Source organism: Aminobacter sp. HY435 (assembly GCF_027568395.1).
Lineage (GTDB): Bacteria > Pseudomonadota > Alphaproteobacteria > Rhizobiales > Rhizobiaceae > Aminobacter.
Map to the genome: position 1 here is coordinate 171,345 of NZ_JANKZL010000010.1, position 97,345 is coordinate 268,689.

Annotated in this window: 89 protein-coding genes, 1 tRNA gene, 1 pseudogene and 1 riboswitch (1 of these 92 running past the window's edge); of the genes and pseudogenes, 41 read left to right on the top strand and 50 right to left on the bottom strand. The window is 63.7% G+C overall.

Annotated elements, in window-relative coordinates:
- The 7 genes from PCJ21_RS16240 to iolB form a co-directional block, all read left to right on the top strand.
- Window positions 1-874, top strand: the 3' portion of a protein-coding gene (locus PCJ21_RS16240) for an ABC transporter permease (protein ID WP_269932454.1). The gene continues 170 nt to the left of window position 1, outside the view; only the last 874 of its 1,044 coding nucleotides appear in the window; the start codon falls outside the window, past its left edge; its stop codon occupies window positions 872-874.
- 153 nt (window positions 875-1,027) lie between these two features.
- Window positions 1,028-2,017 (top strand): inositol 2-dehydrogenase, encoded by a 990-nt coding sequence (iolG, locus tag PCJ21_RS16245; protein ID WP_269932455.1) that lies wholly within the window; start codon window positions 1,028-1,030, stop codon window positions 2,015-2,017.
- Window positions 2,018-2,187: 170 nt separating this feature from the next.
- Window positions 2,188-4,116: a bifunctional 5-dehydro-2-deoxygluconokinase/5-dehydro-2-deoxyphosphogluconate aldolase gene (locus tag PCJ21_RS16250; RefSeq protein WP_269932456.1), complete on the top strand. Its 1,929-nt coding sequence runs from the start codon at window positions 2,188-2,190 to the stop codon at window positions 4,114-4,116.
- A gap of 46 nt (window positions 4,117-4,162) precedes the next feature.
- Window positions 4,163-6,013 carry a 3D-(3,5/4)-trihydroxycyclohexane-1,2-dione acylhydrolase (decyclizing) gene (gene iolD / locus PCJ21_RS16255; protein ID WP_269932457.1) on the top strand — a complete coding sequence of 617 codons (1,851 nt, stop codon included), beginning with the start codon at window positions 4,163-4,165 and terminating at the stop codon, window positions 6,011-6,013.
- Between the two features lie 390 nt (window positions 6,014-6,403).
- Window positions 6,404-7,321 carry a myo-inosose-2 dehydratase gene (gene iolE, locus PCJ21_RS16260; RefSeq protein ID WP_269932458.1) on the top strand — a complete coding sequence of 306 codons (918 nt, stop codon included), beginning with the start codon at window positions 6,404-6,406 and terminating at the stop codon, window positions 7,319-7,321.
- Between the two features lie 60 nt (window positions 7,322-7,381).
- On the top strand, window positions 7,382-7,585 hold the full coding sequence (locus PCJ21_RS16265) for a DUF3329 domain-containing protein (RefSeq protein WP_269932459.1): 204 nt from the start codon (window positions 7,382-7,384) through the stop codon (window positions 7,583-7,585).
- Window positions 7,586-7,589: 4 nt separating this feature from the next.
- Entirely contained in the window at window positions 7,590-8,402 is an 813-nt protein-coding gene (iolB, locus tag PCJ21_RS16270) for a 5-deoxy-glucuronate isomerase (protein WP_269932460.1), read from the top strand.
- Window positions 8,403-8,456: 54 nt separating this feature from the next.
- Here iolB and PCJ21_RS16275 read toward each other — a convergent pair whose 3' ends face one another.
- From PCJ21_RS16275 to PCJ21_RS16295, 5 genes are all read right to left on the bottom strand, one after another.
- Entirely contained in the window at window positions 8,457-10,094 is a 1,638-nt protein-coding gene (locus PCJ21_RS16275; protein WP_269932461.1) for a GNAT family N-acetyltransferase, read from the bottom strand.
- 13 nt (window positions 10,095-10,107) lie between these two features.
- Window positions 10,108-11,445 (bottom strand): HlyD family type I secretion periplasmic adaptor subunit, encoded by a 1,338-nt coding sequence (locus PCJ21_RS16280; protein WP_269932462.1) that lies wholly within the window; start codon window positions 11,443-11,445, stop codon window positions 10,108-10,110.
- 9 nt (window positions 11,446-11,454) lie between these two features.
- Window positions 11,455-14,004, bottom strand: a complete 2,550-nt coding sequence (locus PCJ21_RS16285) for a type I secretion system permease/ATPase (protein WP_269932463.1) — start codon at window positions 14,002-14,004, stop codon at window positions 11,455-11,457.
- 21 nt (window positions 14,005-14,025) lie between these two features.
- On the bottom strand, window positions 14,026-16,056 hold the full coding sequence (locus tag PCJ21_RS16290; protein WP_269932464.1) for a type I secretion protein: 2,031 nt from the start codon (window positions 16,054-16,056) through the stop codon (window positions 14,026-14,028).
- Window positions 16,057-16,193: 137 nt separating this feature from the next.
- On the bottom strand, window positions 16,194-17,996 hold the full coding sequence (locus PCJ21_RS16295) for a hypothetical protein (RefSeq protein WP_269932465.1): 1,803 nt from the start codon (window positions 17,994-17,996) through the stop codon (window positions 16,194-16,196).
- Window positions 17,997-18,839: 843 nt separating this feature from the next.
- Between PCJ21_RS16295 and PCJ21_RS16300 the strand changes: the two genes are divergently transcribed.
- Both PCJ21_RS16300 and PCJ21_RS16305 read left to right on the top strand, forming a co-directional pair.
- Window positions 18,840-19,535 (top strand): helix-turn-helix transcriptional regulator, encoded by a 696-nt coding sequence (locus PCJ21_RS16300; protein WP_269932466.1) that lies wholly within the window; start codon window positions 18,840-18,842, stop codon window positions 19,533-19,535.
- A gap of 7 nt (window positions 19,536-19,542) precedes the next feature.
- Window positions 19,543-20,025, top strand: coding sequence for a hypothetical protein (locus PCJ21_RS16305; protein WP_269932467.1), 483 nt, complete (start codon window positions 19,543-19,545; stop codon window positions 20,023-20,025).
- Window positions 20,026-20,137: 112 nt separating this feature from the next.
- On the opposite strand, the gene PCJ21_RS16310 is transcribed toward PCJ21_RS16305, so the two are convergent.
- From PCJ21_RS16310 to PCJ21_RS16320, 3 genes are all read right to left on the bottom strand, one after another.
- A complete protein-coding gene (locus tag PCJ21_RS16310) occupies window positions 20,138-20,695 on the bottom strand; it encodes a transglutaminase-like cysteine peptidase (protein ID WP_269932468.1) in 558 nt (185 codons plus the stop codon).
- A 432-nt stretch (window positions 20,696-21,127) separates the two neighbouring features.
- The gene (locus tag PCJ21_RS16315) at window positions 21,128-21,610 is read right to left on the bottom strand and encodes a hypothetical protein (RefSeq protein ID WP_269932469.1); all 483 of its coding nucleotides are present in this window, start codon (window positions 21,608-21,610) and stop codon (window positions 21,128-21,130) included.
- A gap of 77 nt (window positions 21,611-21,687) precedes the next feature.
- Complete coding sequence (locus PCJ21_RS16320; RefSeq protein WP_269932470.1) at window positions 21,688-23,274, bottom strand: ABC transporter substrate-binding protein; 1,587 nt, start codon at window positions 23,272-23,274, stop codon at window positions 21,688-21,690.
- A gap of 316 nt (window positions 23,275-23,590) precedes the next feature.
- Between PCJ21_RS16320 and PCJ21_RS16325 the strand changes: the two genes are divergently transcribed.
- The 3 genes from PCJ21_RS16325 (at window position 23,591) to PCJ21_RS16335 (ending at window position 26,853) form a co-directional block, all read left to right on the top strand.
- Complete coding sequence (locus PCJ21_RS16325; protein ID WP_269932471.1) at window positions 23,591-24,514, top strand: sulfurtransferase; 924 nt, start codon at window positions 23,591-23,593, stop codon at window positions 24,512-24,514.
- 102 nt (window positions 24,515-24,616) lie between these two features.
- Window positions 24,617-25,831, top strand: coding sequence for a YeeE/YedE family protein (locus tag PCJ21_RS16330; RefSeq protein WP_269932472.1), 1,215 nt, complete (start codon window positions 24,617-24,619; stop codon window positions 25,829-25,831).
- A gap of 413 nt (window positions 25,832-26,244) precedes the next feature.
- Complete coding sequence (locus PCJ21_RS16335; protein WP_269932473.1) at window positions 26,245-26,853, top strand: DUF6969 family protein; 609 nt, start codon at window positions 26,245-26,247, stop codon at window positions 26,851-26,853.
- A 40-nt stretch (window positions 26,854-26,893) separates the two neighbouring features.
- On the opposite strand, the gene PCJ21_RS16340 is transcribed toward PCJ21_RS16335, so the two are convergent.
- The 3 genes from PCJ21_RS16340 to PCJ21_RS16350 form a co-directional block, all read right to left on the bottom strand.
- Entirely contained in the window at window positions 26,894-28,000 is a 1,107-nt protein-coding gene (locus PCJ21_RS16340) for a serine hydrolase domain-containing protein (RefSeq protein ID WP_269932474.1), read from the bottom strand.
- Window positions 28,001-28,032: 32 nt separating this feature from the next.
- Window positions 28,033-29,628, bottom strand: a complete 1,596-nt coding sequence (locus PCJ21_RS16345; protein ID WP_269932475.1) for an ABC transporter substrate-binding protein — start codon at window positions 29,626-29,628, stop codon at window positions 28,033-28,035.
- Window positions 29,629-29,708: 80 nt separating this feature from the next.
- Window positions 29,709-30,866 carry an NAD(P)/FAD-dependent oxidoreductase gene (locus PCJ21_RS16350; protein WP_269932476.1) on the bottom strand — a complete coding sequence of 386 codons (1,158 nt, stop codon included), beginning with the start codon at window positions 30,864-30,866 and terminating at the stop codon, window positions 29,709-29,711.
- Window positions 30,867-30,977: 111 nt separating this feature from the next.
- Here PCJ21_RS16350 and PCJ21_RS16355 point away from each other — a divergent pair, with 111 nt between their 5' ends.
- Window positions 30,978-31,601 carry a helix-turn-helix domain-containing protein gene (locus tag PCJ21_RS16355; RefSeq protein WP_269932477.1) on the top strand — a complete coding sequence of 208 codons (624 nt, stop codon included), beginning with the start codon at window positions 30,978-30,980 and terminating at the stop codon, window positions 31,599-31,601.
- A 4-nt stretch (window positions 31,602-31,605) separates the two neighbouring features.
- On the opposite strand, the gene PCJ21_RS16360 is transcribed toward PCJ21_RS16355, so the two are convergent.
- The 6 genes from PCJ21_RS16360 to phnC all read right to left on the bottom strand — a co-directional run bounded on the left by PCJ21_RS16360 (window position 31,606) and on the right by phnC (window position 37,899).
- Window positions 31,606-32,742, bottom strand: coding sequence for an alpha-D-ribose 1-methylphosphonate 5-triphosphate diphosphatase (locus tag PCJ21_RS16360; protein WP_269932478.1), 1,137 nt, complete (start codon window positions 32,740-32,742; stop codon window positions 31,606-31,608).
- 1 nt (window position 32,743) lies between these two features.
- Window positions 32,744-33,451, bottom strand: coding sequence for a DUF1045 domain-containing protein (locus tag PCJ21_RS16365; protein WP_269932479.1), 708 nt, complete (start codon window positions 33,449-33,451; stop codon window positions 32,744-32,746).
- Between the two features lie 179 nt (window positions 33,452-33,630).
- Window positions 33,631-35,022 carry a phosphonate ABC transporter, permease protein PhnE gene (gene phnE / locus PCJ21_RS16370; RefSeq protein ID WP_269932480.1) on the bottom strand — a complete coding sequence of 464 codons (1,392 nt, stop codon included), beginning with the start codon at window positions 35,020-35,022 and terminating at the stop codon, window positions 33,631-33,633.
- A 3-nt stretch (window positions 35,023-35,025) separates the two neighbouring features.
- Complete coding sequence (phnE, locus tag PCJ21_RS16375; RefSeq protein ID WP_269932481.1) at window positions 35,026-35,979, bottom strand: phosphonate ABC transporter, permease protein PhnE; 954 nt, start codon at window positions 35,977-35,979, stop codon at window positions 35,026-35,028.
- A gap of 75 nt (window positions 35,980-36,054) precedes the next feature.
- Window positions 36,055-36,966 carry a phosphonate ABC transporter substrate-binding protein gene (gene phnD, locus PCJ21_RS16380; RefSeq protein ID WP_269932482.1) on the bottom strand — a complete coding sequence of 304 codons (912 nt, stop codon included), beginning with the start codon at window positions 36,964-36,966 and terminating at the stop codon, window positions 36,055-36,057.
- Window positions 36,967-37,056: 90 nt separating this feature from the next.
- Window positions 37,057-37,899 carry a phosphonate ABC transporter ATP-binding protein gene (gene phnC, locus PCJ21_RS16385; RefSeq protein WP_269932483.1) on the bottom strand — a complete coding sequence of 281 codons (843 nt, stop codon included), beginning with the start codon at window positions 37,897-37,899 and terminating at the stop codon, window positions 37,057-37,059.
- A 335-nt stretch (window positions 37,900-38,234) separates the two neighbouring features.
- Here phnC and PCJ21_RS16390 point away from each other — a divergent pair, with 335 nt between their 5' ends.
- Window positions 38,235-39,254, top strand: a complete 1,020-nt coding sequence (locus tag PCJ21_RS16390; protein ID WP_269932484.1) for a Tim44 domain-containing protein — start codon at window positions 38,235-38,237, stop codon at window positions 39,252-39,254.
- A 181-nt stretch (window positions 39,255-39,435) separates the two neighbouring features.
- Window positions 39,436-40,653 (top strand): sodium/glutamate symporter, encoded by a 1,218-nt coding sequence (gltS, locus tag PCJ21_RS16395; RefSeq protein WP_269932485.1) that lies wholly within the window; start codon window positions 39,436-39,438, stop codon window positions 40,651-40,653.
- Here the strand turns inward: gltS and PCJ21_RS16400 are convergent.
- The 4 genes and pseudogenes from PCJ21_RS16400 to PCJ21_RS16415 form a co-directional block, all read right to left on the bottom strand.
- Window positions 40,650-41,267: a DapH/DapD/GlmU-related protein gene (locus PCJ21_RS16400; protein ID WP_269932486.1), complete on the bottom strand. Its 618-nt coding sequence runs from the start codon at window positions 41,265-41,267 to the stop codon at window positions 40,650-40,652. The two genes, gltS and PCJ21_RS16400, sit on opposite strands and share 4 nt — an antisense overlap.
- Window positions 41,264-41,971, bottom strand: a complete 708-nt coding sequence (gene phnL / locus PCJ21_RS16405) for a phosphonate C-P lyase system protein PhnL (RefSeq protein WP_269932487.1) — start codon at window positions 41,969-41,971, stop codon at window positions 41,264-41,266. Before phnL ends, PCJ21_RS16400 begins: the two co-directional genes overlap by 4 nt.
- A 3-nt stretch (window positions 41,972-41,974) precedes the next feature.
- On the bottom strand, window positions 41,975-42,751 hold the full coding sequence (phnK, locus tag PCJ21_RS16410; protein ID WP_269932488.1) for a phosphonate C-P lyase system protein PhnK: 777 nt from the start codon (window positions 42,749-42,751) through the stop codon (window positions 41,975-41,977).
- A 149-nt stretch (window positions 42,752-42,900) separates the two neighbouring features.
- Window positions 42,901-43,761, bottom strand: a pseudogene (locus tag PCJ21_RS16415) (alpha-D-ribose 1-methylphosphonate 5-phosphate C-P-lyase PhnJ); the annotation flags it as partial.
- Window positions 43,762-43,871: 110 nt separating this feature from the next.
- Here PCJ21_RS16415 and PCJ21_RS16420 point away from each other — a divergent pair.
- Both PCJ21_RS16420 and PCJ21_RS16425 read left to right on the top strand, forming a co-directional pair.
- The gene (locus PCJ21_RS16420; protein WP_269932490.1) at window positions 43,872-44,066 is read left to right on the top strand and encodes a hypothetical protein; all 195 of its coding nucleotides are present in this window, start codon (window positions 43,872-43,874) and stop codon (window positions 44,064-44,066) included.
- 21 nt (window positions 44,067-44,087) lie between these two features.
- On the top strand, window positions 44,088-44,519 hold the full coding sequence (locus tag PCJ21_RS16425) for a type II toxin-antitoxin system HicB family antitoxin (RefSeq protein WP_269932491.1): 432 nt from the start codon (window positions 44,088-44,090) through the stop codon (window positions 44,517-44,519).
- A gap of 17 nt (window positions 44,520-44,536) precedes the next feature.
- Here PCJ21_RS16425 and PCJ21_RS16430 read toward each other — a convergent pair whose 3' ends face one another.
- From PCJ21_RS16430 to phnG, 3 genes are read right to left on the bottom strand one after another with little or no spacing between them, the layout of a single operon-like run.
- Window positions 44,537-45,646, bottom strand: a complete 1,110-nt coding sequence (locus tag PCJ21_RS16430; RefSeq protein WP_269932492.1) for a carbon-phosphorus lyase complex subunit PhnI — start codon at window positions 45,644-45,646, stop codon at window positions 44,537-44,539.
- Between the two features lies 1 nt (window position 45,647).
- A complete protein-coding gene (gene phnH / locus PCJ21_RS16435) occupies window positions 45,648-46,253 on the bottom strand; it encodes a phosphonate C-P lyase system protein PhnH (RefSeq protein ID WP_442866030.1) in 606 nt (201 codons plus the stop codon).
- Entirely contained in the window at window positions 46,253-46,723 is a 471-nt protein-coding gene (gene phnG, locus PCJ21_RS16440; protein WP_269932493.1) for a phosphonate C-P lyase system protein PhnG, read from the bottom strand. The genes phnH and phnG overlap by 1 nt, the downstream gene beginning before the upstream one ends.
- A gap of 103 nt (window positions 46,724-46,826) precedes the next feature.
- Here phnG and phnF point away from each other — a divergent pair, with 103 nt between their 5' ends.
- The 7 genes from phnF (at window position 46,827) to PCJ21_RS16475 (ending at window position 54,868) form a co-directional block, all read left to right on the top strand.
- Window positions 46,827-47,573 (top strand): phosphonate metabolism transcriptional regulator PhnF, encoded by a 747-nt coding sequence (gene phnF / locus PCJ21_RS16445; RefSeq protein ID WP_269932494.1) that lies wholly within the window; start codon window positions 46,827-46,829, stop codon window positions 47,571-47,573.
- 110 nt (window positions 47,574-47,683) lie between these two features.
- A complete protein-coding gene (locus PCJ21_RS16450) occupies window positions 47,684-49,300 on the top strand; it encodes a pilus assembly protein (protein ID WP_269932495.1) in 1,617 nt (538 codons plus the stop codon).
- 167 nt (window positions 49,301-49,467) lie between these two features.
- The gene (locus tag PCJ21_RS16455; protein WP_269932496.1) at window positions 49,468-50,592 is read left to right on the top strand and encodes an ROK family transcriptional regulator; all 1,125 of its coding nucleotides are present in this window, start codon (window positions 49,468-49,470) and stop codon (window positions 50,590-50,592) included.
- 44 nt (window positions 50,593-50,636) lie between these two features.
- A complete protein-coding gene (locus PCJ21_RS16460; protein ID WP_442866031.1) occupies window positions 50,637-51,383 on the top strand; it encodes an ABC transporter permease in 747 nt (248 codons plus the stop codon).
- On the top strand, window positions 51,380-52,186 hold the full coding sequence (locus tag PCJ21_RS16465; RefSeq protein ID WP_269932498.1) for an ABC transporter ATP-binding protein: 807 nt from the start codon (window positions 51,380-51,382) through the stop codon (window positions 52,184-52,186). The genes PCJ21_RS16460 and PCJ21_RS16465 overlap by 4 nt, the downstream gene beginning before the upstream one ends.
- A gap of 30 nt (window positions 52,187-52,216) precedes the next feature.
- Window positions 52,217-53,191, top strand: a complete 975-nt coding sequence (locus PCJ21_RS16470; protein ID WP_442866032.1) for an aliphatic sulfonate ABC transporter substrate-binding protein — start codon at window positions 52,217-52,219, stop codon at window positions 53,189-53,191.
- 186 nt (window positions 53,192-53,377) lie between these two features.
- Entirely contained in the window at window positions 53,378-54,868 is a 1,491-nt protein-coding gene (locus PCJ21_RS16475; RefSeq protein ID WP_269932499.1) for a sulfatase family protein, read from the top strand.
- 534 nt (window positions 54,869-55,402) lie between these two features.
- Here the strand turns inward: PCJ21_RS16475 and PCJ21_RS16480 are convergent.
- Window positions 55,403-55,479 (bottom strand) — tRNA-Met (locus PCJ21_RS16480).
- Window positions 55,480-55,816: 337 nt separating this feature from the next.
- Here PCJ21_RS16480 and PCJ21_RS16485 point away from each other — a divergent pair.
- Window positions 55,817-56,770, top strand: a complete 954-nt coding sequence (locus PCJ21_RS16485; RefSeq protein WP_269932500.1) for a Gfo/Idh/MocA family protein — start codon at window positions 55,817-55,819, stop codon at window positions 56,768-56,770.
- 75 nt (window positions 56,771-56,845) lie between these two features.
- Here PCJ21_RS16485 and PCJ21_RS16490 read toward each other — a convergent pair whose 3' ends face one another.
- Together PCJ21_RS16490 and mnmA are read right to left on the bottom strand one after the other, a co-directional pair.
- Complete coding sequence (locus tag PCJ21_RS16490) at window positions 56,846-57,211, bottom strand: YkvA family protein (RefSeq protein WP_269932501.1); 366 nt, start codon at window positions 57,209-57,211, stop codon at window positions 56,846-56,848.
- 11 nt (window positions 57,212-57,222) lie between these two features.
- On the bottom strand, window positions 57,223-58,413 hold the full coding sequence (gene mnmA / locus PCJ21_RS16495) for a tRNA 2-thiouridine(34) synthase MnmA (RefSeq protein WP_269932502.1): 1,191 nt from the start codon (window positions 58,411-58,413) through the stop codon (window positions 57,223-57,225).
- A 269-nt stretch (window positions 58,414-58,682) separates the two neighbouring features.
- Between mnmA and sciP the strand changes: the two genes are divergently transcribed.
- On the top strand, window positions 58,683-58,958 hold the full coding sequence (sciP, locus tag PCJ21_RS16500; protein ID WP_013529904.1) for a CtrA inhibitor SciP: 276 nt from the start codon (window positions 58,683-58,685) through the stop codon (window positions 58,956-58,958).
- Window positions 58,959-59,103: 145 nt separating this feature from the next.
- Here the strand turns inward: sciP and PCJ21_RS16505 are convergent, their stop codons facing one another.
- Window positions 59,104-60,030: an NADP-dependent oxidoreductase gene (locus PCJ21_RS16505; RefSeq protein WP_269932503.1), complete on the bottom strand. Its 927-nt coding sequence runs from the start codon at window positions 60,028-60,030 to the stop codon at window positions 59,104-59,106.
- 93 nt (window positions 60,031-60,123) lie between these two features.
- On the opposite strand from PCJ21_RS16505, the gene PCJ21_RS16510 reads away from it, so the two are divergent.
- A complete protein-coding gene (locus PCJ21_RS16510; protein ID WP_269932504.1) occupies window positions 60,124-60,522 on the top strand; it encodes a winged helix-turn-helix transcriptional regulator in 399 nt (132 codons plus the stop codon).
- Window positions 60,523-60,574: 52 nt separating this feature from the next.
- On the opposite strand, the gene PCJ21_RS16515 is transcribed toward PCJ21_RS16510, so the two are convergent.
- Window positions 60,575-60,952 carry a flagellar export protein FliJ gene (locus PCJ21_RS16515; RefSeq protein ID WP_269932505.1) on the bottom strand — a complete coding sequence of 126 codons (378 nt, stop codon included), beginning with the start codon at window positions 60,950-60,952 and terminating at the stop codon, window positions 60,575-60,577.
- A gap of 451 nt (window positions 60,953-61,403) precedes the next feature.
- Between PCJ21_RS16515 and ctrA the strand changes: the two genes are divergently transcribed.
- A complete protein-coding gene (ctrA, locus tag PCJ21_RS16520) occupies window positions 61,404-62,099 on the top strand; it encodes a response regulator transcription factor CtrA (protein ID WP_109575474.1) in 696 nt (231 codons plus the stop codon).
- Window positions 62,100-62,188: 89 nt separating this feature from the next.
- On the opposite strand, the gene PCJ21_RS16525 is transcribed toward ctrA, so the two are convergent.
- The 3 genes from PCJ21_RS16525 to PCJ21_RS16535 all read right to left on the bottom strand — a co-directional run bounded on the left by PCJ21_RS16525 (window position 62,189) and on the right by PCJ21_RS16535 (window position 63,741).
- Window positions 62,189-62,557 (bottom strand): response regulator, encoded by a 369-nt coding sequence (locus PCJ21_RS16525; protein WP_269932506.1) that lies wholly within the window; start codon window positions 62,555-62,557, stop codon window positions 62,189-62,191.
- Between the two features lie 194 nt (window positions 62,558-62,751).
- Window positions 62,752-63,402, bottom strand: a complete 651-nt coding sequence (gene chpT / locus PCJ21_RS16530; protein WP_269932507.1) for a histidine phosphotransferase ChpT — start codon at window positions 63,400-63,402, stop codon at window positions 62,752-62,754.
- Window positions 63,403-63,492: 90 nt separating this feature from the next.
- Window positions 63,493-63,741 (bottom strand): hypothetical protein, encoded by a 249-nt coding sequence (locus tag PCJ21_RS16535; protein WP_269932508.1) that lies wholly within the window; start codon window positions 63,739-63,741, stop codon window positions 63,493-63,495.
- A gap of 46 nt (window positions 63,742-63,787) precedes the next feature.
- On the opposite strand from PCJ21_RS16535, the gene PCJ21_RS16540 reads away from it, so the two are divergent.
- Complete coding sequence (locus tag PCJ21_RS16540) at window positions 63,788-64,321, top strand: DUF1134 domain-containing protein (protein WP_269932551.1); 534 nt, start codon at window positions 63,788-63,790, stop codon at window positions 64,319-64,321.
- 316 nt (window positions 64,322-64,637) lie between these two features.
- On the top strand, window positions 64,638-65,624 hold the full coding sequence (locus tag PCJ21_RS16545; protein ID WP_333474403.1) for a hypothetical protein: 987 nt from the start codon (window positions 64,638-64,640) through the stop codon (window positions 65,622-65,624).
- A gap of 31 nt (window positions 65,625-65,655) precedes the next feature.
- Here PCJ21_RS16545 and PCJ21_RS16550 read toward each other — a convergent pair whose 3' ends face one another.
- The 5 genes from PCJ21_RS16550 to PCJ21_RS16570 form a co-directional block, all read right to left on the bottom strand.
- Complete coding sequence (locus PCJ21_RS16550; protein WP_269932510.1) at window positions 65,656-66,462, bottom strand: TrmH family RNA methyltransferase; 807 nt, start codon at window positions 66,460-66,462, stop codon at window positions 65,656-65,658.
- Between the two features lie 56 nt (window positions 66,463-66,518).
- Entirely contained in the window at window positions 66,519-66,815 is a 297-nt protein-coding gene (locus PCJ21_RS16555) for an ArsR/SmtB family transcription factor (protein ID WP_269932511.1), read from the bottom strand.
- Window positions 66,816-66,945: 130 nt separating this feature from the next.
- A complete protein-coding gene (locus PCJ21_RS16560) occupies window positions 66,946-67,710 on the bottom strand; it encodes a HugZ family pyridoxamine 5'-phosphate oxidase (protein WP_269932512.1) in 765 nt (254 codons plus the stop codon).
- Window positions 67,711-67,868: 158 nt separating this feature from the next.
- Complete coding sequence (locus PCJ21_RS16565; RefSeq protein WP_269932513.1) at window positions 67,869-68,630, bottom strand: 3-hydroxyacyl-CoA dehydrogenase; 762 nt, start codon at window positions 68,628-68,630, stop codon at window positions 67,869-67,871.
- A 64-nt stretch (window positions 68,631-68,694) separates the two neighbouring features.
- Window positions 68,695-69,234 (bottom strand): GNAT family N-acetyltransferase, encoded by a 540-nt coding sequence (locus PCJ21_RS16570; protein WP_269932514.1) that lies wholly within the window; start codon window positions 69,232-69,234, stop codon window positions 68,695-68,697.
- Between the two features lie 267 nt (window positions 69,235-69,501).
- Here PCJ21_RS16570 and PCJ21_RS16575 point away from each other — a divergent pair, with 267 nt between their 5' ends.
- A complete protein-coding gene (locus PCJ21_RS16575) occupies window positions 69,502-70,491 on the top strand; it encodes a glutathione S-transferase family protein (protein ID WP_269932515.1) in 990 nt (329 codons plus the stop codon).
- A 254-nt stretch (window positions 70,492-70,745) separates the two neighbouring features.
- Here PCJ21_RS16575 and PCJ21_RS16580 read toward each other — a convergent pair whose 3' ends face one another.
- On the bottom strand, window positions 70,746-71,246 hold the full coding sequence (locus PCJ21_RS16580; RefSeq protein WP_269932516.1) for an NUDIX domain-containing protein: 501 nt from the start codon (window positions 71,244-71,246) through the stop codon (window positions 70,746-70,748).
- Between the two features lie 53 nt (window positions 71,247-71,299).
- On the opposite strand from PCJ21_RS16580, the gene PCJ21_RS16585 reads away from it, so the two are divergent.
- Window positions 71,300-72,232 carry a metallophosphoesterase family protein gene (locus PCJ21_RS16585; RefSeq protein WP_269932517.1) on the top strand — a complete coding sequence of 311 codons (933 nt, stop codon included), beginning with the start codon at window positions 71,300-71,302 and terminating at the stop codon, window positions 72,230-72,232.
- Here the strand turns inward: PCJ21_RS16585 and PCJ21_RS16590 are convergent.
- The 5 genes from PCJ21_RS16590 to PCJ21_RS16610 all read right to left on the bottom strand — a co-directional run bounded on the left by PCJ21_RS16590 (window position 72,222) and on the right by PCJ21_RS16610 (window position 79,166).
- Entirely contained in the window at window positions 72,222-72,833 is a 612-nt protein-coding gene (locus PCJ21_RS16590; RefSeq protein WP_269932518.1) for a hypothetical protein, read from the bottom strand. The two genes, PCJ21_RS16585 and PCJ21_RS16590, sit on opposite strands and share 11 nt — an antisense overlap.
- 201 nt (window positions 72,834-73,034) lie before the next feature.
- Complete coding sequence (locus tag PCJ21_RS16595; RefSeq protein WP_269932519.1) at window positions 73,035-73,835, bottom strand: alpha/beta fold hydrolase; 801 nt, start codon at window positions 73,833-73,835, stop codon at window positions 73,035-73,037.
- 132 nt (window positions 73,836-73,967) lie between these two features.
- Complete coding sequence (locus tag PCJ21_RS16600; protein ID WP_269932520.1) at window positions 73,968-75,713, bottom strand: tetratricopeptide repeat protein; 1,746 nt, start codon at window positions 75,711-75,713, stop codon at window positions 73,968-73,970.
- 332 nt (window positions 75,714-76,045) lie between these two features.
- Window positions 76,046-77,713 carry a 2-isopropylmalate synthase gene (gene leuA, locus PCJ21_RS16605; RefSeq protein ID WP_269932552.1) on the bottom strand — a complete coding sequence of 556 codons (1,668 nt, stop codon included), beginning with the start codon at window positions 77,711-77,713 and terminating at the stop codon, window positions 76,046-76,048.
- 370 nt (window positions 77,714-78,083) lie between these two features.
- A complete protein-coding gene (locus tag PCJ21_RS16610) occupies window positions 78,084-79,166 on the bottom strand; it encodes an AbrB family transcriptional regulator (RefSeq protein ID WP_269932521.1) in 1,083 nt (360 codons plus the stop codon).
- Between the two features lie 218 nt (window positions 79,167-79,384).
- On the opposite strand from PCJ21_RS16610, the gene PCJ21_RS16615 reads away from it, so the two are divergent.
- From PCJ21_RS16615 to PCJ21_RS16625, 3 genes are all read left to right on the top strand, one after another.
- Window positions 79,385-80,374, top strand: coding sequence for a Bug family tripartite tricarboxylate transporter substrate binding protein (locus tag PCJ21_RS16615; RefSeq protein ID WP_269932522.1), 990 nt, complete (start codon window positions 79,385-79,387; stop codon window positions 80,372-80,374).
- Between the two features lie 296 nt (window positions 80,375-80,670).
- On the top strand, window positions 80,671-81,831 hold the full coding sequence (locus PCJ21_RS16620) for a multicopper oxidase domain-containing protein (protein WP_269932523.1): 1,161 nt from the start codon (window positions 80,671-80,673) through the stop codon (window positions 81,829-81,831).
- Complete coding sequence (locus tag PCJ21_RS16625) at window positions 81,828-83,024, top strand: metal transporter (protein WP_269932524.1); 1,197 nt, start codon at window positions 81,828-81,830, stop codon at window positions 83,022-83,024. Before PCJ21_RS16620 ends, PCJ21_RS16625 begins: the two co-directional genes overlap by 4 nt.
- 146 nt (window positions 83,025-83,170) lie before the next feature.
- Here PCJ21_RS16625 and PCJ21_RS16635 read toward each other — a convergent pair whose 3' ends face one another.
- From PCJ21_RS16635 to PCJ21_RS16645, 3 genes are all read right to left on the bottom strand, one after another.
- Entirely contained in the window at window positions 83,171-84,127 is a 957-nt protein-coding gene (locus tag PCJ21_RS16635) for a cation diffusion facilitator family transporter (RefSeq protein ID WP_269932525.1), read from the bottom strand.
- Between the two features lie 70 nt (window positions 84,128-84,197).
- Window positions 84,198-86,387 (bottom strand): anthranilate synthase, encoded by a 2,190-nt coding sequence (locus tag PCJ21_RS16640; protein WP_269932526.1) that lies wholly within the window; start codon window positions 86,385-86,387, stop codon window positions 84,198-84,200.
- Between the two features lie 505 nt (window positions 86,388-86,892).
- Window positions 86,893-89,364 (bottom strand): membrane-bound PQQ-dependent dehydrogenase, glucose/quinate/shikimate family, encoded by a 2,472-nt coding sequence (locus PCJ21_RS16645; RefSeq protein WP_269932527.1) that lies wholly within the window; start codon window positions 89,362-89,364, stop codon window positions 86,893-86,895.
- 162 nt (window positions 89,365-89,526) lie between these two features.
- On the opposite strand from PCJ21_RS16645, the gene PCJ21_RS16650 reads away from it, so the two are divergent.
- On the top strand, window positions 89,527-89,988 hold the full coding sequence (locus PCJ21_RS16650) for a MarR family winged helix-turn-helix transcriptional regulator (protein WP_269932553.1): 462 nt from the start codon (window positions 89,527-89,529) through the stop codon (window positions 89,986-89,988).
- A gap of 30 nt (window positions 89,989-90,018) precedes the next feature.
- Here PCJ21_RS16650 and PCJ21_RS16655 read toward each other — a convergent pair whose 3' ends face one another.
- The gene (locus tag PCJ21_RS16655; protein WP_269932528.1) at window positions 90,019-90,438 is read right to left on the bottom strand and encodes a DUF1801 domain-containing protein; all 420 of its coding nucleotides are present in this window, start codon (window positions 90,436-90,438) and stop codon (window positions 90,019-90,021) included.
- 254 nt (window positions 90,439-90,692) lie between these two features.
- On the opposite strand from PCJ21_RS16655, the gene PCJ21_RS16660 reads away from it, so the two are divergent.
- The 3 genes from PCJ21_RS16660 (at window position 90,693) to PCJ21_RS16670 (ending at window position 92,674) form a co-directional block, all read left to right on the top strand.
- The gene (locus PCJ21_RS16660) at window positions 90,693-91,262 is read left to right on the top strand and encodes a sugar O-acetyltransferase (protein WP_269932529.1); all 570 of its coding nucleotides are present in this window, start codon (window positions 90,693-90,695) and stop codon (window positions 91,260-91,262) included.
- Between the two features lie 54 nt (window positions 91,263-91,316).
- A riboswitch (FMN riboswitch) is annotated at window positions 91,317-91,461 on the top strand.
- A 76-nt stretch (window positions 91,462-91,537) separates the two neighbouring features.
- Entirely contained in the window at window positions 91,538-92,011 is a 474-nt protein-coding gene (locus PCJ21_RS16665) for a 6,7-dimethyl-8-ribityllumazine synthase (RefSeq protein WP_269932530.1), read from the top strand.
- A 195-nt stretch (window positions 92,012-92,206) separates the two neighbouring features.
- Entirely contained in the window at window positions 92,207-92,674 is a 468-nt protein-coding gene (locus PCJ21_RS16670) for a GFA family protein (RefSeq protein ID WP_269932531.1), read from the top strand.
- On the opposite strand, the gene PCJ21_RS16675 is transcribed toward PCJ21_RS16670, so the two are convergent.
- Window positions 92,675-93,367 carry a winged helix-turn-helix transcriptional regulator gene (locus PCJ21_RS16675; RefSeq protein WP_269932532.1) on the bottom strand — a complete coding sequence of 231 codons (693 nt, stop codon included), beginning with the start codon at window positions 93,365-93,367 and terminating at the stop codon, window positions 92,675-92,677. It lies immediately after the preceding gene.
- Window positions 93,368-93,505: 138 nt separating this feature from the next.
- On the opposite strand from PCJ21_RS16675, the gene PCJ21_RS16680 reads away from it, so the two are divergent.
- Window positions 93,506-94,678, top strand: coding sequence for an acyl-CoA dehydrogenase family protein (locus PCJ21_RS16680; protein ID WP_269932533.1), 1,173 nt, complete (start codon window positions 93,506-93,508; stop codon window positions 94,676-94,678).
- 57 nt (window positions 94,679-94,735) lie between these two features.
- Here the strand turns inward: PCJ21_RS16680 and PCJ21_RS16685 are convergent, their stop codons facing one another.
- Window positions 94,736-95,578, bottom strand: a complete 843-nt coding sequence (locus PCJ21_RS16685) for a LytTR family DNA-binding domain-containing protein (protein WP_269932534.1) — start codon at window positions 95,576-95,578, stop codon at window positions 94,736-94,738.
- A gap of 202 nt (window positions 95,579-95,780) precedes the next feature.
- Here PCJ21_RS16685 and PCJ21_RS16690 point away from each other — a divergent pair, with 202 nt between their 5' ends.
- Window positions 95,781-96,986: an acyltransferase family protein gene (locus PCJ21_RS16690; RefSeq protein ID WP_269932535.1), complete on the top strand. Its 1,206-nt coding sequence runs from the start codon at window positions 95,781-95,783 to the stop codon at window positions 96,984-96,986.
- 100 nt (window positions 96,987-97,086) lie between these two features.
- On the opposite strand, the gene PCJ21_RS16695 is transcribed toward PCJ21_RS16690, so the two are convergent.
- On the bottom strand, window positions 97,087-97,345 hold a 259-nt coding region (locus PCJ21_RS16695; protein ID WP_269931110.1), incomplete at its 5' end, for a formate--tetrahydrofolate ligase.

Here is a 97,345-nt window from a genome sequence, read left to right on the forward strand (position 1 = left end):
CATCATCCTGCAGGTGTCGGTGATCGGCATCATCGCCGTCGGGGTGACCCAGGTCATCATCACCGCCGGCGTCGACCTGTCCTCCGGCTCGGTCGTCGGCCTCGCCGCCATGGTCGCGGCAAGCTTGGCGCAGACATCGGCCAATCCGCGCGCTGTCTATCCTTCGCTGACCGACATGTCGCCGATCTGGGCGATCCTGGCCGGCCTTGCCGTCGGCCTGATTGCAGGCACCATCAACGGTTCGCTGATCGCCCGAACCAAGATACCACCCTTCATCGCCACGCTCGGCATGATGGTGTCGGCGCGCGGCCTCGCCAAGTGGTACACATTGGGCCAGCCGGTGGCGCTACTGGACGACAGCTTCACCTGGTTCGGCAGAAGCTTCAACATCCTCGGCTTTCCGCTGCCATTGCCGGTCATCGTCTTCCTGCTCGTCGCCGTCGTCTGCCACATCGCCTTGACCTATACCCGCTACGGCAAGTTCACCTATGCGATCGGCGCCAACCCGCAAGCGGCGCGCGTCTCCGGCATCAACATCGGCGGCCACCTGATCAAGGTCTATGCCATCGCCGGGCTGCTTTCGGGCCTGGCAGGGGTGATGACCGCTGCGCGCGCGGCCTCCGGCCAGCCGGGCATGGGCGTTGCCTACGAACTCGACGCGATTGCTGCGGCGGTCATCGGCGGCACCTCGCTGTCGGGCGGCGTCGGACGCATCACCGGCACGGTGATCGGCACGATCATCCTGGGTGTGCTGACTTCGGGCTTCACCTTCCTCAAGGTCGGCGCCTACTATCAGGAAATCATCAAGGGCATGATCATCGTGGCGGCCGTGATCATCGACCAGCACCGCCAGAACAAGCGCAAGAAGGCTTGAGAGGTCTTTGGACATGATCTCATCCGAAAACCGGTTTCCACTTTTCGGGATCATGTCAGAATCGGGCCGCCCGGCACCCGTCGGCGGGCGGCTCCATCGCTACAGATCAAGATTGCAGGCCCGGACGGCGCGGGCCAGGGAAATGAGGTTGTCATGACAGTTCGGTTCGGTGTCCTGGGCGCAGGCCGCATCGGCAAGGTCCACGCCAAGGCCGTGGCCTCCAATCCGCAGGCAAAGCTGGTGGCGGTGGCCGATGCCTTCGAAAAGGCGGCCAGCGATCTTGCCGGTGCCTATGGCTGCGAGGTGCGTTCCATCGAGCAGATCGAGAAGGCATCTGACATCGACGCGGTGGTGATCTGTACGCCGACCGACACGCACGCCGACCTGATCGAGCGCTTCGTGCTCGCCGGCAAGGCGGTGTTCTGCGAAAAGCCGATCGATCTCGACGCCAAGCGCGTCGAACAGTGCCTTGCGGTGGTCGAAAAGGCCGGCGGCACGCTGATGGTTGGCTTCAACCGGCGCTTTGACCCGCATTTCGCCGCCGTGCGCAAGGCGATCGACGACGGCGCCATCGGCAAGGTCGAGCAGGTGGTGATCACCTCGCGCGATCCCGGCGCGCCGCCGGCGGAATACATCACGCGTTCGGGCGGCATCTTCCGCGACATGACCATCCATGATTTCGACATGGCGCGCTTCCTGCTCGGCGCCGAGCCGGTGGCCGTGACGGCGACCGCCTCGGTGCTGGTTGACAAGAAGATCGGCGAGCTCGGCGATTTCGACAGCGTCAGCGTCATCCTGGAGACAGCAGCCGGCCAGCAATGCGTCATCACCAATTCGCGCCGCGCCACCTATGGCTACGACCAGCGCATCGAGGTGCATGGCTCGGACGGCATGGTGGCAGCGGAAAACCAGCGCGCGGTGTCGATCGAGGTCGCCAACGCCATGGGCTACACGCGCCCGCCGCTGCACGACTTCTTCATGACGCGCTACACCGAAGCCTATGCCGCCGAGATCGCCGCCTTCATCGCCTCGGTGACCAAGGGCGCCAAGATCTCGCCCGACGGCAAGGACGGCCTGATGGCGCTGAAGCTTGCGGATGCGGCGCTGAAATCGGCCAAGGAAGGCAAGACCGTACGGCTCTAGGCCAGCGGGCGGACAGTCGCCTCGGGGCAACTGGCCTTGGGGCGCACAGTCACAAGCTGTCGATGGAATAAAAATTCCTGATGACTGGAAACTGGAATTGAAATTGCATTGTGCGGCCTGCTAACTGATCTGCGGGCAGGCCGGCGCGGCGGAGCGACCGGGAGGACAGAATGACCGACCCCAAGAACCAGCCTACACTCGACGTCATCACCATCGGGCGCGCGTCGGTCGATCTCTACGGCCAACAGACCGGATCGCGGCTGGAGGACGTGGCGTCCTTCGCCAAGTCGGTCGGTGGCTGCCCCGCCAACATCGCCATCGGCACGGCACGGCTGGGGCTGCGCTCGGCGCTTTTGACCCGCGTCGGCGACGAGCATATGGGCCGCTACATCCGCGAACAGATGCTGCGCGAAGGCGTGTCCGATGGCGGCATCGTCACCGACAAGGAGCGGCTGACGGCGTTGGTGCTTTTGTCGGTCGAAAACGACAAGACATTTCCGCTGATCTTCTACCGCGAAAACTGCGCCGACATGGCGCTGTCGGAAGCCGACATCGCCCCTGATTTCATCCGTTCGGCGCGGGCCATCGTCGTCACCGGCACGCATTTCTCCCGGCCCGGCACCGATGCCGCCCAGCGCAAGGCGATGAAGCTGATCAAGCAGGCCGGCGGCAAGGTGGTCTTCGACATCGACTACCGCCCGAACCTCTGGGGCCTTGCCGGCCACGCTGCCGGCGAAAGCCGCTACATCGCATCGGATGCCGTTTCCAACCACCTCAAGGGCGTGCTGGCCGACTGCGACCTGATTGTCGGCACCGAGGAAGAGGTGATGATAGCCTCCGGCGAGAGCGAGTTGCTCGACGCTCTGAAGACCATCCGTTCGCTGTCCAAGGCGACCATCGTGCTCAAGCGCGGGCCGATGGGCTGCATCGTCTATGACGGGGCGATTTCCGACGATCTCGAGGCCGGCATCGTCGGCAAGGGCTTTCCGATCGAGGTCTACAACGTGCTCGGCGCTGGCGACGCCTTCATGTCGGGTTTCCTGCGTGGCTGGCTCGGCGGCGAGAGCCTGGCGACATCGGCGACCTGGGCCAATGCCTGCGGCGCCTTTGCGGTGTCGCGCCTGCTCTGCTCGCCGGAGATCCCGACCTTCGACGAACTGCAGTTCTTCCTCAGGAACGGCAGCAAGGAACGCGCCCTGCGCAAGGACGAGGCGATCAACCATGTGCATTGGGCGACGACGCGTCGCCACGAGATCCCCTCGATGATGGCGCTCGCCTGCGACCACCGCATCCAGCTGGAAGACATCGCCGCCCGCACTGGTGCCGATCACCAGCGCGTCCGCGACTTCAAGGTGCTGGCGGTGAAGGCCGCCGCCAAGGTGGCCAACGGCCGCGACGGCTATGGCATGCTGATCGACGAGAAGTTCGGCCGCGAGGCGATGTTCGAATTTGCCCGCCATCCGTTTTCGTGGATGGGGCGGCCGGTGGAACTGCCGGGCTCGCGTCCGCTGCGTTTCGAGTTCTCGCAGGACATCGGCTCGCAACTGGTGGAGTGGCCGGTCGAGCATTGCATCAAGTGCCTGTGCTTCTACCACCCCGACGATCCGGCCGAACTCAAGGCCGAGCAGCAGCAGAAGCTGCGCACCCTGTTCGAGGCGGCGCGGAAGGTCGGCCGTGAACTGCTGATCGAGATCATCGCCGGCAAGCACGGCAAGCTCGACGAAAACACCATTCCGCGCGCGCTGGAGGAGCTCTACGCGCTCGGCATCAAGCCGGACTGGTGGAAGCTCGAGCCGCAGGCTTCGGCCGCCGCCTGGAAGAAGATCGAGGCGGTCATCAATGCCAACGACCCCTATTGCCGCGGCGTGGTGCTGCTCGGGCTGGAGGCTCCGCTGGCCGAACTCGAAGTGGCCTTCGCCGCGACGTCGGATGCATCGGTGGTCAAGGGTTTCGCGGTTGGCCGCAGCATCTTCGCCCATGCGGCGGAGCAGTGGCTGGGCGGCAAGATGACGGACCAAGCTGCGGTTGACGACATGGCCCAGCGTTTCGAACAGCTGACCAAGGCATGGCTTGCGGCACGGGACCGTCGGGCGGCATAAACAGACAGCCGAGGCAGATGCGCCGCTGAAGCGGGAGGAGAAGACGATGACCAAGACCGTTCGCCTGACAATGGCGCAGGCGCTGACGCGCTACCTGACGCGGCAGATGACAGTGATCGACGGCAAGATGGTGCCGCTGTTCGGTGGCGTCTGGGCGATCTTCGGCCATGGCAACGTCGCCGGTCTCGGCGAGGCGCTCTACCAGGTGCGCGAGGAATTGCCGACCTATCGCGCCCACAACGAGCAGGCGATGGCGCATGCCGCGATTGCTTACGCCAAGACCAACTTCCGCCAGCGCATGATGGCGGCGACCAGCTCCATCGGACCCGGCGCGGTCAACATGGTGACGGCGGCGGCACTCGCCCACGTCAATCGCCTGCCGGTGTTGCTACTGCCCGGCGACGTGTTTGCCAACCGCGTGCCCGATCCGGTCTTGCAGCAGGTCGAGGATTTCGGTGATGGCACGGTATCAGTCAATGACTGCTTCCGTCCGGTGTCGCGCTATTTCGACCGCATCACCCGTCCCGAGCAGATTGTTCCGGCGCTGGCGCGCGCCATGCAGGTGCTGACCGACCCGGCCGAGTGCGGGCCGGTGACGCTATCGCTGTGCCAGGACGTGCAGGCCGAGGCCTATGACTATCCCGAGAGCTTCTTTGCCGAGCGCGTGTGGACGCCGCGCCGGCCACGTCCGGACCGCGACGAACTCGCGACCGCGGCCGATGTGCTGAAGGCGGCAAGGAAGCCGCTGATCGTGGCGGGCGGCGGCGTGCTCTATTCCGGCGCATCGGAAGAACTCGACCGCTTCGTCCAGGCCACAGGCATTCCGGTCTGTGAGACGCAGGGCGGCAAGTCGGCGTTGACCGACGAGCATGGGCTCAACATGGCCGCCGTCGGCGTCACCGGTACTTCGGCGGCCAACCGGCTCGCCGAGGAGGCCGACGTGGTGCTGGCGATCGGCACGCGGCTGCAGGATTTCACCACGGGCTCGTGGGCGCTGTTCAAGAATGCGGGCAAGACCATCATCGGCCTCAACGTGCAGCCCTTCGACGCCGGCAAGCATCGAGCATTGCCTTTGGTGGCGGATGCACGGGAAGGGCTCGTCGAATTAGGTGCCGCGATATCAGGCCACAAGGCGCCGGCGTCCTGGACCGAGAACGCCAGGGCAGGCAAGGCCGAGTGGCGCAAGGCTGCGGCCAAGGTGACGGCGGCGACAAACGCGGCACTGCCGTCAGATGCGCAGGTGATCGGCGCGGTGCAGCGCACGCTTGGCAGCGACGTCATCGTGCTGCATGCAGCCGGTGGCCTTCCGGGCGAGATGCACAAGCTGTGGCAGGCGGGCGGGCCCGGTTCCTATCATTCCGAATACGGCTTCTCGTGCATGGGCTACGAGATCGCGGGCGGGCTGGGCGCCAAGATGGCACGGCCGGACAAGGAGGTTGTCGTCATGATCGGCGACGGCTCCTACCTGATGCTCAACTCGGAGATCGCCACGTCCGTCATGCTGGGCCTCAAGCTCACCATCGTGCTGCTCGACAACAGGGGCTATGGCTGCATCAACCGGCTGCAGATGGCGACCGGCGGCGCCAACTTCAACAATCTGCTGCGCGACAGCCGCCATGAAGTGCTGCCTGATATCGACTTCGTCGCGCATGCGAAAAGCCTGGGTGCCAATGCCGAGAAGGCGGCGTCGATCGCCGATTTCGAGGCGGCACTCGACCGGGCGCGCAAGAGCAACCGGACGACGGTGGTGCTGATCGATACCGACCCGCTGATCTCGACCGGCGAGGGTGGACACTGGTGGGACGTCGCCGTGCCCGAGGTGAGCGCGCGCGCCCAGGTGACTGCCGCGCGCAAGGGTTATGAGGAAAAGCTGAAGTTGCAGCGGGTTGGGGACTGAGGATTGGGCTTTTGAGGTTGGCGCTGCTCCCGCTTGAAGCGTTTGCGCTGCCCCTCACTGTCCTGCCGGACATCTCTCCCCGTTGACGGGGAGAGACACGCTGTCCGCAATGATTTCGCTAACCGGCAACGCTGAAAGTGATAGCGGCGACGGCGATGACAGCCACTCTCTCCCCGTTTACGGGGAGAGATGTCCGGCAGGACAGTGAGGGGCAGCATCAACGCCTCAAGCAGGAACGGCGTTACCTCAGCTGACACGGGGCGGCGCAAAGGTTCAGCGCGAAGCGACGGGGGTGGGGGTGCCCGGCGTCGCGCTCTTTCATCATTACCCCCATCCGCGCCTGCGGCGCGACCTCCCCACAAGGGGGAGGTAAAAAGCTGGAGAATTGAAGTGAAAGCCAAACTGGGCATGTCCCCCATCGCGTGGTGGAACGACGATCTTGCGGAACTGAGCGATGACGTGTCGCTGGAGGAATGCCTTCGGCAGTCGCGCACGGCCGGCTTCACCGGCATGGAGCAGGGGCGACGTTTCCCGAGCACGCCGGAGGAGATGCTGCCGATCCTGAAAAAGGCCGACGTGACTTTGTGCGGCGGCTGGTTTTCCGGCACGCTGGTCAATGAGGATCTTTCGGCCAACAAGGACCGCATCCAGCCGATGATCGAGCTGTTCAAGGCGGTCGACGCACCCTGCATCGTCTATGGCGAGGTCGGCCGCTCGATCCAGGGCGACCGCTCGAAGCCGCTGGCGGGCAAGGCTGTGCTGTCCGACGACGAGATGAAGGCCTATGCCCGCAAGCTGACCACGTTCGGAGAATGGTGCGCCGGGCAGGGCATGCCGCTGTCCTACCATCACCACATGGCTGCGGTGGTGCAGTTCGAGCATGAGCTCGACGCCTTCATGAAGCATTCGGGCGAGGGCATCCCGCTGTTGCTCGACGCCGGTCATCTCGCCTTTGCCGGCGGCGATGTGCTGCGCGCAATCGACAACCACCACAAGCGCATCAGCCATGTGCATGTGAAGGACGTGCGCATGGACGTCATCAAGGCGCTCGACTGGACCAGGCAGTCGTTCCTCGACGCGGTGGCGCTCGGCGCTTTTACCGTGCCCGGCGACGGGTCGCTCGACTTCGGCGCGATCGTGCAGAAATTCGCCGACCATGGCTATGAGGGCTGGTTCGTCGTCGAGGCCGAGCAGGATCCGAGGAAAAATCCGCCGCTGAAAATGGCTGAGGTCGGCCATGCCGAGCTGATGCGGGTGATGACCGCGGCCGGCTACACCGTTGAGACCCAAGGTTTTCCGAATGCTTGAGCGCAGGGTCCTTGCCGGTTACGATCCGTGGATGTTGATCGGCGAGACAGCGAGCATTTGATGCAGGACCAGAACCATCCGTTCCTTCGCCCGTTGTGGAGGCGCATAGCGCTGGTCGGCTTCTGCGCTGCCTGGTCGATCTTCGAGTTCGCCACCGGATCGGCCTTCTGGGGCACGCTCGCAGGCGGCATGGCGGCGCTCGGTGCCTACCAGTTCCTCATCGCCTACAAGCCCGGCGACGACGCCGCCACCGACAAGGAGTGACGAGATGTCGAAACTGCTGATCAAGCCGAAGCACGGTACCGGCCGGGTGACGCATGTCACGCCCGAAAGTGCCGGGTGGACCTATGTCGGCTTCGACCTGCACAGGCTTGAACCGGGCGATACCTATGGCGACTGGTCTGCCGATCGCGAAACCTGCCTTGTGCTGGTTTCAGGCAAGGCGCATGTGCGGGTCGGCGAAGACGACTTGGGAACGCTGGGCGAGCGCATGTCGCCCTTCGAGGGCAAGCCATGGTCGGTCTACGTGCCGGCGGGCGGCGACTGGTCTGTCAGGGCCGAAACCGATCTGGAGTTGGCAATATGCAGCGCGCCTGGTCTCGGCGGCAACCTGCCGGTGCGGGTGATCGGCCCCGACGACGTGCAGCAGGAGACGCGCGGCAAGGGCTCCAACACGCGCTACGTCACCAACATCCTGCCGGAAGGGGAGCCTGCGGATTCGCTGCTGGTGGTCGAGGTGATCACGCCCGGCGGCAACACGTCGAGCTATCCGCCGCACAAGCACGACGAGGACAACCTTCCCGCTGAATCGCTGCTGGAGGAGACCTACTATCACCGGCTCAACCCGCCGCAGGGCTTCGCCTTCCAGCGCGTCTATACCGAGTTCAACGATGCCGGCCATCGCGAGATCGACGAGGCGATGGCGGTGGAGGACGGCGATGTGACGCTGGTACCCAAGGGCTATCACCCGTGCGCGACCTGCCACGGCTACGACCTCTACTATCTCAACGTCATGGCCGGGCCGAAGCGGACCTGGAAATTCCACAATGCCAAAGAGCATGAGTGGCTGCTGAAGGCATGAGTTGCCGTTGCTGCCGCGTGGCCCGCGGCACGGTCGTGTACAGCATTCATCTGATCAGTATGCCATTGTGGACATGGCCGCCGGCACCGGGGCAGGGTTCAGCCTGATGTAGCTCGGCTTTGCCTGCTGCTTCAGCCGCTTGAGCATGGCGTCGGCCTTCAGGTGCAACGTGCTGTCGCGAGGCGCGAGCTGCAAATCCTCCAACAGCCCCGACAGCGCGTCGATGGCGGCATTGCGCCGGTCAAGTGCTGCTAGGCTCTTGGCCAGCGCGAACCGTGCCGGGGCGTAATCCGGCGCAAGCGCGAGCGTCTGCAAGAACGCATCCTCTGCTTCGATATGGCGAGACAGCGCCTGCAGTTCCATCCCGACCCGGAACCAAGTTTTCCATGAGTTGGGCGCGATTTCTGCCAGCGTCTCGAATTGGCCCAGAGCGCCACGATGATTGCCCTTGAAGGACAGAAGCTGTCCGAAACCGTAGAGTGCGCGCGCATGCTGCGGGTCGGTTGCGAGGATCTGGCGATAGCCGCTATCGGCCTGCGCCAGTTCGCCTTTTTGATGGCTGCGGCTGACCTCCGCGAAGACATCATTGAGGCAGCGCGGATCGAGCCGGTCGCCGACATTTCGGCCGCTCTTGGTGTGGATCATGGCGCAATCGACGCGGCTCTCACTCACGCCGAAGGCGAGTTTGTATGGCTCGTCACCGCGCAGGAAGTCGTAGGTGGTGAAGCCGTTCTCGATGGCGAGCCTGATGCAGTGGCCGTGGAGGATCAGGCCGACCGGAATCGAGCTGACCGTTTCGTCGCGGCCCGCCATGAAAAACAGCAGCGCCTTCTTCACCGGGTCGACGAAAATGGCGAGTGCACCGAGCAGTCGTTCGCCTTGCCACAGCATCGGCAGGTAGAGCGTGCCATGGCGATAGCTCTCGCGCAGTACGCGGCGATTGTTGACCAGGATCGACTGCAGCCGGTCGCCTTTTCTGGCGCCCCATTTGATGCGCCAGAGGTCAAGCAGCATGTCGATATCGCGCTCGTAGGTCGCAGGTTCGGCCCGACCGATGCGCAATTCGCCCGCGTCCACCTTGCGCAGGAAGCGGCGCAGCTTTTGTCGCGTGTTGGCACTCAGCACGGTATCGAGGTAACTGTCGAACGTATCCGGCAGGGTCGCGGCGAAGCAGCGGCAGTTGTTGACGTTGTCGACCGCGTTGACGCGACTGAACTCGCGCATCTCGAAGGTTTCCCGCGAAAATTGGCCGATGAAGGCGAAGATGCGCTCGCGCGACATCCGCAGGTTTTCGAGATTTAGCCTGGACCAGCCCATTTGCGCGACGTGTCGGCCAAACGCCTGCAGCGCCGCGATGGCGTGCTCCGGAGCGCAGATCGCGCCGGTGTAATCGGCGGCGTTGTTCCCGGCCATGTTGATCTCATTGATGTAGAGACCGGAGCTCTTGTTGATGCGGGTACGCAACCGCAGCGGCATCAGCGCGACATAGGGGGAGCCGGTCTCGCCGGCGCGGGCCGCAAGCACAAACCAGGCGCCCGCGTATGAGCGCATGTAGGGAACAAGCCAGTTCCAGGAGATGAACAACTGGGCTTCGGGGTCCTCGGCGTAGAGCCGGTCCCAGTCCCCATGCAGCTTTTCCAGCTGTTCGCGATCGGTGATGACGTCGATGTGCATCTGTGCCCCCCTCGGCATGGCCTGTTTCCTCTCATCTCTCCATGAATGCCCGTGACATGCTGTCAGCGATCGGCTTGGTCAGGTATCTGAAGAACGTCCGCTCCTCGGTCTGCACCAGCACCTCCGCTGGCATGCCCGGCGTTGGCGTAAAATTGTGGACGCGGGTGATCTGGCTGGCAGGCAAGCTGATGCGCGCGACATAGACTTCGCGCGCCACCGGCCCCGACGTGTCCGGCAGCGCATCGGCCGAAACGTAAATCACCTGGCCGTCAAGCACCGGCGTGGTGCGCCGGTTGAGCGCGGTCAGCCGGACTGTCGCGTTCTGGCCGACGCGGACATTGTCGATGTCGGTGCGTGAAATCAGTGTCTCTATGACCAGCGGAACGTCCGAGGGCAGGATTTCGACGATCGGCTTGCCGCTTTCGATCACGCCGCCTGCCGTGTGATAATACATCCGTACAATGGTGCCTGCGACGGGTGCGTTGATCGTCACGCGGTTGAGCACGCTTTTGGCCTGGCGCAATTGCTCGCGGATCGTGTCGAGATCGCCTTCCAGACCCTGCAATTGCTCGAGCGCAGTCTGCTTGTAGGCCTCGGTGGTCTGGTCGATCTGTTGCTCAAGCTTGATGATCTCGGCGCCGGTCTCGGAAACTTCCGCCGCCAGCCGCCCGATCTGGCCCTCGGCATCGGCCATGGCCCGCTGGATCGCCTTGATTTCGGTCGCTCTCAGCAAACCTTTGGCAAGCAGGGCCTTCTTGCCCGTGTATTCCTCCTGCATCAGGGCAAGCTGCCGCTGCACGGCGTCGTGCTGTTGCTGGTAGCCGTCGGCGCGGTAGCGGAAGGCAGCGATGTTCTGCTGAAGCAAGCCGATCTCACTTTGCAGCTTGCTGCGCGCTGCATCGAAGTTCAGTTGCTGGCCCTCGATGATCGGCTTGATCTCGGGGTCATTCATGTTGTCCATGACGTCCTTTGGATAGGAAATCTCCGAAGCCTGGGCAACTTCGGCTGTCAGCCGGGCGGCAATCGCGTCAAGTCGTATCTGGCGCAGGAAAAGCTGTTGTTCAGCGGCTTTCGCAGCAGTTTCATCCAGCCGGACCAGGGGTTGATTGACACTGACGTGATCGCCTTCGCTGACCAGCAGTTCCTTGATGATGCCGCCTTCGAGGTGCTGGATCACCTTGTTCTGACCCGAGGCAACGAAGGAACCCTGCGCAATGATTGCTGCGGCAAGGGGGGCGGTAAAGGCCCAGGTGCCGAACCCACCGAAAGTAAGCGCGATCAGCAACAGGCCGACCTTCGTTTGCTTGCCTATCGAGCGTGGCACGTCCGAGTACCATTCGAGATCGTGGACTTTGGCGATGTCGCTCATTGTGTCCGCCTATGGAATCTGATGGCCGAAGGAGCCGCCTTCGATGCTGAGACCGCGCTGCGCCAGCGCCTGGAGAACGTCCTGCCGCTGCCCGAACAAGGCGACGGTTCCGTTGACCAGAAGCAGGATCTTGTCGACGCTCTGCAAAAGCGCGGGGCGTTGCGTAATGGTGATGACGGTGATCTTGTTGGCTTTGGCATGCTGAAGCGCGCGGGCAAGGGCCGCGTCGCCGGCCGCGTCGAGATTTGAATTCGGCTCGTCCAGAACCACCATGCGCGGATTGCCGAAGAAGGCGCGGGCAAGCGCGATGCGCTGTTTCTGGCCACCGGACAGCGGCGCGCCATCGGCGGCAACGAGCGTCTCGTAACCGTGCGGCAAAGTGGCGATCATTTCGTGCACGTCCGCCAGTTGCGCCGCCTCGTATATCTGGGCGTCGGTGGCGTCCTCGCGCATGCGGCCGATGTTTGCCTTGATCGATGCCGGGAACAGCTGGACGTCCTGGGGTAGGTAGCCGATGTTCTCGCCGAATTGACGCTGATCCCAGTTGCGCAGGTCCATCAGGTCCAGGCGGACATTGCCGGAAGTCGGCAGGATCGATCCGACCAACATCTTGCCGAGCGTCGTCTTGCCAGCTCCCGAGTTGCCGATGACGGCGAGGGAATCTCCTGGGGCGAGTGCAAATGTGATGCCGTTGAGGACAACACGCTTGGTGCCCTGGGGCACGAAAAGCAGCCGTTCCACGTCCAGTCTGCCCTCGGGGCGCGGCAGGTTGAGCCGTTCGAAATTGAGCGGCGAGGTCTGCAGGAGGCTCGCAATCCGGTCATAGGCGGCACGCGATTGGATAACCTGGTTCCAGCCTTCGATAGCCCCTTCGATGGGGCCAAGCGCGCGACTGGCAATGATCGAGGCAGCAATCACCATACCGCCGCTGAGATGGCCTTCGAGCGCCAGGTGCGCGCCCCAGCCGAGCATCGCGACCTGCGTCAGCAGGCGAGTTGCCTTGGATGTCGCGGAGAATGCGATATTACGGTCCTGGGCAATGACCTGCGCGCGCAACGAACTCGCCGTATCCTTGCCCCAGATGCGCACCGCCTCCGGGATCATCGCCAGAGCATTGATGATCTGCGAATTCCGCGACATCGAGTCGAGATGCAGGTTTGCCTTGCTCTGATGGCTGTTGGCCTCGCTGAAGGGAGCCGCGGTCGAACGCTGGTTAATGATCGTGATGACCAGCAGGATCAGCGAGGTGGTGATGACGATGAAGCCGAGATGCGGATGCACCAGGAAAACGGCCAGGACGAACAGCGGCGCCAGGGGCGCGTCGAGCAGGGTCAGCAGCGTTCCCGAAACCAGAAATGAGCGAAGTTGCTGCAGGTCGCTCAGCGTCTGGTACTCGCGACCGTTGCTGTGCAGCGATGCGCGCGCCGCGGCACTGAGGATCGGCGCGCCCAGCTGCGCTGCGACCTCGACGGCCGTGCGCATGAGGATGATGCGGCGGATGGCGTCGAATGTCGTTTGCAGCAGCACGGCGCCAACGATGACGATCGTCAGCATGATCAACGTGTCGAGCGATCGGCTGGTCAGGACACGGTCGGATATCTGGAAGAGGTAAAGGGGGATTGCGAGCACGAGAACGTTGCTGGCCAGCGTAAACAGCATCACGACAAGCAGGTTGCGCTTGACGGCCTTGAGTCCGTTTTTCAGCGAAGCGGAGAAGTCGACAGGCCCGAGACGCTTGTGGAAGATGCCGCCACCACCCCCCCCGCCGCCGCCACCACCGCCGCCATCGTCGACGCCGCCGCCGGTGGGGCCGTTGGTGTCAGGCAATTTTTCCTTGGCCTTGATCGGGCCGTTGTCGGCTTCGATGATCTTGCCGACCGGGACGGACTTGTCCTTCATCTCGGCTTTTGTCGGCTCCTGGGGATCGGCAACCCGCATGTCCGGGCGCGCCGTCGCCTCCGCCGCCGATGACGCGGCCGTCGCGGGATTGGCCGTCGTGGAGGGCGGCGTAGGCTCGTCCTCGGCATGACTGGCGACTGGTGGCGTTTCGGGAGCCGCGCGGTGGCTGGCATGCCGCCGCTCTGCAGGCTCGGCGCCGCCCTGCAGCGCCGACTCGGCACGCTGCGCCGGTATCGGGCTTTCCGGAGGGATGATCAGAGGCTCAGGATTGGCCGCGCGAGGTGTCGGCTGGGGCTGGGCTGCTGGTGGCTCGATAGGTGTGGGGGCAGCCGGAAGAGCCTGTGCAGTTGGCCGATCCTTGGGCGTCGGCGGACCCGAGAAGGGTTGCGGTGCTATCTGGTCGTCTTGCGCGGCCGGCCGCCTGACTTGTGGCTCGTCCGCGGCTGCGTCGCGCAATTCGCCGACAACGTTGTCGATGTAGCGCTCCAACCGGTCGAGTGCCTTTTCCTGGGGCGCTACGGCTTTGGAAAGCCTGGCTTGCGGGCTCTGGCGTGCTTCCGTCTGGCGCGGATGTGACCCTGTCGGCGACCGGTCATCGCTGTCGACGTTTTCCGGTATGTTCTGGAACTCACCCCAGCCATGATCCCGATCGTCAGTCATCTTTCCGTCCCTCCGACCGGCTCAGCCGAGCATGTGCTGCATGACGTCAGCCGATCCGGAATCGGCGGGTTGCGGAGCGATATGAGGATCCTGCTGCGCGGTACCGTCCGCTTCGGTATCGTCGCCGAGAAACGCGACTGCCTCGCTGACGAGGATGTCGGGGTTCTGCGCGCCCAGGTCAGGTGTGCTGGGCACAAGCTCAGCCTGGATCAGAACCTCGTCCGAATAGGTGTCGCCGCCGACATAGACCTTGGCTGCGGGGTCGACGTCCACGATTGTGGCATAGTTGACAAGTTGGTTGTCGCCGGTGGCGATTGTCCAATCCGCCTCGGGATTTGCCAGCACCTGGTTCATCGCCAGCGCCACCTGGTCGCTGTCGCCGACGACGGTGGTCTGCTTGATGTATTGCAGATTGTAGATGTCGCCGGAGATGTACAGCACCCGCAACATGCCGGTGCCGGCGAATGCGGGGTCGTCCAGAATCGATTGGGGCAATTCGTGCTTGCCGCCAGCCAGGTTTGCCGCCGCCGTGTTGTAGCCGTCCGGCAACGGGTCACTCGTCGTGGTGCCGACGTTGATGATTGCGGCCTGGTTCCACAGCAGGTTGCCCTGGGTCGAGACCGAACCTTCGCCGGATGTTTCGAAACCTGAAAGCGCGCCGATCGTATCGTTGTCGAGCAGCAGGTTGAGTTGATGAATGATGCTGGCATCGTAGACGTTGCCGCCGACGATGATCAGGTCGTAGTAGTTGCCAAGCTCATTCAGGTCGACGCTGTTGTAGGCGGTGTTGTCGCCGGTCGAAACGACCGATTGCACGCCTGAAGAGGACGCAATGCAGACGTCGTTGTCGGACATGAAGGCATACTGGTTGATCCAGTTCATGATGATGAGGTCGCCCGAGATTTCGGTCACGACGTAGAAGGCCGGGAAGCCGGCGGTAGGGTCGACAGGCGCATCATCCGCCGATGGGTCGATGTGCTTGAACATGGCAATGTTGAAGCTCTGGTCGGCATCGCCGCCGGCGCCAAAAGGCCATCCGCCAACGGCTGAGCTGACGCTGTCGGCGTCGCAGGTGCCGTTGATCTGAACGATCGCGTTCAACGAAATCTGGTTGCCCATCACGGCCATGACCTGGGCCTGGACACTTTCGCCAATCACCACCGCGTTGTTGATGACGGTGTTGCCGCCTGTCGTGACCTCGACGCTGCTGCTGACCATGCCGTTGCCCCAGCCTTCCATGAAGTCGCTGGACTCGGGTGATGTATCGATGTCGAGCGGACCGTCCGGTCCTGGCTGGTCTTCGCTGTGGTCCTTGAGGTAGTCGACATGGTCCTTAAGCTGAGGCGTATCGGCTTCGTCAATAAGCTGGCCGTTGAAATAGGTGCCTTCGAGCACCTCGCCCTTGATGGAAAAGATGTCGGCGCCGTCGTGGGCGTCGGGATCGAAACTGCCGAAACGCTCCGCGGCCGTGGTCACAAAGGTCGCCATGTCCTCTGTCGTCCCAGGCAACACCAGATCGTCTATCGGCGAAATATCCGCCGCCGCCTGCCGCATGTCGCTCAAAGGCGTGTCGTCGGCGGGAAGCGGCGTGAACTTCAGCCCGCTTCCGCCAAAGCCGACATAGTCGTCGTCCGAAAGCCGGATTTCCTGGTTGATGATGGCCACTATGGAGCCAGGTGGCTCAATTTGAGGCAGCACCATGCCGCCGGAACCTGATGTGCCCGCGATCTGGTGACCGTCAGGATAGAGATGGGGACCCTTGAGGTTCGGAATGTCGGGAGGAGTGAACGATACTTTCGACCAGACGGTGATCTGTTCGATTTCCGGCCTCACGCCGATATAGCGAACGCTCGGATCGAAGTCTTCGAGGGTGTGGGGTGCGTCGAACTTGGCCGAACTGGTCTCATGCTCGGGGAGTTGCTCGTCGGCCTTCTGTTGGGCTTTGAACTCGTAGTAGGCCTGCTTGAGGCGGGCCTCCTCACTCGCCATTTCGAACAGTCCGATAAAGTGCGTGATCGCCTCTGTGACCTTGTCGAAATACCCAACATACATTGAAGTGCCTCCGCCCGGAGTTCAGGCGCGGTGAGGCTTTTTGGTGCTCCACCGGCCATGGAAAAGACTGCGCGGGGGTTACCCGCGCAGTCCAGCTTGCCTGGCTTCGCGCGAGGCGAAGCCAGGGTGGTTGCCGGCTAGGTGTTGCTGTGGTCGCTGCCGTCTTCGCCAGCAAGCGTGTGGGTATAGCTGCCGCCGACCACGGTCATGTCGACCGTGTTGCCTTGCAGGTTGGCGCCCATCACGATCTGCTGGTTGAACGCGCTGGTGTCGATAACGGCGTCGGCGCTGGAGTGGCTCTCGCCGGTGACATAACCGTCGTCACCATTGTGCGATCCCCACATTCCACCGGCCCCGCCGGCTCCGCCAGCGCCGCCCCAGATGTCGCCCAACGAGGCGCTGCCGCCGCCGCCTGTAGCTCCCGCGGCGCCGCCGGTAGCATTTCCGCCTTCGCCATCCGCCCAGGCACCGCTGAGCGAATTGCCACCGTCGCCGTCACCATAGGCCCAGGCAGCGCCGCCTGTGCTTCCGCCGCCGGTTGCTGCGCCGCTCGTGGCCGAGCCGCCAGTACCGGAACCGCCGCCGCCGCTGCCGCCGCCACTGCCCGTGCCGTCGCCGTCGCCGTCGCCGTATCCGATGCCGACGCCAAGCGCGTGCCCGGTGTCGTTGTTCGCGTCACCGGCATCGGACCTGGCATTGCCACCGTCTGCGTCTGCGCTGCCGGTACCGCCGCTGGTTCCGCCGTTGCCCGCGTCGGCCTTGGCATTGCCGGCGTCCGCGTCGCCGTCGCCGCCCGCGCCGAAGTTCAGGACCGGAATGATGGGAACAAAGGCATCGATGCCATCGCCGCCATGACCGTGGGCGTCGCCGCCTTCGGTATTGCCGGTGTTGCCGCCGTTGCCAGCATTGCCGCTGTCGCCGGAGTCGGCTGTGGCATCGCCGCCGTCGGACTTGGCATTGCCGCCGTCGCCCTTGGCGTCGCCGGACTCAGCTGCGCCCAAGCCAGCGCCCAGGCCGAGGCCGAGGCCGAGGCCGAGGCCAGCTCCGCCGTTGCCACTGTTGCCGCCGTCGCCCTTGCCGCCGTCTGCGCTGGAATCGGCCTTGCCGCCGTCGCTTTCGCCGCCCTTGGCCGTGGTGTCGCCCTTCGAATCGCCACCCAAGGCAGCGCTCAATGCCAGGCCGCCGTCGCCCTTGCCGCCGTCGGCGTCGCCGCCCTTGCTGTCGCCGCCGTCGCCGCCCTTGGCTTCGCCGCCCTTGGCGTTGCCGCCTTCGCCGCCACCGCCACCAGAGTCAATGCCGGTGCCCGACGAGGAATGGCCACCCTTGGCCGTAAAGTCGAGGTCGATCGGGGCGTCGTTCTTGACGGTCGCGTGTTCAAGCTTGTCGTTGTCCGTCATGTTGGCGACTTGGTTGATCACGAAGCCGTTGCTGTTGGCGCCGCCGAGCGAATTGTTGAGGATGTCCTTGAAGGAGATATCGTCGCCTGGATCGTAGTGGATGTCGCCATCCTTGCTGAACACCACATCGCTGATGTCGCCCTTGGCGTCGATGTCGGCAAAATCATTGTCTTCCTTGTAGTCGCCAAGACGGCCGTCAACCTTGAGGTCAACGTCGACGTCAACGTCGACCTTGGTCTCATTCTTGTTTACGTTGACATTCTCGTTCTTGGATTCGTTCTCATTCTTGTTTTCGTTTTCGTTCTTTGACTCGTTCTCGTTCTTGTTTTCCGACTCGTTCTTATTTTCGTTTTCGTTCTTCGACTCGTTTTCGTTCTTGTTTTCCGATTCGTTCTTATTCTCGTTCTTTGACTCGTTTTCGTTCTTATTTTCGTTCTTGTTCTCGTTTTCGTTCTTGTTTTCGCTATCGCCGCCGAAGTCGATATCGTTGCCGACGAATTGCAGGCCAAATGCATTCAGATTGTTGGAGTTGCGTTCAGTCATCGTCTTGTCCTCGGTTAAAAGACTGAGACTGTCGAACCGCTGTCATCTCTCACGCGGCTTTGGACGTCTTGCAGTCAGACCTCTGTTTTCCAATTCAGATGATGCACTGGTGGACTGTGATGCACTGATGGACTGCCTGCTGAGGGGACTGACAGCGGGTAATCCGGAAGGCTTTGGTTCGGTGATGCTCTCCTCGACCTGTGCCGAGGGGGGCTTTGGGGATCACAATCGCGTGAAGAAACGGCTTGGAAACCTGGCCGAAATCGACGCCGATTGCGTCCCTCCTACGCCCCGCCCGGGCTGTTGGAACCGGCAAAGTCTGTGGCTGGTGCTGGAAAATTGTAAGCTGACAGTTCGCGCTAGGCTGTTCGGGCGATCAGCGTCAGATACTGCAATGGTGAGCTAGACACTAACAGCCACGGCGCTGCGAGATATCTTGCAGCCGATTTCTGGCGTTCGATTGCGAAGCATTTGCAAGAAGGCGGGCAATGCTCCGATTACTTGGACGCTGGCCGAAAGTGAACCTGCAGATCGATCGGACGGGCTCGCCCCAGTGCTGCACATCATCGGTCGGGCTAGGTGCTGGAAGGGCCAGATGGCGCCGATGGTGCTATTGCGGAGCCTTAAATAGCTCGTCTTGCTTATACCGAAACATTAACGAGAGGTATATGTTCTCAATTATTCCCGTCATGCGGCACACGGGGAGGGAACACATGGTTTCGTGCACAGGGTGGGTGTCACATGTATCGGGTGGCTGTTTCCAGCGTTCGCCGCGCTGCCGGGGTGGGTAGTTCGGCGTCAAAGTCTTGCAAAACACTCTTGATTGTCGCTCCGGCGGATTTCGTGTCGGAGAGTCTGATCTTTGCCATCGAGCGGGAGTTTCCCTGGATCTCCGTGGAGCAGATATCGGCATTGAGCGAGGCCTGTACGGACTTCGGATCGCCGGTGTCGCTGATCCTGCTTGATGCCGAGCAATTGCCCCAGGTGGCTGGAAACTCCGAGCAGCTGGCGCATCTGCATCCGGCAGCTCAGATCATGCTGATCCAGGAGGATGGCCGACAGCAGATATCGATCCGCGATGTCGTGACCGCGCGCAATGTCCGTGGCGTGTTGCCGATGAATCTCAAGCTGGATGTATGGCTTTCGGTGGTACGGCTGGTCTTGCGTGGCGGGGAATATTTCCCGCTGTCGCTGTTTGAGCCGATCATGGCGCACGGGCCAACGATTTCCGGCGGCGTCGACCTTGAAGGAGCGCCTAATTCGCATCTCAGGCAGGATGCCGATGCAGACGACTTCGACGAGCTGACGGAACGCGAGTTGCAGATCCTGGGCATGGTCGCCCGTGGCCTGCAGAACAAGCTGATTGCCGCCGCCCTTGGGCTTTCCGAGCACACGGTGAAGATCCACTTGCACAACATCATCACCAAGCTCGGCGCGCACAATCGAACCGAGGCGGCAGCGATCTTCCACCGGCGCAGGGACACACTCAACTCGCGTGGTGATGGGGGTGCCCCGAAAGCGCAACAGCTTTCGGCATGAGGAAAAGATGCCGCGCTTTAATGATGTCCTGCTGATCGTTGGCCAGCTCAACTATACTTGGACCAACACTGAAAGCCTGCTCATCCATCTGATCGCCGGCCTTGCCGAAGTCGACAAGGAAACGGCGATCATCATTTTCCTGACACTCAATACCACGCGTGCCCGGCTCGATCTTGTCGAGCGCCTGGCCAAGATGGCGAAGACGCCACAAGCCTGCCGGGACGCCGTCCTGACGGTGGCAGACCAACTGACCCATCAGGGAAAGCTGCGCAACAAATACAGCCATTGCATCTATTCATTCGATGAAACCGGGACGCGCGCCAGCACCCAGTTGATGCGCATTTTCGACGGCAAGGATGCGGTACGCTACGGCAAGCACGAGGAACTCGATGACGAAGAGATGCAGCGCATCGGCTCGTCCATCGAGGCGATTCAGGGGATCAACCGTCAGATCTGGAAGATCGTCGAGGAACACGGGTTCCCGCACTAGCACATCGGCCCGAAAATCGGACCCGGTTTTCGGAAGGCACGATGCGCCAACTCAATAAGGTAGAGCGTCCTTTGTGCGGACGCACGGCGCCCTGGCCAGCGCCGATCGAGGGTCAGGAACTGATCCGGGTCCATCTCCCAGCTTCAAATTGCGACTGGCGGGCGAAATAGCTGTAGGGGGTATGCTTCCAGTTCCTGACGGACCCATTCAGGTTGTCGAGTATCAGGTCGCCGTTGTCGGTGCGCACTGTCAGCACCGTGTGCCCGGCGCCACGGTAGCGCGCGACGGTCAAGAGCAGGGTCGAGGCCGGCCAGCCAAGCTTGCGCAACTCGCTTTTCTTGAGGATGGCGATGTCCTCGCAGTCTCCGGCCGAGGTCGGCAGTCGCCAATCGTCGTCACGGCCGTTGTTAGCCTGGTCTTCCCTTTGGCGAATGCGACGGTTCACGTCGGCGTTGACCTGTTTGAGCTGGTTGGCCCGCGCGCTGGTCAGCTGCATCACGGCTGCCTTGCCTGTGGTGCTGCAAAGTTCCGGTTGCCTGGCACAGAAATCGTTGGCGGCCGGCGGCGCGAATGCGTAGCCGGCTGTCACCATGCTTGAATCCGATGTTTTGGAATGACTGCAAGCGGACACGCCCAAGGCGGCCGCAAAGAGCGCCATGTGGATTTTCACGTGCTGTCCCCTCTCTCGGTGGGAACCGATAAGCAGCACATTAGGACTAGATAAATCAACCCATGGGTGCGGCGATTGCACCGTTTTCAAAAGGGAGTATGCTTAACAAATTGTTTCCAATCGTGGAAACATTTGATCATAGCGCCAGTTTGGGGACGGGCGCATTTTTTCCCTCAGGAGGAAGAAATGAAGACGTACCCCACGTGCGCACGCAGGATCAATACGATTCTTCTGGTTTCATCGGCACTCGCTGCGATCGGATTTGCCGGTTCGGCATCAGCCCAAAGCAATGTTCGGCCCCGCATGAGCGCCGCGCAATGCCAGCCCCTCACGCAAAGCAACTACGAGATGTGCTGCATCGCCATCAACCGCGGAAGCATCATGTCCTCGGATCAGTTGGCCCAATGCCCGCCGCTGACGACGTCGTTGATTTCAGGCGTGTTGGCAGCCGGCAGCGAAAATGACGGCGATGACGGTGGCGACGGCGATGGTGACGGAGCTGGCGGCAACGGCAACGGCAACGGAAACGGAAACGGCAATGGCGGCGGCAACGGCAACGGCGGCGGCGGCGGCAACGGCGGCGGCGGCAATGGTGGTGATGGCAATGGTGGTGATGGCCATGATGGTGATGGTGATGGCGGCGGCGGTGGCGGCGGCGGCGGCGGCGGCGGTGGCGGCGGTGGCGGCGGCGGCGGTGGCGGCGGTGGCGGCGGCGGCGGTGGCGGCGGCGGTGGCGGCGGCGGTGGCGGCGGTGGCGGCGGCGGCGGTGGCGGCGGCGGCGGCGGATCGGGCGGCGGCGGCGGTGGAGCTGGCGGCGGATCGGGCGGTGGCGCTGGCGGGGCTGGTGGTGGTTCCGGCGGTGGCGCCGGTGGGGCCGGTGGCGGTTCGGGCGGTGGCGCCGGTGGTTAGGCGCATTTCGAACTGAAAACCTGCCAGAACAATCGATCGGGCGGCACAGCCGCCCGATCTCTTTGTAGCCCGTAGTTGACCTGTTATTTCGACGCCGCCCAATAACGGTCGTCGGAGAAGGTCATGCCTAGAACGAGGCCCTTCACCTTGGCGCTGACGCCCACCTTGCGTACCTCCTGGAACATGAAGATGAACGGTGAAGCGCGGCTGTGGACCCGCTGGATGGCCTCGTAGATGCCCTTGCGCTTGGAGGTGTCCTGTTCGCGAACGGCAGCCATCGCCTCCGGCGACAACGCGCCGGCATTCCAGCCAAAACGATCGGTGATGCCTTCCGACCCGTCTGGTGCATCCTGCTTGTTGACCGTAAAGGCCTTGGCGTTGGAATGCGGGTCGGGATAGTCGGGGCCCCACAGGCCCAGCCAGATGTCCAGGTCGTGATTGCGGTAGCGCGCGAGCCACTCGCGTCCGTCGACCACCTGGAGATTGATCATCACGCCCGCCTTGGCCATGCTGGCCTGGATCGCCTTGGCAATGTCGGTATAGGGCTGGGTGTCCCAGACGACCATGTCGAGCGGAAACTCGCCGGTCACCCCGCCTTCGGCAAACAGCGCCTTTGCCTTGGCCACGTCGAACTTGAACGGAGTGTAGTCGATGGCGCCGAGAAAACCCTTGGGGATCATCGTCTGATGGACTTCCATCATGCCGCGCGAGACCGTGTCGACCATGCCCTGGTAGTCGACGAGGTATTTCATCCCCTCAACCACCTTGGGATTGGCCAGGTACTGGTTTCGGACGTTGAGCCCGAGATAGTAGATATTGCCCGAACGGCCGTTGAGGGTGGTCAGTTGCGGGGCGCCGGCGATGGCATCGAATTCGTCCGGTCCGAGCCGGTTGGCGACATCGATCTCGCCCGCCTCAAGCAACGCGAGTTGAGCGGCGCTTTCAGCGACATGGCGGATCAAGACATGCTCGACGCCGGGTTTCTTGTCCCAGTAGCTGTCGTTGCGGTCGAGCAGGATCGATTTGCCCGCTTCCCAATTGCTCAGCTTGAAAGGACCGGATCCTGCCGAATTGTCGGCCTTCAGCCAGGCGTTGCCGTAGTCGCCGTCTTTCTGGTGCGCCTTGACGGTCTTGCTGTCGACGATACCGGCGATGTAGGACGACAGGCAGTAGAGCAAGAAGCTCGGTGAATAGGTATCGGCGATCTCGATGACGAGAGTCTGGTCGTCGACGGCCTTGATACGGTCGTCGACATTTTCCGGTGAGAAACCGAACTGGCCGATGATGAAGGCCGATCGCGACCTCAGATGAACGACCCGGCGGAGCGAGAACTCGGCGTCGTGGGCCGTCACGGGATTGCCCGAAGCGAAACGCGCCCGCGGGTTCATCTTGAAGGTGAAAATGCGGCCATCGGGCGAAATGGTCCAGCTTTCGGCAAGCAGCCCCTGAATGGCGGTCGGGTCGGCCGGATCGATGCTGACCAACGACTGATAGATCTGGCTGCTGGTCAAAACCCCGCCGACTTCTCCGACTTCTCCGGGGTCAAGGGTCATGACGTCGTCGATCGCGTCGGCGACGACCAATGTGGCCATCGGCGTTTCAGCCAATGCGGTTGATACCGCAAGGACCGTGCCGAACACGGCAGCGGCAATGGCCTTGAGCAAAGGCATGCAGGTCCCCTTGTATGCTTTTCGCGACATCGCTTGCGCAGTCGCCGCGGACACCGTCGTTGACGCTTGGAAGCGCATCGCGTTGCCGCCCAGAAAATCCGCGCATTGGGTCGATTTGTGAAGAGGCAATATTGTTTTCCGGCCAGCCTCAAGCGAAATCATGTCCTGGAACGAAATTCCATGAATTGGCGCGGATTGCGAACAGGCTTTCGATTCCGCTCTGGTATTGGGATGGCTTTGCCGTGATTGGCGATCAGAGGCGGCCTATAACAGCATTCGAAACTGGTTTTTGGAATCTTTTTTCAGGAGTTGCGCGATGCGCCTTTCACTCGCTGCCGCGGCCTTTGGCGCCGTTCTGGCCTTTGCCACCGGCGCCCAGGCTGAGCGCCTGACGGACCGGCCACTGGTTGACGCCGCCTGGCTGAAGTCGAACCTCGGCAACAAAAGCCTGGTTGTCATCGATGTTCGCGACATCGCCAAGGACGCCGGCAATCCCTATGAGAAGGGCCATGTACCCGGCGCGGTGACCGCGCCTTACGCGACCGCCGGCTGGCGGGCGGAAGTGAATGGCGTTCCAGGCATGCTGCCGCCGCTGGCGCAGATCGAAAAGACCATCGGCGACCTCGGCGTCAGCAACGACAGCCACGTGGTGATCGTGCCGAACGGCACCGACTCGTCCGAGTTCGGCGGCGCCACCCGCGTCTACTGGACGTTCAAGGTTCTCGGCCACGATGCCGTGTCGATCCTCGATGGCGGCGAGCGCGCCTGGGAAGCGGCAGGCGGCGAGCTTTCGACCGAAGTGGTCAAGCCGGTCGCCACAGCCTTCAAGGGCGAACTGAAGCAGGAGCTGCTGGCCACCACGGCTGACGTCCAGAAGGCGCTGGCCGACGGCACCAAGCTGATCGACGGCCGCCCGGCTGCCCAGTTCAGGGGCGAGGCGAAGAGCCCCGTCGTGCGTGCGGCAGGCACCATCCCCGGCTCGAAGAACCTCGAAAACAGCAAGCTCTACGATGCCGACAAGGCCTCGTTCGCGTCCAAGGACGCCGTCGCCAACCTGTCGAAGGCTGTCGGTCTCAACAAGGACGAAAACAACATCGCCTTCTGCAACACCGGTCATTGGGCATCGGTGGTATGGTTCGGCCTGAGCGAAATCGAAGGCAACAAGAACACCAAGATGTACGACGGCTCGATGGCTGAGTGGGCAGCCGATCCTGCCCGTCCCGTGCAGCCCGGTTCCTGATCCGCAGGCAAATCCCGCGCATACGCGATGTCCAGGAGCGATCCTGGACATCGGCGTTTGAACGGGTCATCACAATGCAATCGAATTCACGACTGAATTGACATGACACAGCTCAATCTCACTGCGCCGGCGCCGGCCGCGCCTGTCAACCTGGACAAAGGGCCGGTCATTTTCGTCGTCCTGGCCTTCGTTCTCGGAGCGCTCGCTATCGGCCAGGCGATCGACAGCCGCCAGGCGGTTCTGTTCCTCATCGGCGGTCTTTTGGGGCTCACGCTCTATCACGCGTCGTTCGGCTTCACCGGGGGCTGGCGGCGCTTTGTCGTCGAACGTCGCGGCAATGCCATCCGCGCCCAGACGCTGATGATCGCAGCCGCCGCGGTCGTATTCATTCCACTGCTCGGGCTTGGTTCGGTCAACGGCCAGGCGCTGGTTGGCGCTTTCGCACCGGTCGGCGTTTCGGTGCTTGTCGGCGCGGCGATGTTCGGTCTCGGCATGCAACTCGGCGGCGGCTGCGGCTCGGGAACGCTGTTCACCGTCGGCGGCGGCAGCTCGCGCATGCTGGTGACGCTGGTGTTCTTCATTGTCGGTGCAGTCATCGGCACCGCGCATCTGCCGTGGTGGCTGGGGCTGCCGTCGCTGCCCGAGATCAGCCTCGGCAGGGCGCTTGGCGTGCCGGGTGGCGTGATCGTCACGCTCATTGGCCTCGGCGCGGTTGCCGCGCTGACCATGCTGGTCGAGCGCCGCGCCCATGGCTCGCTCGAAAAGGCCAAGCCTGCGCCGCGCCGCGGCCTTGCGCGACTTCTCTACGGCCCCTGGCCGCTTATCGGGGCGGGCCTGTTGCTCGCCGGCCTCAACATCGCGACGCTGCTGACCGCAGGGCATCCCTGGTCGGTGACCTTCGGCTTTGGCCTTTGGGGTGCCAAGGTGGCGCAGGCAGCAGGCGTTCCGGTCGAAACCTGGGCGTTCTGGACCTGGCCCGGACCGGCAAAGGCGCTCGGCTCCAGCGTTCTCGCCGACGTCACCTCGGTGATGAATTTCGGCATCATCCTGGGGGCAGCGCTTGCCGCCGGGCTGGCGGGCAAGTTCGCGCCCAAGGTGCACGTGCCGTTCGCCTCGTTCCTTGCCGCTGCGGTTGGCGGCGTCTTGATGGGCTACGGCGCCAGGCTTTCGTTCGGCTGCAATGTGGGAGCGCTGTTCTCCGGTATCGCATCCGGCAGCGTGCATGGCTGGCTGTGGTTCGCCTCGGCTTTCGCCGGCAGCCTCGGCGGCGTTGCGCTGCGTCCTCTCTTCGGCCTCGACGGGTTCAAGAAACAATGAGCACACGCAACACGCTCCTGTTTGGAACGGCATTCCTTGCCGCCACATCGGCGGTCGCCGTCGACCACTACCGCTTTGCCGCGCCACAGCCGGCGCCGGCAGCCAGCGCCCCGGCCACGCCTTGCGCTGCCGGAAACCCCTGCGCCGCGGGAAACCCTTGTGCTGCGGGCAATCCTTGCGCCGCCGGTAGTCCATGCGCAGCGGCGGCTCCGTGCGCGGCGGCTTCGCCGTGTGCGGCTGCCTCTCCCTGTTCGGCGGCTTCGCCTTGCTCGGCAGCGCCCGCGCCCTGCGCCGCTGCTCCGGCATCGCCCTGTGCCGCCGCGCCAGCTGCATCTCCTTGTGCGGCCGCCCCCGCAGCTTCGCCTTGCGCGGCGCAGCCGCAATAGTCCAAGCTCGGGCTGGAGAGACAGGCGATGGACCAAGCAAGGTCGGAGGCAGCCAGGCAGGCGCTGTTTTGCGAGCAGGTGCTGGCGAAGTCGGGCAGCAATGTGCTGCTCGAGACCTTGCGCGAGGCGCAGTCGGTCTCAGTGTGGGAGCATTTTCCGTCCGGCGATGTGTTCGATCCCGAAACCGGCGCGCAATGGTACTATCACAGCCATCCGCCGCAGGAGGGGCTGTCCGAGCACGGACATTTCCATTGCTTCGTGCGGCCGGAGGGGGCGAACGGCCCGATCCATCACATCGTTGCCATCGGCGTCGACGCCTACGGCAAGCTGGTCAGGCTGTTCACGGTCAATCAGTGGGTGGTCGCAGACCAGTGGCTCGATGCCGAGGCGACCATCGCGCTCATGCCGCGCTTCGACCTGCATTTTGCGCGGCCGTCCTATCTGGTCAATCGCTGGCTGGCGGCGGTGGTCGCCCTCTATGCCAAGGACATCACGACGCTCATTCGCGAGCGCGACAAGGTTCTGGCCGCGCATGCGCCTGAAAGTGACGCTCCAGCGCGCGAGGACCGCGCGCTGGAGGTGACGTCCGAACTCGGCGTTGACCTTCGCCAGATGGCCGCCAGTCTCGGCGTCTGATGCCTGCGGCGTCCGTTGGGACGCCCGGCGCAGCGGATGCTCAGCTTTCCCCGAGGATGATCGCGATCGCCTGGTCGAGCACCGGGTGCAGGCCGCTGGCATAAAACGACAGGCGGTTGCCGGAGCCGACATTGCTGGTCATGGCGATGGTCAGGCGCGAGACAGGATCGTGCTCCATAACAGTGACATAGCCGGGAATGCTGCCCTGATGGCCGAGTACCAGGCGTCCGGCGTATTCGCTGGCGATAAGGCCGGCGCCGGTTTCGCGCAGGCGCGTGCCGGGATAGCTGACCGTGGAGCGGCCGTCCTTCATCGCCGCCAGCAGACGAGGCGGCAGCAGACGTCCCTCCAGCAACCCGTTCATGAAGCCGACGAGGTCGCCCGGCGTCGAAACCATGTCACCGCAGGCATAAGCGCCGGAGAACGGGAACAACGCCGACGAATCCTGCAAGTCGTTGGAGAAGGGCAGCACGCCGTCCATGCGCCACATCTCGCCGCCCGAGGCCAGCGCGGTGCTGGCGTCGGCAGCGGGCGTCGGGCGGTGGTAGTAACCGCGAACCATGCGTTCTTCAGGAAAGCTCTCGGTTGCCGGCGACCAGGTGTCCTCGAGGCCGAGCGGCTGCAAGACTTTCTGACGGACATAGTCGCCCAGCGAAAGGCCCGACGCTGCTTCGATCAGCATGCCGGCCAGCACGTAGCCCGTGTTGTTGTAGACGGCGCCGCCACCAGGCGCGGTCTGGCCGCCGATCCCGAAGGCGAGCTCGACGAGCTTTGCCGGCGTCCACACCAGGCCGGGGTCCATCGGAATGTCGTATTCGAACTCCGGCAGGCCGCCGCGATGATTGATCAGCTGGAGCACGGTTATCTCGTTTGCCCGGGGCAGGTCGGGAAACCAGCTGGCAATCGGTGAGCCGAGCTCGGCCTTGCCTTCCTCGACAAGCTTCATCAGCGCCGCAGCGACAAAGGTCTTGGTGCAGCTGCCGATCTTGAACAGCCGGTCTGGCGTAACCGGCACATCGTTTGGCCGATCCGCCAATCCGGCCGTGATTGCGATGGTCTCGCGGCCGTCGAGCGAAAAAGCGAGCGAGACGCCAACCGCGCCATCGGCGCGGTAGGTTGCGAGCAGATTGTTCAATTGTTCGAGCATGACGATCTGCTCTCTCCTGGGCTGATGCAGCTTTACTCGGCGATGTCGACGGCGGCGAAGTTCTGCCGGCCGAACGGATCGAGTACGTAGTTGGTGACGCTGTTGCGGACGGGGATCGAGACCACCGAATGACCGATCGGCGCCAGCGGGACCTCGGTCTTGAGGATCGCTTGCGCCTGGCGGTAGAGTTCGGCGCGCTTCTCGGGATCCGCCGTCACGCGGGCCTGCTGCAAAAGCTTTTCGAAGTCCTGATCGCACCAGCGCGAGCGGTTCGAGCCACCCTTCACGCCGTCGCAAGACAACAGGTAGCTCAGCATGTTGTCGGGATCGCCGTTGTCGCTGGAACCGCCGAGCAGGTAGGCGTCATGCTCGCCCTTGGCCGAGCGGCTGAGGTATTCGCCCCACTCGAAGGTCACGATCTCCGACTTGACGCCGACGGCGGCCCAGTCAGCCTGGATCATCTCGGCCATGCGGCGGGCGTTGGGGTTGTAGGGGCGCGACACCGGCATGGCCCACAGGCTGATCGACAGGTCCGCCGCATGGCCGGCTTCCTTCAGCAGGGCCTTTGTGCCTTCGGGATCGTAGTCTATTCCCGCATCCTTGACCGCGCCGAGCTGGGCCGGCGGAACGACGCTGCCGGCAACGGTTCCGGCGCCCTGGTACACGGCTTCCACGATCGCCTGGCGATTGACGGCCTTGGCAAGTGCGGTGCGGATGCGCCTGTCGCCGAGCGGCTGGTGCTCGACGTTGAAGCCGAGGATGCCGACATTCTGGCCCTCTAGCTTGTGCACGGTGATGTCGGGATTGCCGGCGAGGTCGGCTACTGAGGCGGCCGGCGGTGGAGCAGCGACCTGGCATTCGTTGGCCTTGATGCGCTCGACGCGGATGGTTGGCTCCGGCGTGATGGCAAACACCAGCGTGTCGACCTTGGGCGCGCCGTTCCAGTAGTCCTTGTTGGCGGCGTAGCGGATCTGCGCGTCCTGCTGGTAGGCCTGCAGCACGAAGGGGCCGGTGCCGACAGGCATCTGGTCGATCACTTCCGGCGTGCCGGCGGCAACCATCTTCTCCGTCTGCTCGGCCGACAGGATGGACAGGTAGTCGAGCGCGATGCCGGGCAGGAAGGTGACGTTCGGCGCCGTCAGTGTGAAGCGCACGGTGTGGTCGTCGACCTTTTCGATGTTGTCGATCATCGTGCCGAGGCCGAGCGCGTTGAAGTACTCGTAAGCCGCGTTGGAAAGCTTGTGATACGGGTTGTTGGCGTCGCGCTGGCGCTCGAAGGTGTAGAGCACGTCGTCGGCGTTGAACTCGCGCGTCGGGCTGAACGTGTCGTTGGCGTGGAACTTGACGCCCTTGCGCAGGTGGAAGGTGTAGACCTTGCCGTCCTCGGAGATGTCCCACGTCTCGGCCAGCGCCGGTCCGACTTCCGTCGTGCCCGGCTTGAACTCGACCAGGCGATTGAAGATCGTCTTGGCCGCCGCATCCATCGTCGAGTCGGCCGTGCCGACCATCGGGTTGAAGGTCTCGGGGCTCGCTTCCGAGCAGTAGACCAGCGTCTTGGCATAGGCCTGGCCGGCAAAAAGGACGGTTGAGGCGACAAGGGCCGCACGCAGCATGCTTGAGGATTTCATCGCAAACGCTCCTGGTAAGGTTTCGTGTTGACGTCGCCGCGGTGGTTCTCCTCCCCGCGCCAACCGATCTCTTGAATTCGTCACACCATCTGCTGGGACGGGGTCTGGGCAGCCTGAGAGAAACGCTCGGGCGAAAGGGCATCGTAGGTCACGCCGAGCGCTTGCAGATCCGCCGGAACCGGATCGCCGCGCATCAGCGCCGAAGACAGCCGCGCCAAGGTCAACGACACCTGGAAGCCGTAGCCGCCCTGGCCGCCGAGCCAGAAGAAGCCGGGCAGGCGCGGGTCGAACCCGGCGACCGGGCTGCGGTCGGGCGAAAAGGTGCGCAAGCCGGCCCATGGCGTCTGCGGGCGGCCGACGACGAGACCCGTCGCCTCCTCGATGTTGTAAGCGGCGGTGGCGACGTCGATGTCTTCGGGATAGGCATCGCAAGGCGCGCTGTCGGCCTCGTCGGCAAGCGAGCCGATGAGGCGTCCGGCATCGGGCTTGAAATAGAAGCGCTCGTGGATGTCGACGACGAGCGGCCAGGCGCGTGCGTCGACGCCATCCGGTGCGTCGAACAGGAACGCGGTGCGTCGTTTGGGCGTGAAGCCGAGTCCGGCAAGTCCGGCACGGGCTGCCACGACGTCGACCCAGGCGCCGGCGGCGTTGACGACGATGTCGCCGTCATGAATGCCGGTGCTAGTGACGACGCGCAGGCCCTGTGGCGTGCGCTTGATTTCCAGCACGTCCGCGCCGGTGACGATGACGCCACCTGCCGTCTTGAGCGCGCTGGCCTGGGCCTGCACCATCTTGCCGGTGTCGATGTCCATCGCGCCGGGTTCGTAGACACCACCGCAGGTCAGCTCCGGCGAGATCGCGGGGACGAGGGCGGAGACCTCGGCCGCGCTCAGGCGGCGGACGCGCGGCACCAGCGCCTGTTGCTCCCTGGCCATCCGGTCGATGGTGTCGCCGTCTTCGGGGCCGCCGAAGTGCAGCGCGCCGCGCTCATGCTCGACAAAACCGCCGTCGACGATCGCCGCGCGGCTCGCCACCGACAGCGCCCGCACGAGCGCATTGCCATAGGTTTCGGAAAACAGCGCCGCCGAGCGGCCGCTGGCATGATAGCCGAGCTGCGTCTCGCGCTCGATCACCGTCACCTGCGCCCATTGCTGGACGCATGCGGCGAGCGACAGGCCGGCGATGCCGCCGCCAATGATGATCACGTTCTTCGGTGGAGCTTTAGGTTGCATAGCCATTGGTAAAATCATTTTCGGATACGGTCAATATTTAGCGGATAGGAAAAATTTTGGCGAATCTTGCGATGTCGGTGAACATGCAATAGCTGTTTACGGGTGATGGAGACGGTCATGTCGGAACAGCCCAATCTCGGCGACTGCCTGCGCAACCTCAGGAAACAGCATGGCTGGACCCTGCAGGACGTCAGCCACCTGACCGGCGTGGCGGTGTCGACGCTGTCCAAGGTCGAAAACGACCAGATGTCGCTGACTTACGACAAGCTGCTGCAGGTGTGCAGCGGCCTCGGCATCCATGTCACCGAATTGCTCAGCGGCGCGAGCAAGCAGCCGACTGCGCGCACCCGCCGCTCGGTGACGGCGCAGGGCAACACGCTGCGCCAGCTGACGCGCAACTACGATTATTATTACCTCGCCACCGACCTGGTGAAGAAGCGCATGGTGCCGATCCTGGCCAATGCCAGGGCCCGCACCCTGGAAGAGTTCGGGCCGCTGACGCGCCACGCCGGCGAAGAGTTCCTGATCGTGCTGAATGGAGAGATCGAACTGCACACCGACCAATATGCGCCGGTGCGGCTCAAGGCGGGCGAGAGCGTCTACATCGACTCAACCATGGGCCATGCCTACCTGTCGGTAGGCGAGGGCGATGCCGAGATGCTGTGCATCTGCTCGGGCGAGGAGCCCGACATGGAAAAGACGCTGCTCGACATCAACAAGGAAGAGGTGCTCGAGCCCTAGCCTGCTAAGCTACCCGGCGGCCTTCGCGCCAGACGGTGCGCACTACCGGAACGTGCTGGTCGACGCGGACGCGCACGAGATCGCCGCGCCGTCCCGCCTCGATGATGCCGCGATCGTCGAGGCCGACGGCAGCGGCCGGATTCTTCGACACCATCGCCACAGCCTGCGGCAGCGAGATGCCCTCGACCACTTCGCCGAGGAAGAAGGCCGACTGGATCAGGCTGAACGGGATGTAGTCCGACGACAGGATGTCGAGCAGGCCCTTTTCGGCAAGCGTGCGGGCCGAGACGTTGCCGGAATGCGAGACGCCGCGCATGACGTTGGGCGCACCCATCAGCACGCCGAGGCCGGCGCCTTTGGAGGCGCTGGCGGCTTCGACGGTGGTCGGGAATTCAGCGACACGAATGCCTTGCGAGATCGCCTCGTCGACATGGGCCGTCGTTGCATCGTCATGGCTGGCCAGCACGATGCCGCGTTCATGGCAGGCAGCCGAGATCGCATCGCGGTTGACGCGCGAATTGCGCGCCGAATCGGCCATGCGCTTGTCGCAGAAGGCCTGGAACTCGACATCGTTCAGCTTGAGCTTGCGCTGGTAGTAGTAGGCATAGGTCGCCAGATCGACGAATTGGCGCTGGCCGGGAGCATGGTCCATCAGCGAGGCGAGCTTGACGCGATCGTCGCCGTCGAACACGGCGAACCCCTTCTGGCAGTCATTGGCCGAGACCTCGCAGCGCAAGTGGATGAAGTGGTCGGCGCGCACCCGGTCCTGGCGCACGCTGTCCTCGATGGCGTCGGCGAGCAGGCGCATGTCGGCCGAGGTCATGTCGGAATCGTCGTCGATGCCGACGCGCAGTGCGTCGAACACGGTGGTGATGCCGGCGGAAGCCACTTGGGCGTCATGCGCCAAAACGGCTGCGATGGGGTTCCAGCGCACACGCGGGCGTGGCGCGTAGTGGCCTTCGAGATGGTCGGTGTGAAGCTCGACCAGCCCAGGAATGACGTAGTCGCCGTCCATGTCCTCACCGATGCTGGACGGGCCGGTGGAGATTTCCGCGATCTTGCCGTCGCGGATGACGATGGAGCCGTCGATCACGTCGTCGGCAAGCACGATGCGGGCATTTTTCAGTATCAGGTCGGTCATCTCAAGCGGTCTTTCTTTCGGCTTGCGTGCCCAGCTCATGGTAGCTCAGCGCCTCGAACGGGGCGCCGGCCGTGGGCTCGATGAAAATGGCGAGCCCGGCGACTGGCACCGGCTTGTCGAGTTCGTTGCCCAGGCACTGTTCGATTGCGGCGCGGACGCGCGGCGCCTCATCGGTGGCCACGCGGCCGGTGAGTGTCATGTGGAAACGGAAGCTGTCGAAGACGTAGGGGTAGCCCCACTGGCTCAGATGCCGGCATTCCTGCGGCGACAGCGCTTCGGGGTTGCGCCGGGCGATCTCGGCGTCGGTCAATGGCGCGCGGAACGGCTCGAAGGCGCTGACGACATCGCCGGCGAAGGTCTGCAGTTCCGGCAGGGGCTCGGCCGGCACAAGCGCGAAGAAGCTGTCGATCTGGGCGAGCTTCAGGCGAGGAATGTCAAACGGCGCGTTCGCGGCGGCGAAGGCCGCAACCGCGTCGGTCAGGGCTTTCTGGGTGGTGTCGCCGGCCAGGCGGAACGGCGCCTTCAGCGTGGCGTGGAAACCGTAGCGCCGCGCCGCCGCCGTGTGGAACGCCACCTCAGCCGCCGAGAGGTCGCCAAATGCCTTGGCGGCGCTGGCTGCGCCGCCGAACGCGTCGCGCCCGAGCCAGCCAGCTGCGATGCGGCACAACGGGTCGTCCTGCTCCGGTGTGAAATAGATGGCGTAGCGCATGAAGCGGTCCCTCCGAGCCGTTTCGATCTGATCGGCTCGTCGCTTGTTGGAAGGCGGTCATTCCGAAAACGGTCCCTATTGGGAGCATGCGTCCGGCGATCGCCCGATAGATGATTTGCGTGACAGTTTGACGAAGTAGTGGCCGACTCCGCAAGATTTGCAAGGCCGGCCATAGCTGTTTAGTCGCTGGCCTTCTTGCCGATGAGCCGGTGGCGCAATGCCGTCGAAATATTGTCGAAGATGAACACCACGATCAGGATCAGCAGGACCATGTAGGCGACATTCTCCCAATCGGAGTTGGTGCGCATGGCCTCCCACAGCTTGAGGCCGATGCCGCCGGCACCGACCGCTCCGATGATGGTGGCAGAGCGGGTGTTTGATTCCCAAAAATAGAGCGACTGGCTGACCAGCACCGGCAGCACCTGCGGCACCACGCCGTAGCGCTGGACCGAAGCCGGCGAAGCGCCAACGGAACGCATGCCTTCGCGCTGCTTGTCGTCGATGTTTTCGATCGCTTCCGAGTAGAGCTTGCCGAAGGTGCCGGTGTCGGTAAAAAAGATCGCCGCGATGCCGGCAATCGGGCCGGGGCCGAAGGCGCGGGTGAAAAACAGTGCCCAGATCAGCATGTCGACGGAGCGCAGGAAGTCGAAGAAGCGCTTGGTGACCTGGTTGACCAGACGGTTGCGGGTGATGTTGCGCGCCGCCATGAAGGCGAGGGGGAATGCAAGCAGGCTGGCAAACAGCGTGCCGACAAAGGCCATCACGATGGTCTGGGCGAGCTTGAGCCAGACGTCGCCATGCTGCCATTCGGCGTTGTTGACGACGTTGTCCCAGGCAAGGGCTAAGTTCGACATCTTCGGGTCGATGCGTTCGTCCGACACCATGAGGCCCGTGACCTGGCTGAAGGACATGCCCCAGAAGGGCGAATTGGCGTCGAAGAAGAAGTTCTCCCAGCCGAGGAAGCGGTGGCGGATCTTGACGTCGTCGGCGTCGATCTGGGCGCTGCCGGCAAAGCCGAAATCGACCGTGATCTTTTCGCCGGGCGCTTTCTGGGTGGCCCAGGCCGGTAGTTCGCCTTCGACGCTGATGCTCTTTTCCGGAACCACGGCGACGGCGAGCGTCTCGGTGCCACGGGTGACGACGACGTTCGACGGGGTGATTTCGATGGTATCGCGGCGGCCGATACGGGCGGTCACGCTGCCTGCGGAGGTCTTGTTGGCCGCCGGTGCTGCGGCGGTGGCCACCGGCTCGCCGAAGCTCAGCCATTCGGGATGGCGGTCGGCGCGATAGGATGAAAAGCGCGGGTAGCTGACGTCGAGGCGGTCGTCGCGGAAATCGATCTGCGGCCGCACTTCGTGGGACACCCAGTCGGCGAGATAGGTGCCGGCGATGCCCCAGTTTCCTGCCGCCAGCACCGCGCCGACGCTGAAGAACCACCAGGCGAAGGCAAGGTAGGCGACGATGCCGACGCCGACGGCCCAACCGATCAGGCGCTTGCGCCAGGAGCCGGCAAGGAGTTCGGGATGGCGATCGCCGATTGCCCGCCTGTCGGTCATGGAAAGAGTGGTCATGGCTTATTCCCCGCGGCCGAAGGCGAAGGCCTGCTCACCAACCAGCTTCTTGCGAAGCCAAGCCGAGAGCTGGTCGACGGTGACGATGGTGCAGAACAACAGGATGATGATGGCGATGGTCTTGGCTTCGTGATTGCGGCTGATCGACAGGCGCAACGCCTCGCCGATGCCACCGCCGCCGACCGCGCCGATGATGGTCGAGGCGCGCACGTTGATCTCCAGCCGCAGCAGCGCGTAGCTCAGGAAGTTGGGCATGACCTGCGGCACGATACCGAACCAGACGCGCTCGGGCCAGTTACCGCCGACGGCGCGCAAGCCTTCGTCGGCCTTCATGTCGGCATTTTCGACCACTTCAAAAAACAGCTTTCCGAGCGCGCCGATGGTGTGCAGCGACACGGCGATGATCGCCGGGATCGCGCCCATCGACAGGATGGCGAGGAAGAAGCCGGCAATGACGATTTCGGGAAAGGCGCGGAGGATCTCGAGGAAACGGCGGACGAAGAAGCGCAGCCAACGCTGCGTCACCAGGTTGGACGCGGCGAGGAAGCAGAGCAGGAAGCCGATGGCGAAACCGATGATGGTGGAGACGAGCGCGATGTTGATCGTCTCGATCATCTTGTAGACGTATTCGGGCACGTAGACCGGGCCGAAAAGGTACATCCGGCCTTCCGGGTAATCGAATTTCAGGCTGCCGTCGTCATAGGGCGAGGGCAGGTCGAACAGCGCGCGGCCAACTTCCAGCCCGTCGCGCGGGATCATCTGGTCGGTGAAGTCGAAGAAGTGGGGCAGCCGGTCGAAGAACTTGCCGGCGTTGCTGTCATTTGCGAACCACAGCGAACCGGAGAGCGCGACAAAGAGAAAGAGCAGTCCACCGATCGTGTAGAGGCGGCGGCGGCCAGCGAGCTCGCGCCAGTGGCGCTCGACCGCAAGGCCTGCTTCCGAAAGGGGCATGGTCATGGATGGTGCTTCCGGTCCCGAACAAAAAGACGACGCGCCGCAGATGGCCACCGCGCGCCGGAGTTGCCTGAAGGCTTAGCTGCCGATCTGCGCCTTGCGGGCGTCGATCACAGGCTGGTAGAACTCGGGGGTGACTTCGGTGTAGCTCTTGAAGTCGCCGCCCTGGATCGCCGAGAAGCAGGCCGGATCGGTTTCCGGCAGCTTGACCATGAAGTCCTTGAACTTGGCCTTGATGTCGGCGTCGAGCGAGGTGCGCACGACGAGCGGGCCGTTCGGGATCAGCGGCGACCGCCAGACTTCGACCAGGTCGTCCATGTCGAGGATGCCCTTGTCGACCATCTTCTTCAGGTTGCCCGAGGTGTAGCCGTCCTTGAATTCGCCGACGCCCGAGCCGAAGGTCGTGCCGGCGTCGAAGGTGCCCTTGAGCACTTCGAGGACGAGGTTTTCATGGCCGCCGCCAAAGCCGGTCTCGGCAACGAAGTCTTTGACGGCGACGCCGCCGAGATCCTTGGGCAGCGCGGTGACGGGGATCAGGTAGCCCGAGGTCGAGTCCGGATCGGCGAAGCCGAGCTTCTTGCCCTTGAGGTCGTCGAGCTTGGTGATGCCCGAATCCTTCTTGGCGACCATGATGGTGTAGTAGCCGGTGGCGCCGTCGGTCTGGACCGTGGTCAGGATCGGCTCGACCGCGTCCTTGCTCTGCAGGTAGATCTTGGCATAGCCGGAAGCACCGAGTTCGGCGTAGTCGAGCGTGCCGCCAAGCAGGCCCTGGACGGTGCCGTCATAGTCGGCGGCGGGGAACAGCGACACCTTTTCGACGCCGAGGACGGCCGGCAGCTGGTCGACCAGGCACTGGAAGTTGCGCAGGCGGTCGGCTTCGTTTTCACCGCCGATCAGGCCGATGCGGAATTCCTTGAGGTCTGCGGCATGGGCCTGTCCGATTGCCAGGACGGCAAGCGAAACAGCGCCCAGAAGTGCGTTCTTGAACATGACAAATCTCCAGGTTGGCCCGGCATCGCCGGGTCATGTGCAGTTGCTGATTGCAGGCCCTTGACGCGGGCGAGACGACCGTGGACCGCCTCAGGCCGGTGCGTAGACCGGTTCCAGAGGTGCGGCGGATATCGCAGGCTTCGCCCTGACGGGGCGGATGCTGGTCGAGGTGATGGCTTCGGAAATCTCGGCGCCGTCAGCGTCGGCACCATAGACGAGACGGACGGCCTCGATGGTCAGTTCCTCCGGCGCGCCGTCGAAGACCACCGCGCCGCCCTGCATGCCGATGATGCGGTTGCAGTAGGTGCGAGCGGTGTCGAGCGTGTGCAGGTTGGTGATGACGGTGATGCCGTCGCGCAGGTTGATGTCGCGCAGCGCGTCCATCACCACCTTGGCGTTGAGCGGGTCGAGCGAGGCGATCGGCTCGTCGGCGAGGATCAGCTTCGGCTCCTGCATCAGGGCGCGGGCAATGGCGACGCGCTGCTGCTGGCCGCCCGACAGCGTGCCTGCCGGCTGGAGCGCGGTGCGGGTGATGTCGAGACGCTCGAGCGCGGCGATCGCCCGGATGCGTTCCTCGCGGGAGAAGATGCCGAGCAGGTTGAGCCCGGTCGAACGATGGTTGAGGCGGCCGAGCAGCACGTTGGTCAGCACGTCTAGGCGCGGCACCAGGTTGAACTGTTGGAAGATCATGGCGCAGTCGCGCTGCCAGCGGCGCAATGCCGGACCCTTTAGCGAAGACACTTCGGTGCCATCAAAGACGATCAAGCCCTGACTTGGGTCGATCAGGCGGTTGATGGTCTTGAGCAGCGTCGACTTGCCGGCGCCGGAGCGGCCGATGATGCCGACCATCTGGCCCTGCTGGATCTGGAGATTGACACCATTCACGGCGACATTCTTGCCGAAGCGGCGCGTGACGTTGCGAATTTCGAGCATCGTGGCTTCCCTGTCCGTCAGGGCTTTCCGCCCCGTTTCTGGCATCGGCCTAGACCCGGCCCATGAAGCTGCAATGTCGGGACCATGTCAGTTCTGTTACGATGCACAGGGCGAGAGGCCGAAAACGGAGGTTTTTGGCCATTTGCGCATGCGATCGCCGGCCGCAAGCCATGGATGCCCTGGCGCCGCGCGACATTTTTCACGTGCGCCGGCTTCGCGGCAGCGGATCGAATAACGATGAAGTTATTAGGTCCGCTCGAAAAATTCGCACCAAGCACTGACACTACACTTGTTAGACATTATATGAGGGCGGACTTCAGTGTGAGGAACCGCCGATGAAATTGTCCCGAACGACCCGCTTTGCCACTCTTTTCGCGGGCCTGTTCCTTGCGTTCTCCATGGTCGCCGTCGACCAGGCCGATGCCCGCCGCGGCGGCAGCTTCGGCAGCCGTGGAACGCGAACCTTCCAGTCGGCCCCGCCGACGCGAACCGCACCGCAGCCGACCGCTCCGGTCGAGCGTTCGATGTCGCCGAACGCCGGCCAAGCGGCAAATCCTGCCACCAACGCGGCCCGTCCGGGTGCGGCTGCACAGCAGCGCCCCGGCTTCATGGGCGGCTTCGGGCGCTCGATGCTGGGCGGCCTGTTGATGGGCGGCCTGATCGGCATGCTGCTCGGACAGGGCTTCGGCGGTCTCGCCGGCATGTTCGGCATGCTGCTGCAGGTGGCTTTGATCGGCGGCGCCATCTGGCTCGCCCTGCGTTTGTTCCGCTCGCGCCAGGCGCCTGCTTCGGGTCCGGCGATGGCCGGCGCAGGTGCCGGCGGCGGCAACTTCAGCTATCGCGACGCAGCGCCGTCGGACGCTGGAAAGAGCAATGGCGCAAGCCGCTCGTTCAGCATTCCGAGCATCGGCGGCAGCCGCTCGGCTGCCCCGCAGCAGCCTGTCAGCACCGAGATCACGGTGTCCGGTGAAGATCTTGACACCTTCCAACGCATGCTGACCGAGGTTCAGGAGGCCTTCGGGCGCGAGGACCACAAGGCCCTGCGCAAGCTGGTCACGCCGGAAATGGTTTCCTACCTATCTGAAGAACTCGCCGACAACGCGCAGAAAGGCGTTCGCAACGACGTCTCCGACGTTCAGCTCCTGCAAGCCGACATCGCCGAGGCCTGGAGCGAGGGCGACCGCGACTATGCCACCGCCGCCATGCAGTACTCGTCGATCGACGTGACGCGCGACCGGGCGACCGGCGAAGTGGTGGACGGCGACGAAAAGGAGCCAACCGAGACGACCGAACTCTGGACGTTCGTGCGCCAGAACGGCGGTGACTGGCAGCTCTCGGCGATTCAGGAAGCCTAAGCACTCCAGCACGATGCAACAGGCAAGCGCCCGCGATCGCAGATCGCGGGCGCTTTCGTTTTGACGGCGCGTCGGCGACTGGCGGCTTGCCCGCGACCTGGTTCTGCGCAAGTTTGGGGACTGCAAGGCCAGATTCGAAGGGGCCCGCGGTTTGTCGCCTCAGGCTTGCAGAGGGGATCCCATGACGACTGCCGCCAATACGATCGCGGTGCCCGATTTCCTGACCATCACGCTCGGCATCATCGTCTATTTCATCGGCGTGATCCTGACCCAGCGCGTCGCTTTCCTGCGCAGCTACAACATCCCCGAACCGGTCACCGGTGGCTTTCTGGCCGCCGCAGCCATATGGGCGTTCTACCGGCTGTCGGGCCTGGAAATCGTCTTCGATATGACCACGCGCGACAGGTTGCTGGTCATCTTCTTTGCCACCGTCGGCGTCAATGCGCGGCTGTCCGACCTGCTGGTCGGCGGGCGGGCGCTGGCGGTGCTGTGCGTGCTGACCGTGCTTTTCGTCTTCTTGCAGAATGGCGTCGGTACGCTCGGGGCCTGGCTGTTCGGCCTGCCCTCTGCCGCGGGCGTCATCATGGGATCGATCGCCTTTGTCGGCGGCCATGGCACAACGATTGCCTGGGCGCCGGCAATCGCGGCCGAGCATGGCTTTCCCGCGGCGATAGAAGTCGGCACCGCCGCGGCCACGCTCGGCCTCATCGTGGCAAGTGTCCTGGGCGGGCCGGTGGCGAAGTTCCTCATCGAGCGCGGCAAGCTGACCACCGACGCGACAGTTTCGGACAACGAGGGGGCTCACGCCAAGACGGAGGCGGCACCGATCGACAAGTCGAACTTCATGCAGGCGCTTTTGCTGGTCAACGTCGCCGTGGTGCTCGGCTATCTGGTTCACGGACCGGTCTTGGCGATGGGCCTGAAGCTGCCGCTGTTCGTACCCTGCCTGATCATGGGCGTCGTCTTGTCCAACACGATCCCTTACGTCTTTCCACGCATGCCCTGGCCAGCGCGCTCACCGGCGATGTCGCTGATTTCAGACTATTCGCTCTCGGCGTTCCTCGCCATGTCGCTGATGAGCATGCAGCTTTGGACGCTTGCCGGGGTCGCCGGTCCGCTGCTGGTCGTCGTTGCCCTGCAGGCACTGCTCGCGGTTGCCTTCATCCTGGTCGTGCTTTTCCCGCTTTTAGGCAGGGACTATCAGGCGGCGGTGCTGAGCGCCGGTTTCACCGGTCTTTCGCTGGGTGCTACCCCCACCGCGATCGCATCGATGACGGCGGTGACCAAGCACTATGGCCCGTCACCGAACGCCTTCATCATCCTGCCGCTGGTCTCGGCGTTTTTCGTCGATCTGGTCAATGTGGTGGCGATTCAGTTTTTCCTGGCGCGCGGAGGCTAGCCGCCGTGCTTCTCCAGGAACTCTTCCGCTGAAAGGTTGCGGAAATCGTCGAGCGCAACACGCAGCCTGGCGTGGTCCCAGTCCCACCATGCGAGTGCCTGGAAACGATCTGAAGTCCTGCGGTCGAAGCGCTCGCGCAGCGGCTTGGCCGGCACGCCTGCGACGATGGTGTAGGGCGCCACGTCCTTGGTGACCACGGCACCGGAGCCGACCGCCGCGCCGTCGCCGATGGTGACGCCGGGCAGTACCGTCGAGCCATGGCCGAGCCAGGTGTCATGGCCGATGGTCACGGTATTCGATCGGCGCCACTCGAAGAACTCGGTCTCGTGAGTGGCGTCGTCCCAGTAGTCGGAGGCGCGATAGGTGAAGTGGTGCAACGTCGGCCGCCAGGTCGGGTGGTTGGTGGCGTTGCAGCGGACGGCGGCTGCGATGTTGGAGAATTTTCCCACCGCCGTGCACCACAGGCTGCAGTCCTGCATGACGTAGGAATAGTCGCCGAGCGAACTCTCGCTGATGCGGGTGCGCTCGGCGACCTCGGTCCAGCGGCCGAGCGTCGACTGCGTTACCTCGGCGCTTGGGTGGACCCAGGGCTGTTCAGAAAGCTTGCGGCTCATGCGGCGACCTTTCCGGCGGCGAAGGCGGTGACGTCGACGATGCGGTCGGCCACAGCCTCGCGCACGTCGGCGTCATGGAAGATGCCGAGCAGGGCTGTGCCCTTCAGCTTCTTTTCCTCGATCAGGCCGATCACCACCTCGCGGTTGGTGGCGTCGAGCGAGGCCGTCGGCTCGTCGAGCAACAGCACCGGATGGTCGGTGATGAAGCCGCGGGCGATGTTGACGCGCTGCTGCTCGCCGCCTGAGAAGGTGGCGGGCGGCAGGCTCCAGAGACGTTCGGGCAGGTTCAGCCGGTCGAGCAGTTCCGAGGCGCGGGCATGGGCCTCGTCGCGGCCCGTGCCGCGGGCGACCAGCGGCTCGGCGACGACGTCGAGGGCCGAGACGCGCGGCACGGTGCGCAGGAACTGGCTGACGTAGCCGATGGTGTCGCGGCGCACCGACAGCACCGCGCGCGGACTGGCGGTGGCGAGATCGACGAGTTGGCCGTGGTGATCGACGATGATCTGGCCCTGGTCGACGCCGTAATTGCCGTAGACCATCTTGAGGATCGAGCTCTTGCCGGCGCCCGAGGGGCCGCCGAGCACGGCGCATTCGCCTGCCCGGATCGAGAACGAGACATTGGCGACCACCGGCAGGCGGATGCCGCCGCGCAGGTGCATGGTGAAGGCCTTGGAGACCTCCGAGACGATGAGGGGAGTGGCCATGGCTTACACCTGCAAAATGGAGGAGACGAGGAGCTGGGTGTAGGGCGCGCGCGGGTCGTCGAGCACGCGGTCGGTGAGGCCGGCTTCGACGACATGACCGTCCTTCATCACCATCATGCGCTGCGACAAAAGCCGCGCCACGGCGAGGTCGTGGGTGACGACGATGGCGGCAAGGCCGAGGTCGGTGACCAGTCCACTCAAAAGGTCGAGCAGGCGCGCCTGCACCGAAACGTCGAGGCCGCCTGTTGGTTCGTCCATGAACACCAGGCGTGGGCCGGTGACGAGGTTGCGGGCGATCTGCAGGCGCTGGCGCATGCCGCCGGAAAAGGCGCGTGGTTCGTCGTCGATGCGCCCTTCATCGATCTCGACGCGGCCGAGCCAGTCGATGGCGGTCGAGCGGATGTTGCCATAGTGGCGGTCGCCGGTGGCCATCAGCCGCTCGCCGACATTGGCGCCGGCCGACACCGTCATGCGCAGCCCATCGGCCGGGTTCTGGTGGACAAAACCCCAGTCGGTGCGCATCAGGAAGCGGCGTTCGGCCTCGCTCATGCGGTAGAGGTCGCGCCACTGGTTGTCGCGCATGCGGTAGCTGGCGGTGCCCGATGTCGGCAGCAGGCGGGTTGCCAGGCAGTTGAGCAAGGTGGTCTTGCCCGAGCCGGACTCGCCGACGATGGCCAGCACCTCGCCCGGCCACAGGTCGAAGGAGATGTCCTCGCAGCCGATGCGCGAGCCGTAATATTTGGACAGCGCCGTGACGCGCAGTAGCGGTTCGTCGGTCATCATAGCGTTCCTTTACCCTCCCCCTTGTGGGGAGGGTGGCCCGGAGGGCCGGGTGGGGGTGATTTCTGGATCAGGGTTTCGCTGTTACCCCCACCCGTGTCTTCGACGCGACCTCCCCACAAGGGGGAGGTAGGGGCAGGCTCCAGGATGTCGGGCGAGAGGTGGCCTCGATGGCCGCAGGCCTGGCGTGTCTCGCAATGGTCGGTGTCGGAACAGACGAACATGTGTCCGCCCTTGTCATCGAGGATGACCTCGTCGAGATAGACCTGCTCCGCCCCGCACAGCGCGCAGGGCTGGTCGAAGGCCTGGATCTCAAAGGGATGGTCCTCGAAGTCGAGGCTGACCACCCTGGTGAAGGGCGGCACGGCGTAGATGCGCTTTTCGCGCCCCGCGCCGAACAGCTGGAGTGCGGGCGACATGTGCATCTTGGGGTTGTCGAACTTCGGGGTCGGTGAGGGGTCCATCACATAACGGCCCTCGACCTTGACCGGATAGGCGTAGGTGGTGGCGATGCGGCCGTGCCTGGCGATGTCCTCGTAGAGCTTGACGTGCATCAGCCCGTATTCCTCGAGCGCGTGCATTTTCCGCGTCTCGGTCTCGCGTGGCTCCAAGAAGCGCAGCGGCTCGGGGATCGGCACCTGGTAGACCAGCGTCTGGCCCTCTGTCAGCGGATGTTCCGGGATGCGGTGGCGGGTCTGGATGATCGTCGCCTTCGCCGTCTCGGTGGTGACGGCGACGTCGGCGACCTTCTGGAAGAAGGCACGGATCGACACCGCGTTGGTGGTGTCGTCGGCGCCCTGGTCGATGACCTTGAGCACGTCGTCGGGGCCGATGATCGCGGCCGTCACCTGCACGCCGCCGGTGCCCCAGCCATAGGGCATCGGCATTTCTCTGCTAGCGAACGGCACCTGGTAGCCGGGGATGGCGATGCCCTTGAGGATCGCCCGGCGGATCATCCGCTTGGTCTGCTCGTCGAGATAGGCGAAGTTGTAGGTTGCGATGTCTGTCATGACGGCTTTCCGAAGATCGTAGCCCAATCCGATCGATTGATGCGCACATTAATGTGCTTGAAATGCGCGCAATCATGTGCGCACTCTATGCATCTGGGGGGATGTGGCGGATGAAACGTGAGGCTCTGATAAGAGAGCTTCGTGCTCTCGCGCGTAAACGAAACTTGCGGTTTGAAGTCTTCACCGACCGGGGCAAAGGTTCCCACTATCGCGTGAGGCTTGGCGAAAGAATCACGACCGTCCAGTCGGGCGAGCTGTCCGCATTGATGGTCAGGACGATCAAGAAGCAACTCGGTGTCGAATGAGCTGCGCCGATGGAGGTTGAAATGGATTACATCTACGGGGCGAAAATTGAGGCCGATCCCGAGGGTGGGTTCCTCGTGACCTTTCCTGACGTACCCGAGGCCATTACCAGTGGCGAGACAATGGCCGAGGCGCGCGCTAGCGGAGCTGAAGCTCTGGGGCTCGCGTTGCGTGGCGTCGCCGCTATGGGCCGACCACTGCCGAAGCCGCAGTCGGCCGACCAGGGACTTGTGTCCATTGCTGTCGCGCCTGATACGGCATTGAAGTTGGCGGTTGTCGAGGCTTTTGCTCAATCTGGCATTTCCAAGAGAGAACTGGCGCGTCGCCTGAACAAGGCGGAGACCGAGGCACGCCGTATTCTGGACCCGGATCACCCGACCAAACTTCCAGTACTGCAGGCGACGTTGGCCTTGTTGGGCAAAGAGATCGTGGTTTCCGTCCGCGATGCCGCCTGACGCTGCAAGAAGAGAGCTCATTCCGCCGCCTCCCGCTGTTCGGTTTCGTTGGTCTGGTTGCGCTTTTCGTGCTCGCCGCGCATGCGGCGGACGAGATCGAGTTCGGCCTGGAAGTCGACATAGTGCGGCAGCTTGAGGTGCTCGACGAAACCGGTGGCCTGGACGTTGTCGGAGTGCGAAATGACGAACTCCTCGTCCTGGGCGGGTGCGGTGATGTCCTCGCCCAGTTCGCCGGCGCGCAGCGCCCTGTCGCACAGCGACATGGCCATGGCCTTGCGCTCGGACTGGCCGAAGACCAGCCCATAGCCACGGGTGAACTGCGGCGGCGCCTTGGCCGAGCCCTTGAACTGGTTGACCATCTGGCACTCGGTGACGCGGATGCGGCCGAGTGTTATGGGGAAGGGCAGTTCCGGCACGTCGAGTTCGAGCTCGACCTCGCCGATGCGGACTTCGCCGACGAAGGGATGGCTGCGGCCATAGCCGCGCTGGGTCGAATAGCCGAGCGCAAGCAGAAAACCCTCGTCGCCGCGCGACAGCGCCTGCAGGCGGCTGTCGCGCGCAAGCGGAAACTCCAACGGCTCGCGAGTGATGTCGCCGGTGACGTGGTCCTCGGGCAGTTCGCCGTCGGCCTCGATCAGGCCTTCATGGGCGAGGATTTCCGAGACGCGCGTCATGCGCTGCCCGTCGGCGTCACGCTGCTCGGGCGCGGCAATTTCGGGATCGTTGGCGAGTTCGGGGTCGAGCAGGCGGTGGGTGTAGTCGAAGGTCGGACCGAGCAGTTGGCCGCCTGGCAGGTCCTTGTAGGTGGCGGAGACGCGGCGCTCGACCTGCATGGCGGCGGTGTCGATCGGCCTGGTGTAGCCGAAGCGCGGCAGGGTGGTGCGGTAGGCGCGGACGAGGAAGATCGCCTCGATCAGGTCGCCGCGCGACTGCATGATGGCGAGCGCGGCCAGCTCGCGGTCGTAGAGCGAGCCTTCCGACATGACGCGGTCGACGCCGAGCGCCAGCTGCTCGACGATCTGGTCGATGCGCAGCGACGGCACCGAACGGTCGCCACGGCGGCGGTCGGCGAGCAGGCGGTGGGCGTTGGCGATGGCGGCTTCGCCGCCTTTGACGGCCACATACATGTCAGGCCTCCGTCGTCTTGATGCGGACAGTGCGGGGAAGGCAGGCAACAGCGCCGGGTGCTGCCAGGATGACGTCGACGCCGCGCGGGAAGCGGGCGCCGTTCTGTTTCCACTGCTCGACGAAATGGCGCGGCAACGGCGTTGGCGCGATGGTATCAGTGGTCTCGATGCCGGGGCCTTCGAGATGCAGCGGCGCGCCGCCAGTCAGGCTTTCCACCTGCAGGATCAGCGTCGTCGAGCGGTCGGGATATTCCTGGGTCCCTTGCGCGAAGTTCTCGAGCGAGATCAGGTTGGCCGGATTGGCGACAAGCGCGAAATGCGCATCGGCCGGTGTCGCGGCCAGCGGCGCTCCGGTGTGGAAGCCGAGCCAGGATCTTGCCGACGAGACCTGAAGCCCGGCATCGAGCCAAAGCGGGGTGTCATGGTCGCACAAGGTCAGCGCTACCGCACCCGCGGTTGCCGCCAGCGGTGCGGGCGGCTGTGCCAGGCCGGCTACCTGTTGGACTGTCCCAGGCCGTGCCATGGCGTCCATGACAGCGCGGAAAACCGTCTGGGCGTTGAAAACTGGGGCGGCAAAGCCGCCGTCGATCACATCCATCTGGTCCATCAGTCCTCTCCGCGCACCATGGTGAAGAAGTCGACCTTGGTCGCTGCCGTTTCGGTGCGGCTGGTCGCATCGGCTTTTGCCTGCGCGGCACGCAACGGCGCGATGATCTTCTGTTCGATGTCGGCGCGCCGCTCGGCGTTCTGCCAGAGCGCATCGGTGATGGCCGACAGCTTGGCCTTCTCCTTGTCGCGGCCGAGCGCATAGGAATGGCCGATCTCGCCGCCGGGCAGGCGCACCGTTGCGCGGGTCACCGTCGCTTCGCCGAAGTTGAAGGGCGCTCCGCCGCCGCCGATGCGGCCGCGCACCGACACCAGTCCGGTTTCGGGGCCGCGCAGCATCTCGGCCTCGTCTGATATGCCTGCCGCCGCGCACAGCCGCTTCAACTCGTCCACTGGCGCCAGCGCGAGGGCCGCCATGGCCGCCTTGCGTGCTGCCTCCGTTTCTCTTTCCTGCCGTCGATCCATCTTCATCGCCGCTCCGTTCACTTTATTTATCTATTGTTCTATACAAACGAACAACATACAATGGGTTTGTAGAGAGGCTGCATGACGGGTGCATGACAGGGGCAGGGGATTGAACGATCGAGAACCAGCGGTGACGCGCAAGAGCGGGGTGGCGCTGTGGCGCCAGATCGCCGACCAGATACGTCAGGCAATCAGTGCCGGCACGCTTGGCGCGGACGGTAGGCTGCCAACTGAAATGGCACTGTCGGAGCGTTTCGGCGTCAACCGTCATACGCTGCGCAGCGCCATAGCGGCGCTCGTCCAGGAAGGCGTGCTCCGGGCCGAGCAGGGCCGGGGAACCTTCGTCGAAAGCCGCCAGAAGCTGTCTTATCCAATTTCTGCGCGGACGCGCTTCTCCACCGGCCTGCGCAGCCAGACGCGCGACCGCCGCAGCCTGCTGCTCGCCCACGCAGTGGAGCCGGCGTCAGGACGCGTGGCAGAAGGGCTTGGCCTGGCGGAGGGCGCGCCGGTGGTCAGGCTGGAGACGCTGAGCGAGGCTGACGAGCGCCCGGTGTCGCGCGCGACGAGTTGGTTCGACGCCGAACGCTTCCCAGGCTACGCAGAGGCCTATGCCGAGACCGGCTCGGTCACGCTTGCCTTCGAGCGCTACGGCATCGAGGACTATTTCCGCAAGTCGACGCTGGTCTCTGCTCGCCACGCCGACACCGGCGACCTTGCCGACCTCAAGCTGTCGGCTGGCGCCATCGTGCTCGTCGCCATCGCCACCAATGTCGACGCCAAGGGCATGCCGATCCAGTATGCCGAAACGCGCTTCGCCGCCGACAGGGTCGAGCTGAGCGTCTCGACCGAGGCATAGGCGCAATTTTCCGCTCCGTTGGATCGTCTTCTGGTTGTATGCCGGGGCGCTAAAACACAATTTAAACCGTTTGCATGCAAACAACCTTTCCAAAGACCGGGGAGGTTGTGGTGTTCAAGCGCTTCTGCAAATCGACGAGTGGCAACTTTGCCATCATGTTTGCCATTCTGCTGCCGGTGTTGATCGCAGCGGTAGGCATCGCCCTGGACGTCGCCAATCTGACCAAGGCCAAGTCGGACCTGCAGAACGCGCTCGACTCTGCCGTGCTCGCGGCTTCGCGCCTGAGCGACAGGGAGGGTAGCCGCATGGAGACCTTCGATGCGTTCTTTGCGACCAACATTGCCGACAAGCCTTCCCTGGCCGGGGCCAAGGCCAAGCTCGAAATCGAGCAGAGCGTCAACAGCATTAAGACCTCAGCGGTTGCCAGCGCAGACGTGAAGCTGAATTTCGGCTTCATGTTCGGCGAGAGCGCGCGCGTCTCGGCGACGGCGAGCGCCTTTGAATCGACGGCCAGGCTGGAGGTGGCGCTGGTGCTGGACAATACCGGCTCGATGGGGGCGGCCAACATGAAGGCGCTGATCGAGGGAGCCAAGGACGTCGTCCATGCCTTGCAGAAGGTGCAGAGCGACAGGCCCGAGCGCGAAATCCTCGCTGCTCTCGTCCCCTTTGTCACGGCGGTCAATATCGGTGGCGCGGACGGGTTCAAGTCGTCCTGGATCGATACCAGGACCGTGGTGCCGAAAGCGGATCCGGGCTGGAACGGCAAGAACTTCGAGTACATCAAGGATTCGAAGGGCAACGATCAGCGTATCGGGCACTGGGCCTTGTTCGACAAGGTGAAGTCGAAAGCGCCCTGGAGAGGCTGTGTCGAGGCCCGCGCGGGCGGTCATGCGCTGAGCGACGCAGCGCCGGATGTCGGCAAGCCCGAGACATTGTTCGTGCCATATTTTGCGCCCGATGAACCAGGCGGGCCTGCCAAATCTCCCAATAGTGGAGCCGCCTACAACAACAGCTACCTGTCGGACCCCGAGAAGGGGACTGACGGCAAGGTCGCCACCGACAGATACAAGCAACAGAATCTGGCCAAGTACGACACCGCGCTGGCAGGCGCGATCATCAAGGAAACACCAAACGACACGACCGGCCCCAACTACGCTTGCGCCACTCCAGTCGTTCCGCTGACGCAAGACCTCGTCAAGTTGGCTGGAGACCCGGTCAAGAAAACCAAGGGCGAGATCGACAAGATGACGTTCTGGTTCGGTTCCGGAACCAATGTGTCCGAGGGGCTGGCGTGGGGCTACCGTGTCCTGTCCCCCGGGGAGCCATTTACTCAGGGGCAGAATTTCAGATTGCAGGACACCACGAAAGTGGTGGTCGTGTTCACCGATGGCGAGAACAACGTCTTTGGCGCGTCCGACAAGACCATCAACAAGTCGGACTACGGTGCCTACGGCTACCTGGATCAGGGTCGGATGGGCTCGACCAGCCGCTCGGCGGCACTAACCGCCGTCAATGACGCCACCCAGAGCGTCTGCACGCAGCTCAAGGATCAGGATGTCATCATATATACGGTGGTACTGGGGGCTGACACGACGGCCAACCGCAAGCTCTACAGCACTTGCGCTACCAGCCCGTCCTACTACTTCCCGACAAGGAACACGACCGAACTCAAAGCGGCATTTCAGGCCATAGCGAACTCAATCTCGCCATTGTACGTGACGCACTGACGGCCCACGGCGGCGGACCGGCCGGGCGCGCCAAAGCGATGCCGGCCGTCGCCTCGGGGAGGTGCCATCGAAGCTGCAATCCGAATTCTGGCAGTTCGGTCGAGAGGCGCATTGACTCCTCCCATATTAATTTCTAAAGTTTAGAAAATAATATGGGAGGACGGTCGATGGGCATCCATCACGGCCACATCTTGCGAATTCTTCGCGACGAGGGGGCGCAGTCGCGGGCCGAACTGTCGCGGCGCTCGAAGCTTTCCGCCACGACCCTCACTCACGTAACCGCGGCGTTGTTGCGCGATGGCTCCATCCTCGAAGGCGAGACCTATGGCGCCAACGGAGTGGGGCGGCCGGCGCAAGCGGTGCGGCTGGTTCCGGAAGCGCGCACTGTGGCCGGCGTCCACATCGGCGCGGGCAACGTGCAGGTGACGATAACCGATCTGCTCGCCCGCCCCAAGGCAAGTGCAGCTTTCTCCTTCGACACCGGGTCTGCCGATCCCGACGAGATTGTCCGGCAAGTGTCGCGCACGGTGATCCAGCTTGCCGAGGAAACCCAAGTCGACACGAAGTCGATGCTCGGGGTAGGCATCGGCGTTCCCGGCCCGGTCGATCCGGCGCGCCGCATGGCGCTCGCGTCTATCAATGTCGGTTGGCGCAACCTGGCGCTGGCCGACAAGCTGGAGGATGCCTTGCGGCTGCCGGCGGTGGTCGAGCACAATGTCAGCGCCATGGCGCTGGCCGAAAGCCGCTACGGCATCGGCAAGAACGTTCCGGCGCTACTCTACATCTACCTGCGCACCGGCCTTGGCGCCGGGCTGATGGTCGATGGCGCGCCGTTCCGGCCGGGCGGACATGGCGCGGTTGAACTCGGTCACATCCAGATTGTCGCTGATGGCGCAGAATGCGCGTGCGGCAATGTCGGCTGCCTGGAAACCTTCGTCTGCGAACGCGCCCTGATGGAGGCTGCTGGCCTGAGCGGGCAGGCGCCCGACGACTTGCTGGCGCGCGTCGAGCGGAACCGGCCGGCATGGGGCACGGTCGTTCGCCACCTGACCACCGCCTTGGCCAGCGCCGTGAATATCCTCAGCCCCAACCTCATCGTCTTTGGCGGTCATCTGGGCGAGGCGCCGCAGTCGCTCTACGAAGCGCTCGCCGCAGACTTGCCGCCACGCATCATGCCGCACATGCGCGATATCCTGATGCTAGAGCGCGGCACGTTTGGCGCGCAGGCCGGCTCGATTGGCGGCGCAGCGGTGGCGCTGGACCAGTTCTTCTATTCGGGAGCGCTTCATTGAGCGCAGCACCAGCACCCCAGCCGGCAACGGCGCAGCGATCGTCGATCCTGCCGGCACTGGCTTTGAACGCTTTGGCTTTCCTGTTCGGCCTTGCCGTGTGGTGGGCCATAACAGCGGCGAAGCTCGTCGTCTTGCCCGGGCCGCTGGAGGTCTTCCAGCGCGCTATCGAACTGGCACTCAACGGGCAACTGGCGATCGACATTTTCTCCAGCCTGAGGCGTGTTCTCACCGGCTTCCTGCTCGGTGCGGCCCTTGCCATACCTGTTGGCTTCCTGATGGGCTGGTACACGGTTGCCCGCGCGCTCATCGAGCCATATGTCCAGTTCTTCCGGATGATCCCACCGCTGGCGGTGATCCCGCTCGCCATCGTCACGATGGGCATCGACGAGGCGCCGAAGATCTTCGTCATTTTCCTCGCTTCGTTCCTGTCCTGCGTCGTCGCCACCTACCAGGGCGTCATCAGCGTCGACCGCACGCTCATCAATGCGGCCCGTGTGCTCGGGGCGACGGATTCGGTGATCTTTCCGCGTGTCATCATTCCCGCTTCGATACCGTTCATCCTCGTCGGCGTGCGCATCGGCCTGGGTTCGGCATGGGCGACAGTGGTCGCCGCCGAACTGATCGCCGCGCAATCGGGCCTCGGCTTCCGCATGCAGCAGGCGCAGCTCTATTACGACCTGCCGACGATCTTCGTTTCGCTGATCACCATCGGCATCCTCGGGCTCCTGATGGACCGCATTCTCCAGGCAACCGAGCGTCGGCTCACCCAGTGGCAGGAGCGCGCCCGATGAGCCCGCAGGCCCAACCCAAACCCTCGTTCCAGCCCAAACTGTCCTTCCAGAATGTCAGCCGGCGTTTCGGCGAGGGCGAGAAGGCGTTTCTGGCTCTCGACCGGCTCAATCTCGACATTGCCGACGGCGAGTTTGTCACGGTTGTCGGCCCATCCGGCTGCGGCAAGTCGACGGCCATGAATATCGCCGCCGGGTTGATGGACGTCTCCGATGGCCAGGTTCTGGTCGATGGCAAGCCGGTGAGGGGGCCAGGCCCCGAACGTGGCGTGATCTTCCAGCAATATGCCCTGTTTCCATGGCTCACCGTGCGCCAGAATGTCGAATTCGGCCTGCGCATCAAGGGCATGCCGGCGGCCGAGCGTCGCCGCATCTCGGACCGGTTCATCGGTCTCGTCGGGCTCCGCGATTTTGCCGATGCACTGCCGAAGACGCTTTCGGGCGGCATGAAGCAACGCTGTGCCATCGCGCGCGCCTATGCCGTGGATCCAACGATGCTGTTGATGGACGAGCCGTTCGGGGCGCTCGACGCGCTGACCCGTGTCCACATGCAGGATCAATTGCTCGACACCTGGAGCCGCGAGCGCCGCACTGTGTTCTTCATCACCCATGACGTCGACGAGGCGGTCTATCTCGCCAACCGGGTCATCGTCATGGCTGCGCGGCCGGGTCGGCTGCACAAGATCATCCCGGTCAACCTGCCGCCGGTCCGCAACGAAGAAGTGCGGCTGTCGCCCGAGTTCACCGAAATCCGCAATCAGGTCTGGCACGCGGTCTATCACCAGAAGCCGCTGGTCGACGCATAGCATCAACGGGAGGAAAACATGACCATCAACCTGACCAGACGCGGCTTCATGGCCGTTTCAGCCGGCATGCTCGCCACGCCGGCAATCATGGCGACAAGCAGGATAGCGTACGCCCAGGCCAAGCCGGTGCGTGTCGGCTACATCGCCGACTATTTCGGCACCAGCCTGACGGCGATCGCCAGCGACCAGGGGCTTTGGGCAAAGCACGGCCTCGAGCCCGAACTGAAGGTCTTCACCAACGGGCCGATCCAGATCCAGGCGCTGGGCGCCGGCAGTCTCGATTTCGGTTACGTCGGCCCCGGCGCGCTGTGGCTGCCGGCATCCGGCAAGGCCAAGATTGTCGCCATGAACGCGCTTGGCCTGTCCGATCGCGTCATCGCCCAGGCCGGCATCAATTCGATGGCCGATCTCAAGGGCAAGAAGGTCGGCGTCCCCGAGGGCACCTCAGGCGATATGCTGCTGCGCCTGGCGCTCGCCAAGGCCGGCATGCAGTTGTCCGACGTCGAGGTGGTCAAGATGGACCCCAGCACGGTGGTCTCGGCATTCGCCTCCAAGCAGATCGACGGGGCCGGCATCTGGTATCCGCTGGTCGGCGTCATCGGCAAGACCGTGCCCGACCTGGTCGAGGTCGCGAAAAGCGCTGATTTCTTCCCGGCGAATTCATTTCCGTCGGCCTTCGTTGCACGCAACGAGGTGGCGGACGCCGATCCCGAGCTGGTCAAGCAGATGATCGCCGTGCTCAAGGACGCCAACGACTATCGCGCCGCCGACGTGCCGCGCTCGGTCGAAATCACCGCGAAATTCCTGGGCGTACCCGTCGAACCGCTGGTCACTGAAAGCAAGAACGGCAAGTTCTTGACCAGTGCCGAACTTGCCGCCGCCACCAAGGATGGCACCGTCGCCGGCTGGCTCAAGGGGCTCAACGAGCAGTTCGTCACGTTCGGCAAGCTCAAGGATCCGCTCGACCCGAAGGACTACTATCTCGCCGAGCTCTACGCCGGCTGAACACTGCCACGCCTGGTGCCTCTTCCCGGAACCGGGAGGAGGCTAGAGCGCGCCGTGCGTCCGAATGGACTCACAAAGGACGCTCTAACTTATTGAGTTGGCGCATCGTGCTTTCCGAAAATCGGGTCCGATTTTCGGGCCGATGCGCTAGGGCCTTCCCCAAAGATTCCCATGCAGCGTGACCCCATGAACGTTCTCTACATCGACATCGACAGCCTCCGCCGCGATCATCTCGGCTGTTACGGCTATCACCGCAACACCTCGCCGGCGATCGATGCGCTGGCTGCCGACGGTATCCGCTTCGAGAATGTCTATGTTTCCGACGTGCCGTGCCATCCGTCCCGCACGGCGTTGTGGAGCGGCCGTCACGGTTTGCGCACCGGCGTTGTCGGTCATGGCGGCACGGCTTGCGAGCCGTTCAGGGAAGGGGCCGAACGCGCCTGGGCCGGAACCTTCTACGAAGAAGGCTGGATGAAGGCGCTGCGCGACCTCGGTTACTACACCATGACCATCTCGTCCTTCGGCGAGCGCCATGGCTGCTGGCATTGGTACGCCGGCTTCAACGAGATGCTGAATCCGGGCAAGGGCGGCATGGAGAACGCCGACGAGGTGGTGCCGCAGGCCATCGACTGGCTGCGCCGCAACGGCAAGGACAAGAAGTGGTTCCTGCACGTCAATGTCTGGGATCCGCACACGCCTTACCGCGTGCCGGAGAGCTTCGGCGATCCGTTCAAGGATGACCCGATACCGTCGTGGATGACACGCGAGGTCCTGGCGGAGCAGATGAAGGGGTTTGGGCCGCACAGCCCGATGGAACCGCGCGGCTACGACGCCGAACCTTCGGGCTATGCCCGGATGCCAGTGCCGATCGACGATCTCGACAAGGCCAAGGCCTGGTTCGATGGCTACGATACCGGCGTCAAATACGCCGACGAACATGTCGGCAAGCTGGTCGCCACCTTGAAGGAGCTTGACCTGTTCGACGATACCGTCATCGTCATTGGTGCCGACCACGGCGAGAACATGGGCGAGCTCAACGTCTGGGCCGACCATCAGACGGCCGATGAATACACCTGCAACGTACCGCTGGTCATTCGTTGGCCGGGCGCATCCGAGATGAACGGCGTCAACGAAGGCCTGCATTACCATTTCGATTGGGCAGCGACCCTTGTCGACAAGCTCGGCGGCACGGTGCCGGCCGTCTGGGATGGAAAATCCTTCGCCGGTGCGCTGCGAGCGGGCGAGCAGGGCGGTCGCGACTACCTGGTGCTGTCGCAGGGCGCATGGGCGGTGCAGCGCGGCGTTCGCTTCCGGCTCGAGGGCGACGACTGGCTGATGCTCCGAACCTATCATGACGGCTACAAGGACCTGCAGCCGGTCGAGTTGTTCAACCTGACCAGCGACCCGCACGAACAGCACGATCTCGCGTTGCGACGCGCCGACGTCGTGGCATACGCCAGCAAGCTGCTCGAGGACTGGCGCGCCGAGACGATGGCACGGAGCGAGACCGATACGGATCCTCTGGTCACTGTGATGCGCGAAGGTGGACCTTATCACTGCAAGGGCGAACTGCCTGCCTATCTTGAGCGTCTCAGGGCAACTGGGCGTGGCCACCATGCCGATAGCCTCGAGGCTCGGCATCCCGCACCGCCAGTCAAGTCCGCCACGACACGCTAGCTAGAACGGAAAACCGCGTCACGCTTTTCCTGGACTTGCTTCCCCGAGTGGAGCTCCCGCGCGATGAATTGGCCGAACGTGCTCGTGAAACGCGCAAGGCCGGCGCTGACGCCTGTCGGCTGGTGTCAGCGCCAACACTTGGCGGACCGATCCGGCTATCGAGGATTGGGTGGGAGCGAACAGCAGGCCGAACCAGGCCGGGTTATGCCCGCCCTTGTCGATATCGAAGCTGAGATTGTCGTCGCAAAGACGTGTAGGCGGCCAAACAAGAGCGGCCCGCCTGGGGCTGCCAAGCAGGGCCGTCTGCATTGCGTAGGGGCGGGGGGTGGGGTGGCCGACGCAACGCTCTCTAGATGGATTTAAGGCCTTGCATCGGCTCTGCCCACCTGCCCATGCAAAACAATACACCACGGCGGTATCCAGGCAATTAGCTCAATGGAGCGACGGACCCGGGCGATGGCTCAATGCGACGACCGCGAGCACCAGACATTTCGGTCGGGTACGACTAAGTATCTGATTCATTTGACAAGGAAGTGGTAGCGGGAAGTGGACTCGAACCACCGACCCCAGGATTATGATTCCCGTGCTCTAACCAACTGAGCTATCCCGCCAGGGTGGAGAAGGCCCGAAAATCTGTCTCCGGAGAGGCAGGCGTCGAGGCGTTCGCCAAGGTCGGGCGGATATAATGTCTGGATGGCGAATGTGTCAAGCACCGAAGCGCGGTTGATTTTCGATATTCGCAAGATCAGCGATGATCGGCGCCAATGTGCCTTGGAACGCGGGGCTATGTCGGGCGCATAAGGTTGGTTTGAACCGCTTGCCGGCGGCCTATGTCGTGGATTCCGCTGGCTTTCGCCACGCTTAGGCCGATATGGCGCAGGGCGCGGGGTTGAGTTCGAACAGCCCGGCCACTATGTCTGCGGACATAAATTCCCGAGAAAGAGCCTGATGAAACCGCGTATTGCAGTCCTTGGATGTGGATACTGGGGCGGTAACCACATCCGCACCCTGAAGTCGCTTGGCGCCCTCCATGCCGTTTCGGATATCGATCCGGCGCGCGCCGCACGTTTCGCCGCGGAGCAGGGGTGCCTGGCGCTGACGCCGGACGAATTGTTCGCCAACAACGATGTCGATGCCATCGTCATGGCGCTGCCGCCGCAGTTTCACGCTGACTTTGCGATTCGCGCCGTCGAGGCGGGCAAGGACGTACTGGTCGAAAAGCCGATCGCCCTGACCGTGCCCGACGCCGAACGCGCGGTGAAGGCTGCGCGCGACAATGGCCGCGTGTTCATGACCGGTCATGTGCTGCGCTTCCACCCCGCCTTCGAAGGGCTCAAGGCGCTGGTCGACAAGGGCGAGCTCGGCGAAGTCGGCTACATCCATTCGCATCGCCTCGGCCTGGGCAAGTTCCACGCCGAAAACGACGCGCTGTGGGATCTTGCCCCGCACGACCTGTCGATGATCCTGGCGATCACCGGCACGGCGCCGGTCGAGGTGCGCGGCGAGGGCGCTGCCGTGCTCAACCACCTCAGCGATTTCGCCCATCTGCACATGCGCTTCCCCAACGGCCTGCGCGGGCACCTGTTTGCCTCGCGCCTCAACCCTTACCGCGAGCGCCGGCTGACCGTCGTCGGCACCAAGGGCATGGCCGTGTTCGACGACGTCGAGCCGCAGGAGCGCAAGCTTGCGCTGTATCGTCATGCGGTTTGGCAGGACGAGGGGCAGTGGACGTCGACGATGAACGAGCCGACCTATATCGAGCTCGAAAACGCCATGCCGCTGACGCGCGAGCTCGAGCATTTCATTCACTGCATCGAGACGCGCGAAGAGCCACGCACCGGTGCCGAGGAAGCGCTCGGCGTGCTCAGGATTCTGACGGCGGGTACGGTTACGCACGACTGAGGATAGGGGAGTAAGGGAGTAGGGCAACAAGGAGTTGCGCGCCATCGGCGAAGTCTGCTCCGACCCTTACTCCCTCTACAGCAGCCACCACCCAGCCAAGGCCAGGACGGCCAGCCACACCACGATGATGAAGGCGAGGCCGGCCATGCTGCGTGGCTGGGCGGTGATTTCGGCTGCTTGGGCGCGGAAGCGGGCCATCAGCTCGGCCGGGATCATGCGGATCACCAGCCAGATGCCCAGGGGTACGATCAGCAGGTCGTCGAGATAGCCGAGCACGGGCACGAAATCAGGAATGAGATCGACCGGGCTCAGTGCATAGGCTGCCACGCAGGCGGCCGCCACGCGGGCATACCACGGCGTCAGCGGGCTGCGCGCGGCTAGGTACAGCGCCACGATATCGCGCTTCAGCAGCCGTGCCCAGCGCCTGGCCGCTTCCAGCATTGATGTTGGGCTTACTCCGCCGCGATCGAACCCGGCGTTGCCGCGAGCCGCGACAGCATCGCCTCGGCGTCGGCATGGCGTTCGGAACGCTCGATGAAGCCGCCGCCGAAGACGCGCGCCTCGTTACCTTCGTCGGAATAGAGCACGCAGGCCTGTCCGGGTGCGATGCCCGACTCGCCATCGACCAGTTCGACCCAGGTGGCGCCGCCCTTGTGATGCAGCACGACAGGGCGAGGCGGGCGCGACGAGCGTACCTTGGCGAAAAGTTCGAGGCCCGATGCCGGGATATCGGACAAGGCGTCGTCACCCAGCCAGTTCATGCCGCGCAGGAAGATCTTGTGCGTCTCCAGTGCCTCGCGCGGACCAACGACGACACGCGCGCGCTCGGCGTCGATATGCACGACGTAAAGCGGCTCGCCGGAGGCGATGCCGATGCCGCGGCGCTGGCCGATGGTGTAGCGCAGGATGCCCTCATGGCGGCCGAGCACGCGGCCGTCGATATGGACGATGTCGCCAGGATTGGCAGCGGTTGGTCGCAGCTTGGCGATGATGTCGGAATACTTGCCCTGCGGCACGAAGCAGATGTCCTGGCTGTCCTGCTTTGCGGCGACGGTCAGGCCCATGCGTTCGGCCGCCGCGCGGACGTCGGGCTTGGACATGCCGCCGAGCGGAAAGCGCAGATAGTCGATCTGCTCCTGGGTGGTGGCAAACAGGAAATAGCTCTGGTCGCGGTCGGCATCGACCGGGCGATACAGCGAACGGTGGGCGCCGTTCTGCTTGGAGCGGATATAGTGGCCGGTGGCGAGCGCATCGGCGCCCAGCTCGCGCGCGGTGGCAAGCAGGTCGGCGAACTTGACCGTCTGGTTGCACGATACGCAGGGGATCGGGGTCTCGCCGGCGACGTAGCTTTCGGCGAAGGGATCGATGACCGCCTTGCGGAAGCGCTCTTCGTAGTCGAGCACATAGTGTGGAATGCCGAGCGTCTCGGAGACGCGGCGGGCGTCGGCGATGTCCTGTCCGGCACAGCACGAACCGGCGCGGTGGGTCGAGGCGCCATGGTCGTAAAGCTGCAGCGTCACGCCGACGACGTCATAACCTTCCTGTTTGAGCAGGCCGGCCACGACGGAAGAATCAACGCCACCCGACATGGCAACAACCACGCGGGTGTCTTCGGGGCGTCCGGGCAGGTCCAGGCTATTCATCGGGATTGCGTTCCGCTGTCTTCAGGTCGGCTGCATGCCAATGGCTGCAATATAGGTCAAGGCGCTTCGCAGTACCACCCACGCGTCAGCGCTGCGCCATTTTGAGGCGCGGAACCAGCCGTCGGCGCAGATGGTTAAATTGCAGATCGAGAGTCTAACGATCCGTTCACGTTCGTTACTTACCTCTTAGTACACGCTTAGGCAATTTTTAAAGCTGTGGCGGTAGTGTGGCAGGTGATTGGGTCTTTGAGTTTTTAGTAGAGAGTACGATGACCGATCTGGTTAGACCGCGTGTCAAATATGTTATCGGGCCTGACGGCAGCCCACTTACGATTGCCGATCTGCCCCCGACCAACACGCGCCGGTGGGTTATCCGCCGCAAGGCGGAAGTGGTCGCAGCGGTCCGGGGAGGATTGCTCAGTCTCGACGAAGCGTGCCAACGCTACAAGTTGACGACCGAGGAATTTCTGTCCTGGCAGGCTTCCATTGACGAGTACGGCCTTGCCGGCCTGCGCACCACGCGCATCCAGCAATACCGTCACTGACACCGGCCCGTTGCGGCCAAACCAATAGAAAAGGGTGCGGGCCAACCGCACCCTTTTTCGTTTTTGACGTCGATTTCGGTTGCCAACCTTAGTCCGCGGCGCGCCCCTGGGTGCCGGGAGCCCCGGCGTTCCCGGGATCCCGGTCTCAGACGGTCAGCACCACCTTGCCGGAGGGCTTGCCGGCAAGGAAAGCATGTGCCGCGGCAGCCTCGGCGAGCGGGAAACTCCTGGCGACGTGCACCTTGAGCTTACCGGCCTCGATCAGCTTGGCCAACTCCTGCAGGCCCGCGCGGTCCGGTCGAACGGAAATGGGCTCGACCCTGATCCCGCGCTCCGCAGCTTCCTTCGCCACCCTGTCGGTGGCGCCCAGGAGGACGACCAGCGTGCCGCCGTCCTTGAGCGCCTTCAGCGATTTTTCGGGATGGTCGCCACCGAGCGCCTCGAAGACGAGGTCAACCGGGCCAGCCTTCTCGACGAAGTCGTTGCTGGTGTAGTCGATCACCTCGTCGGCGCCGAGCGAGCGGACAAACTCGACCTTTCCGGGGCTGGCGGTGGCAATGACGTAGGCGCCGCGCGCCTTGGCAATCTGCACGGCGAGATGGCCGACCCCGCCGGCTGCCGCCTGGATCAGGACACGGTCGCCCGGTTTGACGCGACCGGCTGTCACCAGGCCTTGCCAGGCGGTCAGCCCTGCCAGCGGTAATGCGCCGGCGTAGACATGATCAAGCCCCTTCGGCTTGCGGGCGAGTTCCGATGCCGGCGCTGCGACCAGTTCGGCATAGGCTGCCGCCTCCGCCGGGAAGTGCGGCATGCCGAACACCTCGTCGCCAGGCGCAAGGTCGCTGACGCCGGCGCCAACGGCCTCGACGGTGCCGGAGACGTCCCAGCCGACGGTGAAGGCGGGCTCGCCCAGTAGCGGATAGTAGCCGCCGCGCACGGCGGCATCGACCGGATTGACGCCCGCCGCCCGGGCGCGGATCAGCACTTCGCCGGGCTTGAGCCGCGGGGTAGGTAGATCGGCCAGTTCGAGGACTTCGGGTCCGCCGACAGTGGTCTGGGTAATGGCACGCATGGAAACGTCCTCCTTGGGATGGTGTGCGCCACTATCATTTGGATAGTATAAATCCATTGTCTAGAATGTACCTGAATGATATATAGGTACCTCATGGATAGTATCTGCGATCCCGACACTCCCTTTGGCTACGACGCCTACCGGCGCGAATGCATGTCGCATACCGTGCTCGAGATGCTGGCGAGCAAGTGGGTGTATCTGGTCGTCGGGGCCTTGAAGCCGGGCAGGCGGCGCTATGGCGAGCTGCAGCGCAAGGTCGAGGGCATCACGCCCAAGATGTTGACGCAGACTCTGCGCGTGCTCGAGCGCGACGGCCTGGTGCGACGGGAAATCTTCCCAGTGATCCCGCCGCGCGTCGAATACGAACTGACGGACCTGGGGCGCAACCTGGCGGATCTGCTCAATCAGATAAGGGTTTGGTCGGAGCTGCACGCACCCGACATTCGCGACGCGCGGGCGCAGTCGCTGGCCATCGAAGGCGAGCCTGCCTGATTGCAGGCGGTGTCGGCGCGCCGTCCGGCCGCGCCAATTCGCAGCAGGTCGGTTATCCGATCATCGCGCTGCGGCCGCCGGTGTCGGCGTCGCGCGTGTTGCGGTCACGCGATTCCAGCATTTCAGCCTTGGAAAGCTCCGCTTCAGCTTCAGCGAGTAAGGATTCGGCTGCGGCGCGCTGTTGCGCCAGATCATGCTGGGAGTTCTTCAGGTTATCGCGGCGCTGGCGTGCGGCCTTGGCGAATGTCGGATAGGCAAAATGATTGAGATCGGTGATCCCCGCCTTCTTTTCCTCGGCGACGATTTGCATCTCGAGTTCGCCCGCCATGCGGTCGAATTCGGCGATCATCGAATCGAGCTGCATCAGCTGCCGGCGCTTTTCGTTCACCTGAAACTGCTTGAGCCTGACCAGGTTCTCACGTGATTTCATGACCCGATACTCCCGAACACCGAAAAACGCACTGTTACTTGCCTACTCCGGCCCCGAGGGACCTCGCCGCAATCGAACCGGTTCTGAACGCCCGACTATGGAAAACAAACTTTTAAAGTTTTTCCGCGTCGGTAACCATTCGTTTACGGGCATCGTTAATCATACGTGTCGAGACTTAAGGCCCGGTAAAGATTCTGGTTTTCGCCGCGAATGTGATGGGTTTGTCTCCGGAGTCGCTTAGGCAACCTTGTTAATGCGCCGCGTTAAGATGTTGACCGTGTGATTCATGTTTGGATTCAAGAGGGTGTATGCGCCGGTTAAAATTTCTGCTATGGTCTTCCATACGAAATTAGGTTTTGTTAACCATTCGATGGCAGCCTCCGATTCAGTAGCACTGGGCCGGTATGGACTAGACCGAGAAAACGTTCCGGCAGCAGAAAAGGGGATTTGAATGCGCGTTCTGCTGATAGAAGACGACAGTGCAACCGCTCAGAGCATCGAGCTGATGCTCAAATCGGAGAGCTTCAACGTCTATACGACCGATCTCGGCGAAGAAGGCGTCGATCTCGGCAAGCTCTATGACTACGATATCATCCTTCTCGACCTGAACCTGCCCGACATGTCGGGCTACGAGGTTCTGCGCACATTGCGCCTGTCCAAGGTCAAGACGCCGATCCTGATCCTCTCCGGCATGGCCGGCATCGAGGACAAGGTGCGTGGCCTCGGCTTCGGCGCCGACGACTACATGACCAAGCCGTTCCACAAGGACGAGTTGGTGGCGCGTATCCACGCCATTGTGCGCCGTTCGAAGGGACACGCCCAGTCGGTCATCCTGACCGGCGATCTGATCGTCAACCTCGACGCCAAGACCGTCGAAGTTGGTGGCCAGCGCGTGCACCTGACCGGCAAGGAATATCAGATGCTGGAACTGCTCTCGCTGCGTAAGGGCACCACGCTGACCAAGGAAATGTTCCTCAACCACCTCTACGGTGGCATGGACGAGCCGGAACTGAAGATCATCGACGTGTTTATCTGCAAGCTGCGCAAGAAGCTTGACGCTGCGTCGGGCGGCCAGAATTTCATCGAAACTGTCTGGGGTCGCGGCTACGTGCTGCGCGAGCCGGAAGAGCTTCGCGAAATCGCCTGATCTGTTCCAAAAAGACTTCAGTCAAAGCCCGGCCTTCGTGCCGGGCTTTCTTTTTTGGCGACGGGAGGCGCGCTTCGCTTGCCGTTTTGTCAGGCCGCGATGTCGAAGGCGCGGAAGCGGTCGAGCAACTGGGGGCGGTTGAACGGCTTGAGCAGGTAGCCCTGGGCGCCGGCGCGCTTGGCGCGCATGATGGCGCCGATGTCGACCTCGGTCAGGCAGATCACGATCTGCGGCTTCACGCGGCCGTGGATGGCGCGAACGCGGCGAATGAAGTCCACCGTGCTGATGTCTTCGAGCGCACCATCGACGACGATGATGTCGGGCATGTCATAGTTGCACATGTCGAGGCCCTCGGCGCCGGTCGATGCCTCGACGACGGACAGTTCCGGACCGTTCAGAATGCGCTTGGCGACTTTGCGGATAACGCTCGAATCATCGACGAACAGGCAGCGCTTCATATCCCGACTCCTCATTGCCGGAACCGGGCGCATTGGCGCGCCGGTGTGACGAGCGCAATCTAACGCGACCGCGTAAAGAAGCCGAAAACCCGAATGGTAAAATTATCGGAAATGTCGCCCGCAGACTGTTGTCGGCGGGCGATTACACAAGGCTCTATATGGCGAGCGCTGCAGCTGCGGGAAGTATGCTTTGGTTATACTTCAATTGCCGGCGTGCGCTCGGCCGTCAGGAGGATTTCTTCTGGCGTTGCATGGATGGAGATCGTCATGCCGGCTTCGCGAGCGAGAAGAAGCGTATAGTAGGGCTGGACCGAATGGGCGTCGATCGGCTCCTCCGGCTTCTGGCCGGAATGCAGTTCGAGGAATTTCGGCGGCACCCGCAGCATCGGGCCGCTGGCCGAAAGGGTGAACTTCGGCGAGGTCTCGACATTTTCGAGCGTGACGGCAAGCTTGCCACCGCGCGGAATGGCTGCGTTGGCGACCAGAAGCAGGTTGAGCAGCAGCTTGACCTGGTTCTTGGGCAGCAGGGCGCGGCCGCCGCTCCAGGTCAGTTCCGGCTTTTCGTTCTTGAGGAAGGCGGTCGCCACCGCCTCGGCGTCGCCGGTGTCGATCAGCATGCCGGCGGAGCCTGCCGCGCCGAACGCGATACGGGCGAATTGCAGCCGCGCCGAAGCGTTTCGGGCGCTGGTGCGGATCAGCCGCATGGCGTCTTCGTCGGCGCCGCCCTCGTCGAGCAGCTCAAGGCCGTTGTTGATTGCGCCGACCGGCGAGATGATGTCGTGGCAGACGCGGCTGCACAGCAGTGCTGCGAGATCGGGGGCGGAAATCGTCAACAACTCGGCCATGAAAGGCATCCCTCGGAAAACGGCTTCAAGTAGAATTTCTAGGCCAACGCCGCACCAATGCGAATCAGCGCGCGACTAGTGTACTCTTGGTTACACAGCGGCACAGCGGCGGGCAAGAAACAGCGCGAAAACTTGCTCAAAATGCCCGGAAATACGCAGAATTATGGGGTTTCCGCAGCGTCTTGCTGCCTTCGAACCGCCATCTTCATCCGGCAGTTTAATGGTTGAAAAAGGATTACGGCATAGTTTGCCGAGTTGAACCAGCGAGCCGCCGGACAAGAGTGGCAGCGGGTTCGGGGCGTCGAGAAAGTGTGCTCCCTGACGGAGATTTGGAAGCATGATTTCCCGAATTTATGGCCGGACGATCGCCCGGCTCGTTGCCGTGATGTTCGTCGTTGCCGGCGTTCTGGCATTTTCGACAGCTGCGTCGCGGGCGCAGCAATACACTGCGCAGGAGATCCTCGATTCCGGTCACCGGTTCTTCGGTTCGACCTCGGGCGGTCTGGCGAGCGTGGTGGAGAAGGTTTTCTCGTCCTACGGACTGCCCAACGGCTATATCCTCGGCGAGGAAGGCTCGGGCGCGTTCGTCGGTGGCCTGACCTACGGTGAAGGCACACTCTACACCAAGAACGCGGGCGACCATAAGAGCTTCTGGCAAGGACCGTCCCTGGGTTGGGACTTTGGCGGCCAGGGCTCGCGGGTGATGATCCTGGTCTACAACCTCGACGACGTGAACAATCTGTACGACCGCTACGCCGGCGTTGCGGGCTCGGCCTATGTGGTCGCCGGCGTCGGTTTCAATGTGCTCAAGCGCGGCAACATCCTGCTCGTGCCGGTGCGCACCGGTGTCGGCGCCCGGCTGGGCATCAATGTCGGCTACCTGAAGCTGACGCAGCAGCCGACCTGGAACCCATTCTGAGCCGGGCCGCAGCGTTCCGCCAGGGGTGGCAGCGGTGTGCGACGGCTTTTGTGCGCTTCAAAGTTGTGGAAGATGGCTGCCGGGGGCTCAATCGCCTGCCGGCAGTTCGTACGAGTATTTGCAGCGGTGCTGGATTCCTGCCATGTGAGCAGGCAAACTCTCGCCTGTCTGTTACGGGTAAAGTGCCTTGGTCCAGTCGATCCTGTTCTTCGTTCTTGGCTTTCTGACCGCCGGCTTCCTGGTGCTTCTGGTTGCGCCCGCGATCTGGCGGCGCACGGTTTCCGTCACACGACAGCGCGTCGAGGCGAAATTGCCGATGACGCCGGAGGAAATCCGCGCCGGCAAGGATAGTCTGCGCGCCGAGCATGCCATGGCAATCCGCAAGGTCGAGGTGCAGCTCAAGGCGGCGCAGGAAAAGGTGCTCGTGCAGGCGGTCGAGCTCAGTCGCAACCGCGAGGCTCTCAAGCTTGTGAACACCGAACATGCCGACAAGGGTCGCACGTTGAGCGAGCTGGAGGCGCGAGGCGGCAGTTTGCGCGAAGAGGTGGCCAAACGCGACGAGCAACTCAAGGCCTTGGGCGCCAAGCTCGCCGAGGCCGAGCGCAGGCTTGATAAGCGGGCGCAGGAGCTGGAAGAAACGGGCAGGGCGCTTGACGAGGCCAGCCTGGCTTCGAGCAACCGGCAGATCGAGATCGTCAGCCGCGAAAGCGAGATGGGCAAGCTCAGCGACGACATGGCGGCCCTGCGCAATCAGCGCAAGGAGCTCGACCGCAGGCTGAGCGAATTCGAAGCCGACAACAAGGCCGTGCGCGAAGCGCTCAAGACGGAGACCAAACGCGCCGTGGAACTGGACAAGAAGCTGGAGCGCTTGGTTGCCACGCTCAGCGACCGCGACGACAAGCTGGAGCGGCGCGAAAAGGAACTCGCCCGCCTTCGCGAGCAGCTGAAGGCGAAATCGGACGAACAGGCAGTAGCGGCGGAAGCGCCGTCGCCGGCCGAACGCGGACGATTTGAAGGTCGGTTGACGACACTGGTGCGGGAGAACAAGCGCCTCAAAAGCGAGATGCTCACCCAGGCGGACCGTACCGATCCCCTTGCGGGGCAGGATGCGGTGCTGCGCGAGCAGATGCACGAGCTGGCCGCCGAAGTGGTGGCGCTGACCGCCCGTCTCGAAGGGGCGGACTCGCCGATCGCCAAGGCGCTTAACGGAGAGGGCGAGACTCCGGCCAGCGCGGAGCGCTCGGCGATCATCAGCCTGGCAGACAGGGTCCGGGCCCTGCAGAAATCCGCACCCGCGGAATAGCCAATTCGGGTCCAGGCCTGCTCAGATGGCTTCAGACGCCGGGTGCATCGGTGAAATGATGCAAGGCGATTGCTGAAGCGGCAGCCACGTTCAGGCTGTCGAAGCCCGGCGCCATCCTGATGCGGGCCGTCGTCAGTCGCCGCAGCAGAGCCTCCGGCAGACCTTCGCCCTCCGTGCCAAGATAGAGCGCCAGGCGCTTTGGCCTCGTGAGGTCGCGGATGTCGGCGGTGCCGGCCGGCGAAAGCGCCAGTTGCTCGAAGCCATGGCGAGACAGCGCGTCGGCAATCTCCGCGGCCGCGCCACCGGTCGCAAACGGTACCTTGAGGGCCGCGCCGACCGAAACACGGATCGCCTTTCGATAGAGCGGGTCGCAGCAGGTTTCGTCGAGCAGCAACGCGTCGGCGCCGAACGCTGCGGCATTGCGAAAGATCGAGCCGATGTTGTCGTGATTGGAGATGCCGACGGGAACGGCCACCAGCGCGCGTTCTGGCAGGGCGGCGAGCAGATCGTCGACAACTGCCGGTTCATCCTTGCGGCCGATCGCAAGAATGCCGCGGTGCATGTGAAAGCCGGCAATGGCGTCCATTACAGCTGCCGATACGGCATAGACCGGCATGTCGGGATGGGCGAGAGCCAGCGTTTCGGCCATGCCTGCAAGCCGGTTTTCGAGCACCAGGGCGGATTCGGCTTCGAAGCGGCGTGCGCCGAACAGGACGTTAAGCACGACCTTGCCTTCGGCGACAAAACGTCCCTCACGACCGACGAGGTCGCGTTCGCGGATATCGAGATAAGCGCCCACGCGCGGATCGGCCGGATCGTCGATGCGGATAGTGTTCATAGTTCTCCATAGCGGAGGGCAGGCCGCCATGGGAGCCCGTCGATGCCTGAATGGGATCAGGCTTCTTCGAAAATGCCCTCAAGAGTTCCGAGCAGCTTGCGCACCGCTTCGGACTTGCATGTGTAGTAGATCATCTGCCGGTCGCGACGTGTCTCGACCAGTTCTTCGTTGCGCAGACGAGCAAGGTGCTGGGAAAGCGCCGATTGGCTCAACGAAACCTTCTCGGCGATTGCACCCACCGACATTTCCGTGTCGAGCAGGTGGCTCATGATCAACAGCCGTTTTTCGTTGCCCATAAGCGTTAGCAAAGAGGCAGCGGCTTCCGCATTGGCCGTCAGTTTCTTCGATTGCATGGGTACCCCGTGTATCTGCAATACGTTCCGGCGTCATGGGGGCAACAACGCCGAATGTTCAAGCCAGAGAGAGAATGGAATCAGATCTCAAACCAGCAGCTCAAGCACAAAACAGCTTTCTTTCCAAAAATCAAGACTTTGCTGCGCGGCCTTCCTTGGCCATTTCAACAAGGCTTTTGCGCAGGTCGGCTGCCTCCAGAAGCATAGCCGGAAAAGCAACTCGCGCCGTTTCGTCACCAAGCGCCAGATCCATGCCCTCCGGATCGAAGCCGCTGAGGGTCCAGCCCTTGCCGCCGAGCTTGCCATAGTGGTTGGCGTAGATGTCGATCGCTTCGCGATGGTCCGAATTCATGTGTTCGAGCGCGCCTTGTTCGGCGCCTGCAACGGTCTCGACTGCCGGGCCGGACAAAAGCAGCTCCTCGCCGGTCAGCAAATAGGCCTTGCCGAAGCCGCCATTGAGGTTCGCGCGCTCCAGCTCGAGCCTGAAAACCGTGAAGTCGGTCAGCCCGATGTAGAGCTTCGCCTTCGGGTTGCGGTTGATGTAGCGGCGTTCTGCCCGGGCATATTCCGGCGTGCCGCGTTCCAGCTTGCGTGCCTTGCAAAACAGCGTGATGCGGGCATGGGCGAGAGGATCGCCCTTGCCGATTTCGCCAACGAGCAACGAGCAGCGCGGATCGGCGATGATGCCCTTGGTGTGGGCGGAAAGGCCCGAGATCAGGATCAGCGGCGTGCCGTCGGTGTCAGTTGCGGTGCCGACCCGGCTGGCCAGCGGCGAACCGGTCTCCGGCTCGATCACGGCGAGGGCGCCATGGCGTGCCGTGCGCATCAGGGTGCGGGCCAGCTTGATCGCCTCCGCATCCGTCTCGCGAATGACATCCTTCTTGCGTTCTTCCACGGCATCACCATCAAATATGACTATTCGAATCTACTTATCTGTCGAGCCAACCGTTTGGCAAGTACGACTTTGCCCGGCGCTGCAAGAACAAGCATAAGACAAAACAGCCCCGGACGCGTCGGCGTCCGGGGCTGCCAAATTGTCCAATGGCCGAGCTGTTATTTCGGGGCCATGCGGATGGCGCCGTCGAGGCGGATGGTTTCGCCGTTCAGCATCTGGTTCTCGACGATGTGAGCGGCGAGCGCCGCGTATTCGGAAGGTTCGCCAAGCCGCGGCGGGAAAGGCACGGCGGCGCCGAGCGAATCCTGCACCTCCTGGGGCATCGCAGCCATCATCGGCGTCTTGAAGATGCCGGGCGCGATGGTGCAGACGCGGATACCCGAGCGGGAGAGATCGCGGGCGACCGGCAGGGTCATACCGACAACGCCGCCCTTGGATGCCGAGTACGCGGCCTGGCCGATCTGGCCGTCATAGGCCGCCACCGATGCGGTGTTGACGATGACGCCGCGCTCGCCGCCTTCGAGCGGGTCAAGCTTGGCTGCTGCGTCGGCAAACAGGCGGATCATGTTGAACGAGCCGATGAGGTTGACCTCGATCACCTGGCGGAAGACGCTGAGCGGGTGAGGGCCGTCCTTGCCGACGGTCTTGACGCCGACGGCGATGCCGGCGCAGTTGACCAGGATGCGGGCCGTGCCGAGCCTGGCGGCGACTTCGGCGAAGGCGGCAACCGCGCTTTCCTCGTTGCTGACGTCGCAGCGGACGGCGATGCCGCCAATGTCTGCTGCAACCTTCTCGGCGCGCTCAAGGCTCAGGTCGAAGATCGCGACTTTGGCGCCCTTGGCTGCGAGTGCGCGTGCCGTGGCTTCGCCAAGGCCCGATCCGGCGCCGGTAACCACTGCGATTTGCCCGTTTGGATTCATGTCAGCCTGTCCTCTTGTGCTGTGGATGGTAGGAAGGTCGGCCGTCGCGGGCAAGCGCCGTGTTTCAGGCTGGCTCGGTCTCGCGTTGCGGCTGGGTTTTGGCCAGATCGGCGTGGCAAACCTCGCCTGACAATTTCGCCACCGCGCCGGGGGCGATTTCGTGGGCGAGCAGGCGATTGAGATCGACAGGCCGCGGCATGGACACCTGACCACGGGGGATGCGGGCGAAGCCGAGTGGTCCGTAGTAGGGTTCGTCGCCAACCAGGACGACCGCCGCTTCGCCAGCCTCGGCAGCCGCTTCCAGCGCCATCGCGACAAGCTTGCGGCCGATACCAAGGTTCTTGAAGTCGGGGCGTACCGCCAGCGGGCCGAGCATCTGGGCGCGGCCTTCGCCGGCGGCGATCGGGGTCATGCGCACCGAGGCGATGACCTGGCCATCGTTCATGGCGACAAACGACAGCGTGCGGTCATGTGGCCCGCCTTCCCGGATCTTGTAGGCGGCGCGCGCAAAACGGCCGGGCCCAAAGGCTTCGGCGTTGATGTCGTCGATCTCAAGGTCGTGCGCCGGGGTTTCCGGCAGATAAGTCACGTCGGCAAGGGTCATGGTATTGCAGTCCGGTATCGTGGATGAGGTGCTGCGGGAATGCCGCAGCGGTCGCAAGTCAGCGCCTTAAGCGCGTGCGCTCATTCGTCGTCGGTCAATCCGGATGTTTGCAAAATGTGCCATTGGAATGCCCGCTACCATCATTTTGCGCGCCCGTCCATCGTGCATTTGGCCGATGTCAGCCTTCTGTTGACGATCCGTTCAGGCCGCCGGGCTTCGGAACCGGGTTGCAGTGTCCTACATGGTGGCAAACGAAAGGATTGCATCATGGGATTGCTGGTTGAAGGAAAATGGCAGGACCGCTGGTACGATACCAAATCGACCGGCGGAAAGTTCGTGCGTTCGCACGCCCAGTGGCGCGACTGGATCACCGTCGACGGCAGACCGGCGGAAGGCCGCACGCGGGGCTTCAAGGCAGAGCCCGGGCGCTACCATCTCTATGTCTCGCTCGCCTGTCCGTGGGCGCACCGGACGCTGATCTTCCGTGCCTTGAAGGGACTGGAGGACATCATCTCGGTGTCGGTCGTCCATCACTACATGGGCGCCGATGGCTGGACCTTCCGCACCGACGATGGCGCCACCGGCGACACGCTCTACGGCCTCGACTTCCTGCACCAGATCTACACCCTGGCCGATCCGACCTATTCGGGCCGCGTGACGGTGCCCGTGCTGTGGGACAAGAAGGAAAAGACCATCGTTTCCAACGAATCGTCAGAGATCATCCGCATGCTCAACTCGGCGTTTGATGAATGGGGTGACGCCTCGCTCGACTTCTATCCCGAAAAGCTGCGCGGCGAGATCGACGCGATCAATGCTCTGGTCTATCCGTCGATCAACAACGGCGTGTACCGGGCCGGTTTCGCGACGTCGCAGGCAGCATATGAGGAGGCCTTCAACGAGTTGTTTGCGGCGCTCGACACGGTCGAAGCTCGCTTGTCGCACCAGCGCTATCTCGTTGGCGACCTTCTGACCGAGGCAGACTGGCGTCTGTTCACGACGCTGGTGCGCTTCGATCCGGTCTATGTCGGACACTTCAAGACCAATCTGCGGCGGATCGAGGACTATCCCAATCTCTCGAACTACCTGCGCGAGCTCTACCAGGTGCCGGGCGTGGCCGAGACGGTCAACATGCTGCACATCAAGGCGCATTACTACGGCAGCCATGGCGGCATCAACCCGACCGGTGTGGTGCCGGTGGGGCCGGTGATGGATCTCGACGCGCCGCACAACAGGGGCGAGTTGCCGAAGGCAGCGTAGGGGCTGGGTTTGGTGTGCCTCCTTCGAGGCTCGCGTCGCTCGCAGCTCAGGATGAGGAAGCACCCCCACTCGGTCGCGCTGCGCGCGCCACCTCTCCCCCTGCCCGGGGGAGAGGAAGGGCACCACATTCTGACCGGCGCAGTGCGGCCGTGCCCCCGTCGAACGGGGAGCGGTGGTTTGCGCAGCAAACCGGAGTGGGGGCGACCTCCCTGGCGCAAACAAAGCGAGTTTTTGGGGACGTACCGGCCCCAAGCTCACCAGTAAGGCGAAGCTGCTACTCCCTCGAACACCTCGGCGATCCTTCGCCGCGTCGCCGGCGTCGTGCCCTCGGGCAGCGCGTCGAGCGGGAAGAACCCGGCCGCGGCGATTTCGTGGTCGGGTTGCTTCGGCGTATCCTGCCGGAAGGCTTCGATCAGATAGAAGCCGACATGATCCCGCTTCGTCGCCTGCTTGTTGAGGTGGATCGACCTGAGGATGGGTGGCGCGGCAAGCGCGATGTTGCCTTCCTCTTCCAACTCGCGCGCTAGCGATTCCACGAACGTCTCGCCGACCTCGACCCCGCCGCCCGGCAGCTGCCAGCCGGGCACGTAGGTGTGGCGGATCAGGAAGACGGAATTGGTCGCGGTGTCGTGCACCAGGCCGCGCACGCCCAGAGTCATGGGCCTGCGGAACAGGAAATAGGCGTGAAACAGCCGTCCGCGAAGCCGTGACCACAGGCTTTGGCGGAGCGGTGAATGAGCTGGGCCATTCACCATCAGCTGCTCCGCCGTGGCTGGAAAGCCGCAGCGGCGTGACCTAAAAGGGGGCTATGTTCAGGCTTGCACATATTTCCGACGCTCATCTGGGGCCGCTTCCGGATGTAACCTATCGCGATCTCGCCTCCAAGCGCATGGTTGGATACGTCAACTGGCAACGAAACCGCCGTCGGCACCATCACGACGGGGTCGTCGACACCATCGTCGCCGACCTCAAGACCCATGCGCCCGATCACCTTGCGGTGACGGGCGATCTGGTCAACCTGGCGCTGGACGACGAGATCGAGCTTGCGCGGGCTTGGCTGCAAACGCTTGGCGCGCCCGAAGCCGTGTCGGTGGTTCCCGGCAACCACGATGCCTATGTTCCCGGCGCCTTCGACAAGGCTTGCCGCGCCTGGGCGCCGTGGATGAGCGGCGACAGCGCCAAGGGGGCGGTCGACCAGCACAGTTTTCCCTATGTTCGTGTCCGTGAGAATGTTGCGCTGATCGGCGTTTCCACCGCGCGCGCCACCGCCCCGTTCATGGCGAACGGCTTTTTTCGCGAAGGCCAGGCGAGCCGCCTGGCCAAGATACTCGACGACACCAAGAAGCTAGACCTGTTCAGGGTTGTGATGATCCATCATCCGCCCGTTCGCGGCGCGGTTGGCCAGCACAAGCGATTGCTGGGCATCGGCAAGTTCCAGAAGGTCATCTCGCGGCATGGCGCGGAACTGGTGCTGCACGGCCACTCGCATCTGCCGTCGCTGCACTGGATTTCGGGCCTGGAAGGCCCGGTCCCGGTCGTCGGGGTTGCCGCAGCCGGTCAATCCGCAGGTTCCGAGCGGCCTGCGGCCCAGTTCAACCTGATCGATATCGAAGGCGAGCCCGGCAAATGGAACGTCAAGCTGACGCGGCGCGGCCTGCCGGGTCTCGCCATGCCCGTCACCGAAATCGCGACCATCGATCTGACCGCCAGCGCTCCGGGCGGCGCGATGGTCAGAGGCTGACGCCGCCTGTTGCCGCAACCCGCAGCCAGTACAGCGCCGCCATCAGGGCGATGCCAACGGCCGCGCCGGCGACGAGGAGGCCGAACCCTGCCATAAGGTTCGACCAGGCGGGCTGACTGATACGACGCATCGGTGGCTCCGCTTCATGCACCGCCTCGCGGGCGAAGCCCGGCACGGCAATCTCGGCGCCGCCATCCATCATCTGCTGGCGTTCAACGATGCGTTCAGCGACGTAGCGGGTGACTTGCTCGGCGACGCGCTTGGGGTCGCTCGTCTCTGCCAGCACCACGCGTCCGATACGCGTATCTCGAACGAACCTGAATGTCCGACGGTCGCGTCCCAGGGCGACGTGGCTGGTGGCGTCGATCCACAGGCGCGGCTGCAGGCCCGAAGAGATCGCGAAATCGAAATTGTCGATGTCGCGCGGAACGTCGGCAAAGACCGGCTCAAGTTCGGCGGCGAGCAATTCGAGGCGCATGCGATGCGCCTCGCGCAGCTCGACCACCACGTCGCTGCGGTCGGCTACGGCATTCTTGACGTCGCGGACGGCGTCGGCGAGCGGACGAACAGGCTTTATCGCGGTCACGTTGTCGTCCTGCATTGCCTGTTGCCTCTGACTGCGGCGCTCCATGGCGGCGACACGGAAGCGCCACGCTGCATATTAGCCGATCCTGCGCAGACCGTCTCCGAAGGTCGTTTCAGACCTCCGGCCGATCCGCAGGCGTAGCAGTCGTTAACATAAGGGCAAACGCGGCGGAATTGTATCCCGCCGCCAGGCGAAGCGGTCGCCATGCGGCTGGCGTCAACTCTGGCAGCCAACCGGTGATGCTGGCGCCTTTTGCCGGCGCCGGCTCATGCGCTCGACAATACCGGCAACCAGTTCCGGCGTTTCCTCCGGCAGCATGTGGCCGACTTCAAGCACGTGGTGGATCATGAAACGCGCCGGCAGGCCCTCCGCCTGAGAGTAAGGCAGCACGTTGTCGTCGGTCCCCCACACCACCATCACCGGCATCGGCAGGGAGGCAATGGTTTCGCGCGGGATCACGCCCTGGCGATCGTTTGCAGTCATCGCGGTCACGAACTCGATCAGTTTTTCCGACTGGCCGGGCCGGCTGCGCATTTCGGCCAACTGACCGACGGAATGCTCAGACACGACGCTGTCCGGGCTCGACATTTCCGCAAGGCAAGCACCGATTTCTTCGGGACACCTTGCCGCAGCAAAACGGCGAAGCAGCGGTGCGTTGATCTCCGGTCCATAGCCGCCCGGCGCAAGCAGCGTCAGCGAGGCGACGCGCTGCGGTTCCAGCAATGCGGCGAGGGTCGCCACGGCGCCACCCATCGAATGACCGACGAGATGCACGCGTTCGACGCCGCGCGAAGCAAGGTCCGCCAGTACGGCCCTGGCGGCTGTCTTGGCAGAACCTGCATTTGGATAGTCGATCGACAGACCGTGCCCAGGTAAATCGTAAGCGATCGTCGTGAATACACCGTCCAGGTGTTCAACGACATCTTTCCAGACGCCAGAACAACCACCGAAACCGTGAAGCAAGACCACCACGTTCTTGCCGCTCCCCCGAACGGCTGCATGGATGGAGTAATTCATCTCAAATCAAATAACCCAAAGCCCGACCCAATGAAATCTTATGCATGAAGTATCGAAATGTAAAACACTGTATGAGCGTTCAATATGCGCTCATTATGCAGAAATGCGGCGGCATTAAAAGAGCTGGATCGCTTAGCTCTGCTGGCCGAGGCCCGCGGCGCGCAGGGCTTTTGTAAGCGACCGCCTCAGCTCTTCCGGATAACGGCCCTTGGCGAAGACAGCGGAAGGGTCGGTTGCGAACTTGGGATAGGTCGCTGAAAGCTCCTTCACCAAACCGGAAGCCCGGGCCTTGTCGCTGACGAAATGCGCCGCGATCAGCCGGGCTGCCAGGTAGTGAGGCTTCTTTGCCGTCGTCAACGAATTGGCGGCGCGGGCGGCGGCATAGCGGTTGCCGAGCATGAATTCGCCGAGGAAGAGGCCATAGTCCCACCAACCGGGGTGAGCGCTCGTGCTCTCGACGGCGCGCTTCATGATCGGCACGCCCTCGCTGTAGCTTCCCGTCAGGACCAGGGCATAGCCATAGGCCGCGGCCATGGTCAGGTCATATGTGTTCAGCTCATAAGCCTTGCGTATCCAGCGCACAGCTTCCGCGCGGTCGCCGATGCGCGATTGTATGTGGCCATAGGCGCGGTGAGCAAAAGGGCTGGTCGCGCCGGTTTGCACAGCGTTGTGGGCAAGAGCGAGGGCGCCCTCAGGGCTGGCGTCCGGAGGATAGGCGTAGCCGTCGGTCACCGCTTCAAGCTGCAGGGATGCCAGTTCGGAATAGACAACAGGCGATTTCACGCCGCGATTGGTCAAACCTTCCAGGCACTGGTAGGCCGCGCGATGCTTGGCAGCGTCCTGACCCATGTAATAGTCGTCGCCGAGAAGCAGGCATGTCGTCAGTCCCTGTTGCAGGCTGTTCTGCTCGATATAGGCATAGATCAGGCCCGAAACGGGGATTGCCGACGATACGATTTCGGCGATGCTGGCATCGATGGTCTCTGGCAGCACGTCGTCAGCGACAAGCACGCGCGACATCAGGATTCGCCCGCTTGCCATGTGTTGCAACTCGACCAGTACCGTTCCGGCGCTAGGCCCGATGCTGATGGCAAAATCGAAATCGGTGTTGTCCGGTCGGGACACCTTCTCGGACCGGTCGCGCGCAATCAGGTCGATGGTGTCGAATCCGGAGAGCGCCGTGCGCAAGACGGTGGCGACGCGGCCGCTGGCGCCGTCATCCTGGCCGGAATGGATGTGAACCGCGGGAAGCTTGTCGATGGCATCGGCGATGCTCGCCGTCGATCCACGGAAATCGCCCGGTCCGGCGGTCTCGGCGCCGGTGGGCGTTCCGATATTGCGGAAAACCAGGATGCCAAGCATGACGATGACCAGCGCCATCGCCGCCCAGAAGTAGCGCAATTGCCGCCGGAAGCTCGATCCCTGCAGTACGGATGCGGACCGCGCGTCATCGGCCTGTGGGGCGCTGGCGCCGGGCACGGGACTTGCAGCTTCCACAACATGCTGGACGGCTCCATCCTCGCCGCGCGCAGCTTCGGGCAGCGTTTCGTAGGTGGGGACGTAGCTGCCGCGCGGAACAATGATGCGAACGGGGGCATTGGCCCCTTCGCCGGCATAATATTGGGCAAGCAATTCGCGCAGTCGCCCAGCCTGGACGCGAACGACCGCATCGGTTGCCGAATCGAACTCGGCATCCTTGCCGAAGACGTCGACTGCGATGGAAAAGCCCTTCAGGCGTTCGGCTTCGCCGGCCAGTTCACGCTCCACGATATAGCGGAGCAGCTTGCGAGCCCGCTCGGACCGGGCGAAGGTCTCGCTGGCAACAAGCTCCTCAAGCGCTTCGCGCACTGCGGGGGCAGCAGGCGTGGAGGCAACCAAGTATCGACCCTTTTCGAACTGGCACTGACCGCACGATCATAGTCGGCTTGTGTGGTCGCACAAGCGGGCTGCATGGCCAAGCACGAACGCCTCGCCTGTTATCCACGGGCGAGGCGGGCTTAATCTGCAATTAACCTTAACGTTGGCAGGCCGGAACAGTCTGGTTCCCGGCCAAAACAAGGCAAACTTTCAGCGATTTGGAGAGTTGCGGGGCCGGGGCCCCGCTTTTCCTAGAGCGCCGTGCGTCCGAATGGACGCACAAAGGACGCTCTAACTTACTGGGTTGGCGCATCGTGCTTTCCGAAAATCGGGTCGATTTTCGGGCCGATGCGCTAGCGCGAGAGAATTCTGTTCGCGGCCGAAACCACGGCTTCGAGCGATGCGGCAACGATATTGGTGTTGATGCCGGCGCCGAACAGGCGGCCGCCAGGATGCTCGACTTCCATGTAGCAGATGGCCGAAGCGTTGGAGCCGCGCTGGATCGAATGCTCGGAATAGTCGAGCACCGACAGGTCGACGCCGATGTGTCGCGAAAGGGCGTCGACGAAACCGTCGATCGGACCGTTGCCGGTGCCGTTGATGGTCACTTCCTTGCCATTGTCGACGATGACCGCTTCCACGACGCGGCGCCCCTTCATCACGGCGTCGGGGAAGGTCTGGTGATCGACGAACTTGAGGCGCGCGCCCGGCTGGTCGACGTAACGTTCGAGGAAACGCTCGTGGATGCGCTTCGGCGAGACTTCCTTGCCTTCGGCGTCGGTGATCTGCTGGATGTCCTGGCTGAACTCGACCTGCAGCGAGCGCGGCAGGTTGAGGCCGTAGTCAGCCTGCAGCACATAGGCGATGCCGCCTTTGCCCGACTGCGAGTTGATGCGGATGATCGCCTCGTAGCTGCGGCCGACGTCCTGCGGGTCGATCGGCAGGTAGGGCACTTCCCACAGCGGCTTGTTGGCGACCTTGATCGCCTTCATGCCCTTGTTGATGGCGTCCTGATGCGAGCCGGAGAAGGCGGTGTAGACCAGTTCGCCGACATAGGGGTGGCGCTCCGGAATGACCATCTGGTTCGAATATTCGTAGACTTCCTTGATGCGCTCGATGTCGGAGCAGTCGAGTTGCGGATCGACGCCCTGCGTGAACATGTTGAGTGCCAGCGTCACGACATCGACGTTGCCGGTGCGTTCGCCGTTGCCGAACAATGTGCCTTCGACACGGTCGGCGCCGGCCATCAGGCCGAGTTCGGTGGCGGCGATGCCGGTGCCGCGGTCATTGTGCGGATGCAGCGAGATGATCAGGTTTTCGCGATTGTCGAGATTGCGGCACATCCATTCGATCTGGTCGGCATAGATGTTGGGCGTGGCCATCTCGACGGTCGAGGGCAGGTTGATGATCAGCTTGTTGTCGGGCGTCGGCCTGATGATCTCCGTGACGGCATTGCAGATCTCGAGTGCGACCTCGAGTTCGGTGCCGGTGAAGCTTTCCGGCGAATACTGGAAACGGTAGCCGCCACCGGCCTTGGCCGCCATGTCGGTGATCATCTTGGCGGCGTCGGTGGCGATCTGCTTGATGCCTCGGACGTCCTTGGCAAAAACAACGCGGCGCTGCAATTCGCTGGTCGAATTGTAGAAGTGCACGATCGGCCTGTGCGCGCCCTGCAAGGCCTCGAAGGTGCGGGTGATCAGTTCGGGGCGGCACTGGACGAGAACCTGCAGCGACACGTCGTCGGCCACATTGCCCTCTTCGATCGACCAGCGGGCAAAGTCGAAGTCGGTCTGCGAGGCCGAGGGAAAGCCGATCTCGATTTCCTTGAAGCCCATGTCGAGCAGCAACTGGAACATCCGCGCCTTGCGGTCGTGGCCCATCGGATCTACCAGCGACTGGTTGCCGTCGCGCAGGTCGACCGAGCACCAGATAGGGGCCTTGTCGATGGTCCTGGACGGCCACGTCCGGTTGGGCAGGTCGATCCTTTGGTAGGGCTGATACTTGCTAGCGGCGGTAGGCATTCCGGCGCGTCGGCCGGTTCCTGCGGTTGTGTTGCTCATTGTCGGTCTCGTTCTCTTAGCCGCCATGCGCGACGGGACGCACATGCTTCAGCGGTCTTAAATCAGAAATTCGGTTCTGTTGTGAAGAGCAAAGGAGCTTGTGCCTCGGCGGCAATTCGACCGCCGGACGCTCCTTTAGCGAGCCCGGCGATCGCCGATAAGGCCGAGAAGAAGGAGAGCCGAGGAAAGCGCGCGCAGCGTCTCGCCCGCAAAAGCGGCCGGACGGGAGATTTCCTTGATCTTGCGCGACGACATGGCGCTCTCTTACAGGAGCCTGATTGGGCGCGCAAGGGTTGTCGGTTGGCCAGAATACGCGCGCGGCAGCTTTCCGTCAGTCCTTGATGGCCCGGGCCACCAGTCTGGCAAGTGCCGGGCCGAACAGCAAGACGATAATGAAACGCAGCATCTGCAAGGTGAGTACGAACGACAGATCGACGGTGCCGGCGGCGGACGCGATGATGGCGATGGAATCCATGCCGCCCGGGCTGGTGGCGAGATAGGCGGTCAGCGGATCCACGCCGAGAATGTGGTGCAGGCCCCAGGCGAGCAGTCCGCAGAATGCCATCAGGGCGGCAATCGAGCCCACCACCTGCGGCAGCGCGCGGGCGGCGTGGCGAAGGATCGGCCGGGTAAAGTTCAGTCCGATCGACCAGCCGATCAGGCCGTAGCCGATCGCCAGCAGCCATTCTGGCAGTTGCAGGTCGATGCCGAAGCCAAGATGGACGACAGCGCCCAGGACCATTGCGCCGACGAAATAGGGCGAGGGGATGCGTAGCAGGTAACCGAGCATGCCGCCGACTGCCGCCACGGCGATCATCGCGGCGAACGAAGGCCACACGATCGGAGGAAACCAGTCGACCGAGGAGCCCTCGACACCCGATGTGTCGACCCACAGCCGTGCGACGAGCGCTGCCGCAAGCGAAACCAGGATGACGCGCAGATATTGCATGAAGGCGACAAGCCGGGCGTCGGCGCCGAAGGCGTCGGCCATCAGCACCATCGCGGTTGCGGCACCGGGGGCCGATCCCCAGACGGCGGTTGTCCCCGGCAAGACCTTCAGCCGCGATATGAACCAGCCGAGGAAGCTGCTCGCCACGACGGTGGCGACGGCGGCGCCGAGGAAGATCAGCCAGTCGGCGGCGAAGGTTGCGAAGATTTCGACCGAAATCGAACTGGCGACGAGGCAGCCGATGAGTGCCTGGGCCGAGACGAAAATCGGTTTGGGCACGCGAACGGTTGCGCCGCTGCTGCCCACGGCGATGGCGACCAGCATGGGTCCGACAAGCAGGGCGGCGGGCAGGTGCGCGAGTTCCAGCAGGGCCGCAGCCAGAACCGAGCATCCCAAAAGCAGCAGCCATTGCTGCCATGGCTGCATCAGCGACAATCGGGTGGGGGGCAGGGACTCGGGCTTCATCGTGTCCACATAGCCCCATTCGACCGGCGGTGTCAGCCTCGGTGCAGGGCTTTGTCAGGGCCAAGATGGAGCGAACGCCCGCGCTGCTGGCACGGGGCGCCACGCTGCCGCGGCCATCGCTGCGAAGGTTCAATTGACAAGCCGGCCCGCCCCCCTACCTTCGACACTCCTTGAGCGGCCTGGGAGGCGCCGCTCCAAAGATGTGGAGGAGTGCACCGATGATCTCTAAACTGACGCGCCGCGCTACGCTTGCTCTCGGCCTTTCGGCCATTTCCCTGCTGGCTCTCGCACCGCAAGCCTTTGCCCAGCAATTCCCCGACCGTACCGTGACACTCGTGGTTCCCTTCGCCGCGGGGGGCTCGACCGACGTCGTCGCGCGCATCATCGCTCAAAAGATGTCCGACGATCTGGGACAGCAGGTGGTGGTCGAGAATGTCGCCGGCGCCGGCGGCAACATCGGCGCCGATCGTGTCGCCCGGGCCGATCCCGATGGCTACACCATCCTGATGGGAACGGTCGCAACGCATGCGCTCAACCCGCTGATCCTCAAGACCAGGCCCTACGATCCCGAAACGGACTTCTCGCCGGTTTCGCTGCTTGTCGTGGTTCCCAATGTGCTGGTGGTCAATCCCGAACTGCCCGCCAAGAACGTGCAGGAGCTGATCGCGCTGCTGAAGGCGGAGCCGGACAAATATGCCTATGCGTCGTCCGGCAACGGCACGCCGCTGCACCTGTCGGGCGAGCTGTTCAAGGCGATGGCCGGTGTCAACATCCAGCACATTCCCTACAAGGGAGCGGGGCCGGCGCTCAACGATGTCGTCGGCAACCAGGTGCCGATCATGTTCGACAACCTGCCGTCGTCCTCGGCCCACATCAAGGGCGGCACGCTCCGTGCCCTCGGGGTGACGACCGCCGAGCGTGCGCCCTCGTTCGCCGACATTCCGACCATCGCCGAGTCCGGCGTGGCTGGCTATGAAACCTATACGTGGAATGCGCTGTTCGCACCTGCCGGAACGCCCAAGGACGTGGTGGAGCGGCTCAACGCTTCGGCCAACAAGGCGATGACCGATCCTGCCGTCATCGAAAAAATGAACGGCTTCAGCGCCAGGATCATTGGCTCGACGCCGGAAGAACTGGGCGCCCACGTCAAGGCCGAGCTGGCCAAATGGGGGCCGGTGGTCAAGGACGCAAACATCCAGATAGATTGAACCCGGTGGGCTGCGTGTCGTCTCGGCGATACGCAGCCTCATGCCGTCAATCGACCTTCATTGCCGGGGCGGATGGAGACAGCGATCGGCAAAAGACGCTGTTGGCGTGGCTCATTTCGAACAGGAAGCCGTGAAGCCAGCCACGGCAATCGTTGCCGGTTCCGCGATCAACGCGCCGCCTGACATGCCTTGGCTGTCCAGGCACTCCGGGCGGTTTTGCCCTTTCACCAGCATTCAGATTCAACTTGTGCGCGTCTGCATACGGGAGCATGATGCAAATCATTCGCATTTGCATCATGCGTGGGAGCTTGGGCGTGCCGACACTGCTAAGAGAACGGCTAAGTCGCAGGCTTTTGCTTGCAGGCGGCATCTGTACGGCAGGCGCCACCGTGGCTGGTGTCACGGCCGCCGTAGGCCAGGCGGGGCACGGCGGCCACGATGCCGGTGCCGTGTCGGCGGCGCCGGATGCCTACCAGGGACAGCAATCGGCGCCAGCGCATAGCGGCGCGCATGGCGCGATGGTCACCGTGGGCGAAGTCGACAACGCCCGAAACGGTTTTGATCCCGCCAAGATGCTTACCGATTGGGAAGTTGGTGTGACATCGGCCCTGGCTGACGGGCGCACGCTGCGGACCTTCGAGGTCGTTGCCGAGGACAAGGAGATCGAGATCGCGCCGGGGGTGATGTTCCCCGCCTGGACCTACAACGGCCGCGTTCCCGGCCCGGCCCTGCGCGCCACCGAAGGCGAGCGCTTGCGTATCGTTTTCAAGAACTACGGCTCGCACCCGCATTCGATGCATTTCCACGGCATCCACGCCGCGCGCATGGATGGCGTGCCGGGCGCCGGCCTGGTCAATCCCGGCGAGGAATTCGTCTATGAGTTCGATGCGAAGCCTTTCGGCTGCCACCTCTACCATTGCCACGCGCTGCCGCTGAAGCGGCACATCCACAAGGGCATGTACGGGGCCTTTGTCATCGACCCCGATCCCGCCCGCCATCCCGAACACGCCGATGTCGTCCGTTCGCGGCAACTCGGGACGCCGGAGAATGCGCAATGGCAGGAATTCGTCATGGTGATGAATGCCTTCGACACCAATTTCGACGGTGAAAACGAGTTCTATGCCGTCAACACGGTGGCGCACACCTACATGAATTCGCCGATAACGATCGTGAAGAACCGGCCGGTGCGGATCTACCTGGTCAATGTCGTCGAGTTCGACCCGATCAACTCGTTTCACCTGCATGCCAATTTCTTCGACTATTTCGACCAGGGCACGACGCTGACACCGACATTGAAGACCGTCGACCTGATTACCCAGTGCCAGGCCCAGCGCGGCATCATCGAATTCAGCTTCGCCGAGCACGAGGCCGGCCTCTACATGTTCCACCCGCATCAGTCGGAGTTCACCGAACTCGGCTGGGTCGGCATGTTCGATGTCGTGGAGGCTGTTGCTTGAAGGACGTTCCAAGCTCCGAGGCCGAAGCCGACCTTCCCGGCACAGCTCCGTCGCGCCGGGCACTGTGGTGGATTGCCCTGCCGCTGCTGGCCTTTGCGGTGGCTATCGCGATCTTGATGTCCACCAATCCACTTGCGCGGTTCAACAACGGCACGCCGCCGGTCGAAGAAATTTCCTTCGAACGCGTCATCCTCGACAGCGATGGTATCCGGGTCCTGGTTCGCGCCGGCGGGTCGGAGCCGATGACGATCGCCCAGGTCCAGGTCGACGACGCCTACTGGCAGTTCACGCAGGACCCTGCGGGTCCGCTGGCGCGCGGGTCGACTGCCTGGATACAGGTACCTTTCCCATGGGTGCTCGGCGAGGCGCATGCTCTCAATCTTGTGACCAATACGGGGGCCACCTTCGCCCACGAAATCCCTGTCGCGGTCGCGACGCCGGTGCCAGACGGCTCCAGCCTGCTGTCGCAGGCGCTTCTCGGCATTTTCGTCGGCATCGTACCGGTTGCCGTCGGACTGATGTTTTATCCTGCCCTGCGTGGCGTCGGCCGCTCGGGGATGAGTTTTCTCCTGGCCCTGACGGTCGGCCTGCTCGCCTTCCTGATGGTAGATGCGGTCAGCGAAGCCCTCGAACTGGCCGCGGAGTCCGCCGCTATCTTCCAGGGGCAGGTGATGGTGGTTCTGGCTGCTTCAGCCAGCTTCCTGGTCCTGATGGGCATCGGTCGGCGTAACGGCGCGCCGAAGGGCCTTGCGTTGGCCACCTACATTGCCCTCGGCATCGGCCTGCACAATCTCGGCGAGGGCCTGGCCATCGGCGCGGCGTTCGCCGCGGGTGCCGCCGGGTTGGGCACCTTCCTGGTGCTGGGCTTCACCCTCCACAACGTCACCGAAGGAATCGGCATCGCGGCACCGATATTGCGCGAGCGGGTGACGTTGTTGACCTTCGCGGCACTGACGTTGCTCGCCGGCGGGCCGGCAGTGCTTGGCCTTTGGATCGGCAGCCTGGCATTTGCGCCACAATGGTCGGCGCTGGCGCTCGCCATTGGTGCGGGCGCGATACTTCAGGTCATCGTCGAGGTAACGGCGCTGCTGCGCCGCGGCGAAGGCGACGGCTTGTCCAGTCGTGCAGCGATGGCCGGTCTCGTGGTCGGTGCAGGCTTCATGTATCTGACCGCGATGCTGGTGAAAATCTAGGCGAGGGGAGCCGCCGGAAGCCCGAAGCCGCCGACTGGCTCGACTTCAGTGCTGCCGTCGAAGCCTGCGATCAACGGCATGGCTTGCTTGATCGCTGCCTGGACCTCCGGCAACTGCATCATCCTGACAGGCGTGTATTCGAAAGGTCAGGCGAAAGGCACCGCAACGGTGCCCTTGGGCAGCTTCGCTTCGTCGTCCGGCTCGACGTGGATGATGATGCGGACGGAGGGAATCTCCGCGCGCAACGCGTCCTCGATACGGTCGCAGATGACGTGGCTGTCGCCGACGGTCATGTCGGCGTCGACCACCAGATGGAACTCGATGAAGGTGGCACGGCCGGCGATGCGCGTCTTGAGGTCGTGCACTTCGATGGCGCCCTTGGAATTGGCCGAGATGATGTCGCGGATGCGCATGTGCTCGTCCAGTTCGACCGCGCGGTCCATCAGCCCGTTCATCGACGAGCTGATGACATGCCAGCCCTGCCACAGGATGTTGAGCGCGACGATCACGGCAAGCGCGGGATCCAGAATTTGCCAGCCGGTGACGATGGCGGCGACAAGGCCGGCCAGTACGCCAGCCGATGTCACAACGTCGGTCATGATGTGATGGCCGTCGGCGACCATCGCCGGCGAGCGTTCGGCGCGGCCGACGCGGATCAGCATTCCGGCCCAGAAGGCATTGATGACGGCGGCCACGCCGTTGATGCCGAGGCCGAGCCAGGGCTCGTCGGTGTTCATCGGCACGCCCCAGCTGCGCCAGACCTCGAACAGGATCAGGAAGGCAGCAACGATGATCAGCACGCCTTCCAGCACCGCCGAGAAATACTCTGCCTTGTGGTGGCCGTATTGATGATCGTGGTCGGCCGGCTTGTGACTGACCTTGATCGCCCAGAAGGCGGCCATGGCGGCGACGACGTTGACGATCGATTCGAGCGCGTCCGAATAAAGCGCAACCGAGCCGGTCAGCCACCAGGCGACGAATTTCAGGCCCATCACGGCAGCGCCGATGATGATCGACCAGAAGGCGAGCCGGGCAACTCGCTGCTTGGCGGCCGATGGCTGGCCGCGCGCGGCAGTCGATCGCTGGGTTTCGGTCTGGGCCATGGTCTCGCTTCAGTTATCGGCTCCGCCCCGCGGTCGAAAGACCGCGGAGTGGGTAGGTTTCGGTTGTCGGCTAGGCAGCCTTGTCCTTGGCCTTGCGCGGCATGTGCGCGACGACGTTCTCGATCATCCGCATGCCGGCGTCATGGCCGAGCGTCATGATCGATTCGGGATGGAATTGCACGGCTGCGATCGGCTCTTTCTTGTGTTCAAACGCCATGATGACGCCGTCCTCGGTTTCTGCGGTGACGACGAAGTCGTCGGGCAGGCGCACGGGGTCGGCGAAGATCGAGTGGTAGCGGCCGACGGTCACTTCCCTGGGCAGGCCGGAGAAGATGATGCCGGGCTTGGAGACGCGGATGCGCGAGGGCTTGCCATGCATGGGCACGGCGAGCTGGCGCAGTTCGCCGCCATAGGCCTCGGCCAGCGCCTGCAGGCCGAGGCAGACGCCGAAGATCGGCAGGTCTTGAGCGCGCGCTTTCCTGATCGTCGCCGCCGTGTCGAAGTCCTTTGGCATGCCAGGCCCGGGCGACAGAACCACGAGGTCGGGCTTGATGCGGTCGAAGATTTCCTCCGGCACCGGCGATCGCACGGTCGAGACATCGGCGCCGGTCTGGCGGAAGTAGTTGGCGAGCGTGTGGACGAAGGAGTCTTCGTGGTCGACGAGCAGGATCTTGACTCCTTCGCCGACGCGCGCGGTGGTGCGCTCGGCGCCTGCGGAGTTGCCGGTCTTGGCGTCGCGGATGGCGGAAAGCATGGCTGAGGCCTTCAGTTCGGTTTCGGCTTCTTCTTCTTCGGGAACGGAATCGTAGAGCAGGGTGGCGCCGGCGCGCACCTCGGCGATGCCGTCCTTGATGCGGATGGTGCGCAGCGTCAGGCCCGTGTTCAGGTCGCCATTGAAATGCACCATGCCGATCGCCCCGCCATACCAGGCGCGCGGGCTTTTCTCGTTCTGCTCGATGAAGCGCATCGCCCAGAGCTTGGGCGCGCCGGTGACGGTTACCGCCCAGGCGTGGGAAAGAAAGGCGTCGAAGGCGTCCATGCCTTCGCGCAGGCGGCCCTCGATGTGGTCGACGGTGTGGATCAGACGCGAATACATCTCGATCTGGCGGCGGCCGATGACGCGCACCGAGCCGGGCTCGCAGACACGGCTCTTGTCGTTGCGGTCGACGTCCGAGCACATGGTGAGCTCGGACTCGTCCTTCTTCGAGTTGAGCAGCTTGAGTATCTGCTCGGAGTCGGAGATGGCGTCGTCGCCGCGCTTGATGGTGCCCGAAATCGGGCAGGTCTCGACGCGGCGGCCGTTGACTCGCACGAACATCTCCGGCGAGGCGCCGATCAGGTATTCGCCTTCGCCGAGATTGATGAAGAACGAGTAGGGCGAGGGGTTGATGTTCTTCAGCCGCCTCGAGATTTCCGAAGGAGCTGTCTCGCAGCGCTCGTAGAACATCTGGCCGGGCACGACCTCGAACAGGTCGCCGCGCTTGAAGCTGTCCATCGCCCGGCGCACCAGTTGGGCATATTCGCCGGGCTCGTGGTCGCCGCGCGGCGGAATGCGGTCGGAAGTCTTGAACGGCTCGGCGACACTGTCGCGAGCCAGTCCCTCGGTGGAAAAGTTGTCGCCAGCGTAGTCGTAGCGGTCGTGCCAGGCCTTGGCCGAGTAGTGGTCGACGACAAGAATCTCGTCGGGCAGGAACAGCACCAGATCGCGCTGGCTTTGCTTGCGCTCGAGCCTGTGCTCGACCGGGTCGAACTGGAAGGCGAGGTCGTAGCCGAACGCGCCGTAGAGGCCGAGATTGCTGTCGTTGTCAGTCTTGAACAGCGCGGTGATGGCGCGCAGCACGGTGAACACCGACGGCACGCGCGAACGCTCCTCCTCGGTGAAGACGCGGCCCGGCGTTTCCACTTCGAGCGCGATGAGGCGTTTTGTCCTTTCGCCGATGGCCAGCTCTTCGAGCGGCGCAAGCGCGGCATGGATCACCGGCAGCAGCACCTCGCCGCGGGCGTTGAGCGCCTCGATCTTCATCGAGCGGCCACGCGCGGAAATCACCACCGGCGGATCGATGATGGCAGTGTCCCAGCGGGTGTAGCGGCCGGGATATTCGTAGTTGGACGAAAACACCGCGCCGCGCCGGCTGTTGAGGCCATCGAGATATGTCTCGATGGCGCCGGCATAGGCTGTGTCATGCCGCTGGCGCGTGATCGCGATGCCACCTGCGGTGACAAAGCGTTCGGCGCCGTTTTCGAGGATTTCCACCGTCATTCCCGTCTCCATCTCTTGCCGCTGGAGGTTCCGGAGCCTGGTTCGAAAAAAGCAAATGGCCGCCCGGAATTCCCGTTGCGGCCACCACAATCTTCACGCGCACGCGCTTCAAGAGGCCGCTGTCAGCTGGCCCGCCACCAAGTGTTCTGGAGCGAAGTCGTGTTCATGGCCGAATGCATAGCGGCGAATCCGAGGTCACGCAACCGGATTTGCGTCGTGTTGCTTTGCATTACCAACTGACCTGCAATTTGTTGCGAAAGCCTGGAACACGCCGTCAGAATAGGAATGTCAGGCGGCCTGCTCGACCGCGTCGCGGCGCGCGAGTGAGAAGGACAGGAGGGTGACGCCAAGAGCCGTCAGCGCGATCGCCGCGCCGACAACGGGCAGGTCGGCATAGCCGACGCCCCGGGAGGCTGGCGCCTGTCGGCGCGGCTCCGCGGTTTTCGTTGGCTACAAATGAAAAGGGGCGCCTAGGCGCCCCTTCCGATGTCGATGCCCTGAGAACTCAGTTCTGCTTGGGCAGCTTGTAGGCGACGACGTAGTCGCCACGGTCGGGCGACTGGCGTGCGCCGCCGGCCGAGATGACGACATACTGGGTGCCGGTGTCGGGCGACACGAAGGTCATCGGGGTGGCCTGGGCGCCGACGGGCAGGCGGCCCTTCCACAGCTCCTCGCCGGTCTCCACGTCAAGCGCGCGCAGGTAGTAGTCCTGCGTGCCGGCGTAGAAGACGACGCCGCCGGAGGTGGCGATCGGGCCACCCAGCGTCGGCATGCCGATCGGGATCTGCAGTCCGGTCTTCATGCCGAGCGGACCGGTATCCTCAAGCGTACCGGCCGGAACCTGCCAGACGATCTGGCGGGTCTTCAGGTCGATGCCGGTGAAGGTGCCGTAGGGTGGCTGGTGGCAGGGAACGCCGAGCGGCGACATGAAGCCGTTCTTCAGCGCGCCATAGGGCGTGCCCTTCTGCTGCGACAGGCCGTCATGGGCTGCCGAGCCGCCATAGTTGTCGGCCTCCTCGCGGGGGACAAGCTGGGCGAACTGCGGCATGCGGATGTCGTTGACGATCAGCAGGCCACGGGCCTCGTCGATCGCCGCGCTACCCCAGTTCATGCCACCGTAGTAGCCCGGGAAGATGATCGAACGCGTCAGGCCGGTCGGCGTGAATTCGCCCTCGTAACGCATCTTCTTGAACTCGATGCGGCAGTAGAGCTGGTCGTAGGGCGTCGCACCCCACATCCGTGCCTCGGTGAAGGGCTCCGTACCGATCTCCGGCATGCCGACCGAATAGGGCTGCGTCGGCGACAGGAAGTCCTCCGGAACGCCACCTGTCTGCGGCACCGGACGCTCCTCGACCTCGGCGATCGGCTTGCCGTCGCGGCGGTCGAGCATGAAGATCTGCCCGCGCTTGGTGATCTGGATCAGCGCCGGGACGGTGCCGCCCTTGCCATCCGGCACGTCGTAGAGTGCTGGCTGGGCGGGAACGTCGTAGTCCCAGATGTCGTGATGCACGGTCTGGAACTTCCAGCGCTCGCGGCCGGTGGCGATGTCGAGGGCGACGACCGAGGCGGTGTAGTCCTCGGCGGCCTTCGAGCGATGCGCGCCAAAGAAGTCGGGCGTGGCGTTGCCGGTCGGCAGGTAGACGAGGCCAAGCGCTTCGTCATAGGCCGGCGTCGACCAGACATTCGGCGTGCCGCGCGTATAGCTTTCGCCTTCCGGCGGCAGCTTGGTGATGGCGGGGTTGCCGAGGTCCCATGCCCAGACCAATTCGCCGGTGCGGGCCGAGAATGCACGGACAGCGCCCGAAGGCTCGCCCGTTTCGACGTTGTCCCACACCCAGCCGCCGACCATGATCAGGTCGCGCGTCACTGTCGGGGCCGAGGTCTGGAAGTAGAAGCCGTCCTTGATCTCGCCCATGCCGGACTTGAGGTCGACGATGCCGCCATTGCCGAAATCCTGGCACAGCTCGCCGGTCTTGGCGTCGAGCTGGATCAGGCGGGCGTCGATGGTGGTCATGACGATGCGGGCGGCGCAGGCGTTCGACGCTGCGACCACGGGGGCAGCCGGAGCGGCCGTGCCATCGGTGGGTGCTGCCGCAGCTGCCGCCGTTGCAGCGGCGTCGGCCGCAGCCGGCGCTTCAGCCTGGGCAGGAGCCGGACCCGGCTCGTAGTAGCTGACGCCGCGGCAGCGCTGCCATAGCACCGACTTGGCCTTGGGATCGTAGGTCCACTTCACTTCGCCCGTGTCCGGGTTCAGTGCATTGACGATGTTGTTGGGCGAGCAGGTGTAGAGCGTGTCGTTGACAAACAGCGGCGTGCTCTGGTCCTGGGCCGAGCCCTGAGGGGTGTCGCCGGAGCGGAAAGTCCAGGCAACCTCGAGCTGGTCGACATTGTCGCGGTTGATCTGGTCGATCGGGGCATAGCGCGTACCAGCAGGGGTGCGGCCGTAGTGACGCCAGTCGCTGGCGCTTGCGGCGGCCGGCGGAACGGTGGGCGCGGGCTCGGCCTTGGCAAACTCGTTGCGCGTCACGCCATGCGGGGCGAAGGCGTAGAACACCGTCACGGCCAGCGCCACGGCGAGAAGGCTCGCGAGCGCGAAAGGGCCAGCCTTTCCAGGACGGGGCTTGCCGGCAGCCGAAGGGAACAGGGGAGCCAAAAGCAGCGCCGGGATGGCGATGACGGCAGGAGCTACCAGGCGCGGGATCAGCGGCCAGAAATCGAGGCCCGATTCCCATAGCGCCCAGGCGATGGTGGCGAGGAAAACAAAGCCGTAGAGCCAGAGGCCCGCCTTGCGGCGCATCATGTAGAGGATGCCCGAGGCAACGACGCCGAGGCCGGCGAGTGCGTAGTACCAAGAGCCGCCCAGGCCGATCAGCTGGACACCGCCGTAGACGAGCGGAGCCCCGATGATGACCATGAGCAGACCGAAAAGAACGAGAAGCCAGCCGCCGCTGTTTCTGCCTGTTTGTTGTTCTGCCATGTTTTGGTTACCTGCGAAGTTTCGAGAGCGGCTTCGTCCGAACGGGCGATGCCGGTTGCGATCACTTGCCGGTCTTCAGCGTGCGCCCCTCGCTCGTCGCCCGCATGTTCACGGTCAGGAATCTGATCGCATCCTAATAGATAGTATGTTATCTTGTTTGAAATGTCCAAGGCTGCGCAAACCCAGGCTCATTTTGGCAGACAGCTGCTTGTCGTCGCCCGGCTGTGGCGGCGCGCGGCCGACGCAGCACTTGACGATTGCAGCCTGTCCCACGCCACGGCAATGCCGCTCGTCGCGCTCTCCAGGCTGGGCGACGACATCCGCCAGGGCATCATCGCCGACCATCTCGGTTTCGAGGGGCCATCGCTGGTGCGCATCGTCGACCTGCTGGTCGCGGATGGGCTGATCACGCGTGGTGGCGATCCCGGCGACCGGCGTGCCAAAATCCTGTCCCTGACCGATGCCGGACGGGCGCGCGTGGCGGAGATAGAACTCATCCTGGCGCGGCTTCGCATGGCACTTCTGGCGGACGAGGACGAGCGCGCGCTTGAAGTGGCTGTCGGTGTGATGACCAGGCTCGAGGAGCGGTTGCTGGCAATCGATCCTGACGAGGACCAGCGCTGATCGGGGAACTGGCGCAGGAGGGCAGGCAGCTTACGCCTTCTTGGCTTTGTCCGCCTTGGCGCGAGCGCGCGCATCCGCTTTGCCCGGCAGTTTCGCCAGGTTGAAGGCAATCGCGGCGCGCACCAGCGCCTTCAGGGCGTCCTCGTCGACGGCGTCTCCCTCGAAGACATCGATCGCCCGCCATACCTTGCCGCCGAAGCCGTTGTTGAAGACATTGTCAGGGTCGGGCAGGCTGGCGCCGTGGGAAAAGGTCAGCTTGACCTTGTCCTTATGGGCATTGCCGACAGCGATGATGCCGCCGCGCGACCATACCGGGCTTCCCATCCACTTCCACTCCTCTGATATTTCCTTGTCGGCAGCGAGGATGGTCTGGCGAAGTTTGGCCAATGTCTTGCCGCGCCAGTCGGTCAGGCCTGATATCAGCTGGTCGATCTGTTCAGATGGTGTCATTGGATGGTCCTGCTTCCTGGTCATGCCGCCCGCGAGGACGGCAAAGCGGCGGCCAGAATATGGGATCGGACGCAAGCAGCAATAGGCCAGCGGCCGAATAACCGTGGGGTGCGAAGGCTCGCCGTTTAGACCAACCATGGATGTGGCGGTCCGGGTGATGCAGCCCTCTGGTTTCGCCAGTGGCCGGAGGCCTCGGTCTTTGCAGCATGCGCCGTTCTGTGGTTTGGCTGGACGAACGCGGAAGGAACACGAACATGGCACAGAGCGAACGCGAAAAGATGGCCGCCGGCGCGTGGTACAACTGCGTCGATCCCGAACTCGATGCCCTGCGCCTCGCTGCCGCCAATGCCATCTTCGAACACAATTCGTTGCCGCCTTCGGCGCGCGGCGACATCGCGCCCGCCTTGCGCGACTTGCTCGGCTCGAGCCGTACAGGATGCCGCATCGAGGCGCCCTTCCATTGTGCCTACGGTTTCAACATCCATCTTGGCGAGGGCGTGTTCATCAATGCCGGCTGCACCATCCTCGACACGGCCCCGGTGCGCCTCGGCGAAGGCACCATGTTCGGTCCCAACGTGCAAATCTATTGCCCGGAGCATCATCGCGATGCGCAGTTGCGACGCGCCGGGCTCGAAATCGGCCGGCCGGTCGAGATTGGGGCGAATGTCTGGATCGGCGGCGGCGCGATCATCCTGGGTGGCGTCAGCATCGGCGCCAACGCCATCGTCGGCGCTGGCTCCGTGGTGACGAAAAGCGTGCCGGAGGGCGTCACCGTAGTCGGCAATCCGGCGCGGCCGATACGCTCAACCGGTTTTGTTGTCTGAAACAATCATTCCTGAGATTGACAGCCACTTCGGCGGGCTTCATATCGGAGGTGTTAATGTTCTCAGGGCGGGGTGAAAGTCCCCACCGGCGGTAAGGGTCTCGGCCCAAGCCCGCGAGCGCTTCCCGGCAACGGGAGGGTCAGCAGATCCGGTGCAATTCCGGAGCCGACGGTCATAGTCCGGATGGAAGAGAACGAACGGGAAAGCGGTGGCGCGAGCCGCCAGGATTCCGTCTCGTGCGTCCTGATTCTGGTTCGAAACGGAAGGATGGACCCATGAATCAGCAATCCCCGAAAGACTTCGATATCCGCCGCGTCGCCGTGATCCGTGCGCGCTGGCATGCCGACATCGTCGATGAATGCGTCAAGTCGTTCGTTGCCGACATCGAAACCCTCGGCGGTGGCCGGATCGCCGTCGACGTCTATGACGTTCCCGGCGCATACGAGATCCCGCTGTTCGCCAAGACGCTGGCCGAAACCGGCCGCTACCAGGCGATCCTCGGTACCGCGTTCGTCGTCAATGGCGGCATCTATCGCCACGATTTCGTGGCGCACGCCGTGCTCGACGGCATGATGAACGTGCAGCTTCAGACCAACGTGCCGGTGCTGTCGGCAGTGCTGACCCCGCACAATTATCACGACAGCGCCGAGCATCACCGCTTCTTCTTCGACCACTTCAAGGTCAAGGGCAAAGAGGCGGCGCACGCCTGCGTCGAACTGCTCAAGGCGCGCGAACTCGTCGCCGCCTGAGGCGATCGAACCGACCCGGCTCTCGCTGGGGGAGGGATGGCAGCGGGAACGTCACCCCCACCCCTAACCCCTCCCCACAAGGGGGAGGGGGACGGCTCGTCGCCGTTTATGACCAGTCTCATCGAAAGCAAGGCCGTGGCTCTATGCTTCGGAACGCGGGGGTGCAGGATGCGCGGAGTATCCAAGGGGGCTGCCATGTCGTCCATTCCGCTTCCGCTCAAGGGCGCCTGCCGCTGCGGCCGCGTCGAGATCGAGGTGTCCAAGGCGCCGATCTGCACTGCCGCCTGCCATTGCCCGGGCTGCCAGAAGATGTCGTCCTCGGCCTATTCGCTGACGGCGATGGTGCCGGCGGATGGCTTTGCGGTGACGAAGGGCGAAACCGTCATTGGCGGCCTGCATGGGGCCGACCTGCACCATAATTTTTGCGATCACTGCAAAACCTGGATGTTCACGCGCGTCGCGGGCGTTGACTGGTTCGTCAACGTCAGGCCGACCATGCTGGAAGAGACGGGGTGGTTCCGGCCGTTCATCGAAACCTTCACGCGCACCAAGCTGGCTTTCGCAGAGACTGGAGCGGTCAGGAGCTTTGCGGAGTTCCCCGCCATGGAGGAACTCGAGCCACTGATGAACGAGTACCAGGCCTGGGCCGGGACCGCGGCCTAGCTATGGCACCTTGCGCGCCATCGGCGCAAAGGTGCTGAGGCCGAGCCATGCCTGCATGGCGCGTGCGATCTGGTCGTTGCCGTCGAGTTCGAGGCGTCCGGAATCGAGCTCCTGGTTGAGCTTGGACAGGCCCATCCACACCGACGTCATGCTGCGCAGCGACCCCCTGACCTCCAGATCGATATCGAAACCGGGATCGGAGTTGCACAGGTCGACCGCCCCGTCATCGACGACCAGCCACCAGTTCTGCTGGGATTTCGCCACTTCGGGGTACAGAAAGTGAATCGTGCAGCGTTGTGGTGGCAACGGTTCGGGATTGAGGTTGCGCCTCATGTCCCACATCAGCAGCGAAGGGTCGAGATTCCTGAGGGTTAGCTGGCTTTCGACCCAGCGATGACCCCATTCGCCGAGACCAAGGATGATCGGCCGCAGATCCTCTCCGGCGTCCGTCAGCCGGTATTCGAACGTGCCTGCAGCGCCGCGCTCGGTCTGGATCACGCCGGCGCGCTCGAGTTCCTTCAGACGCTTCGACAGCAGCGCCGGCGACATTCTCGGCACGCCGCGGCGCAAGTCGTTGAAACGGCTCGATCCCATCAGCATTTCGCGCACCACAAGTGCTGTCCAGCGGGTACACAGCACCTCGGAGGCCATCGAAACCGGGCAAAACTGGCCGTATCCGCCGCGATCGCTCATCTCGCATCGCTCCCTGGGGAATTGGCGATGATAGCGCAAAAGTTGTGCTCGCGCACCGGTACAGTTCCTGAACTGGACCCGGCGGCGGGTTGGCGCAATTCTCCGTCCCGGCCTGCCGGTCAACCAGGAGACGACTTGATGAGAAGTCTTGAAAACAGTGCGATGGCAGCAGCAGCCGTGACGATTCCGGTGCCGACCGATGTCGTGGGTGCAGCCCACGATCTGGCGCCGATCCTTGCCGAACGTGCTCCCAAGTTCGACGAGAACGACCGCTTCGTCGCGGACAATTATGTGCTTTTGAGAGAAGCCGGACTGATCGAAGCCGGCGTGCCGCTCGAACTGGGCGGCGGCGGCGCCGAAGTCCGCGAGCTTTGCGAAATGCTGCGCATCATGGCACGGTCCTGCGGCTCGACCGCGTTGGCCTTCGCCATGCACACGCATCAGGTGGCGATCCCTGCCTGGCGCTGGCGGCACCAGAAAGTCGCAGCGGTCGAGCCGCTGCTGAAGCGGGTGGCGACGGAAAGGCTCATCCTGCTGTCGAGCGGCGGGTCGGACTGGATTGGCGGGTCCGGCAAGGCCGAGAAGGTCGAAGGCGGATACCGCATCACCGCGCGCAAGGTATTCACCTCGGGCGCGGTTGCGGGCGACATCCTGATGACCGGCGCGATCCTGTGCGAAGAGGATGGCAACGAAAAGGTCATCCATTTCGGCGCGCCGATGCGCGCAGCGGAAGTCAGCGTCATGGACAACTGGCATACGCTCGGCATGCGCGGCACCGGCTCCAACGATGTCGTCATCGACGGGCTGTTCATTCCCGACGCCGCGGTGGCGTTTTCGCGTGTGCCGCGGCAATGGCACCCGGTGTTCCAGACCATCGCCACCGTTGCCTTCCCGCTGATCTATGCCGTCTATCTCGGCGTTGCCGAAAGCGCGCGCGACATCGCGGTCGAGATCGCCAGGAAGAAGCCGCACAGTGAGAACGTGCTCAATCTTGCCGGGCGCATGGACACGTCCTTGCGGGCCGCCCAGCTTGCTCACCGCTCGATGGTCGAGGCGGTCGAGCGCGACACGCCGTCGGCGGAAAGTGTCAACGACGTGATGATGGGCCGAGCCCTCGTTGCCCGCCATGGTCTCGAAGTCGTCGACCTCGCCATGGAGCTTGCCGGCGGCTCGTCGTTCTACCGCGATCGCGGACTGGAGCGGCGCTTCCGCGACATGCAGGGCGCGCGGTTCCACCCACTGCAGTCTGGACCGCAGGCACAATATGCCGGCGCAATGGCGCTCGGCCTGCCGGTCAACGGCATCTTCTGAGCCAGATTTCGGTCGCCGCTTCGCGCGGCGGCCGATCCGCGCCGGATTTCCGGTCGCTCAGGTTGCAGACAGCGCGCGATATCGGCGCGAGCCCTTCAGTTCCGAACCGTCGGCGGTGCGGATGCGATAGTCGCCGTCGCCCGTCGGTATGATCTCCACCACCTTCTCCTTGTTGACGATGCGCGAGCGATGCACGCGGGCAACTTCGACGCCAGCCTCGCTCAATTGCTGTTCAAGCGCCGACAGGCCGATGCGGGCGAGGTGGGTCCGCCCGTTGGCGCGGATATCGACATAATTGCCCGCCGCCTGCGCCCATTCCAGGGTCCTTGCATCGAGGAAGAGCGTGCGCCCACCGGATTTCAATGTCAGCCGTCCGGTCCGGCGCGCTTCGGCGCTGGCCACCGCTGCCTCGCGGCGATTTTCCTCGATGGCCCGCATCAGGGTCAGCAGCAGCACGATCAGCGCATAGGGCAGCACGTCCTTGCGGTATTCGTAGATCATCGCGCCGAGCGGATCGTCCCAAAAGCCATAGGGGCGGTTGAGCATGCTGCTGAACAGGGCCATCCGCAGCACGGTCATGATTGCGACATGCAGCGCCGAAAAGATGATGCTGCCGACAATGTGGGCGATCAGCGTTCGGCCCCAGCAGTCTGGATCGACGGGAAATCGGCGCTCGTAAAGCGCCGCCAACGGCACCAGCGCGATCAGGACGAGGTTGCTTGAATATTCCAGCAGCCACGGCTCGCGCCGATCGAGCGCGCGGCTCTGCTGGGCCGCATCGTCGAGCAGGGACGAGGCGTTGACGAAAGCGATGGCGAGGAAAAACAGGCCGGCCACCAGCGTGACGCGCCACAGGACGCGGCGGTCGATCTCGGCATCGCTGAGGATATGCCTTTCCATTGGCCGCAATTGATGCCGCAAACCTGCTTTCGGTGAAAGCCGTCCCGGGATTTTTCGTCCCCGCCGCGCCGCCGCTTGTCCCAAAAATGCGGCCGTGCATGCCACTTGCCCCACCCGTCCGCCATTGGCACCGGCGCGATGGGGCTCTGCTGAAGCTGCTGCTAGTCATTTGGCGACGGAATCATCGGCCGGGAGATCGCAGATGAATGCCACAGCGACCATGTTGCTTGATGCAGCTACAACGCCGCGCCGCCACGACCTCGATTGGCTGCGTGTCATCGCCCTTGCACTGCTCATTTTCTACCATGTCGGCATGGTCTACGTGACGTGGGATTTCCATATCAAAAGCGCGCATGCAGGCCCGTTGATCGAACCGGCGATGCTGGCGGTCAATCCGTGGCGGCTGATGCTGCTGTTCTTCATTTCGGGCGTCGCCCTGCGATTTGCCCTCGCCAGGGTCGCGCTCCGCCAGTTCCTTTTGCGACGTACCTTGCGGCTGTTCGTCCCAATCGTCTTCGGCATGGTGGTGGTGGTGATGCCGCAGGCCTATGTCGAGTTGCTCTGGAAGGGCGAAATCGAGCCGGATTTCGCGACGTTCTATCTCAGCTATCTGAGTCCGAGACAGGAGTTCTCGATCATCACCCCGACCTGGAACCATCTCTGGTATGTCGTCTACATCATGGTCTACACGCTGGCGGTGGCAGCCATGCTGCCGGCGCTCCGCCGGCTCGACGGGCCGAGCCAGCGCCTGTTTTCGTGGCTCGCAGCTTCCCCCTGGGGGCTGTTGACCCTTCCTGCCTTGCCGTTCCTTGCGTATCGGCTGCTGCTCGATCCCATCTTCCCGACAACCCACACGTTGATCGACGACTGGGCGACGCATGCCCATGCGCTGACGATCTTCGTGTTCGGCTATCTCTGTGCCCGCAGCGCTGCTTTCTGGCATGGCGTCGACAGGACGCTGGGCCGGGCCTTGGCGCTCGCCGCAACGCTTGGCTTCGTGCTCTTGTGGCTAAGGCTCAACGCAACGACCAGCGATCGGATGTTGCTCGAGGCGGTGCCTGGACTGCGTGTATTCTACGCCTGGGCGGTCATCATGGCGTTGCTCGGGCTCGCCCAGCGCCATCTCGACAAGCCGGGCAGGGCGCTCGACTACCTGAACCAGGCGATATTTCCCTGCTACATCCTGCACCAGACGCTGATCATCGTGATCGGTTATGCGTTGCTGGCATGCGCGCTGCCGGCGTGGGTGGAAGCGGCGTTGGTCACGTTCGGCACGGTCGCGGGCTGCGTGGTGCTGTACGAAATCGTGCGGCGCATTGCGCTGGTGCGGCCGCTGTTCGGTCTGCCCTACCGCAGTGCTTCAGGCCAGCGCCGGGCCACGGTCTGGCTGCCTGTGCCACGCGGCTAGCGCCGGCTGCTTGAGCCGGCGCAAAGGCGCGCATTCGTCCGGGGGTGGTTGCGGGAGAATTGCCAAGGGCGACGCATCGCGCGCCGCCCTTGGCGTGGTCTCAGAACAGGCCTTCGATCTGTCCCTGTTCGTTGAGGAAGATCTTCTCCGAGGATGGTGCCCTTGGCAGGCCTGGCATGGTCATGATCTCGCCGCAGATGGCGACGACGAAGCCGGCGCCGGCCGACAGCCGGACCTCGCGCACCGGCACCACGTGGTCGGTGGGCGCGCCGCGCAAGTTGGGGTCGGTCGAAAACGAGTACTGGGTCTTGGCCATGCACACCGGCAGGTGGCCGTAGCCGGCGGCTTCCCAGGCATGG

Coding starts and splice junctions, on each gene's coding strand:
- ctrA (WP_109575474.1), top strand. CDS start 61,404: ATGCGCGTTCTGCTGATAGAAGACGACAGTGCAACCGCTCAGAGCATC.
- PCJ21_RS16620 (WP_269932523.1), top strand. CDS start 80,671: ATGCGTGGGAGCTTGGGCGTGCCGACACTGCTAAGAGAACGGCTAAGT.
- PCJ21_RS16665 (WP_269932530.1), top strand. CDS start 91,538: ATGAATCAGCAATCCCCGAAAGACTTCGATATCCGCCGCGTCGCCGTG.
- PCJ21_RS16355 (WP_269932477.1), top strand. CDS start 30,978: ATGTCGGAACAGCCCAATCTCGGCGACTGCCTGCGCAACCTCAGGAAA.
- chpT (WP_269932507.1), bottom strand. CDS start 63,402: ATGGCCGAGTTGTTGACGATTTCCGCCCCCGATCTCGCAGCACTGCTG.
- PCJ21_RS16365 (WP_269932479.1), bottom strand. CDS start 33,451: ATGCGCTACGCCATCTATTTCACACCGGAGCAGGACGACCCGTTGTGC.
- PCJ21_RS16555 (WP_269932511.1), bottom strand. CDS start 66,815: ATGCAATCGAAGAAACTGACGGCCAATGCGGAAGCCGCTGCCTCTTTG.
- phnC (WP_269932483.1), bottom strand. CDS start 37,899: ATGCTCGAAATTCGCAACGTCACGCGCCGCTTCGGCAAGAATGTCGCC.
- PCJ21_RS16280 (WP_269932462.1), bottom strand. CDS start 11,445: ATGAGCGACATCGCCAAAGTCCACGATCTCGAATGGTACTCGGACGTG.
- PCJ21_RS16455 (WP_269932496.1), top strand. CDS start 49,468: ATGGGCATCCATCACGGCCACATCTTGCGAATTCTTCGCGACGAGGGG.
- phnE (WP_269932480.1), bottom strand. CDS start 35,022: ATGACCACTCTTTCCATGACCGACAGGCGGGCAATCGGCGATCGCCAT.
- PCJ21_RS16515 (WP_269932505.1), bottom strand. CDS start 60,952: ATGAAATCACGTGAGAACCTGGTCAGGCTCAAGCAGTTTCAGGTGAAC.
- phnH (WP_442866030.1), bottom strand. CDS start 46,253: ATGGACCAGATGGATGTGATCGACGGCGGCTTTGCCGCCCCAGTTTTC.
- PCJ21_RS16635 (WP_269932525.1), bottom strand. CDS start 84,127: ATGGCCCAGACCGAAACCCAGCGATCGACTGCCGCGCGCGGCCAGCCA.
- PCJ21_RS16315 (WP_269932469.1), bottom strand. CDS start 21,610: ATGCGCCTAACCACCGGCGCCACCGCCCGAACCGCCACCGGCCCCACC.
- PCJ21_RS16295 (WP_269932465.1), bottom strand. CDS start 17,996: ATGACTGAACGCAACTCCAACAATCTGAATGCATTTGGCCTGCAATTC.
- PCJ21_RS16675 (WP_269932532.1), bottom strand. CDS start 93,367: ATGAGCGATCGCGGCGGATACGGCCAGTTTTGCCCGGTTTCGATGGCC.
- phnD (WP_269932482.1), bottom strand. CDS start 36,966: ATGTTCAAGAACGCACTTCTGGGCGCTGTTTCGCTTGCCGTCCTGGCA.
- phnK (WP_269932488.1), bottom strand. CDS start 42,751: ATGACCGACGAACCGCTACTGCGCGTCACGGCGCTGTCCAAATATTAC.
- PCJ21_RS16485 (WP_269932500.1), top strand. CDS start 55,817: ATGAAACCGCGTATTGCAGTCCTTGGATGTGGATACTGGGGCGGTAAC.
- PCJ21_RS16400 (WP_269932486.1), bottom strand. CDS start 41,267: ATGAGCCGCAAGCTTTCTGAACAGCCCTGGGTCCACCCAAGCGCCGAG.
- PCJ21_RS16535 (WP_269932508.1), bottom strand. CDS start 63,741: ATGCTTCCAAATCTCCGTCAGGGAGCACACTTTCTCGACGCCCCGAAC.
- PCJ21_RS16285 (WP_269932463.1), bottom strand. CDS start 14,004: ATGACTGACGATCGGGATCATGGCTGGGGTGAGTTCCAGAACATACCG.
- PCJ21_RS16590 (WP_269932518.1), bottom strand. CDS start 72,833: ATGCAGGACGACAACGTGACCGCGATAAAGCCTGTTCGTCCGCTCGCC.
- PCJ21_RS16350 (WP_269932476.1), bottom strand. CDS start 30,866: ATGGCTATGCAACCTAAAGCTCCACCGAAGAACGTGATCATCATTGGC.
- iolG (WP_269932455.1), top strand. CDS start 1,028: ATGACAGTTCGGTTCGGTGTCCTGGGCGCAGGCCGCATCGGCAAGGTC.
- PCJ21_RS16680 (WP_269932533.1), top strand. CDS start 93,506: ATGAGAAGTCTTGAAAACAGTGCGATGGCAGCAGCAGCCGTGACGATT.
- PCJ21_RS16660 (WP_269932529.1), top strand. CDS start 90,693: ATGGCACAGAGCGAACGCGAAAAGATGGCCGCCGGCGCGTGGTACAAC.
- PCJ21_RS16335 (WP_269932473.1), top strand. CDS start 26,245: ATGGACCAAGCAAGGTCGGAGGCAGCCAGGCAGGCGCTGTTTTGCGAG.
- PCJ21_RS16340 (WP_269932474.1), bottom strand. CDS start 28,000: ATGCTCGAACAATTGAACAATCTGCTCGCAACCTACCGCGCCGATGGC.
- PCJ21_RS16345 (WP_269932475.1), bottom strand. CDS start 29,628: ATGAAATCCTCAAGCATGCTGCGTGCGGCCCTTGTCGCCTCAACCGTC.
- PCJ21_RS16670 (WP_269932531.1), top strand. CDS start 92,207: ATGTCGTCCATTCCGCTTCCGCTCAAGGGCGCCTGCCGCTGCGGCCGC.
- leuA (WP_269932552.1), bottom strand. CDS start 77,713: ATGCCTACCGCCGCTAGCAAGTATCAGCCCTACCAAAGGATCGACCTG.
- PCJ21_RS16320 (WP_269932470.1), bottom strand. CDS start 23,274: ATGCCTTTGCTCAAGGCCATTGCCGCTGCCGTGTTCGGCACGGTCCTT.
- PCJ21_RS16430 (WP_269932492.1), bottom strand. CDS start 45,646: ATGTATGTGGCCGTCAAAGGCGGCGAAGCCGCCATCGCCAACGCCCAC.
- PCJ21_RS16425 (WP_269932491.1), top strand. CDS start 44,088: ATGGATTACATCTACGGGGCGAAAATTGAGGCCGATCCCGAGGGTGGG.
- PCJ21_RS16475 (WP_269932499.1), top strand. CDS start 53,378: ATGAACGTTCTCTACATCGACATCGACAGCCTCCGCCGCGATCATCTC.
- PCJ21_RS16305 (WP_269932467.1), top strand. CDS start 19,543: ATGCCGCGCTTTAATGATGTCCTGCTGATCGTTGGCCAGCTCAACTAT.
- phnG (WP_269932493.1), bottom strand. CDS start 46,723: ATGAAGATGGATCGACGGCAGGAAAGAGAAACGGAGGCAGCACGCAAG.
- PCJ21_RS16545 (WP_333474403.1), top strand. CDS start 64,638: ATGACGCCGGAGGAAATCCGCGCCGGCAAGGATAGTCTGCGCGCCGAG.
- phnL (WP_269932487.1), bottom strand. CDS start 41,971: ATGGCCACTCCCCTCATCGTCTCGGAGGTCTCCAAGGCCTTCACCATG.
- PCJ21_RS16570 (WP_269932514.1), bottom strand. CDS start 69,234: ATGACCCTTGCCGACGTGACTTATCTGCCGGAAACCCCGGCGCACGAC.
- mnmA (WP_269932502.1), bottom strand. CDS start 58,413: ATGAATAGCCTGGACCTGCCCGGACGCCCCGAAGACACCCGCGTGGTT.
- PCJ21_RS16325 (WP_269932471.1), top strand. CDS start 23,591: ATGCGCCTTTCACTCGCTGCCGCGGCCTTTGGCGCCGTTCTGGCCTTT.
- PCJ21_RS16330 (WP_269932472.1), top strand. CDS start 24,617: ATGACACAGCTCAATCTCACTGCGCCGGCGCCGGCCGCGCCTGTCAAC.
- PCJ21_RS16540 (WP_269932551.1), top strand. CDS start 63,788: ATGTTCGTCGTTGCCGGCGTTCTGGCATTTTCGACAGCTGCGTCGCGG.
- iolD (WP_269932457.1), top strand. CDS start 4,163: ATGACCAAGACCGTTCGCCTGACAATGGCGCAGGCGCTGACGCGCTAC.
- gltS (WP_269932485.1), top strand. CDS start 39,436: ATGACGACTGCCGCCAATACGATCGCGGTGCCCGATTTCCTGACCATC.
- PCJ21_RS16510 (WP_269932504.1), top strand. CDS start 60,124: ATGGATAGTATCTGCGATCCCGACACTCCCTTTGGCTACGACGCCTAC.
- PCJ21_RS16290 (WP_269932464.1), bottom strand. CDS start 16,056: ATGTATGTTGGGTATTTCGACAAGGTCACAGAGGCGATCACGCACTTT.
- PCJ21_RS16420 (WP_269932490.1), top strand. CDS start 43,872: ATGAAACGTGAGGCTCTGATAAGAGAGCTTCGTGCTCTCGCGCGTAAA.
- PCJ21_RS16565 (WP_269932513.1), bottom strand. CDS start 68,630: ATGAATCCAAACGGGCAAATCGCAGTGGTTACCGGCGCCGGATCGGGC.
- PCJ21_RS16610 (WP_269932521.1), bottom strand. CDS start 79,166: ATGAAGCCCGAGTCCCTGCCCCCCACCCGATTGTCGCTGATGCAGCCA.
- PCJ21_RS16265 (WP_269932459.1), top strand. CDS start 7,382: ATGCAGGACCAGAACCATCCGTTCCTTCGCCCGTTGTGGAGGCGCATA.
- PCJ21_RS16645 (WP_269932527.1), bottom strand. CDS start 89,364: ATGGCAGAACAACAAACAGGCAGAAACAGCGGCGGCTGGCTTCTCGTT.
- PCJ21_RS16525 (WP_269932506.1), bottom strand. CDS start 62,557: ATGAAGCGCTGCCTGTTCGTCGATGATTCGAGCGTTATCCGCAAAGTC.
- PCJ21_RS16250 (WP_269932456.1), top strand. CDS start 2,188: ATGACCGACCCCAAGAACCAGCCTACACTCGACGTCATCACCATCGGG.
- PCJ21_RS16360 (WP_269932478.1), bottom strand. CDS start 32,742: ATGACCGACCTGATACTGAAAAATGCCCGCATCGTGCTTGCCGACGAC.
- PCJ21_RS16490 (WP_269932501.1), bottom strand. CDS start 57,211: ATGCTGGAAGCGGCCAGGCGCTGGGCACGGCTGCTGAAGCGCGATATC.
- PCJ21_RS16650 (WP_269932553.1), top strand. CDS start 89,527: ATGTCCAAGGCTGCGCAAACCCAGGCTCATTTTGGCAGACAGCTGCTT.
- phnE (WP_269932481.1), bottom strand. CDS start 35,979: ATGACCATGCCCCTTTCGGAAGCAGGCCTTGCGGTCGAGCGCCACTGG.
- iolB (WP_269932460.1), top strand. CDS start 7,590: ATGTCGAAACTGCTGATCAAGCCGAAGCACGGTACCGGCCGGGTGACG.
- PCJ21_RS16390 (WP_269932484.1), top strand. CDS start 38,235: ATGAAATTGTCCCGAACGACCCGCTTTGCCACTCTTTTCGCGGGCCTG.
- PCJ21_RS16655 (WP_269932528.1), bottom strand. CDS start 90,438: ATGACACCATCTGAACAGATCGACCAGCTGATATCAGGCCTGACCGAC.
- PCJ21_RS16595 (WP_269932519.1), bottom strand. CDS start 73,835: ATGAATTACTCCATCCATGCAGCCGTTCGGGGGAGCGGCAAGAACGTG.
- PCJ21_RS16640 (WP_269932526.1), bottom strand. CDS start 86,387: ATGACGGTGGAAATCCTCGAAAACGGCGCCGAACGCTTTGTCACCGCA.
- PCJ21_RS16465 (WP_269932498.1), top strand. CDS start 51,380: ATGAGCCCGCAGGCCCAACCCAAACCCTCGTTCCAGCCCAAACTGTCC.
- PCJ21_RS16550 (WP_269932510.1), bottom strand. CDS start 66,462: ATGAACACTATCCGCATCGACGATCCGGCCGATCCGCGCGTGGGCGCT.
- sciP (WP_013529904.1), top strand. CDS start 58,683: ATGACCGATCTGGTTAGACCGCGTGTCAAATATGTTATCGGGCCTGAC.
- PCJ21_RS16615 (WP_269932522.1), top strand. CDS start 79,385: ATGATCTCTAAACTGACGCGCCGCGCTACGCTTGCTCTCGGCCTTTCG.
- PCJ21_RS16580 (WP_269932516.1), bottom strand. CDS start 71,246: ATGGTGAATGGCCCAGCTCATTCACCGCTCCGCCAAAGCCTGTGGTCA.
- PCJ21_RS16575 (WP_269932515.1), top strand. CDS start 69,502: ATGGGATTGCTGGTTGAAGGAAAATGGCAGGACCGCTGGTACGATACC.
- PCJ21_RS16275 (WP_269932461.1), bottom strand. CDS start 10,094: ATGCCGAGGGGGGCACAGATGCACATCGACGTCATCACCGATCGCGAA.
- PCJ21_RS16505 (WP_269932503.1), bottom strand. CDS start 60,030: ATGCGTGCCATTACCCAGACCACTGTCGGCGGACCCGAAGTCCTCGAA.
- PCJ21_RS16690 (WP_269932535.1), top strand. CDS start 95,781: ATGAATGCCACAGCGACCATGTTGCTTGATGCAGCTACAACGCCGCGC.
- PCJ21_RS16685 (WP_269932534.1), bottom strand. CDS start 95,578: ATGGAAAGGCATATCCTCAGCGATGCCGAGATCGACCGCCGCGTCCTG.
- PCJ21_RS16585 (WP_269932517.1), top strand. CDS start 71,300: ATGTTCAGGCTTGCACATATTTCCGACGCTCATCTGGGGCCGCTTCCG.